Here is a 113,291-nt window from a genome sequence, read left to right as displayed (position 1 = left end):
ACAAAAAAGTTATACATTTGCCCAGTTTTTAATGATATAGACCATGAATGGCGCACTAGTTCCGTACGAACTATGTCCTTTCATAACGATAAAAATTACATACTAAATGTAATCAATCTAAACTTAATTAAAAAAACAAAGCAAAATGACAAAGAATGAATCTAAGCTATTATCTATTCAAGGGATAGCTAAAGCCTCAGCGTTCTGTTTGTTGCTTTCCGCTTTCTCTGTAAACGCCGCTATGGCCGCTCCCGCTTCCGCAGGTACGGTTGATGAAGTGATGGTAGTACAGCAGGGTAAGAAAGTGACAGGTGTGGTTGTTGATGGTGCTGGTGAGCCTGTTATTGGCGCTAACGTGGTGGTGAAAGGCACTACAAACGGTACGATCACGGACTTCGACGGTAATTACTCGTTGGAAGGCGTGTCCGCAAACGACATCTTGGTGGTATCCTATATCGGTTATTTGTCCCAAGAGGTTCAGGTAGGAAATCAGTCCTCAATAAAAGTAACTTTAAAAGAAGATACTCAAACTTTGGACGAGGTTGTAGTTGTAGGTTATGGTACAATGCGTAAATCAGATGTGACTGGTTCTATCGGTGTGGCTAAAGGTGACGACTTGACAAAGAACCAAAACTTTAGTGCGCTAGACAACTTGCGCGGTAAGGTATCTGGTGTAAATATCTTCTCAAACTCCAGCCAGCCGGGTGCTTATTCTAACCGTGTCGTTATCCGTGGTATGGCTACTATCAACGCTTCTTCAAACCCTCTATATGTGGTAGACGGTGTTGTTATGGAGAACTTCGACTTGGTGAACCCGAATGATATCGAGTCTATGGAGGTATTGAAAGATGCTTCCGCTGCCGCTATTTACGGTGCTCGTGGTGCCAATGGTGTTATCATGGTAACTACGAAGCGTGGTAAGAAAGATGGTGAAGGTGTACAGGTTAGCTATCAAGGATCTGTCAGCGCAAGCCATATCGCTCGTAAGATGGATACGATGAACGCCCAAGAGTGGTGTGACGCATTCATGATTGGTCTGGAAAACGAGAATAAGTGGCAAGGTAAAAATTGGTCTTTGAACCGTGCTGATTGGTTTAATGATTCAAATTTCTTTGATGCAAGCGGTAATCCTCTGTATGATACGAATTGGCAAGATGAGGCTACTCGTACCGCGGTTTCTCACAACCATCAGTTGAATATCCAACAAGCGGGTAAGAACTCTTCAATGGGTGCTTTCTTGAACTATACGGATCAACAGGGTATTGTAAACAATACGTATAATAAGCGTATTAATGCGAAGTTGGCATACGACGCAAATCCTACGAAGTGGTTGTCTACGGCAGTCAATGTATTGGTTAACCATACATGGGGGCGTTATACGCCTGAGGATGGTGGTGGCCAAGAGGCTCGTCGTACCATGATCGAGATGGTTCCTTGGATGCCGATTCGCGATAAGAATGGTAAATATACCACTTCTACCTCTTCTTCCATTGGTGATGTATTAGGCTTTGAGGGTATGTCTAACCCAGTCATGATCTTGGATATGCAAAAACGTATGCGCTACAACACGCAGGTGTTTGGTAACGCCGCTTTGACATTCCACTTGGCTGAAGGTTTGGATTTGAAGACTCAACTAGGTCTTGACCATCATAATAAAACGTATAGAGGTTATTCTTCTATCGATTTGAACAACATCTCCATGCCGAATGGTTGGGCTGAGTACCAAAATTGGAATACACTTTATTGGCAGGAGGAGACTTACTTGACTTACAATAAGGTATTCGGTGATCATCGTATCAACGCTATGGCTGGTTTGTCTTGGCAAGAGCGTGTGCAAAAGTGGAATAAGGCACGAACAGAAGGTTTCTCGGATGATTTCTTTGAGGACAATAATATGTCCGCAGGTACAACTCCGGCATCTCCTGCGTCTTCTTACGATCGTTGGGCGATGAACTCTTATTTCTTGCGTTTCGCTTATACATATAAAGACCGTTACTCCGCAACCGTAACAGGTCGTGTCGATGGTTCCTCTAAGTTTGGTGAAAACAACAAGTATGCGTTCTTCCCATCTGCAGGTTTGGCTTGGAATATCTCTCAAGAGGATTTCATGCAAGATCAAAACACGATCAGCAATTTGAAGTTGCACACTAGCTACGGTTTGACTGGTAACTCCGAGATTGACACTTATCGGTCATTGGCTCGTGTTTCTTCCGGTACGCTTTTGATCAACGATATTCGCGCTCCGTATTCTTACATCAGCTCTATGGCGAACCCGGATTTGAAATGGGAGAAGACTGGTCAGTTTGATGTTGGTTTCGAGATTGGATTCTGGCAGAACCGCTTGTCTTTCGATGTAGCTTACTATAACAAGAAGACAACCGACTTATTGTTGGATTGCCCGATTCCTCACACTACAGGTTTCACGACAGTGTATAAGAACATCGGTTCTGTAAGAAACCAAGGTATGGATTTAATGATCAGCGCACGCCCAGTTCAGACACAAGACTTCAATTGGAGTTCTACGATTAACTTAAACTTCAACAAGAACAAGATCCTTCAGTTGGGCGACAATAACGAGGATATCGAGATGAACAGCTGGGTAGGTGGTTCTGAAAGTATCTTGCGTGTAGGTGAGAACATGAGTTCTTTCTATGGCTACAGACGTTTGGGTGTTTATACGGAGGAAGATTTCAACAACGGATTGTGCGAAAAGAACCAGATCGGTCGTGCGAAACGTACGGATAAGAAAGAGATCATCGGTAAAGGTATGCCGGACTGGACTGGAAGCTGGATCAACAACTTCTCTTACAAAAACTTCGATTTGACGATGGACTTACAGTTCGTATGGGGTGTTGAGACCATGCAACAGTTCTACCACTCTACTTACGACCGTTTCGGTATCACGAATGGTTTGAGCAATATTTTATATGACGCATATAACGGATCGAACCCGAACACGATGCAACAGGCTATTTACTTGTGTAACTCAGGCCATGCAGGTCAGGATACGACAGTAGATTCTCAATGGATCGCCAATGGTTCTTACTTGCGTTGTAATATGTTGCAATTGGGTTATACTTTTGACTCAAACGTGATTAGCAAGATCGGTTTGTCTGCTTTGCGTTTGTACGCAAGTGCGAATAACTTATTCTTGATTACTGCTAGCGATTTCACAGGTTACGATCCTGAGGGTACATCGCAGGGTGATAGTAATAAGTTCGGTCAGAACATGGTATTCTTCTCTTATCCAAGAGCGAGAACTTTCACGTTCGGTGTTAATGTAACATTTTAATTCATTTAATCAGTAGAATTTTTAGAAATGAAAAAAATATTGACAGTAGCGATTGCATGCGCTTGTTTAACCGGGTTCAGCGCATGTAATGATTTCTTGGAAGAGAAACCGAAGTCATCGTTGACAGCCCCGGATTATTACCAGACAGAGGCTCAAGCTCAGGCTAACGTGAACTATTTGTATCGTACGGGAGCTTCAAGTAAGCTCACAGGTGCGGGTAGTGCTTACGTAGGTCCGTTTGCCTCTATCACAGGACAATTGACCGGTTACTTTACAAACAGTTATGAAGGTCAGGAGCTGACTTGTAAATATTCTCGCGAGTTGACTCGTCAGCAGAATACGATGACTGTTTCCGTAACTATTGACGGTATATGGGATGATTGCTACAAGGCTATCAACGTAGCTAATGGCGCTATCAAGTATATCCCCGAGATCTCAATGGATCAGTCTTTGGCAAATCGTTTGATCGGTGAGGCAAAGTTCTTTAGAGCTTGGAACTACTTCAACTTGGTGAAGATCTTTGGTGGTGTTCCATTGACAGTAGAGCCGTATGAATCTATGGAGAACATGTATTTGGAGCGTGCTTCTGTAGAGCAAGTATATGCTCAGGTCGAATCCGACTTGAAGGATGCCGTTAATGCTTTGCCGGCTGCTACTTTCTACAACAATAGTAACCGTATCACGAAGTATGCTGCCGCTATGGTTTTGACTTCCGTTTATATGCAACAAGGTAAGTATGCCGACGCTGCTTCTGCGGTAAAGACGGTGATCGATTCTCCGCATGCTTTGGCAACCAACGATGATTTAGCGTTAGGTTCTGCTTATAATAAGATCCGTACGACAGACGGTTTGGATGAGTCTATCTATTCTTATGAGTACAACGCAACGATCAGCAACGGTGGTTGGTGGCCTACGTATGCGTTCAACTCAGCTGCTACGGCTATCTTTGGTACGTATTCAATCTTTGAGCGTACATACGGTCCGATAAATCTATTCTTGAACGTATATCAGGACAACGACTTACGTATCCAGCCAAATCAATTCTTCCATTGGAATTATACAAATCCGGATAATGGTAAGACTTGGACGGCTCCTGAGAATGCTTGTGGTTGCTGGTTCTGGTATGATGAGGACGCTTTGTTGAACACAGGACGTTCTACGAAAGACCGCGATATCTTCCGTTACGCAGAGGCTTTGCTTGACGCTGCTGAATCTATCGCTCAGTCTCAAGGTGTAACAGCTGAGGCTGCCGGCTATTTGGCACAAGTTAAGGCTCGTGCAAACATGGAAGGTAAGACGGTAGCCGCAATTACTGCCGATCTTCAGAAATTAGGTAAGCAGGCCTTTATCGAGGAATGCTGGACAGAGCGTTTGCGTGAGTTCCCGTTGGAATTCAAGATTTGGGATGACTGTTTGCGTACAGGCAAGTTCCCTGTAATCTCTTCTACAGAGAAGGGTAAGGTTACATACGTTGACTTGGTTGGAGCAAAGAACGCTTCCGGCGCAACCTTCAAGTCTTCCGACTTGTTATGGCCGATCTCTTTGAACGAGATGCAACGTAACCCGAGTTTGACTCAAAATGAGGGTTATGCCGTTCAATAATAAATTTCAATAACTGATGGCTAGAGAGGGAGGGAATGAGCGATCATCCTTCCCTCTCTTTTTGGTAGCTTGATTAGTCAGTAAGTTGCATGAAACAATGTATAATATACAGAATTTTGGTTTGGTTGTCTTATTATTCACTTTCAACTATGAAAACAAAAGAGCAAGAAATGACATACTGGATTCCGCTAAGTTAGAAGAACAATTGGAAGGTGAAGAAAAAAGAATGATTTTCTGAGCAGTACTACTGACTTGCTCAAAGGATATATACTTATTTTGCCCACGCAGTATATATTACTTTGCCAAGTCACTAATACTTCATAAACATCCTTTACTTTGACACTGGCTAGGGGATAAGTAATTGCTTCCTCCTGTAAACAAAAGACGCCTAAAATTACTTTCTGCTATAAACAATTTGTTATATTTGCATATATATAAGTACGATTATGGAGCGATTGATAGAGATGTATCGAAAGAAGTTGCGATTTACCTCTACCGCCTTTATTAGAAGCATGGTGTACGAGATTAATCGGGATGCCCGGTTGATCGGTATAAGAGGTGCTCGGGAAGTGTACTGCAACAGCATATCAAGCGAAATTTTCCGCAAGACGAACGAACCTTATATGTCCTTAGATAGTATCTATTTCTCTGACAATATATTAATGACTTTGCGGATCGTTTCGTGAAACGAGGAGGAACACGCTTACACTTGGATGAGGTACATAAATCCCCCCAGTAAAGCCAAGAGTTGAAGAATATATACGATGATATGCCAGAACTGCAAATTCTCTTTACCGGCCCCTTTTATCCCGAATATCAGTAAGCTCTGCGAATGGATTAGTATCACGAGAAACGTTTTATTGACTTATCTAAACGTGTTGGCAGAAAGTAAGCTGACCTACAGCTGTTTCTTCTTTTGGTATCTCTCGCCTTTGAAAGCGAATATCGGCAACATGCGGGAGACGTTCTTTGCGAACCAATTGAAAAAGTCTCACCAAGTAACAACCTTAGATTTGCATCCGAGTATTACAGATAAAATAGAAAGGATAAATTTGTAAAGTATGAGCCAAGCCAACGATTTTTTTGTGGATGGAATTTATACGTTCGAGATCGGTGGCAAGCGAAAAAGGTACTCACCAATAGAAGGGATACCGGACGGTTTTATCGTTGCGGATGATATAAAAATAAGATCCAGTTGTGGATGATGGGGTTCTTGTATTAAGGAAGAAAGGGAAGAATAATCGCTCATCCTTCCCTTTCAGCCATCAGCTATTGAAATAAAAAATAATTATTTCGCAGAATAACCCTCATTCTGAGTTAAATTCGGGTTACGTTGAATCTCATTTACAGGGATCGGCCAGTATAGGTCTGTCTCCTTGAACTTAGCACCACTACCATTCGTAGCACCGATCAAATCAACGAATTGAACCTCACCCTTGTTTGTAGCGGAGATTTGAGGGAATTTACCTGTACGAACACAGTCATCCCAAATCTTCATTTCCAACGGGAACTCACGTAAACGCTCTTTCCAACACTCTTCGATAAAAGCTTGCTTGCCTAATCTTTGAAGCTCGGAAGTGATCGTGGAAGCATCCTTACCTTCCATGTTAGCACGTGCCTTAACTTGTGCCAAATAGCCGGCAGCCTCAGCGTTTACACCACTAGACTGAGCGATAGCTTCAGCGGCAGATAATAATGTCTCGGCATAACGATAGAAGTTCCAGTCTTTCGTACCCTTACCTGTCTCTAAAATAGCAGTCTCATCATACCAGTACCAGTTACAAAGCATCTTCATATCCAAAGTTGTACCATCAACCGGATGCGTATATGTACGATGGAAGAACTGATTCATCTGGGCACGCAAGTCTTTCTCACCATATACATTCAAATAACGCTCGCTAACACCATACACATTTACCCACAAAGAGTATTTGTTTCCAGTAGAAGAGTTAGCGAAGAATGTCGGAGAAATCAAATTGAATGCGTGAACAGGGATATTACCGTTAGGAGAAATAGCCGCATCATATTCACGGGCATAAATAACCTCAGGTAGATCATCTGTTGTACGTAGCTTATTGAACGCACTACCTTCCGCAAGGTTATCGTTAGTAGCCAAAGCGAATTTTCCGCTATTGATTACATCTTTCAATGGAGTAACCGCATTAGCGTACTCGCCTAGTCGCATGTAAACATCGGCCAATAACATATCAGCCGCATATTTTGTTACACGATGGCTATTACCCGCAAAAGTTGCATTTGGTAAATTCTCTACTGCAAACAGCAAATCAGGAATAATAATAGTGCTATAAACTTCTGACGCAGCGGTACGAGCCGGATAGTCAACCAAAGTAGCATCTTCTGTCGGCTCTGTAACCATTGGAACATCACCAAACATCTTTACAAGATAGAAATAGTTCAATGCACGGAAGAAACGAGCCTCTGCTTTATACTGAGCTTGATTATCCATTTCCACACCATCAACATACTTGATGACTGCGTTCGCTACATTGATTGATTTATAACAATCTTTCCAAGTATTATTGGTCAAATAGTTACAACAAGATTGCGTAAAGTCCTGACGATTCAACTGACGAGCGTAGGAACAGTCTACTTCCTGTCCTTCATATTCATTCACGAAATAGCCAGTTACCATGTTCATTACTGACAAGCTAGAACCTCTATAAGCCCCCGTCATATTACCCATCTTATCGGGAGCACCGTCACGATATAGATAGTTGACATTGCCAATAATATCAGCACTTGTCTTATAATAGGTATCCAAAGTCAAGGACGACTTCGGATCCTCATCCAAAAAACTGTCACATGCGGTAAATCCTACCAATCCCGCACATAAAATAGCTGTTGTTAATATTTTTTTCATCGCAATTTTCTGAATAATTTAATTAATTAAAATGTTACATTTACACCCAACGTAAACGTTCTAGCTCTCGGATAAGAGAAGAAGGCCATATTCTGACCAAATTGCTCTGGAGATACCGAACCGTTAGATGTAGAGATCTGAGATGTACTTTCAGGATCGTATCCGTTAAAGTCTTTCGCTGTGATCAAGAATGCGTTGTTCACGTTCAAATATAGGCGTAAGCTGCTAAACGGAGTCTTTGCCAATTGATTTGAGTCGAAAGTATAACCTAACTGGATTAAGTTCGCACGTAAATAAGAACCATTAGCCACCCATTGAGAGTCTGTCAGAGTATCCTGTCCTGCGTGACCACCGTTGAATAACCAGATAGCTTGCTGCATAGAATTTGGATTTGTCCCATTGTATGCGTCATACAAGATATTTGTCAAACCGTTAGTTTGTCCGAAACGGTCATACGTAGAGTGATAGAACTGTTGCAATGTCTGAACACCTGCGACAAATTGTAAATCCAAAGTGAAATCCCAATTCTTGTAACGTAATGTATTGATCATAGATCCAGTCCAATCGGGTACACCCTTACCTATGATCTCACGCTCAGAAGAACGTTTCGCACGACCGATCTGTTTCTTCTGGCAGTTACCAGCTTCGTAATCTTCTATTGTATAAACGCCTAAACGCTTGTAACCATAGAAACTACCTACGCTCTCACCAACACGTAAGATGGAAGCACCGCTCACCCATTCGTTCTTCAAGATATCCTCGTCATTATCACCTAATGATAAGATCTTGTTTTTATTGAAGTTAGCATTAATGGATGTTGTCCATGTGAAGTCTTTCGTATCAATATTACGAGTAGACAACATCAAATCCAGACCTTGGTTACGGATAGAACCGATATTTTTATAAACTGTCTCGAAACCTGTTGTATGAGGAACCGGGGCATCCAATAACAGATCAGAAGTCTTCTTGTTATAATAAGAAGCATCTAACGTGATTCTATTATTGAACAAACCCAAATCGAAACCTATATCGAACTGAGCAGTTTTCTCCCATTTCAAATCAGAGTTAGGTAATCTATTTAAATAAGAATAGGAATTACGTGTTCCGTTCAATAATAACGTTTCGCTCTTAACTGTTGCCAAAGATTTGTAAACACCAATCTCTGAGTTACCAGTCAAACCATAACTGGTATGTAACTTCAAGTTGCTGATCGTATTTTGATCAGACATAAAGTCTTCTTGTGTGATGTTCCAAGCTAAACCTGCGGACGGGAAGAACGCATATTTATTATTCTTACCAAATTTAGAAGAACCATCATAGCGGCCTGTTAAAGTAGCCGAGTAACGATCCTTAAATGTATAAGCGAAACGTAAGAAATATGAGTTCATAGACCAACGTTCCCAATAAGTTTTCGGAGCATCGGGCTTCGTACCAGCATCCATATTAAAGTCTTCAAAGAAATCGCTAGTGAAGTTTTCCGTATACATCCTAGAATAGTCATACTTGCGCTCTTGCCAAGATAAACCGGCCATAGCGTTGATACGGTGCTCTCCAATCGTCTTGTTATAAGTCAAGTAAGTCTCTTCCTGCCAATAAAGAGTATTTGCGTGATATCTCTCCGCACGTCCATGCTGGTCATACGCCAAATTCACCAAATCACTTGGCATATATTTGTGCAAAGTCTTAAAGTTTGCGTCAACACCAAATTGAGTCTTCAAGTCCAAACCTTCAATGATATGGAAAGTCAAGGCAGCATTACCGAATACTTTCGTATTATAGTTCATATTCTTATAGGTCTTCAAGATATGAACAGGGTTAGACATTGCCTCAAAGTCCATTGGCATCCCTTCAGGAGTATTGGTGGAGGTATATTTGCCATTATATTGAACCGGCATCCAAGGAACCATCTCAATCATAGTACGACGAGCATCCTGTCCACCACCGTCTTCTGGAGTAGAGTTACCCCAAGTATGGTTCACTGCCAAGTTGATCGCTGTAGATAACCATGTTGTAGGATTCGCATCATAAGCGATCTTTGCATTCAAACGTTTTGAATAGGTATTCAACATGATACCTTGGTTATCAGTATAGTTCAAGAATGCACCCATAGATGATTTCTCGCCACCTTGCTGAACATTCAGTTGATGGTTATGAGAGATCGCTGTACGAGTTGCCTCATCCTGCCAATCAGTATCATAAAGAGGATTACCGTTAGAATCAAAGAAACGACGATCTGCAAACCAGTCCGCACGATTAGTAGACCAGTTAAATGGATTACCATCCTTATCAGATCCCCATCTATTTTCATTCTCAACACCTTGCATAAAGGCATCACACCACTCTTGAGCGTTCATCGTATCCATTTTACGAGCACGATGAGCCAAGCTTACAGAACCAGAGTAACTAACTTTTGTTCCGCCGTCTTTATTTCCACGCTTTGTAGTAACCATGATAACACCATTGGCACCACGAGCACCATAAATAGCGGTTGCGGAAGCATCTTTCAAAACCTCCATTGACTCAATGTCATTCGGGTTCATTAAATAGAAGTTCTCCATTACTACGCCGTCCACAACATACAACGGATCTGAAGATGCATTGATTGTCGCTTGACCACGGATAACAACGCGGCTACCATAAGCACCCGGCTGGCTAGAGTTAGAGAAGATATTTACACCGGCAGCCTTACCACGCAAGTTGTCCAGTGCGCTAAAGTTTTGAGCTTTTAACATTTCCTCTCCTTTAGCTGTAGAGATAGAGCCTGTTACATCCGATTTACGCATCGTACCGTAACCTACTACCACTACTTCATCCAAAGTTTGGGTATCTTCTTTCAATGTTACATTGATCGCAGATTGATTACCTACAGGAATCTCTTGAGATAAATAACCGATATAGGAAATTACCAAAATTCCGTCTGCGGGCACACCCTCGATCGTATAATTTCCATCGAAATCAGTGATCGTACCGTTTGTAGTGCCTTTCACCACCACGTTAGCGCCAATAACAGGCTCACCTGTACCGTCAACAACCACACCTGTCACTTTCTTACCCTGCTGCACTGCCATTACTTCATCAACCGTGCCTGCGGAAGCGGGAGCGGCCATAGCGGCGTTTACAGAAAAAGCGGAAAGCAACAAACAGAACGCTGAGGCTTTAGCTATCCCCTGAATGGATAATAGCTTAGATTCATTCTTTGTCATTTTGCTCTTGTTTTAAATTAAGTTTAGATTGATTACATTTATATGTAATATTATATTCTAGAATAGACATAGTTCGTACGGAACTAGGGGCGATGAACAGGGTATGATCTGGCTCATTGGATTTCTTTTTTCTAATTCTTTTTGTTAGATTTGCACCTGTATTCGTAATAATACTAGAATTTCATAAGAAAGAAAGGGATATTTCTAAATAAATGGCACGAGGATCACTTTCTATTCATGTTAATTAAATGGATATTTATAGTCTAACTATGAATATAAAACACAAAAACGGATAAATTATATTATTAATTAATAGTTATATCATGAAGAAAAAAAGCGTTTGGGCTTTGGCTTTAGCGGCGATGCTGGTGTGGGTTGGAAAACCTGCTGCGGCGGCTGTGAATGAGGCTTTTGACCCCGTAGAGTATGTGAACCCCTTGATGGGTACACAATCTACTTTTGAGTTGTCTACAGGAAATACCTATCCGGCGATCGCTCGTCCGTGGGGTATGAATTTCTGGACTCCTCAGACTGGTAAGATGGGAGATGGATGGCAGTATGTATATACGGCTAACAAGATCCGTGGTTTTAAACAGACCCACCAGCCAAGTCCGTGGATCAATGATTACGGACAATTTGCGATCATGCCGGTGGTTGGTAAACCGGAATTCGACCAAGATAAACGTGCGAGCTGGTTCTCTCACAAAGGGGAGATCGCCGAGGCTTATTATTATAAGGTATATTTGGCGGAGCATGATGTGGTGACGGAATTAACGCCGACAGATCGTGCGGCTATGTTCCGTTTCACTTTCCCGGAAAACGAGCATTCTTATATCGTGGTGGATGCCTTGAATAAGGGCTCTTATATCAAGGTCATTCCGGAGGAGAATAAGATCATCGGTTATTCAACGAAGAATAGCGGCGGGGTTCCCGATAATTTCAAGAATTACTTTGTGATCGAGTTTGATAAACCTTTCACATACGAGGCTACATTTGCTGATGCTTCCTTGAAAGAGGGAACGAAGGAACAAACGAGTGACCATGTAGGAGCCGTTATCGGTTTCAAGACGAAGAAAGGTGAGATCGTCCACGCTAAGGTGGCTTCCTCATTTATTAGCTTCGATCAGGCCGCTATCAATATGAAGGAATTAGGTAACGATAACTTTGATACTTTGGTTCAGAAAGGTAAGGATGTTTGGAATGAGCATCTGTGCAAGATCGAGGTTGAAGGTGGAGATTTGGATCAATACCGTACTTTCTATTCTTGCTTCTATCGTTCATTGTTGTTCCCTCGTAAGTTCTATGAGATCAACGCTCAAGGCGAGGTGGTTCATTACAGCCCGTATAATGGTGAGGTATTACCCGGTTATATGTTTACCGATACCGGATTCTGGGATACGTTCCGTAGTTTGTTCCCATTCTTGAACTTGATGTTCCCGTCTGTAAACAAGGAAATGCAAGAGGGCTTGATTAATACGTATAAGGAAAGCGGCTTCTTCCCGGAATGGGCAAGTCCGGGCCATCGTGGTTGTATGATCGGTAATAACTCGGCATCTATCTTGGTAGACGCTTATATGAAAGGTGTGAAGGTTGACGATTTGGAGACTCTATATAAAGGCTTAATCCATGGTACGGAAAACGTTCATCCGAAGGTCTCTTCTACAGGACGTCTGGGGCATGAATATTATAATAAGTTAGGATATGTCCCTTACGATGTGAAGATTAACGAGAATGCCGCCCGTACGTTGGAATATGCTTACAATGACTGGTGTATCTGGCAGATCGCTAAACAGCTAGGCCGTCCGAAAAAGGAATTGGATTTATATGCCCGTCGTGCGTTGAACTATAAGAACCTGTACGACAAGGAAACCAAGTTGATGCGTGGCAAGAATGAGAATGGCGAGTTCATGGCTCCGTTCTCTCCGCTGAAATGGGGTGACGCTTTCACGGAAGGTAATAGCTGGCACTATTCATGGTCTGTATTCCACGATCCTCAGGGATTGATCGACTTGATGGGCGGTAAGGACTCATTCGTGATGATGCTTGACTCCGTGTTCGCTGTACCGCCTTTGTTCGATGATAGCTACTACGGTGGTGTGATCCACGAGATCCGTGAGATGACCGTGATGAATATGGGTAACTACGCTCACGGTAACCAGCCGATCCAGCATATGATTTATTTATACAACTATGCGGGTCAGCCTTGGAAGGCTCAATATTGGTTGCGTCAAGTAATGGATAAGATGTACACTCCGGGTCCGGACGGTTATTGCGGTGACGAGGATAATGGCCAGACTTCCGCTTGGTATGTATTCTCAGCGTTAGGATTCTATCCGGTAGCTCCGGGTACGACCCAATATGTGTTGGGCGCTCCGTTGTTCAAGAAGGCCACGATCCATTTTGAGAACGGAAACAACTTGGTGATCAATGCCCCGAACAACAGCGATAAGAATATCTATATCGAATCCATGACGTTTAACGGTAAGAACTACACCAAGAATTATCTGGATCACAACGACTTGCTTAAGGGCGGTGTGATCGATTTTAAGATGGGTGACAAGCCGAATATGAATCGGGGTATTAATCCGGAGGATATGCCTTACTCATTCTCCGTAAACGAGGAAGGGATCAATAAACTTTCCCCTATTTCTGTAAAATCTAGTAAAAAGAAAAAATAAGCAATTAAGATGAATTTCATTCATAAACCATTAATGTCAGGCATAGCGATATGCTTGACATTTTTCGCATACTCCTGTGCCGCACCGGAGAAAACGGAAAACAAGACAGACTTTACCGCATATGTAGATCCTTATATCGGATCGGGAGAGCACGGACATGTATTTGTCGGGGCAAACGTTCCGTTTGGAGCAGTCCAAGTAGGTCCTCAGAATATTTTTAAGGGATGGGACTGGTGTTCTGGTTATCATTACTCCGATAGTATCATTATCGGATTTAGTCATACGCATTTGAGCGGAACCGGATGTTCTGATCTGGGGGATATCCTTCTGATGCCTTATACGGGCGAGGTACGTACCGCCCGTGGCGAGCAAGATAATATAGAGGGAGCCGCTTCTTCCTATTATAAACATGCCAATGAAGCCGTAGCTCCGGGATATTACTCTTTGCTGATGGATAATGGCGTAAAAGCGGAGTTGACGGCGACCGAGCGTGTAGCCTTACATCGTTATACGTATCCGTCGGGAAGCGAGCATCGCCTCTTGATCAACTTAAAGGAAGGTATCGGTGATAAAGCGTATGATACTTATTTGAAGAAGATTGATGAGTACACGATCGAGGGGTACCGCTTTTCCAAAGGTTGGAGCCCACGTCACAAAGTATTCTTTACGTTGAAATGTGATCAGCCGATCGAGTCTTTGGCTGTATTCAACGATGATGAGGCCGCAGGTAATGATGAGTTGACAGGCGAGTCCGTTAAGGGAGTGATTACCTTTAAGGGAGATGCCCCGACCGCCTTGGTAAAGGTAGCTATCTCTTCCGTAAGTTGCGAGAATGCCTTGGCTAACTTACGTGCGGAGCTTTCTCATTGGGATTTCGACGAGGTTCGTAACGAGGCTATCGATAAATGGAATGACCAATTGTCTTGTATCTCCATCGATACGAAAGATGAGCATGCCAAGAAAATTTTCTATACTGCCATGTACCATGCGTTTATCGCTCCGACATTGTATTGTGATGTGAATGGCGATTTCCGTGGCCATGATGATAAGGTGTATACGAACAATACTTGGAAGAACTATTCCACTTTCTCTTTATGGGATACCTATCGTACCTTGCATCCGTTGTTCACGATTATCAAGCCTCAATATGTGTCGGATTTGGTAAACTCGATGTTGAGCATTTACGACCAGCAAGAGAAATTACCGATCTGGCCGTTGATTGGTGGCGAGACGAACCAAATGCCGGGATATAGCGCTGTGCCCGTTATTGCGGATGCTTATCTGAAAGGGTTTACCGGCTTTGACGCCGACCGTGCGTATCGTTATATGGTTGCTTCCTCTGTCTATGAGAAGCAAAATGGGGTGCCGTACGTGTTGGAAAAAGGCTATATCCCTTGTGATAAGGTACGTGAGGCTACTTCTATCGCGATGGAATACGCAGCCGATGATTGGGGTATCGCCTTGATGGCGAAAAAAATGGGCAAGACGGAGGATTACCAGAATTACTTGAAACGTGGTAAATATTATACGCAGTATTTCGATAAGGATATCAACTTTATCCGTCCGAAAATGAATGATGGCAGCTGGCGTACGCCGTACGATCCGATCCAGTCCATACATAGCGTAGGCGATTTCTGTGAGGGAAATGGCTGGCATTATACATTCTTCGTGCCCCAGCATCCGGAAGGCTTGATCGAGTTGATGGGTGGTGACGCTCCGTTTATCTCGAAACTGGATTCTTTGTTCTTGGTGGAAGGTGAGTTAGGGGAGAACGCCTCTCCGGATATCAGTGGCTTGATCGGCATGTACGCCCATGGAAATGAGCCGAGCCATCATGTTACTTACTTGTATCCTTACGCCGGCGAGCAATGGAAGACAGCCGAGAAAGTTCGTTACATTCAAGATGTGTTCTATACCGACCAGCCGGAAGGCATCATCGGAAACGAGGATTGTGGCCAGATGTCCGCTTGGCATATCATGTCTGCCTTGGGATTTTACCAAGTGAATCCTTCCAATGGCGTATTCGTGTTCGGTAGCCCGTTATTCGATAAGGCTTCCGTTCATTTGCCGGAGGGTAAGACTTTCGAGGTCGTAGCCCAGAACAACAGCAAGGAGAATGTATATATCCAATCCGTGTTGCTAAATGGTAAACCTTATAACAATTCTTATATCCTGTATGATGATATCGTGAAGGGAGGGAATCTTACCTTTGTGATGGGCAACACGCCGAATAAGGAGTTCGGAGCTGCCCCAGAAAATCGTCCGAAGACGGCTGAGTAAATAGCTCCCTTACCAGTGAGCGGTTTGCTCTGTTACCCGTGAGACAACGTCTCACGGATTGCCGGGAAAGTACCCGGCTGAGAAGCAAAGAATAATTAACGAATTAATAATCGACAAAATGAAGACAAAGCTTAAAACTTCGATGGCCCTTTTGGCTTCCGCTTTCCTATGGGTGTCATGCGCCGGTGGCGGAGGGACTTCTCCTTCGGCGATGGACCCGGTGGATTACGTGAATCCTTATATGGGAAACATCAGCCATTTATTGGTGCCTACTTTCCCGACCGTGCATTTGCCGAACAGTATGCTACGTGTATATCCGGAGCGTGCGGACTTCACGGGCGACCGTCTGGGCGGTTTGCCTATTATCGTGACAAACCATCGTGAGCGTTCCGCGTTCAATTTATGCCCTTATCAAGGTGACGAATCCGGCTTGCGACCCGTGATCGCTTATAGCTATGACCGGGAGAAGATCTTGCCGTACCGTTATCAGGTATATCTGGATGATGAGGATATCGACGTGGATTTCGCCCCATCCCATCAAAGTGCCGTATATTCGCTCACTTTCGAGAAAGAGGGACCGGCTTATCTGGTATTTAACAGCCGTAACGGACAGCTACAAGTAAATGGTAACGCCGTAAGCGGTTATCAATATATAGATAAGAAAACGAAAGTCTTTTTATATGCCGAGACGAACCAGAAGCCTGTGAAAGCGGGGGTATTGTCGAACGGCAGTGTCAACTATAACGAGAGCTCCGTGGAAGGTACCAATGCCGCTGTCGCCCTTTCCTTCGGGGAGGACGTGAAGAAACTTGGCGTTCGCTACGGTATCTCTTTTATCAGCGAGGAACAGGCGAAGAAGAACTTGGAGCGTGAGATCGCCGCTTACGACGTGGATGTGGTAGCGAAGATCGCCCGCAACGATTGGAACGACGCTTTAGGCAAGATACAAGTGCAAGGCGGTACCAAGGATGAGAAGACCGTATTCTATACCTCTTTATATCGTTGCTACGAACGCCCGATAAACTTGAGCGAGGACGGACATTATTACAGTGCTTTCGACGGAAAGATCCATGAGGATGGCGGACGGCCTTTCTATACGGATGACTGGATTTGGGATACCTACCGTGCTACACATCCCCTGCGTGTCTTGATCGATAATGAGCGTGAGAACGATATCATCAACTCTTATCTCCTGATGGCGGAGCAGATGGGTACCGACTGGATGCCTACCTTCCCGGAGGTGACGGGAGATACACGCCGTATGAACTCAAACCATGCCGTCGCTACCGTGATCGACGCTTACCGCAAGGGCTTGCGTGGGTTTGAGCTGGAAAAGGCCTATATCGCTTGTAAGAAAGGTATCGAGGAAAAGACCTTGATCCCGTGGTCTGCCGCTCCCGCCGGTTGGCTGGACGATTTCTACAAGGAACATGGCTATATCCCCGCGTTGAGACCGGGAGAGAAAGAGACGGTGCCTAACGTATCCATTTGGGAGAAACGTCAGCCGATCGCCGTGACTTTAGGTACTTCTTATGATGAATGGTGCTTGTCCCAGATCGCTCAGGAATTGGGAAAGAAAGACGAGGCGGATTATTATCTGCGTCGCTCTTACAACTATCGGAACGTATTTAATCCGGAGACAGGTTTCTTCCATCCGAAAGATAAGGACGGCAAGTTTATCTATCCGTTGGACTACCGTTATGATGGCGGTCTGGGTGCCCGTGATTATTACGATGAGAATAACGGATATGTCTATCGTTGGGATGTACAGCATAATATCGGTGACTTGATCTCCTTGATCGGAGGCAATGAGGCGTTTACCTCAGCCTTGGATTCCATGTTCAATACGCCGCTGGGTATGTCTAAATGGCAATTCTATTCCACGCTTCCGGATCATACGGGTAACGTGGGTATGTTCTCTATGGCGAATGAGCCGAGCTTGCATATCCCGTACTTGTATAATTATGCGGGTAAGCCTTGGATGACCCAGAAACGTATCCGTACCTTATTGAATCAGTGGTTCCGCAATGATTTGATGGGTGTGCCGGGTGATGAGGACGGTGGCGGTATGTCCGCTTTCGTTGTCTTCAGCCAGATGGGATTCTATCCGGTGACTCCGGGTTCTCCTACCTATAATATCGGTAGCCCGATGTTTACCGACGTGAAAGTGGATATGGGTAACGGCAATACGTTCGAGATCCGTGCGAATAACGCGTCCGATGAGAATAAATACGTACAATCCGCTAAGTTGAACGGCGTAACCTTGAACCAGCCTTGGTTCAATCATAGCGATATCGTCGCCGGTGGTTTGTTAGAGTTAGAGATGGGCCCGAAAGCGAATAAGGAATGGGGACTGGGAACGCCTCCTCCTTCTGCCGCTCCGATGCCTAAATAAATAAAAAAAGCGTGTTGCGATTGTCGCAACACGCTTTTTTTATGCCAATACCTTAGCGATTAATTTCTTTAGTTCTTTTATATCAATGGGCTTCACTACATAATCCGTGAATTCACATTGTTTGGCGATCTCCTTTTCCCTTTCGAAAGCGAATGCCGTGAGTGCTATGATCGGAATGGTCTTAGATAAGGTGCGGATTCTGCGAGTCGCTTCGAATCCGTCCATAACCGGCATTTTTATGTCCATTAGGATTAGGTCCGGATGATATGTCTCGAACATATCGATAGCCTCTTGCCCGTTTAGCGCATGATAAAGTTGGTATTGCTTGCCAAACAAGGTTTCCAAAAGGAAATAATTCTCATAAACGTCCTCGGCGATTAAGATGGAATGATGCCTATCTGAACGGGGCGTTTCTTCGGATTGGACGAGGATATCCGGTGAAAGCTCAATATCAGTCCGTTTTGTGTCCAAAGGCAGAGTGAACCAAAAAGTGGAACCCACCCCTTCTTCAGAGTCTACGCCGATTTTACCTCCTAATGCCTCGATAATGGTTCGGCTGATGGTTAATCCCAATCCCGTACCTTGCTGGAAAGTATCTACCTTGATGAATCGCTCGAATATACGTCTTTGGTTTTCCGCGGAGATACCGATACCTGTATCTTTCACGCAGACTCGGATAAAATCCCCTTCTATCTCATAATAAATCGTGATACTTCCTTTTGTGGTAAATTTGATAGCGTTATTCACGAAATTGGATATCACTTGCATAACCCTCCGCTCATCGGTTTTAACGATTACGGATGGGGAGTCTAGATCAAAGATCAGATCCACGTTTGAAGGCATCTTTATAGAGTCTGCCAATGCGATTTCGTCACATATATCCTTGATGTCCACTTCCTCGAAATGATAATCCATGGTTCCCGTCTCGATTTTAGAGAAATCAAGGATATCGTCGATCAGTTGCAGTAGCAAATCATTATTCTTATGGATGATATCTAAATAAGATTGACGCTCTACCTCATCATCAATCTCGGCGATTATATTTGAGAACCCGACGATAGCGTTCAGCGGCGTGCGTATCTCATGACTCATATTCGCCAAGAACGCAGACTTCAATTTATCAGCTTCCTTTACCTTGATTAGCTCGATCTCCTTTTCCCGTTGCTGGGTTATGTTGGAGGTGTAGCTTACGATCCTGTTAGGCGTTCCGTCATCGTTGAATTTATAGGAGCGTACATTGGAGTTGAACCAGAATGTTTTGCCATTGAGGATACGCCTGTAAGCCGCTACGAAGTTATTGATCTTCCCTTGCAGGAGAGGTTTGAACTGTTTATTATATACCCGGTCAAAATCATCCGGATGGATTGAGGATTTATAGTCTTCTTGATTCTTGAAGTTGTAATCATGAATTGCTTTTAGCCCCTCATTATTATTAATGTCTTCATTGAGGCCAAAATCTACGGTCAATTTATCATTCTCTACATCGTATTCCCAAAGAATGGAATCCCCGGTATCTACCGATACTTTTAGCCGGGCTAGGCTATTTTCGATTTGTTCCCGCTTGATGTGATTCTCGGTATCGTCGAATACAATATAAATATAGCCGAATATATTATCAAGAGAGTCTTTTAATGTGACTCCTTTTACCAACAGATGCTTTGTTTTAGAATCATGATGACTATCGTAATAGCCGTTTTGAGAAGCAACCTTGAAATCATAATTAAGTGGAAAGAATATATCTTTTCCGTTTTTGAGGCTTTGGTTTACATATTTCGGGATATTAGGATTCTCGAACATATTCAGTCCCACGGCCTGCTCACGGGTAACACCAAAAATATCGAGATCCGCTTGGTTGATATCTACCAACACTCCATTCTCATCATAAAGTTCGGCGCCCCAAGGCATCTTGTCGAAAATGATCTTAAACTTTGTCTCGCTTTTCATGACTTGCATAGCCGTATGTTCTACTAATCCTTGAACTTCCCCTCTTTCAATGGCTATGGAAAGGATATCAGCCAACATATGTAAATTCTCTATATCTAAGGCACTCCAGTTCCGTTTCTTTTTTACAGAATCAAAGCCGATAAATCCGGATGGTTTGCCTTGCTTGAAAATAGGGATGACTAATAAGGATGAAACCTCTTGCAAAATCAGAAGATGCTGCTCACTCTTCGCCTCTTCCGGCATTTTAGAGACATCATGAATAACGATATCCATGCCCTTTTTGATACTATCGTACCACCAAGGAATCTCGTCTTGCGGGAGTTGACGCAGTAAATCCTCTCGCATAGAGATAATGCCATCACAAGTAACTTCATTCGTAAAGTCAACAGTATGAGTTTGTTCGTCAAATGTTCCGATATACACCCGATCCACATCGAAAAATTGTAAGATGCGGAATAGCGCTTGGTCAATAACCGAGTTTTCTTTGGCTCCAAGAAGAAGTGACAATACATCCGACATCGTTTTTCGCAAATCAATCATATTGGCCAAAATCAAGTCGGTCTTTTCATCTTCTACATCGGTCTTCTTGTCTATAGCCTCATTAAGAAATGTTGTATTGGAATGAATGTTATTCATGATAAATTGAGTGTACTAAATTTATTCGAAAACAAATGTAAGTATAAACTTTGATTATTTTTTGTTTTAGTGTTTATTATATTATTATCGTGGCTTTAAAAATAATTTTGTACGTTTGTAAATAGTTGAATTAAACTTGAAATCTATGGATAATAAAATCATATTGACGATAGGCCGCCAGTTCGGAAGCGGTGGCCGCGAGATCGGACAACGTTTGGCGAAGGAGTTGGGTATCGGTTACTATGATAAGGAACTGATTACCGTGGCGGCCCGTGAGAGTGGATTATGCGAGGATGTTTTCGAGAAGGCGGACGAACGTGCCTCCAGTGGTTTATCGTACGCTTTTACGATGGGGTACTCTTCTTTTATGGGAGGGATGTTTACGCCTTATAATGATATTTTGTCTAATGACGGTCTTTTTAAGATACAGAGTGACGCTATCCGTAAATTGGCGGAGACTGAGTCGTGTGTTTTGGTAGGGCGTTGCGCTGATTATATCCTCCGGGATGATCCGGCTTGTTTGAGCTTCTTTATCCATAGTTCAGTGGAGAGCCGAGTCCAAAAGACCGTGGAAAGGCATGGTGTGACAGTGGAAGAGGCGAAGAACATGATGGAGAAGACTGATAAATCCCGTGCGGCTTACTATAATTATTATACGAATAAGACATGGGGAATGGCCTCTTCTTATAATTTCTCGATCGATGTATCCGTATTAGGGATCGACGAGACCGTGGAATTTATGAAAAGCTTTATCGAGCGCAGATTGAATAAGCGTCCGCCTCATTTCGGATAAATCGTATTCTTGAGAAACCATTATTGAATAGAGATTAACCTATTAAAACTAAGAAAGTATGCGAAAACCTTTTATTACTGTTCGGCTGACCCATGGTATGTTGGGCGCCTTGTTAGTTTCCACCTGTGCTTGTTCGGGCACGAAGTGGACGGAGGTAGAGAAAGATTCTATCCGTATCGTTACCCAGCAAGAAGGAGCTGTATTAGGATATTCGGCCAATTCGGGGGTGAGACTTCTTGCCGTTGACGGATATGCCTTCAAAGATCTGAATCGGAACGGGTTGCTTGATCCGTATGAGGATTGGCGTCTTACCCCCGAGGAACGTGCCGTTGATTTGGCCGGGCAGTTATCTACAGAGGAGATCGCCGGATTGATGCTTTATAGCGCCCATCAATCTATCCCCGGTGCCTCGAAAGGGTTTGGAGCTTCTACCTACAATGGCAAATCTTTTGATGAGAGTGGAGCCCAGCCATCCGATCTTTCCGATGCGCAGCGTAAATTCCTCACCGAGGATAATGTTCGTCATGTATTGGTTACGAGAGTACAAAGCCCAGAAGTGGCGGCTCGCTGGAATAATAATGTGCAAGCTTTAGTGGAGGGCATCGGTCACGGTATCCCAGCCAATAATAGTTCCGATCCTCGCCATGGTACGGCTGCGGATACAGAGTATAATTTTGGTAGTGGAGGACAGATCTCCTTATGGCCCGGTTCTTTAGGTTTGGCGGCTACTTTCCGTCCGGAAATGATGAGACGTTTTGGTGAGATCGCCTCTGCTGAATATCGGGCGTTAGGTATCGCTACCGCCTTGTCCCCGCAAGTGGATATGGCGACGGAGCCCCGCTGGAGCCGTGTGAGCGGTACGTTTGGAGAGGATCCGGACTTGGCTACGGATATGTCTCGTGCGTATGTGGACGGTTTTCAGACTTCAACCGGTGGGAAAGAGATTCGTGACGGTTGGGGCTATGAGAGCGTAAACGCCATGGTAAAACATTGGCCGGGGGGTGGACCGGGTGAGGCTGGACGTGATGCTCATTACGGTTATGGTAAATACGCCGTTTACCCCGGAAAGAATATCGAGGAACAAAAGAAGCCTTTTGTGGAAGGCGCCTTTAAATTGGATGGAGCTACCGGCAAAGCTTCTGCGGTGATGCCTTATTATACGATTTCTGTCGGACTGAATCCGGATGGTGCGGATATTGCGAATAGTTACAACCGTTATCTGATTACGGATCAATTACGTGAGAAATATGGATACGACGGTGTGGTTTGTACAGACTGGGGAATCACGGGTGATGAGACGGGCATAGAGACCTTCGCCGGAAAACCTTGGGGAGCGGAGGAGCTTTCTGTTGCCGAACGGCATTACCGTATTTTGATGGCTGGCGTAGATCAGTTTGGTGGTAATAACGATAAAGGCCCGGTATTGGAGGCTTATAAGATGGGTGTGGAAGAGATGGGAGAGCCCGCCATGCGTGAACGTTTCGAGACTTCTGCCGTACGTTTATTACTGAATATCTTTCGGACAGGATTATTTGAGAATCCCTATTTAGACCCTGCCGAATCCCAAAAGATCGTAGGGAATCCTGATTTTATGAAGGAGGCTTACGATGCCCAGCTCGCTTCTGTCGTGATGCTGAAAAATAAGGGAAACGCCTTACCTATGAGTAAGGAGATGAAGGCGTATATTCCGAAACGTTATTATCCGGCGGTAGTCGGTTTCTTCGGAACGACTAGCGAGGCTCATAGGGATGATCCGGTGAATTTGGATTTGGTTCGTAAGTATTTTACGGTCGTTGATAATCCCGATGAGGCGGATTTCGCTATCGTCTTTATGACGAGCCCGAACAGTGGTACGGGGTATGATAAATCCGATCGTGAGAAAGGAGGAAACGGTTATATGCCTATCAGTTTACAGTATAATGATTATACCGCTACCTATGCCCGTAACCCAAGTTTGGCGGGGGGAGATCCGTTTGAGAATTTCACGAACCGTTCTTATAAAGGTAAGTCCGTGAAAACAGCTAATAAGCAGGATATGCTTTCTGTTTTGGAGACAAAGGCTAAAATGAAAGGTAAGCCTGTAATCGTATCTTTGGAGATGGATAAGCCCACGATTATGTCCGAGTTCGAGGGTTCGGCGGATGCCATTTTGGTGAACTTCGGTGTACAAAACCAAGCGGTCTTGGATATCATCAGTGGAAAAGCCGAGCCTTCCGCTTTGTTGCCTTTGCAGATGCCGGCAGATATGCGTATCGTGGAGGAGCAATTCGAGGATGTTCCCCGGGATATGAAATGCTATACGGACAGCGAGGGCCATCTGTATGATTTCGCTTTTGGTATGAATTGGAAAGGCGTTATCGATGATGAGCGAGTGACTAAATATAAATAGGGTAAATTACATTTTTGTGTTTTTGTGGTTACGGTATCTATATATAATGCCTAAATTTGCATGGTAATATTATTAAGTGCAGACCATGAAAATTATGACATTGCAGGGAACGGACAAATTGTTATATGAACTTGTCGCGCCTTTGGTCATGAATCCAGCCATTTTGCGACAAAATAACAATTACCCTTTTAAAACATCTCGTAGCCACGTTTGGTATATAGCCTTTCATGAAACGGCTGTTGTTGGTTTTATGCCTGTAAAAAAAGGACATATCTATTACTCTATAGACAATTATTTCGTGAGTGGTGACGATCCTTCGGTATTGAGTGAACTTCTTGAAGAAGTCATAAAGGATTTTTCATCTCAAGCTTCACTTATGGCTGTTGTGCATAAACGTCATGTAAAAGTGTTCTCACAAAAAAAGTTCCAGACATGTGTTGAGTGGAAAAATTATGATAAAATGCATTATTTACCGGAGGTAGAGTCATGATGCGAAGAATGGATGTGTACGAGGCGACAGAGAAAAGATTGAAGATCATTTTTGATTATTTCGATTACGTATACGTCTCTTTTTCCGGCGGAAAGGATAGTGGTGTACTGTTGAATTTGTGTGTAGATTATATTCGTAGATACGCTCCGGGACGAAAACTAGGTGTATTTCATATGGATTATGAGGTTCAATACAGCCAGACGACCGAATATGTGGAAAAGGTTTATGCCGCTAATTCCGATATCCTTGATATTTATCATTGTTGTGTTCCTTTTAAAGTCCAGACATGTACATCTATGTTTCAACAATATTGGAGACCTTGGAGCGAGGAGTGCCGGGATATCTGGGTTCGAGAGATGCCCCATTCATGTCTCCGGGCGAAAGACTTTGACTTCTTCAAGGAGGACATGTGGGATTATGATTTTCAGAATATGTTCCCTTTTTGGTTGTATCAACGGAAAATGGGCCGGCGTATATGTTGCCTTGTTGGTATCCGTACCCAAGAGAGTTTTAATAGGTGGCGGGCCATACATAGTGATAAGAATTACAGAAAACTAGCTAATTATAAATGGACTCGCAGAATGAATTATTCTATATATAACGCATATCCTATTTATGATTGGAAAACTCAGGATATCTGGATAGCGAACGGAAAGTTCGGTTGGCCATATAATCATTTGTATGATTTGTATTATCAAGCAGGGGTGCCTTTGTCCCGGCAACGTGTGGCGAGCCCATTCATATCCCAAGCGATATCCACACTGTTCATTTACAAAGTTGTCGATCCCGACATGTGGGGGCGGATGGTTGGACGTGTAAACGGTGTTGGCTTTGCCGGTATATATGGGAATACCTCCGCTATGGGATGGAGGGCTATCAAGTGCCCAGCCGGGTTCTCTTGGGAGAAATATATGTATTTTCTCCTAAATACCTTACCCGAAGAAACTCGTGAGAACTATTTGAATAAGTTAAGAGTCAGCCGTAAATTCTGGAGAGAAAAAGGGGGATGCCTCAGTGAGGAGACAATCGCTAAGTTACGGGCGGCTAATATTCCTATCATTGTGGAAGAATGTACCGCTTACCATACGGATAAGAAACCAGTACGGATGGAGTATATCGATGATATCAATATACCCGAGTTTAAAGAAATCCCTACTTACAAACGTATGTGTGTTTGTATTTTGAAAAACGATCATACATGCAAGTATATGGGTTTTTCCCAGACAAAACGAGAGAGGGATATGAGAAAAGAAGTAATGGACAAATATAATTTTTATAAGCATGGGAAACTTTGTTAGTCCGGCATATGGTGTTAGGGCTGTCCCTATAGAAAAAATTGTAGCCAACAGCTATAACCCTAATATCATGGCACCACCGGAAATGCGATTATTGGAACTTTCCATTTGGGAGGATGGCTATACGATGCCTTGCGTCTGTTATTATCTTGAAGAGGATGATTTATATGAGATAGTAGATGGTTATCATCGTTATCTGGTTATGAAGCAATCTCAAAGGATTTATGATCGTGAGAAAGGAATGTTGCCTGTAACGGTGATTGAGAAAGATATTTCAAACCGAATGGCTTCAACCATTCGCCATAACAGGGCTCGAGGGATGCACAACTTGGAACTTATGACGGAGATTGTTACGGAGTTGGTCAAATCTGGGATGTCTGATAAGTGGATCATGCGTAATATTGGAATGGATAAAAATGAGTTACTTCGGTTCAAGCAGATTTCGGGATTAGCTGAATTATTCCGGGATAAAGAATTCGGTTGGTCTGATGACTGGTCGGAAGAAGATTAAGCTTTTTACATTTCTCAATATGTTGAGGAGCAATTTGTTTGTTCGCCGATATATCGAGTATATAATGTTCTTTCCCTTCCAACTCAGAGTCTGCCCAAAGCTCGATACCGAATTGCCTTTTGCCCGTAACCCTCCCATAATGGCGCTTTGCCCGAATCGTTCTCTCAATATGTCTTGCAACTCAAACAAGCAGGGAGCCTGTTTGGGCAAATTGGTTTTCACTACGGTTTGCGGAGTGATTGTAAAATTCTTCGCATCCGTTACTTGTCCCCAAGAACATACCACCACTAACAGCAGCGACAATATGATATTGATTTTTCTGACGGTAAAGCACATAACTTCTTTTATTTAAGATATTGTATCAAGGCATCGCATTGTTCCATATATCCTTGCAGCGTATCTGCCATTTGCGGCATTTCAGGAAGCAGTTCACCACATATCCGTTTGATGCCGGGTAGTTCCATCAATCCGGGAAAGCCTTTTCGCATCCATTCTTTCTTAGAGGGATAATCGTCCGGAAGATTAGTGTATAGCATTTGGTAGTAGCTGATGGATAATGCGATTTGTTGTATCTGTTTTGTCTCTCCTTCGGGGTATTGTTCCAGTTTGTCGATAGCTTCCGTAAACAGGGATCGCTGCATTTCGATGGTAGCCGGATAATCACCCAACAATACAAGTGTCTGTAACAAATAAATACGGCAAGTAGCAAGTTCCTGCTCAGTTAACGGCAGTCCGCTCAGGTACTCAAGCCCCTCTTTGACCTCAAGGAGAGAGAGCAGGCGTTCCGGTGGCAATGTGCCCGGTTCTTGTGCCTTCAGCCATTGGTGGCAAGCGAAACTGACCACGCAACGGTGGAGCAGGCGTGACGGATCATTTTCATTTCCTGTAAGGGAGGCATAACGGTCGGCTTCCGCAAAATCATGCTTTTCTATAAGCTTGTACATTATGCGTTTACAAAATTCTGGAAATAGAGATTCCTGTTTCTCTTTCCACTGGTTGTACGGGGTCTCCCAACCGGCAAGGAAAGACATTTCCTCTTCTTCAAAATCGAAATCCATCTCTTTCCCATAGGCTCCTGCCACTTCAAACGCTTCGGGAACTGCCAGCAGCCGGAGCAACGCTTGGATTCTTTCCGGTTCGGGTGCATTGTCATCGTCCAAACCTTCCACTACGCAAAGTAGCGGAAAGAATGCGTACCAATGTCCCAGCGTATCGGCTCCTCTTTTATCCCCTTCGGCAAGTGCCTTAGAAGCTAAGGGAACAATTTGTTCCGCCAATTCCAAAGGGTCTAGTAGCCGAAGTTCCGCCTTTGCCGATACAGGAAGAACACTCATCTCAAGCAGCTTTTTCCATAACGCAGTCCCTGCGGTGACACAACACTTTCCGGAACAACCGTCCACATAAGTACCATCTTTCAAGAAACCGCCCTCTACGGCAAGCCGCCTCGCCTCGCTACGCTCCGGCTCCGGCAATTGCTCAGGAGGCAAAAGAGAGAGATAACCGAGTTGTTCCAGTTCATCACGAACCCGTAATACCGTGTACCCGCAGTCCAGTTGATTCTGGATTTGGTAAAGACTATAACAAATACTTTGTGCCAAAGGTGGAACAGGAGAGGCGGTCGCTGTTGTTATCACGGAATATTCCACCAAACTTTCTATAGCATGCATTGACATAATTGCAGTGATTTATAAGGATTAATATGAGTCATATTGGTTGATAAATTGAAAACCAGAGATAGAAACTATAAGTTTGAATTACCTAATTACAAGATTTACAGATTTAATACCACTACGTTTATCGTAAGCAAAGTTACAGATATTTATTATTTGACCGATGATTTTTGCAAAGAATTTGCATTGCAACAAGGAAAAGACTAACATACCGTGATAATTATACTGATAACCTATGGTTTTATTATGAATGTTATTGGCTATTGTACCCGATGAAATTGGTGGCAAATCTTCAAGGCATCTTATACATTATCCATCCGAATGACGGAAAAATTGAGGGGAAACATAGAAGTGGAACCTGAAGGTGTACAGTTATACTAATTTTTTGTACATTTGCCCCCGACTTTTCACATAGGGGTGCCCGAGTCATACGGGCTGAGATTATACCCATCGAACCTGATCCGGGTAATGCCGGCGAAGGGAAAATAAGGTAGAACGAGGAAATAAAGGGGGCGTTACCTCTATGTGCTCCCTGATGTTTAAACTTTAATTAGTTATTAAGATGGAACAGATTGTTTCAAGTGGAATCATTGACTCTTACTTCGAGAAGTTGAAGAGCAACTTGTCTGTGGATGTAGCGATCGTGGGAGGGGGACCTTCCGGTATCGTGGCCGCTTATTTCTTGGCGAAAGCCGGTAAGAAGGTGGCGTTGTTTGATCGTAAGCTGGCTCCCGGTGGAGGTATGTGGGGCGGCGCTATGATGTTCAACGATATCGTGGTGCAGGAAGAGGCTATGCCGATTATCAAGGAATTGGGCGTAAGCTATAAGGAAGGTGCTAATGGTACGTATATCATGGATTCGGTACATACCACTTCTGCTTTGATTTATCAGGCGACGAAGGCGGGCGCTACGATCTTTAACTGCTATTCGGTAGAGGACGTGGTGTTTCATAACGATGCCGTAGCCGGTGTGGTAGTGAACTGGGCTCCGGTAATCCGTGAAGGGATGCACGTGGATCCGTTGACGATCATGGCTAAGGCTGTCTTGGAAGGTACGGGGCATGATTGCGAGATTGCCCGTGTGGTAGCCCGTAAGAATGATATCCAATTGAATACACCGACCGGAGGCGTGATCGGCGAGCGTTCCTTGAATGTGGAGCTGGGTGAGCAGACGACGGTGGAGAACACGAAGGAGATCTACCCGGGATTATTCGTTTCCGGTATGGCCGCTAACGGCGTAAGCGGTAGCTTCCGTATGGGACCGATCTTTGGCGGCATGCTGATGAGCGGCAAGAAGGCTGCTGAGTTGATCTGCGAAAAACTTGGGAATTGAAAATTGAGAATTGAGAATTGAAAATTATAGATTGTTGTATCTTTAATTTTCAATTCTCAATTCCCAACGGTTTTTCCTTGTCTCAAGAATAAGAATCCCGTTATGATCAACGCCGTGGATAATCCCGTATAGAATACGGAAATGAAAGAATTCGGCAGTAAATGGAACGTGCGGATCGTGATCCCGAAAGCGATCATGAAGATCATGATAATCCAACCTTTCACGTCGAAGAAAGAGAACGGGCAATGTTTCCCGTTTTTCCGGGAGATCCGTTCGGAATGTTTATAGAAAAGCCGTTTAAAGACCAAATTGAAGAAAAGTAAGAAAACGATGGTCGCTTCCCCGATCTTGAATAACCAATAATGGGTATCGTTTAACCATGTGATGATACCGATGCGTAAGATATTGATACCGGCGAAAATCCATACGCAACCGGCGGTATATAATAATACCTTTTTATTTACTCCAAACTTCATCTATCTTTTTATTTACCGCAAACTTACAACATTCATGTAAAAAACGGAAAAATATCCTTATCTTTGTGCCATGCGTGAGAAAATGAAACAGAGGATTGTACAATACGTGGTGCTGATGGCCGGCATCTTGGCATTGCTTTCTGTGGTTATCCCTCACCATCATCACCGGGACGGGATGCCTTGTTATCAATCCTTGACTGCGGAGCAAGCGCATGGCGATAAAAGCACTGATACGCATGATTGCGGTTGCGACGGGCATAACTTGGCCTATTTCAGTACGCATATTTCTCATTTTATGGATGGAGATGTGGATATACATCTGATGCCGTTACTCGTCTTATTTGATTACATTTATCCACCTGAACCGGCGTTTTGCGGACAGCTCCTTGATCACGAGAACGCCCCCTACATTGAGTCGCTGCACGACACTTGGATAGTGAGTGCCTCGGGACTTCGTGCCCCTCCTATGTCTTGATATCTCGTTTGTGAGAGTGGGTGAGGACAGACTTGCCCCTATCTATTTATTATTAACGATATCAAGATTTTTTACACAATGAAGAAAATATATTTGGTAGGTGCGATGTGCGCTTACCTGTTTGCCGGTTGTGCGGGAAATGCGTCGCAAGCCGGACACGATGAGCATAATCATGAATTAGAGGCTCACGACCATGAGCATGAAGGTGAGGATCACGATCACGATCATGATCATGAGGGACATGAACACGAAGGCCATGACCATGAGCATGAGGCTGGTGGTACCCATCCCGGCGAGATTGTCTTTAAGAAAGCCTTAGCCGAGGCCGTTGGTTTGCAGACCGTAACGGTTAATCCCGCTCCTTTCACGGATGTGATTAAGACGAGCGGACGAGTAATGGCGGCGCAAGGGGAGGAGTCCGTGATCGTCGCTACCGTCCCCGGCGTGATCTCGTTTGGTAGCTTGCCATTCGTAGATGGTACGGCGGTACGCAAGGGACAGGCCGTGTTGAGTATCGCTTCCAACGCCCTCTCGGATGGAGACGTGGCGGCAAGGGCTAAATTCGCTTATGAGACGGCGAAAAAGGAATACGAGCGTATGCAAGCCTTGGTAGGCGATAAGATCGTATCCGCCAAGGATTTCGAGCAGGCCCGCTTGAATTACGAGAACGCCAAGGTCGCTTATGAGGCGATAGCGGGAAAACAGACGGCGAAAGGTGTGTCTGTAGTCTCTCCCTTGAATGGTTACTTGAAGAACATCCAAGTGAAAGAGGGTGATTATGTATCCGTAGGCCAGCCTTTGGCTACGATCTCGCAAAACAATCGTTTGGTATTGCGTGCGGACGTGTCTGAGAGGTATTACAACGATCTTCCCATGATCCAAACCGCTAATTTCATGACTCCGTATGATAACGCTCTCTATAAATTGTCTGATTTGCGTGGACGGTTGTTATCGTATGGAAAGGCTTCCGATATGAACTCTTTCTATGTACCGGTGACTTTCGAGTTCGATAATAAAGGAGCGGTTATCCCCGGTTCTTTCGTGGAGATCTTTTTGTTGACAAAGCCGATGGAGAATGTCTTGAGCGTGCCTGTCTCCGCCCTTATCGAGGAGCAGGGCGTTTATTCGGTATTTATCCGTCTGGATGAGGAAGGCTATAAGAAACAATGGGTGACGCTGGGAGCGAATAACGGCTCGGAGGTACAGATCCTTTCCGGATTGAAACCGGGCGATGAGGTCGTGACCCGTGGCGCTTACCAGATCAAGTTATCTTCCGCTTCTAATGCGATACCGGCTCATAGCCATAGCCATTAATAGGAGGGACGTTGCATGTTAAATAAGATAATTTATTATTCATTGCACAACCGGTTGGTAATCTTGGTTTGTGCGCTATTGCTGATGATCTGGGGTACGTACACGGCGTTTAATACGGACGTGGATGTGTTCCCGGACTTGAACGCCCCGACGGTCGTGATCATGACCGAGGCGAACGGTATGGCTCCCGAGGAGGTGGAACGCTTGGTGACATTCCCTGTGGAGACTGCCGTGAACGGTGCGATGGACGTACGGCGTGTGCGTTCCTCGTCTACCACCGGATTCTCCGTGGTTTGGGTAGAGTTCGATTGGGGTACGGATATTTACCGGGCTCGTCAGATCGTGTCCGAAAAACTGGCAGTCTTGGGTGAGAGCCTTCCCGGGAACGTAGGTAAACCGACCTTGGGTCCGCAGTCATCCATCTTGGGTGAGATGATGATTCTCGGTTTGACCGCCGATTCCACGTCTTTGTTGGACTTACGTACGATCGCCGACTGGACGATCCGTCCCCGTTTGTTGTCTACGGGCGGTGTGGCGCAGGTTGCCGTGATCGGTGGCGATATTAAGGAGTACCAGATCTTGTTGGACCCGGCTCGTATGAAGCACTACGGTGTAGGGTTGAACGAGGTGTTGGATGTTTGTCGGAATATGAACCGGAACGCCAATGGTGGTGTATTGTATGAGTTTGATAATGAGTATATCATCCGGGGAGTCTTGTCTACGTCGAAGGCGGAAGAGATCGCTCAGGGTGTGGTGAAGACCGTGAATGAGTATCCGGTTACGCTGGGTGATATCGCTACGGTTAAGATCGGCGGTAAAAGCCCGAAGCTGGGAACCGCTTCCGAGCGGACAAAGCCAGCCGTGCTGATTACCGTGACCAAACAGCCGGATACGAGTACGGAGAAGTTGACGGAGAAGCTGGACGAGATTGTTGTCGATTTGCGGAAGAACTTGCCGGCGGATGTACATGTCTCTACGGATATATTCCGCCAGAGTCATTTTATCGATAACTCTATTAATAATGTAAAGAAGAGCTTGTTTGAGGGTAGTTTCTTCGTGGTGATCGTCTTGTTCCTGTTCTTGATGAATATACGTACGACGGTGATCTCGTTGGTAGCCTTGCCGTTATCTTTGCTGGTCTCTATCATCGTATTGCACTACATGGGATTGACGATTAACACGATGAGCTTGGGAGGTATGGCGATCGCTATCGGTTCCTTGGTGGATGACGCTATCGTGGACGTGGAGAACGTGTATAAACGAATCCGGGAAAACCGGCTCTTGCCTCCGGATCAGCAACGCTCTACCTTGGAGGTGGTTTACGACGCTTCCCGTGAGGTACGTATGCCGATCTTGAACTCTACCTTGATTATCGTGGTGAGCTTCGTGCCCTTGTTCTTCTTGAGTGGTATGGAAGGCCGTATGTTGGTTCCGCTGGGTATCGCTTTTATCGTGGCGTTGTTTGCTTCTACGGTGGTGGCGCTTACCTTGACCCCGGTGCTTTGTAGCTATTTGCTGAACCGTAAAGCGACGGGAATGAAGGAACTGCGTGAGGCTTGGATAGCCCGGAAGTTGAAGGTGGTGTATAAACGGGCTTTGGAGTTTGCGTTGGCTTACCAGAAATGGGTGCTAGGTACCACGATCGCTTTGTTTGTGGTCGCCTTGGTGATCTTCTTTCACTTGGGACGTAGTTTCTTGCCCCCGTTCAATGAGGGTTCTTTTACGATCAACGTAAGTTCGCTTCCGGGAATTTCCTTGGACGAGTCGGATCAGATCGGACGCCGTGCGGAAGCGTTGCTGTTGCAAGTGCCCGAGATAAAGACTGTAGCTCGGAAGACCGGTCGTGCGGAATTGGATGAGCATGCCTTGGGCGTGAATGTTTCCGAGATCGAGGCTCCTTTCGAATTGCAAGACCGTAGTCGGGATGAGGTGATGAATGATGTCCGCAAGAAGTTATCTACGATCAGCGGCGCTAATATAGAGATCGGGCAACCTATTTCCCATCGTATCGACGCTATGCTTTCCGGTACGGAGGCGAATATCGCTATCAAATTGTTTGGTACGGACTTGAACCTGATGTTTACGGTCGGTAACCAGATCAAGGCCGCTATCCAAACGATCCCGGGTCTGGTGGACTTGAAGGTAGAGCAGCAGATCGAGCGTCCGCAGTTGACAATCACCCCGAAACGTGAGTTGCTGGCTAAATATGGCATTCCTCTGCCGGAGTTCGAGGAATATATCAATGTGATGTTGGGAGGAGAGGCCGTCAGTCAGGTGTACGATGATGGCAAGAGTTTCGACTTGACCGTGAAGACCTCCGACGCTAGCCGTGCCACGATGGATGATATTAGCAATCTGATGATCGATGCCGCCGGACAGAAAGTGCCGCTAAGCTACGTGGCCGATATCCGTTCGGTGACCGGTCCGAATACGATCAATCGTGAGAATGTGCAACGTAAGATCGTGATTAGCGCCAATGTATCGGAACGTGACTTGCGAAGTGTGGTTAATGAGATACAGGATCGGGTAGAGGCTAATATCCGTTTGCCGGAGGGATACCATATCGAATATGGCGGCCAGTTCGAGAGCGAGGCGGCGGCCAGCCGTACCTTATTGCTGACGTCGTTGATGTCGTTATTGGTGATCTTCATGTTACTGTACAATGAGTTCAAGGACGTGAAGGAGAGTGGCGTGATCTTGTTGAACCTGCCGTTGGCGTTGATCGGTGGCGTGATTATCCTATGGCTTACTTCCGGCGAGATCAGTATCCCGGCGATTATCGGTTTCATTTCCTTGTTTGGTATCGCTACCCGAAACGGTATGCTGCTGATCAGCCACTATACGCATTTGCGTGGAGAGGGAATGGGATTGCGAGAGTCCGTGATACAAGGTTCCCTAGACCGTTTGAACCCGATCTTGATGACGGCGTTGAGTTCCGCCTTGGCGTTGATTCCATTGGCGTTGAATGGCGATCTTCCCGGAAATGAGATCCAAAGCCCGATGGCGACGGTGATCTTGGGTGGTTTATTAACCTCTACGTTCTTAAACGGATTCATCATCCCGATTGTTTATCTGATAATGAACAAGAATAAAGAATAAGTTTTATGAAATCATATATTATAGTCGCCGCCTTGTCTGTATTGACAGGCGGCCTTTCCGCCCAGACTTCTATAGAGGACGTGCTCCGGAGCGTGGAGGCGAACAATAAGGATTTACAGGCGAACAGCCAGTTGGTCCAGTCGCAGAAGCTGGAGGCGAAGTTGGATAATAATTTGCCAGACCCTTCGGTCTCTTATTCGCATTTCTGGGGGAATAAAGAAGGGATGGGATTCACGGGCGAGTTCGTGGCTTCCCAAAGCTTTGATTTCCCGTCCGTATATGTCCGGAAGCATAAGCTGACGAAGGCGAAATCCGCGGGTTTGGATCGTCAAGGGATGGCTTTTCGTCAGCAAATCTTGTTGCAGGTGAAAGAGGTTTGCCTAGATTTGGTGCTGTTGAACCAGCAGAAGAACCTATTGGATACCCGTCTTAGGAACGCCGAGCAACTTTCCGCTTTTTATGCGACTCGTTTGGAGAAAGGAGATGCGAATATCCTTGAGACAAACAAGATCGATCTGGAATTATTGAACGCCCGGACAGAGGCCCGGATGAACGAGACTTCCCGTATTGCCAAGCTGCAGGAGCTGGCTACCTTGAATGGCGGTATCGCTATCGAGTTTACGGATACGGTTTACGCCTTGCCGGATAGGGAGGTGCTTTCCTTTGATGAGCTGAGAACGGAGGCGATACAATCCGATCCGCAATTACAGACTTTGCGTAGCGACCAGACGACAGCCCTTCGGCAGGTGAGCGTGAATAAGGCGAAAGGTCTGCCCGGCTTTGAGTTAGGGTATCGTATGAATCCCGCCTCGGGTGGAGAGCGTTTCAATGGTTTCTTGGTAGGAATCACCATCCCGTTGTTCTCGAACCGTAATAACGTGAAACAGGCGAAGGCTCAGGCCCGCTATACGGAGATGCAGTTGGAGAGCGCTTCTTTCACGATAGAGAATGGGTTGAGGCAGCTATATGACCAGTCTGTCTCCTTAAAGAAATCTATCGATGAATATAAGGATGTGCTGAAAAGGCAGAATAGCTTGGTCTTGTTGAACAAGGCTATACAGGCCGGGCAAATCTCTATGATCGAGTATTTCGTGGATGTGACGACCTATTACCAAAGCGTGCAAAACTACCTGCAATTGCAAAACCAATACCAAAAGGTCATGGCGCAATTGTATAAGTATCGATTATGATAAGGAACACAACTGTGTTTTCTCTTGAACACAGTTGTGTTTATCCACAGATACAGTTGTGTTTTCTCACGAACACAACTGTGTTTTTACGTTCTCTAAGGATAGCTTAAAGTCCCGGATCAATTCTTTCATCACCTCTTCCACGGATAATTCCTCCCAGAATAAAGACGCTACCTGTCCGATCTCTAACTCGCCTTCCTTTAGGTCGCCCTCAAAGATTCCTTTCTTGGCACGTCCTTTGCCCAATAACTCACGTAATTCTTCCACGGACGCTCCCCGGGCTTCCGCTTCTTCCACTGCCGTAGCGAAATCTCCTTTTACCAGACGAGTAGGAGACAGTTTCTTTAATAATAACTTCGTATCGCCTTCCTTAAGATTCAAGCATAGTTTCTTGAAATTCTCGTGTGCCGAGCTTTCTTTGGTCAGGGCAAAACGAGTGCCTATCTGTACGCCATCGGCCCCTAGTGCGAGTGCCGCTAGCATCGCTTGACCGTTTCCGATACCTCCTGCCGCCAAAAGGGGGAGAGAGGTCGCTTTCCGGACAGCGGGGATCAGGCACATCGTAGTTGTTTCCTCCCGTCCGTTGTGCCCGCCGGCCTCGAAGCCTTCGGCAACGATGGCATCCACTCCGGCCTCCTCGCATTTCGTGGCGAATTTAGAGCTGCTTACCACGTGAACGACCGTCATGTCATGATCCTTCAAATACTTTGTCCATGTTTTCGGGTTACCGGCGGAGGTAAATACGATCTTCACTTTTTCCTCCACCAATATCCGCATCAAGGTATCGATTTCCGGGTACATCAGCGGGACATTCACGCCAAAAGGCTTGTCGGTCGCCGCCTCGCATTTACGGATATGTTCCCGGAGTACTTCCGGGTGCATGGAGCCTGCCCCGATCAATCCTAATCCACCGGCGTTACTAACCGCTGAAGCTAGCCGCCAACCACTACACCAAACCATTCCCGCCTGTATGATGGGATACTGAATACCAAAAAGACTACAAATTCGATTCATATTATTTCTTGCGTTAATCTCGCTAAAATTAGTGAACTATTTTTATTGGAACAACAATTTCTTTGTCGAGGTTGTTGAATAGGCATATAACTTTAAAATATAAGAGATATGCCAGAGAATATAATGAAAACGTTATGGGATGAGAGCGATGATCTTCACGATGAGACCATGTCTACCAATTCGGTATTGTCGGATGATTACACGTCTAATGACATTCAAGATTTACAAGAAACGATCGAAAATGAAAATATCGAGGACGGTATAGAGAGCGATTCGATTGAACATTGAATGAATGCATATTGGGTCCCCGAAGGGAAGATCTCCCTTTGGGGATCTTTTTTGTGTGAATTGTGAAAATCTTTTTCCGGATTCTAAATAATAACAATTTGAAATAGAATTGTAACGCAAAACTTCGTTATCTTTGTCCATTGTAATTCTAATATAACAATGGCATGAATAAAACGCTTATGGCCGCAGGTTTAGCGGTTATTTTGGGAGCTTGTTCCTCCTCAAAGAAAAGCGATGTAGCGGAAGGCGCTACACCCAATCCGTTTTTTGCGGAGTATACGACACCGTTCGGGGTGCCTCCGTTTGACCAAATAGAGGTGGCTCATTACAAGCCGGCTCTTTTGAAAGGCATGGAAGAGCAGTCGAAGGAGATTGAGGCGATCGTGGCAAATCCGGATGCGCCGACATTCGAGAATACGATCGTGGCCTTAGACCAAAGTGGCGAGTTGCTTACTAAAGTAATGTATGCTTTCGGTGGCCAATCCAGTGTGAATACCACGGACGAGATCCAAGAGCTCGAACGTGAGCTTTATCCCCTTTTATCCAAACATTCGGATGATATCAGCTTAAATCCCAAGCTTTTCGCCCGGGTGAAATCCGTATATGAGAATCAGGCGAGCTTCCATCTGGATAAGGAACAGAAGAAGCTGTTGGAGGAAACCTATAAAAGTTTTGTCCGGGGAGGAGCCAATCTGCCGGAGGATAAGCAGGCGAAGTTGCGTGAGCTGAACGAGAAGATATCCATGCTCCAACTTACTTTCGGACAGAATACCCTGAAAGAGACCAACGATTTCCAATTAGTGATCGATAATAAAGAGGACTTATCCGGTCTGCCGGAAGACGTGATCGTCAAGGCGGCGCAAACGGCCCAAGAGAATGGTCTGGATGGTAAGTGGGTGTTTACCCTCCATAATCCGAGCGTGATGCCTTTCCTTCAATACGCCGATAAGCGTGATTTGCGTGAGAAGATCTTCAAGGCGTATACGAATCGTGGCAACAATAATAATGAGAATGATAATAAGGAGGTCGTTAAGCAGCTGGTTGCCGCTCGTCTGGAGAAAGCCCGATTGATGGGATATGAGGATTATGCCGCTTTCGTATTGGAAGAGAATATGGCGAAGAACGAGAAGAACGTGTACGACTTGCTTGATAAAATCTGGCCATCTGCCTTGGCGAAAGCGAAAGAGGAATTGGCCGATATCAACGCCGAGATCAAGAAGGAAGGCGGTAATTACGAGGCCGAGGGCTGGGACTGGCGTTATTATTTCGAGAAAGCCAAGAAAGCGAAATATAACTTGGACGAGAACGAGATGCGTCCTTATTTTGAGTTGGGACATGTACGTGAGGGCATCTTCTATGTAGCCAATAAATTATACGGTATCACGTTTACCGAGATCAAGGACATCCCGAAACCGGACCCCGACGCTCTCGCTTTCGAGTGCAAGGATAAAGATGGTACGCATCTGGGCGTGCTGTATATGGATTTCTTTACCCGCCCGGGCAAAGGAGGTGGCGCATGGTGCGGCGGTTACCGCTCACAAACGTATAAAGATGGGAAACGGGTAGCCCCGGTGGTTACTACCGTGTTTAATTTCAGTAAACCGGCGGAGGGACAACCGGCGCTTTTGACGGCCGACGAGACCGAGACCGTATTCCATGAGTTCGGTCATGCCCTACATAGTTTATTCTGCGACGTTCATTATTATGGCGTGTCCGATGTGCCTCGTGACTTTGTGGAGCTACCTTCGCAAGTCGATGAGCATTGGGCCGTTGAGCCGGAGGTATTGAAAGTGTACGCTAAACATTACCAGACCGGCGAGGTAATACCGCAAGCCCTTGTAGACAAGATGATCAAGAGTGGCAAGTATGGACAAGGCTTCGCTACGACGGAGTATCTGGCCGCCTCTTATCTGGATATGGATTATCATGTATTGAAAGAGATCCCTGCCGATTTGGATATTGAGAAATTTGAGGCGAAGGTCTTGGGCGATCGTGGTCTGATCCGTCAGATTCCGTCTCGCTATCGCTCCACTTATTTCGGACATACGATGGAAGGTGGATATACAGCCGGTTATTATAGTTATATCTGGGCGGAAGTGTTGGATTGCGACGCTTTCCAAGCTTATAAGGAGACGGGTGATATCTTCAACCCGGAGGTTGCCTCTAAATTCCGTAAATACGTATTAACTCCGGGCGGTATCGATGATGCTATGGATATGTACGTGAATTTCCGTGGTAAACAACCAAGTATCGATCCGTTGTTGGAGAACAGAGGGCTAAAATGAGAAGAATAATTAGAATAATTCATAATTCATAACTCATAAATCAAAAATCAGTAAAGATGAAACAATTAATTATGGCAGCAGGATTAGCCGTTATGCTTACTGCCTGCGGTACTTCCGAAAAGAAGACCGTGGAGGGGGGAAACCCGTTCTTTGCGGAATATACCACCCCGTTTGGAGTTCCACCTTTTGATCAAATCAAGTTCGAGCACTACAAACCGGCCCTATTGCAAGGCATGGAAGAGGGACGCAAGGAGATCGAGGCGATCGTGAATAACCCGGAGGAGCCGACGTTCGAGAATACGATTGTCGCTTTGGATGAGCAGGGTGCGTTGCTTCGGAAGGTCCAGATTGTTTTCGGTGGACAGAATAGCGTGAATACGAATGATGAGATGCAGGCGTTAAGCCGTGAGATGTCGCCGCTATTGTCAAAATATAGTGATGATATCAACTTGAATCCGAAATTATTCGCTCGTGTGAAGGCTGTATACGATAAGAAGGATGAGTTGGGTCTCGATAAGGAGCAAATGAAGTTATTGGAGGAGACTTATAAGGACTTCGTTCGGGGTGGCGCTAATCTTTCCGCTGAGGATCAGGCTAAATTGCGTGAGTTGAATAGCAAGATCTCCATGCTACAGCTTACTTTCGGACAGAATATGCTGAAAGAGACGAACGCTTTTAAATTGGTGATCGACAAGCAGGAGGATCTTTCCGGTCTGCCCGAGACCTTGATCGCTAACGCCGCTCAAGCGGCCAAGGATGCCGGGATGGAAGGCAAATGGGTATTTACCTTGCAGAATCCGAGCGTGATGCCGTTCTTGCAATATTCCGATAAACGTGAGTTGCGTGAGAAGATGTTCAACGCTTATATCAACCGTGGTAATAATAATAATGAGAACGATAACAAGGAAGTGGTTCGTGATTTGGTTGCCGCTCGTTTGGCGAAAGCGAAGTTGATGGGCTACGATGATTACGCTTCTTTCGTGTTGGAGGATCGTATGGCGAAAAGCTCGGATAAGGTTTATCAATTGTTAGATGAGGTTTGGAAGCCTGCTTTGGCGAAAGCGAAAGATGAGTTGGCCGATATAAACGCCGAGATCAAGAAAGAAGGCGGCAATTTCGAGGCCGAGGGCTGGGATTGGCGTTATTATTTCGAGAAGGCCAAGAAGGCTAAATTCAATTTGGATGAGAATGAGGTTCGTCCTTACTTGAAGTTGGATAATGTTCGTGAGGGTGCTTTCTATGTAGCTAATAAGTTATATGGTATCACGTTTACCCCGATCCGTAATATCCCGTTGCCTTATCCGGAAGCGCAGGCTTTTGAGTGCAAAGATAAGGATGGCTCTCATTTGGGCGTTATTTATTTCGATTTCTTCCCTCGTGCCAGCAAGCGTGGTGGTGCGTGGTGCGGTTCTTATCGTCCGCAGGCTTATAAGGATGGCAAGCGTGTGGCTCCGGTCGTAACGATCGTTTGTAACTTTAGCCAGCCCGCTCCGGGACAACCTGCGTTGTTGAGCGCTGATGAGGCGAATACATTGTTCCATGAGTTCGGTCATGGTTTGCACGGCTTGTTCCGTGACGTGCATTACTCGGGTGTTTCTGGTGTTCCTCGTGATTTCGTGGAGTTGCCTTCACAGGTTATGGAGCATTGGGTATTCGAGCCGGAAGTATTGAAGGTGTACGCTAAGCATTACCAGACCGGCGAGGTGATCCCGGCCGAGTTGATCGAGAAGTTGGATAAGAGCGGTAAGTACGGACAAGGTTTCGCTACGACGGAGTATCTGGCGGCTTCTTATCTGGATATGGATTTCCATGCGGTCAGTGGTGATGCGGCGGATAAGAAAGTGATAAAGTTCGTTGACCAGACGAATAATGTTCCGGCCAACTTGAACGTGATGGATTTCGAGCAACAGACGTTAGGCCGTCGTGGTTTGCTGAAACAAATCCCTTCCCGTTACCGTACGACTTACTTCAACCATACGATGGGTGGCGGCTACACCGCCGGCTATTATAGCTACATCTGGGCTGAGGTATTGGATTGCGACGCTTTCGAGGCATTCAAGGAAACCGGCGACATCTTTAATCAAGAATGTGCCGATAAATTCCGTAAATATGTCTTGACCCCGGGCGGTATCGACGACGCTATGGATATGTACAAGAATTTCCGTGGCAAGGAACCGGGTACGGATCCGTTGCTGAAGAATAGAGGACTGAAATAATCTAGAAATGGAGATTTTATAAAGGCGGACCGGTTGGTTCGCCTTTTTTTGTATATGCTCAACCTCCCGGATCTGTATTACATTTGCTAAGTTTTATCACGAAAAAATAGCGATAGTATGGAGAAAAAGGATTTAGTAGAAGGGATGAGGTTGTATATCTATAAATTGCGTGTGGATGGGCGTTATTCCACGGCGAAGAGCTATCAGGATGCATTGAACTCATTCATGCGGTTTTGTGGGTTGGAGGTAATTCCCTATATCTATGTCAATAAGGAGAACCTTCGGCGTTATCAGGCCTTTTTGTTGAATAAAGGATGTACATGGAACACGGTGTCGACCTATATGCGTCGGATCCGTTGTGTGTACAACATGGCGGTGGAGGAAGGGTTGGCCCCCTATATCCCTTATTTATTTAAGGGAGTTTTCACGGGTATAGAGAGCAAACGCAAAAAGGCGTTACCACAGGATTTATTACGTTCTCTGATGACGGCCTCATTAGATGATCCGGAACTGAGAAAAACACGGCAGGCATTGTGCCTGATGTTCCAGTTTTGCGGTATGGCATTCGTGGATTTCGCTCATCTGAAAAAGGAGAATGTCCGGGGTGGGGTTTTGGAATATAAACGCCAGAAAACGGGTACTCCGATGCTTATAGAGGTACAATCTACCGCATGGGAGTCGCTGAGGGAACTGTCAAGTGATGTAGGTAAGGACTCACCCTATTTGTTTCCTTTCTTGAAAGGGATAAAAGTGGGAAAAGAAGCCTACAAGGAGTACACTTCCGCTTTGGCCCATTTTAACCGGAATTTGAAGAGGTTGGCGAGAGCCTGCGGTGTGTCTATCCCGATCACCTCATATTCGATCCGTCATTCTTTTGCGATGATTTTGAAGGAACAGGATGTCCCGATTGAGATGATCAGCGAACTATTGGGCCATAAATCGATCAAGACTACGCAAATCTATTTGAAAAGTTTCTCGTTGGAAAAGATGTCTGCGGTGAATAAAATTTGTTTTGAGAGTGTGTACAATCATGTACCGAAAGTAGGGTAAAGGGAGTAGGCTACTTGGGGAGTAGCGTATTCTTTCACGGCGCAAATGTAGTAAAAAATAACTAAAAACAAACAAACAAATCGGCTTGTTTAGTCATTCTAGGCGTTTGACCCTTTCTATTCTTTGATTTTCCCATTTTATCCTAGACGTATAGACATGGTGATGCGGGCAAGATGAATCCTTGTTCTAGGTATCATTCCACCATGCCTCATAATCTGTATATGTATTCCTGTAGAGACGGGGCGTGCCCCGTCTCATCCCCTCAAAATGGTATTTAAAGTTACTCCCAGACGGTGGGAGACGGAGCACGCTCCGTCTCTACAACCGGGTGATAACCGTTCTCGCACCTTTTAGGCTACTCCCCAAGTAGCCTAAGATTTCAAGAGATGGTAATTTTCAGTAATGCCATATTTAAAAATATAAAATGCTGTTTATCAAGATGATATAAATGATTCTTGGTAGGGCTCTGAATTGCCGTGGGGTCTGTTTTCGGGCCACGGGATAACCACTAGAAAAGATAATCATAGAGATGGATATATTGACAGGCAAGTGCTCGGATAGGTTCATGGCGCATGTTCTGAAGCGACGTGATCAGGAGGCTGTCCGCTGGTACGTGCTCACGCTCCCTACCGCCGGTGGCGGGCGTGACAGGATCAGCCCCTCGAAGGGGCTGGACGCTGAGCTTTCCCGCCGTGAGCGTCGTGGTGAGGCGTTGTTCGAGTATTTCTCCCCCTCGTATGTCGAGGCGAGGAAGGTGGGCGGTAAGATGGTCAACACGAAACGGCCCCTGTTGTACAACTACGTGTTCGTCCACGCCTCGGAGGACGAGATCTTCCGCCTGAAGCGTACGCTTCCCCTGTATAATTTCCTCCCCCGGGTTTCCTCCGGCGGGCGGTCTTATTTCCCGTACCTCTCGGATCGTGAGATGGATACCTTGCGTTGGGTCGCGGCTTCTTACTCCAACGAGCTTCCCGTATACGTGCCAGATAGCGGCCGCTTGTTGAAAGGCGACCGTGTGCGTATCACCTCCGGCCCTTTTTCCAATATGGAGGCGGAGGTGGTGGTGCAGCCGGGCGGTGGGCATAAGGACGTGATGGTGCGTATCCTCGACTGTCTGTGGGTCCCCTTGTTCGAGGTGAGAGCGGGGGAGTACGAGTTGATCGAGCTGAACACGGGGGGCAAGCACGTGTATACCCATTTGGACAACGACCGTCTGTCGGAGGGCTTGCACGATGCCTTGGGCCGTTACCATGCCTCTGGCGTGGTAGTGGATGAGGATGCCCGTCTGGCCCGTGAGGTCCTGCGTGGCTACGCCTCGCTCCGTGGGGAGACCGACGTGATCCGTTGCAAGCTTTACTCGTTGCTCCTTCCTGCCTATAAACTTTTGGGCGATGAGGATGAGTTCGATCGTTTGCATGCCACGGTGCGCAGTATGCTCCCGGTGATAAAAGCGGGGCAATCCCGTGCCTTGCTGCTGGTCACGCTGTACGGCTGTACGGACAGCAGCCTCTATCAGCGCATGGCGCACGAGCTGGTTGACCCTTGGATGGAGGAGCCCTCGCCCAAGAGGAGCAAGACCGTGTTGATACGTCGTTTACGTGATTACGACCGTTGGTTCGGGCACGGGAACGGCGATAAATAAAAGATATGAGAGAAGAGAGAGAGACATGCGGCGTCCCTTCGGGCATCCGGCTGATGAACCTGTTGCGTGAGCGTTTGACAGAGATCATGGATCGTGAGCGTGCGAACCGAAACTCAATACACCTGTATTGCACGGGTCCCTACTGGGTAGCGTTCGAGCGTTCGGCCTACCAGCTGCATCGTGCGTTCCCGGATAGCGAGACCACTCCGTTGCGCCTGTTCGCCTACCCGTTCCCGATCGTGATGGTGTCCGTTACGAATCGCTCGCTCCGCTCGTACGCCCGCAAACATATCTTGAGAAGAGACGAGTCGGATTACAAGCTATTGACCGTCCCCGGATTTTCCTTGGCAGACTACCGTGAATGGCACGTCGGCGAGGTGGAGGGATTGCCTTTATTAAGTGAGAGAGTATGAGTGCTGAAAAAAAGAAAACTACACCATTAGGAAAAAGTGAGGGAGAGGAACCGGAGCGATTCATCCCGGATGGGATGGGTATGTTCCAACGTAATGTAAAACGTATAGGGGATTGTGCGCTGGCGTTTTTGGCCTTGATCGTATTCTCCCCGCTGTTTTTACTTTGTTATATCGCCGTAAAACGGGAGGATGGAGGCCCGGCGATCTTTAAGCAAGAGCGTATCGGTCGTTTCGGTCGCCCGTTCAACATCTATAAGTTCCGCAGTATGCGTCTGGACGCAGAGAAGTTCGGTCCGGCCCTTTACAAGGGTGGGGCAGATCCCCGGATGACCCGTGTCGGAAAATTCCTCCGGGTACATCACTTGGACGAGCTGCCCCAGTTATGGAATGTCTTCGTGGGCGATATGTCCTTTATCGGTCCCCGTCCCGAGCGTAAGTTCTACATCGACCAGATCATGGAGCGTGATCCCCGTTATCGTTACCTCTACCAGATCCGTCCGGGCGTGACCTCTTACGCCACGCTCTACAATGGGTATACGGACACGGTCGATAAGATGCTCCGCCGCTTGCGTTACGACCTGTTCTATCTGGAGCATCGCTCTTGGCTGTTCGATTTCAAGATATTGGTGAAGACCTTCTTGAATATAGCGTTCGGTAAGAAATTTTAGCCCCATGGTCTTAGGATATGAAGAAATAAATTATCTTTGTCTTATCAAAAATGGAGGAGAATTGAATATGGAGACAGTTCAAATACAATTAGAGAAACATCTTTTGGATAAGGCGATCGCTTATGCGAAACTTCGGGGTATTGATTTGTCAACAATGTTGACGGATTATTTATCCCGCTTGGTTAAACAACAGGAGGAAAAAAGCGAAATTCCCGATGTTATTCAAAGTTTGTTAGGCGCAGGTTCTCCTGTAGACGAGACTGATTTGAATGGAAGAGAGGCGTATCATCGTTATTTGGAGGAAAAATATCGATGAGAAAGATTTTCTTGGATACCAATGTGGTGATAGATCTCTTAGATAAACGTGAGCCGTTTTATCATGCGGCTGTATCTATTTTTTCCTTGGCTTATGAAGGTAAGATCTTGTTATATGTTTCCCCTATGACTTATGCGACAGCGTCTTATCTGTTACGAAAACATGGTCGGGATGGAATGAGATTGTTGTTACGCAATTTTCGTCAATTATCTAAGGTGACTATAGCAGATGAACGGGTAGTGGATGATGCTTTGGCCTCTAAGTTCGTGGATTATGAGGATGCTTTACAATATTATTCAGCATTGCGGGAAAATGTGGAAGCGATAATCACACGAAATACGAAAGATTTTGCGAATTCATCGCTTCCTGTATTTACTCCTGATGAGTTTTTATCACAGATCTGTCTATAGCTCCCTGTATTCCTCCCTGGCATCAAGGCAGGGGCAAGCCTTTTTGATATAGGGACTTAATTGGTAATGTCCTAGGATGCGTGCCTCCGGATAGTCCCTTCGTAATTGCCGTAGCAGATCCATCAAGGTACACCGCTGAGCGTAGGTCCGAGTATCAGCTGGACGGCCTTGTTCGTCGAGTCCTCCCTCGTAACATATACCGATACTGTGGTCGTTCCATCCGGCTGCGTGCGCCCCGATCTGGTTGACCGGCCGGCAGCGGTGTAATTCCCCGTCCCGTGTGATATAGAAATGATACCCGATATCGGCGAATCCTCGTGCCTTGTGCGATGAACGGAGCGCCTCCACGGGAAAATCCCTGTCATATCGTGTGGCCGAGCAATGAATTACAAGGAGTCTGACCTCCCTGTAATTCTGGTAGAAACAATAAGCCTTACCCATGATAATTGAAGATTGATAATTGAAAATTGAAAATTAGAGAATACAGGATTGGATGCCAAATGCTCCCGCGATGGCGGTAGCTACGGCGATGATCACTTTGATAATGGTACTCCATACGGACTTTTTCATGATAATTAATAATTAATAGTGAATTGAATAATGATATCCCGGCTGATATAAGAGGAAAGCTTCGCTTTCCTTCGGACGGCCTCAGCGGACGGGCGTCAAGCGAAGAGACCGTAGCGAGCGTGAGGAGCATCCCTGTCTGAGCGAAGCGAGTTGGGATGCGACAGCGAGCGTAGGTCTCGAAGTAGCCCGTCAGCGTCAGCCTTGACCTTTTGGTTACTTTTGGGTCAAGCCAAAAGTGACACATCAGATCTCATCAGGCGACTCCGAGTCGCCGCCCCCTTCCTCCACCGGCGTCCCGAGTATCGTCACCTTGAGCAACGAAGTCTTCTCGCCCAGCAGCGAGTACCGTCGTGCCCCGTTCAGTATGGTATAGGAAGGCGAGAATCCCGGCACGATAGTCCTTATGTGCGTAGCCTTGACCTCGGGGGCGGTCGCTACCCCCTTCTCCGTGACGAAGCGGTTATAGACGGTTCCGAACCCCAGCAGCTCCACCTTGTAGCCTTTCTGGAGGTTCTTGATGACATACCGCTGGTAGCGGTCCAACACGTTCAATACGTCACCCTTCGTGAGCGAAGACTCCTCGGCGATCTGGTCGGCTGCGTCTTGCGTGGACAGGGTACCGAAATAATAGGGAACCGGCTTGTACACCTCCTGCTTGGGATCCGTCTTGGGGATAAAAAATTTTCGTGCTTGAAATGCTTGTGGCATGGTAATTGAAAATTAAAAGTTGATAATAGAAAATTAATTATTTGCTGATCAACGTTACAAAGATAGGTTCCGCCGTAAGAGGCGGTGATGCCGGTTGATGCCCGGGGCAAGGAATAACGATTAATTAACATGGGACACGGTGATAACCGCCGGTTTCTTACGCTGCCCATCGTAAGCCCCTTTGAATAGGCATTATAAGAAGCCTTGGATGGGCATTGTAAAGACCTTAGAATGCCTGTTCTAGTTGACAAGTGACAATAGGCCGTTTTAATTTACCGCTGTGCGTAACTGTCAACTAATTTACGGTTCACCAAGATAGAGTATGATCAACCCCACCTGTCGTGGCGTAAATATATGTTGCTCGGGGCGGTAGCCCGTCTCCCGCAGCTTATCGTACAACTCCGTGCATCGGATGATCCAACGGCGTAGACGGTTACAAGCTTGATGGGAGGCCAGCTCAGGGAAATAGGATGCCGCCAGTGCGGACTTTCTTAATGGTAAGGACATTTGATTTATGATTTATAGATTTGGGAGAATGAAACTTTCAAACTTTCAAACATTCGTACCCCCCTCACACACACGCCCGCTGGGTACATTATATAGGGGTGTGAGGGAGGCCGAGATTACTTATGGGTGACACGGTCGCCGAAGCTGTACTCGCCCCGGCCGTTCTTCTCCAGCGTGCCTCGTTCCTGCATTCGCTTGAGACAGGTATCTAGGGTGGCGGTGGGGATGTTGTTCCTCTCTGCTTCCTCCAAGGCCTGTTGTCGGTTGAAAGAGAGTGGAAGGGCCGCGAAGAGGGCCTCTTGGGGCGTGGGCGTGCGAGAGCGTGGCACCTCGTCAGACGGAAGCAGGGAGAGTATGCCTGCCGAATGACGATAGAGCGGCTCCACGAGCGAGAGGACGGCTTGAAAATCGTCATCGTTGATGCGTAACTCTAGGGAAGGAACGATACCGTCCCGTACGTTCTCCTCCGGGATCTCGGGGGCAGGCGAGAGACCGGGACAATTGAGAATTGAAAATTGAGAATCGAGAATGGCTTGTGGGATGAAGAGACTCTCCACCGATCGCAGGAAGGCCACCACGGAAGCGATCCGGCAGATATTGATGGCGATACGGGCCACGGAGCTTCGCATCGGATAACCGTAGGAAAGACCGGCGTGCCCGAATATGCGTGCGAAGCAGCTGTTGAATCGCTCCTTTTGCGTGTCGGAGAGATGGAATTGTATGACATTGACCCTCTCATGTAGGTAGTCCACGAGTTTCTTCCACTGTCTCCCCCAATCGGAGAAGAGGCTATCCATGTCCTCGTCGCCCTGCTCGAACTGATCCGCCCACTCGTCGATGGGTGGCATCCGGTAGAACAATTGGCGTGAGAACAGCCCGTTCTCGGCCGAGGGAATAAGTGGCCGTACCTGCGCTGGAGTGCCGCTTAACAAGACACTGAGGTAAGAGGCCGGGCACTCCCGGTATTCCCGGTTCGTGCGTCGGTTGAAGGCCAGCCGCTCGTGGTCGTGGCATTTACGCAAGGTATCGCTCCAGTGCCCGTGCTCGGTGCCGATGGCCGTGCTCACGGTATCGGCCTCGGTCTCGCAGATCAGCCCTATGCCGTCGGCCTCGATGAGGTTCTCCAGCACGCCGGTGCCGGAATTGTTACCGGCAATAAGGAACATCTTGAGAGGAGGCATCTCGGGCTCCGGCGTATCGGATTTTTTCTTGCCCAGCGAGTCCCAACGGCTCTTCTCCTCCCGGTAGGCTTTATGCCTCTGCCGGTAGTCCGCCATCATCGCCTCGTGTATCGGCTCGGCAAGCCGGCGTGTCCAAGCGAGGGCTCCCTTTCCCGAGGCGGGAGGGGCGACGATGAACGTTTGCAGGCAAGGGTAATAGAATTTTCGCCCGTACGATATCCGGATCGATTTGTTGAGTGTCGCTCCCAACACGGTGATAGCGCCCAGCAGGAGGATATCCCGTTGGGCGGGGGTATCGCCCCGGCCGATCATCCGCTTGAGGAAAGCGGGCCAAGGATACTCCGGAAAGGCGGGCGGGACATTTTTCACTGGCGGTTCCTCGTGCGTACACGTGTGCGTGTGTGAGGGAGGCGTGAATGTTTGAAAGTTTGAAAGCTTCCCGGCCTCAGCCATGGATTTGTCCAGTTTCACGCCGGCCAGATCCGCCAAGTGGAATACGGATCCCAAGCCATTCCGTCCATTGCCTCCTTTGAGGGCATGGTCGTATAGCTTATCCGCTTCGCCGGAGACATATTTCTCCGACATCCGGCAGATACGATGAAAGAATGTCCGGCCGGCTTCTCCGCAATCATTGGCGATGGCGAAGGCGATCGGCATATACTCTTGATAGGTGGGAGCGATGTTCGCCCCCTGTTTCTCGATGGCGACAACGAGCCGCTCCAGATCTGATAATGGGTTCATGATGATATATAATTTTCAATTTTCAGTTCTCAATTTTCAATTCTCCCGTAGCCTCGCTGAGGGATCGTGGCAAAGGAAGCAAGCCCGTGAGAGGTCTGCGTTCGTGGCATCAGCTTTCAGCCCGTATTTTCCCTCAAGATATTCCCAAGCGAATCGTACCGCCTCGTCGAAAGACTCCTCCACGGTTTTCTTGATCGACAGGCGATAGGGTACGAGGAGCTTGATTCCCGTGGTACTGGGACTCACGAAGGAGAGATCGGGGCGTAGCCGCTCGTCGGCGAACAGCGTGTCCCTCCAACGGATCGCCTCTTCGGATGAGGAGATATGATCGATGTCGATGACGAACTCGCCCGACGGCAATAGCAAGTGATCTTCCCTGCGGTAGGAGAAGATACCGGCGGGGGTGACATAGGGTAGCAAACTCTGTTTCAGCCGCCTGAACCGTTTCTCGTCGCCCGATGCGGCACGTACCTGATCGGTACGCTCACGCAGCCACTCGCTGGTGGTGATATAGGCGTGCAATTGACTGACACAGACAACCCCGTTCGGCACTTGATTGGTGATGGGGGCGTTGAAAAAGGAAAAGATAGACTCTTTCATGATCGGATAAAATAAATTGATTATTTGGTTACCGCCGGTAAAGGAACGCGTTCCTGTCCATTCCCGGAATAGCGATGGACGGTACGGGTACGGAAGCGGACGTACGGTGGATGAAATGAGGATAGAAATAAATATGCCCCCGTGAAAGGGGCGATTATTGTTAACACTTAAATTAAAAACGGATATGACAGAAAATCAAGAGCGGGCGGAACAGGCACGTTCTGCCTTTACGGTCAATGGAGGTAACGTGCAGATCCTGCCCAATGCCACCATCGCTATCCAGAACATCCATTGGGGTGACGGGACGGTGACACGGACGGAACGCTGGATTACGCCCGCGGAATCGGGACTTCATGAGTCTCCGTCTCCTCCGATAAACTCTCCTGCCCCTCCGGTGACGGCTGAACCCTCCTCGTTGGCCTTGTTCATCCCGGACGAGGCGACCCGTCTTGTCTACGAGGCCCGCCTATGCGCCTGCCCGGACACGGTCACCCTTTGCCAGACGGTATTGACGGACCTTTACAACGAGATCCTAGCCGACTACTCGTCTCCCCTCAAGCTGGTCAAGAGCCGTGCCTTCATCAGCGCCCTCTTGCCTCACCTCACGTTCGTGAATGGGGCGAATGTACCGAGCATTCGGTATGGGATCAGGAAGTATGTGCTGGGGGAAGGGTGAGATAAATGGGAGATCCAAGCATTATTAAGAGACTTCAAGATTCGTCAAGCCGAAAAGTATGGAATCTTGAGGATGGGATGAATTGGTTGCTTCGTAGACATATCGAGAGGGAGAGAATATGATTGTCCATCATTATTTTGATATTGACGCAAGCGTGATACTTTATAGCCTTCAAAAGGAAGTCCCGGATTTGTGCTTTACTATTTGTGTTATGCTGAGTGATTTGTCTCAGTGACCTATCTTTATAAGCATAGCTTAAACTCATTTTAAATCTAGATATTCGATGCGCTTGTCCCGCTGGTGTATCGGCGGGGTAAGCGTGTCTTATGTACTCATTTTTATGTCAGCTACGTCAGAGAACAATAAGCGGATAGCGAAAAACACGCTATTTCTCTACATGCGCATGCTCCTGATTATGGGGGTGACACTGTATACGAGTAGGATTGTGCTACAGGTATTGGGGGTAGAGGATTTCGGGATTTATAATGTGGTGGGGGGAGTTGTGGCAATGTTCGCCATGTTCTCCGGCTCATTATCATCAGCGATTAGTCGATTTATTACTTTTGAATTAGGAAAGAATGATAAGGATCAATTGCGTAAAGTTTTTTCATCGTCACTTTTTATCCAATTCTTTTTAGCTATAGTAATTTGCTTCTTGCTAGAGATTGTTGGTATATGGTTTCTTAATAATAAAATGAATATACCAGAAGAACGAATGCTGGCTGCTAATTGGGTCCTTCAATGTTCTATTATTACATTTATACTTAATGTGATAAGTATACCATATAATGCGGTTATTATATCTCATGAACATATGAAGGCGTATGCTTACATAAGTGTCATGGATGTAATTTTAAAGTTATTCGTAGTGTTATATCTACAATTATATTTGTATGACAAGTTAATAATGTACTCTGTTCTTCTTGTTGGCGTATCATTTGTAACTCGTGTGGTTTATGGGCTGTATTGTAAACGAAACTTTGAGGAATGTCAATTTAGCTTACAGTTTGATAAACAGATTCTTTCTCAAATATTACATTTTTCGGGATGGGTTTTTATTGGGGCTTCTTCTTCTTTATTACGGGATCAAGGAGTTAATGTTTTATTAAATATTTTTTGTGGACCGATAGTGAATGCCGCTAGGGGAATTACGATGCAAGTGCTATCTGCTGCTATGAGTTTTGCCAATGGGTTTACAACCGCTATTAACCCACAGATAACAAAATCGTATGCTTTAAATAAATATGAAGAGGCAATTAAATTGGTTTTTCGAGGCTCACGTTTTTCGTTTTATTTAACCTTGTTAATTACTTTTCCGATCTTAATGGAAACACAACGGGTATTAGAGTTGTGGTTAGGCCATATACCTGAATATACGGTATTGTTTGTTCGGATAGGTTTAATATGGGTATTGGTAGAATCAATTTCCTATGCGATAATGACCCTTTTGCTTGCAACAGGTAAAATTCGTAAATATCAACTGCTTGTTGGTGGACTTCAGATGCTGAATTTTCCACTTTCCTATTTAGCGTTGTGGATGGGGCTTTCTCCTGAATGTACGTTTATTATTGCTGTTATAATTGCGTTTGGTTGTTTGTTACTTCGACTTTATGTTCTTAATGCTATGATGGAATTTCCGCTTTTTATATTTTTTAAAACTGTGATTTTTAATATTCTAAAGGTGTCTGTTGTATCTGTTATGTTCCCAGTTCTATTTATATCTAATATGGATCCTAGTATTAAACGATTTTTGTCTATTTCCATTCTGAGTATAATATCTTCATTAATGAGTATATATTATGTCGGTTGTACGCAAGAGGAACGTCTGTTCTTATTAAATAAAATGAGGTTGTTTAGTTGTAAACTTCGAAGATAAATAGTTAGTTTATAATGAATAATATATCTGTGTTGAAAGATTGCTATGGTTGCGGTGTATGTGTGGTGGCATGTCCTTTAAATATCATAGAGTTGAGAGAAAATAAGGATGGTTTTTACTCTCCGGTGATAATAAATCCAGAGAAATGCGTAGAGTGCCATAGGTGTCTTGATGTGTGTGCGTTTAATCATGATAAATTGGCTCATCAGCCTTCTTCGGAGGGTACATCGTGTTATGGTTCTTGGAGTTTGAATCCGGAGGTACGGGCTACTTCTACGAGTGGAGGTTTGGGGTTTGAGATAGCTCGCCACATGATATTAAAAGGTTATCAAGCCATTGTCGTTAGATATAATACAGTGAAACATCGTGCCGAGCATTATGCGGCTTCGACTGTTTCGGAGCTCATGGCCTCAAAAGGTTCTAAGTATATCCCAAGCTATACGGCAGATGGTTTTTCTGCGATAAACAAGAGAGGTAAGTATGTGATCGTTGGTCTCCCTTGTCAAGCAGACTCAATCAGGCGCTATATGCAAAAATTAGGTATTGAACGTGACTGTTTGATCGTTGATCTTTTGTGTCATGGAACGCCATCTCGAAAATCTTGGGTCCGGTATTTATCTTCCATTGAATCAAAGACGGGCCGTGTGCTGAATGTGGATTTTCGCTATAAAGGAGATGGCTGGCATAAGTCATCGTGTTCTAGAGTCGAAGGAGAAAAAGAATTTGTAGTAGACAGGGAGAATAACCCTTTTTATCGGATATTTTTCTCGGATATGTGCTTGAATAAATGTTGCCATTATTCTTGTAAATATAAGTTGTTGAATTCTTCCGCAGATATTAGAATCGGCGACTTTTGGGGGAAAACTTATGAACGGAATGAGGAAGGGGTAAACGCTGTGGCCGCTTTTACGGAAAAGGGACATCAAGTCTTGAAAGAATTGCGAGAAAAAGGAATTTGTTATTTTGAGGCACGGAGCGTGGAAGAGTTTATTTCAGCTCAAATGCCGGACTGCGCTCCTCGTTCTCTGTGGCGTCCTATTCTTTTGTGGTGTGTCTGTACAGGAGTTGATCTAAAGAAAGTAGTAGTCTTGGCCAAAGTCTCACGCGTATTAAATAATCCAATGATAATATGGAACAAAATAAAAGGAAAATAGGTATTCTCACGTTTGCCAAAGGTGATAATTATGGAGCAGTCCTTCAAGCGTATGCTTTGGCGGAAGTGTTGCGTAGGATGGGGTATGGAGTTGAGTTCTTTTATCTGACATGGACAACATGGAGACATGACTTGGCTGCTTTTGTTACACCTCTTTCTAGGCGATTTGAGTCATTTCGTAGGGAATATATCTGTACCTTTTCGAAGGAGTGTCATACGAAAGAGGATTTGGCTCAGGCATCAAAAGGCTTAGACTGTTGTATTGTTGGCAGTGACCAAATTTGGAATCCTGCTATTACTACTCATCGAGCTTTACGTTATTTCGGGGATTTCTTGCCGGATGGTGTGAGACGTTTCTCTTATGCGGCTAGTTTCGGTTCTGATAGTTGGCGATTCCCGGAGCTTACGAATGAAGTGGGAAAATTACTCATGCGTTTTAATGCATTGAGTGTAAGAGAGAATGAAGGGGTAGGCATCTGTCATGATGTTTTTGGCTGTGATGCGGTCAAGGTGTTGGATCCCACTTTGCTGTTGGGGGATTTTTCTTCGCTACTACGTAATCCTGCTTTTAAAGATGCGGTGGTTGGATTCAAATTTGCTCCTTCGGAAGCATATTATGGAGTGATGAAGACGGTCGCTAGGGAACTAAATACTTTCCCGGTTTTGATGGAAGGCTTATCAAAAGTGGCTTTTAAGGCAGGGATGCGAATAAGGAGAAGTTGGTTTCCATCGCCTCAAACTTGGGTGACTAATATTGCGAATGCGCGTTTTGTTGTAACAGATTCGTTTCATTGTATGGTGTTTGCTATTCTTTTCAAGAAAGAATTTGCCGTGATTCCTTCCAATTCGGCTTTGCAAAGCCGAATGACTTCATTATTGAACGATTTAGGATTGGGTGATAGATTGTTCTCTTCTCATCAAGAAGCATTGGATCGTAAGATATGGAATAAGTCTATTGATTATGTAGAGGTTGATAAGCGATTAGAAAACTTACGTGAGAATTCTATGAGTTTCCTCCGGTCTGCATTGTCTTGACTTGTTGTGTATCTTAAGGGAAAAGCTTTGGTGATATTATGGATATTTACTACTTTTTATTTTTGTGGATTGCTTTTTTATCCTCTTTGGATTTCTTTCCACTTCCCCAAAAAATAAAGATGATAGGTTCATCTTTACTTCTTTTAACGGTTATTCTGTTTTGTGGCTTACGAGGGGATGTTGATAACGATTATTCAACTTATGTGGGTCATTGGGGAACGACTCCCATATGGCAAGAAGAATCAGTGAAATCCCTGTTTGAGAAAATTAATGGGCATTTACTGGAGTTTGGCTATGTTTTCATTTGTTCTTTGTTTAAGTCTATTGGGTTGGGATATCAATCTATATTTCTTTTTTGTTCTTTCTTGACATTTACTTTGTTCTATAAATCTGCTAAACAATTTACTTCTTATCCAAATTTTGCCTTGTTCATTTTCTTTTCTCAGTTTATCATGATGCCATTCATGCAGATTCGGTATGGGGTGGCGATGACCTGTACATTGTATGCGATTGTTAATTGGGCAAATGGAAATAGAAGAAAATGTGTCGTTTATATTATTCTTGGGATATTATTTCATCGTTTGGTTTGGGGGTGTCTGTTACTTATATGGCTTTTGAATGCCTCGTTTCGTTTTGTCGTATTTTTTATGCTTTGTGCGTTGTTTATTCCATTTGGAACTATTGAAGATATCATATTGGGAATTTTCTCTATCTCTTCCTTTAAACATTATATGGACTATATGGACAAAGGGGAGAGTGCGAATATGTTGAGTATCTTGTGGTATTCTATTTTGGTGTACCCTTATCTGGAAAAGATATGGAGGGAACGAAATAGAGCAAGCGTAAAAGAAATAGTGTTACTGAAGATGTATTTGATTAGTTTATTAGCATTCTATTTAGCTTCTGACTATTCGATATTAAGTCGAATATCGGGTGTGTTTAGTTTGTCGATATGTTTTATTCTTCCTGCTTATTATCAAATGTTGAAGAAGGATGGATTGCATCTGTTGGTATATTTCTTTTGCGTTTCGTTTTATTGTTTCTTGAAATATTTGCCGTGCTTGAAATACTTCAAAGATTATACTATTAATTATAATTTATTCTGATGACTATAATGTTATTTGCGGAAGCCTTAATGAATAGGGCTGGAATTGAACGGATGACAGTGGAGTTAGCAAATCTACTTATAGATGAATATGAGGTGGAGATTCTCTTGATTGATCCATTTGAGCCGGATCAGTGTCCATTTCCCGTAGATCCGAGAATTAAGATAAGATCGCTTAATTCGAGTTTTGCAAAATCCTTGTTGTCTATTAAAGGGTTGAATATCTATAATATACGGCTTTTGAGAGGTGTTTTGAAGGCTAATAAACCGGATGTACTAATTACCGTTGCTACTCCATTGGTACGAATTTCGGCTCTGGCCATAGTTGGGTTAGGTATCCGGCATATAGCGTGGGAACATTTTAACCTATATGCCGGATCTAAGATCGGATCCCTGTATAAAATGCTGGCCCCTTGGTTTGTGGATGCCACGGTGGTACTAACGAAGGCTGATGCACGGGATTATCGTACAGCTCATGCTCCTCGGATTTATGAGATACCTAATTTTACTTTTTTTTGCAAAAAGGAACCCTCCAAATGCGAAAGGAAAATCTTGCTTGCCGTTGGTCGTCATGCTCCTCAGAAGGGATTTGATTTGCTTATAAAAGCGTGGGCGAAAACGAAAGTTGACGGCTGGAAACTCCGGATTGTTGGTTCGGGAGATGATAAACCAGCGAATATGAAATTGGCAAAAGATTTAGGAGTGACAGATCGGATTGAGTTTACTGAGGCGATTCCTAATATAGCGCATGAGTTCCAGTCTGCTTCTTGTTTTGTATTGTCTTCTCGCTTTGAAGGTCTGGTGCTTGTTTTGATCGAAGCGAAAATGATGGGGCTTCCTTGTATTAGTTTTGACTGTCCGAATAGTCCCCGGGAAGTGATTCGTGATGGTGTGGATGGTTGGTTGGTATCCAATGGTGATACGGACGCTTTGGCAGAATGCTTATCTCTTCGTCTCTCTAATTTGAATGTTCTTCGTGAAGCAGGACGATCTGCCCGTTTAGATGCGATGGAACGATATAGTTCCGAGTGTGTATTGTCTAAGTGGCTTTCTCTTTTCAGCTAAAAAATAAGCTAATCAACATAATTTGTAATGAGAATCCTTCATGTAATCAACCACTTCGGAATTAATTCTGGAGCGGCTCGTTTGGTTGCCTCACTTATTCCTTGTCAAATAGAACTGGGGCATCAAGTTGATTTAATATCGCTGAGTGAGGAGAGCCCCTCCTATGTAGAGGCTATGGGAAAGATAGGATGCCATTGCCATACTTTATTAGGTAAATGCGATGATCCAAAACGTAAGCCTCAATTGATATTCAAGTTGATCCCGTTTATGAAATCGTATGATATAGTACATGTACATCTGTTCCCTTCTTTGTATTGGGTAGCAATAGCTAAGATGTTGTCTCGGGCTAAATGTATGTTGGTCGTTACGGAGCACTCGACATTGAATAATCGGCAAGGGAAGACTTGGATAAAACCTTTCGAGCGGTTTATTTATCGACAGTATGATGCGGTTATCGCTATAACTGATGCGGTAAAAGAGAATTTACATAGGTTTGTGGATGCGCATTTAGCAGTTGATGTTATTTTAAATGGTATTGATTTGGCAAGCTTCCGTGAGGCAAAAGCTGTCTCTCGTGATAGTCTTGATATACCTGAAGGTGTTATTCTTGTGACTCAAGTGGCTGGATTTCGCCCCCCCAAAGACCAACTTACCGTTTTAAGAGCCTTAAAAAGGCTTCCTTGTAATGTTCATCTGATGTTTGTGGGGACGGGTTCGACATTGGAGGATCATGTGCGAAAAACGCAAGAAATGGGTTTGTCGGGGAGTGTACATTTTGTCGGTTTGCGTCAGGATGTACCGGCTTTAGTCAAGACCTCGGATATCGTGGTGATGTCCTCTCATTTCGAGGGATTTGGGTTGGCAGCCGTGGAAGGGATGGCAGCCGGTAAACCGGTGATAGGGTCGGATGTACCGGGTCTGTTGGAGGTTATTCAGGGTGCTGGTATCGTGTTTCCTGTGCATGATGACAAAATTTTGGCAGAGGAGATCCTTCGTCTTTCAAAAGACAGGGATTATCGGGAGGATGTGACAAAAAAGTGTTCCATACGGGCCGGTGATTATGATATTTGGATTATGGCAAAGAAATATGATGAGGTTTATAGAGGACTGATGTAATAACTTCAAGGATGAATCCTTAGAATGCAAATTTTTTGTGCAGTTCCGTTTCTAACAAGTGATTTGAATACGTTCCATTTTCTACCAAAGGTGTTCGAAATGGAAGGCTGATCATAGAACTATTTCTATCTTTTATGCGATTATTTTCAGTATTGTTTTCTTTATATCATAAGGAGAGCGCATTATTCCTGCGCCAAAGTCTAGAGAGTGTCTTTGGGCAAACTCTATTGCCTTCTGATGTAATTTTGGTGGAGGATGGTCTTTTGACGGATGAATTGTATGCGGTTGTACAAATATTTGAAAATCGAGATCAGGAGGCGGATGTAGTGGGAGCTTGGATCGATGAGTTTGAGGGGGAGGTACTGAATGCATTTACTGTGTGGAAAGGAGCTATCAAGCCCTTGGGAAGGAGAGAGGTGTGAGAAGGTTGTACCCCCTTATTTCCATTATAACCCCGTGTTATAATGCTGCTCCTTTTATTGCCCAAACGATTGAATCAGTCTTAGCTCAGACCTATCCGCATTGGGAGATGCTGATCGTGGATGATTGCTCGACAGACCGGTCTGTTGAGGTTATTCAAGCGTATGTGAACCGTGATTCGAGGATCAAGTATTTTAAGACGGATCACTCATCCGGTAGTCCCTCGCTTCCTCGGAATATCGGGCTGGAACAAGCGCAAGGCGAGTATATTGCTTTCTTGGATAGTGATGATGCTTGGTTTCCTTCGAAATTAGAGGAGCAGGTGATTTTTATGGAGAGTGGACCTTATGACTTTGTCTATTCAGATTATGAGAAAATGGCGTGGAATGGGAAGCGGAATCAACGGCTAATTCAAGTCAGACGAATCTCGTCATTTTGGGATATGTTGGAGAGCAATGAGATTCCTTGTTTGACAGTATTGCTACGTAAGGATTTGATAGGAGAGGCTCGTTTTAAGTCTATTCCTAAAGAAGATTATGCTTTTTGGCTAGAAATCTTGCGGAAAGGATATAAGGCTTATAATACGGGTAAGGTGCATGCGCTCTATAGGGAGGCGAAAAATTCTCGTTCGGGGAATAAGTTCGAGATGTTTAAAAGTCAGTGGTATGTACTTCGTGAAGTGGAAGGCGTGAAACGAATACCCGCTGCTTATTTCATGTTCATATTTGCCTATAAGGGCTTTCGTAAATATATGAAGTAGGGGGATTGACTTACCTCTTTTTTGATAAACTTAAGAATAATCACCTTAAACATTCATTTCCCTTTCGAGGGGAGGATGAATGGCTGGGGTGATTATTTTTTTAGGTGATGGCTATAATATTTATATCCTTTTTAATCTTATCTGTGTATCAATAAAATACAAATTCCCATCTATACCATAAAGCACATTGTTAGGGGCTGCGTCAAACACTTCATAATCTTCATTGTGGTATTCGTCGTAATAGTCCATTTTAAAGCCAAGAGCTTGCATATAGGCGGCTATTTCATCTTCTGTAGCTTCTCGTTCCGCTAATATATAAGGTTGTATGAGGACTGCACAGAATTTTTGCTCGCTGTTATATGCGAAGCCAATCATCTGATAAGGTACATTACTGAAAAACTTGTTATGTACAGTAATGCGAATGAAAAAGTTCTCCAAGTCATCACCAGCGTACTCAAAGTTATTTAGCTTGATTACAGAGACCTTACCATCATGAAATACTTCATTCTCACCACCTTTGTCCATATAGGTGAGAGTGAGGCGGGATAAGTTAACCCATAGATTTCTATTATTAGTAAATTTTATTAGCTCATTGATTTGCCTTCTCTTATAGCCCTCTGTTGGTTCAATCTCTCCTGCTGTTTCTTTACTTCTTCTGGCGATGCAGGCTGCTTGCTCCAAGAGGTTATTGATTGGCGAGTACGCTCTATCCATTGTTTGTGAAATTCGTTAATATATTCCATAAATCATTTTACTAAGAGTTCATGGCAAAGGTAATCTTTCTATTTTAATATCGTAATGATTTGTCTGTAACTTTGTAAGGTTACATTATAAAAATGTATGGAGAGTTTACTTCATGCATATTGTAAATTTCCAGTCGGCTAAGAATGGAATGTATTGCCTGAAACATTATGCCTCCCTTCTTTGTTATATCTTATTATGGATTGAAAACAAACCCTCCCTTTTGCTTATAAAATGTAAGCTTTGTTAACCAAACGTCCGATAAAAACATTTTTTCCGTGAAAGTGTCAATTATTTTATGTTTGTTTAAACAATATGTTAGGGATTGTCTGTATCTTTGCGGCAAAATCAAAAAGTTGATTCGACAATGGAAGTATTGAAGCACGAGTGTGGTGTCGCCATGGTCCGGTTACTGAAGCCTTTGGAGTATTATCACGAGAAGTACGGTAGTTGGATGTATGGACTGAACAAGCTCTATTTGCTGATGGAAAAGCAGCATAACAGGGGGCAGGAAGGAGCGGGCTTAGCCTGCGTGAAGTTAGAGGCAAATGCCGGAGAGGAATATATGTTCCGTGAACGGGCCGTCGGGACCGGAGCTATTACCGAGATATTTGCCGCAGTTCACGAACACTACAAGGATTTAACCCCCGAACAACTCAACAATCCGTTATTCGCCAAAGCCAATCTACCTTTCGCTGGAGAGCTTTATATGGGCCACCTCCGTTACAGTACCACCGGAAAATCCGGAATCTCTTATATCCATCCTTTTTTACGACGCAATAACTGGCGTGCAAAGAACCTCGCCGTTTGCGGAAATTTCAACCTGACAAATGTTCATGAGGTATTCGAGGAGATCACGGCGATCGGCCAGCATCCCCGGAAATATTCCGATACCTATATTATGCTGGAGCAACTGGGACATCGATTAGACAGGGAAGTGGAGCGCCTGTACCAAAAGTGTGAGGCGGAAGGATTGAGAGGGATGGATATCACGCATGCCATCGAGGATCAAATCGATTTGTCGAACGTGCTGAAGCGCTGTACTCCGGGCTGGGATGGTGGTTTCGTGATTTGCGGTATCACCGGTAGTGGCGAGTCGTTTAGCGTACGGGACCCGTGGGGAATCCGTCCGGCCTTCTATTATGCGGATGATGAGATTATCGTGTTGGCTTCCGAGCGTCCGGTTATACAAACCGTGATGAACGTGCAGGTAGAGAATATCCGGGAGTTGAATCGGGGAGAGGCGATACTCGTCAACAAGAAAGGCGAGTGGCATATCTCCCAGATCGTGGAGCCGAAAGAGAATAAGGCTTGTTCCTTCGAGCGTATCTACTTCTCACGGGGTAGCGACGTGGATATTTACAGGGAAAGGAAGCGTTTGGGAGATAATCTCGTGCATCCGATCTTGAAAGCGGTGGATTACGACTTGAATCATACCGTCTTCTCTTTTATCCCGAATACGGCCGAGGTCGCTTATTTCGGGATGCAGGAGGGGTTGAACAACTATTTGAATAAGCTGAAAAAAGAATGGATCGCCGATCGTAGTCACCTGCTTAGGGAAGAGGAACTGGAGCAAATCCTTTCCATGCGAATCCGCTCGGAGAAAGTAGCTATAAAAGATATAAAATTACGTACATTTATCGCTGAGGGCAATAGCCGCAATGATCTGGCGGCGCACGTGTATGATATTACTTACGGAAGTATTGAACCTTTTATCGATAATCTGGTTGTGATAGATGATAGCATCGTGCGGGGTACTACCTTACGCCAGAGTATTATCGGTATCTTGGATCGCCTGCATCCGAAGAAAATCGTGATCGTAAGTTCTTCTCCGCAGGTACGTTACCCGGATTATTACGGTATCGATATGTCCCGGATGAACGAGTTTATCGCTTTTAAGGCTGCGGTGGCCCTGTTACGTGACCGGGGGATGGAATACGTGATCTTGGACGCTTATCAAAAGGCGAAGCGACAACAAACAGCGGCGGATGGTCCGTTGGTGAATTACGTAAAGGAGATATACGCCCCGTTTACGGACGAGGAGATATCCGTTAAGATGGTGGAGTTGCTTACACCGGCCGGGACGCAGGCGAAAGTAGAGATCGTCTACCAGACTTTGGAGGGCTTGCATGCCTCTTGTCCGGAGCATCCGGGTGACTGGTATTTCTCCGGCGATTACCCGACACCGGGCGGAACTCGGTTAGTGAACGAGGCTTTTATTCACTATATGGAAGAAGAATATTTAGTGAAATGACACAACATACAGATTCTATGCAGACAAACAGAACAGCAACTTTAATGTTAGACGACGGTACCGTCTTCCGTGGCTACTCTTTCGGCTATGAGAGACCGGTGGCTGGCGAGGTCGTGTTCAATACCGCTATGACCGGATATCCGGAGAGCTTGACGGACCCTTCGTACGCAGGCCAGTTGATGGTGTTGACTTATCCGCTCGTTGGTAACTACGGTGTCCCGCCTCGTACGTTCGGGACGAACGGGATCGCTACGTTTATGGAGAGCGAGAAGATCCACGCCGAGGCGATTATCGTTAGCGATTACAGCCATGAGTATAGCCACTGGAACGCCGAGTACAGCTTGGGCGACTGGTTGAAGGAGGAGAAGATCCCGGGCATATACGGTATCGATACGCGTGCGTTGACTAAGAAATTGCGTGAGCATGGCGTGATGATGGGACGTATCGTTATCGGCGATGCCGATAACGAAATTGGAAATGGGGAATTGAAGATCGAGGATTATGAGCATGTGAACTATGTGGATCGGGTATCGTGCAAGGAGATTATTTGTTACCTGCCCGATGGTACGAGCCAGACCTGTTCTTTATCGGAAGCCTCCGATTCCCGATTCTCGATTCTCGATTCTCAATTCCTAAAGCGCGTCGTGCTTTTGGACTGCGGCGTGAAACATAACATCATCCGTTGCCTGTTGAGGCGTAACGTGGCGGTGATCCGTGTGCCTTGGGACTACGACTTCAATCAGCTGGAATACGATGGCTTGTTTATCAGTAACGGTCCGGGCGATCCGGATACTTGCGATGCCGCCGTGCGGAATATCCGTAAGGCGCTTTCCGGGGATAAGCCGATTTGCGGTATTTGCATGGGTAACCAGTTGTTGGCGAAAGCCGGCGGTGCTTCTATCTATAAATTGAAGTACGGTCATCGTAGCCATAACCAGCCGGTACGTATGGTAGGCACGGAGAAATGCTTCATCACCTCGCAGAACCATGGTTACGCCGTGGATAACGATACGCTGGGTGAGGAGTGGGAACCGCTGTTCATCAATATGAATGACGGGACGAACGAGGGTATCAAGCATAAGACGAAGCCTTTCTTCTCCTCTCAGTTCCATCCCGAGGCTTGCAGCGGGCCGCTGGATACGGAGTTCATGTTCGACAAGTTTGCCGACCTGCTTTAGATTCATCCCGTCACGAGGCTTGACAGGAGGCTGTCAAGACATCTGACAGGGGGCTATCAAGGCATCTGACAGGAGGCTGTCAAGACATCTGACGGGAGGCTGTCAAGGCATCTGACAAGAGGCTGTCAAGATTCATAATCCAAAATAAACAAGAGAAAGCAATGAAAGAAGATATAAAGAAAGTCCTGATACTCGGTTCCGGAGCCTTGAAGATTGGTGAGGCGGGCGAGTTCGATTATTCAGGCAGCCAAGCCCTGAAGGCGATTAAGGAAGAGGGGATTCAAACGGTATTGATCAATCCGAATATCGCTACGGTACAGACATCGGAAGGAGTCGCGGACACGGTTTATTTCCTGCCCGTTACTCCTTTTTTTGTGGAAAAGGTGATCGAGAAGGAACGTCCGGAAGGTATCTTGCTCGCTTTCGGCGGGCAGACGGCGTTGAATTGTGGCGTGGCTCTTTACCAAAGCGGCGTGCTGGAGAAGTATGGCGTGAAGGTATTGGGTACCCCGGTGCAGGCTATCATGGATACCGAGGATCGGGAGTTGTTCGTACGCAAGCTGGATGAGATCGACGTGAAGACGATCAAGAGCGAGGCCGTGGAGAACGCCGCTGACGCTCGCCGTGCGGCCGCCGAGCTGGGGTATCCGGTCATCGTCCGTGCCGCTTATGCGCTGGGGGGCTTGGGTTCCGGTTTCTGCGACAATGAGGAAGAATTGGACGTGTTGGTAGAGAAGGCTTTCTCTTTCTCTCCGCAAGTATTGGTGGAGAAAAGCTTGAAGGGCTGGAAAGAGGTAGAGTACGAGGTGGTGCGCGACCGCTTCGATAACTGCATCACGGTATGTAACATGGAGAATTTCGACCCGCTGGGAATCCATACGGGAGAGTCTATCGTGATTGCCCCCTCGCAGACCTTGAGCAATACGGATTATCATAAATTACGTGAGTTGGCGATCCGTATCATTCGCCATATCGGTATCGTGGGCGAGTGTAACGTGCAATACGCTTACGATCCGGAGAGTGAGGATTACCGGGTGATCGAGGTGAACGCCCGCTTGAGCCGTTCTTCGGCCTTGGCTTCTAAGGCGACCGGTTATCCGTTGGCTTTCGTGGCCGCTAAATTAGGCTTGGGCTACGGTTTGTTCGACTTGAAAAACTCCGTGACGAAAACGACTAGCGCTTTCTTTGAGCCGGCTCTCGATTACGTGGTATGTAAGATCCCTCGCTGGGACTTGGGTAAGTTCCACGGCGTGGCTCGTGAGTTGGGTTCCAGCATGAAGTCGGTTGGCGAGGTGATGGCGATCGGACGTACTTTCGAGGAGGCTATCCAGAAGGGCTTGCGTATGATCGGGCAGGGTATGCACGGTTTCGTGGAGAATAAGGAGTTGGTGATCGAGGATATCGATAAGGCTTTGCATGAGCCTACCGACCGCCGTATCTTCGTTATCTCGAAGGCATTCCGAGCCGGTTATACGGTAGACCAGATTCATGAGCTTACCAAGATAGACCGATGGTTCCTACAGAAACTATATGGAATCATGCAGACCTCCAAGGAGCTTCACGCTTTCGATATGAAGGGGATCCAACGTTGGCGCATCAATCCGGAGTTGATCCGCCGGGCGAAGATACAAGGTTTCTCTGATTTCCAGATCGCACGGGCGATCGGTCTCGACGGGGATGTGGAGAAGGGTATGATGTTGGTTCGTCAGTTCCGTAAGGAGCATGGCATTCTTCCGGTGGTGAAACAGATCGATACCTTGGCCGCCGAGTATCCGGCGCAGACGAATTACCTGTACCTGACGTATAGCGGTACGGAAAACGACGTGACGTATTTGGGCGATCATCGCTCGATTGTCGTGCTGGGTTCCGGCGCTTACCGCATCGGTAGTTCGGTGGAGTTCGACTGGTGTGGCGTGCAGGCCTTGAATACGATCCGTAAGGAGGGCTACCGTTCCGTGATGATCAACTACAATCCCGAGACGGTATCTACCGACTATGATATGTGCGACCGCCTTTATTTCGACGAGCTTACCTTCGAGCGTGTGATGGATATCCTTGAGCTGGAGAACCCCCACGGCGTGATCGTCTCCACCGGTGGCCAGATCCCGAATAACTTGGCGATGCGTCTGGACGAGCAGCATGTGAATATCTTGGGGACATCCGCCAAGAGCATCGATAATGCCGAGGACCGTGAGAAGTTCTCCGCCATGTTGGATCGTATCGGTGTGGATCAACCCCGCTGGAAAGAACTTTCTTCCATGGAGGATATCAATGGCTTCGTGGCGGAGGTAGGCTTCCCCGTATTGGTTCGCCCGAGTTACGTACTGAGTGGCGCCGCCATGAACGTCTGCTCGAATCAAGAGGAGTTGGAGCGTTTCTTGAAATTGGCCGCCAACGTCAGCCAAAAGCATCCGGTGGTGGTAAGCCAGTTCATCGAGCATGCGAAAGAGGTGGAGATGGATGCCGTGGCCGATCATGGCGAGATCGTGATGTATGCCATCAGCGAGCATATCGAGTTTGCCGGGGTTCATTCCGGCGACGCTACGATTCAGTTCCCGGCCCAGAAATTATATGTGGAGACGGTTCGGCGTATCAAGCGTATCAGTAAGCAGATCGCTAAGGAGCTGAATATCTCCGGTCCGTTCAATATCCAATATCTGGCGAAGGGCAATGAGATCAAGGTGATCGAGTGTAACCTTCGTGCCAGCCGTTCTTTCCCGTTCGTGAGCAAGGTGCTGAAGATAAACTTCATCGAGTTGGCTACCCGTGTCATGCTGGGCTTGCCGGTAGAGAAACCGAATAAGAATGAGTTCGATTTGGATTACGTGGGTATCAAGGCCTCTCAATTCTCGTTCAATCGCTTGCAGAAAGCCGATCCGGTATTAGGGGTCGATATGGCTTCCACGGGCGAGGTGGGTTGTCTGGGCGACGATGTATCCGAGGCGGTGTTGACGAGTATGCTCGCTGTCGGGCAACGGGTTCCGGAGAAGAATATCCTCCTGTCCACCGGTACGCCGAAGCAGAAGGTAGCCATGCTGGATGCCGCTAAGATGCTGGCGGCGAAAGGCTACAATCTATTCGCTACGGGAGGTACACACCGTTTCTTGGCGGAGAATGGCATTCCGAGTACGAAGGTGTACTGGCCGAGCGAGAAGGGAGAACCGCAGGCGCTTAAGATGCTTCATGAGAAGCAGATCGATATGGTCGTGAATATCCCTCGTGACCTTTCCGCCGGCGAGCTTGACAACGGCTATAAGATCCGCCGTGCCGCCATCGACCTGAATATCCCGCTAATCACCAACGCCCGTCTGGCCAGCGCTTTTATCCAAGCCTTCTGTACCTTGAGCGTAGATGATATCTGCATCAAGAGTTGGCAAGAATATAAATAAAAGGGGACTTGACGTAAATCAAGTGGTATTTATTTCGTAAGTTTGCGGAAACAAACAAAAACAACCATGAATATGGATACAGCGATATTTATAGCTCGCAGGATCGCGGCGCAATCGATTCTACTTAGTGAGGAAGCTGTTGAGAAACTGGCCTCTATCTTAATCCGGACAGAATTGAAAAAAGGCGCCCTGTTTTTGAGCGAAGGAGAGGTTTGTACGCAACTCGGTTATGTCTATAAGGGAATGGTTCGCCAGTTTTACTTCAAGAATAAGAAAGAGCTGACCGAGCATTTCGCCAGCGAGGACAACATCTTCATTTGTATCGAGAGCTTCTTGCGCCAACGTCCCGCTAATCTGTTGGTGGAGGCCTTGGAGAATACGGTACTGTATGGCATTCCTCATGATCCTTTATTGGCATTGTGCGCCGAGGATTACGAGATCGAGGTCATGTATCGCCGCCTGTTGGAGAATTCGCTGATCCTGTCTCAACGGAAGGCGGACTTCCTTCGTTTCGAGACCGCTAATGAACGTTATGCCCGCTTATTGAAAGAACACCCTGAGATCGTGCAGCGTGCCCCTTTGTCCCATATCGCTTCTTATTTGTTGATGACTCCCGAGACGTTGAGCCGGGTTAGGGCAAATATGCAGTTGTGATGGGCCTTTAGGTGTTAATTATATACGGTGTCGTATATAAGGATATAAAGATATAATTAGTATGAAGGTAGGATTATTTATCCCATGTTACATTAACGCGGTGTATCCCGAAGTGGGTATCGCCTCGTATAAATTGTTGAAGCATGTGGGTGTGGATGTCGATTATCCGATGGACCAGACCTGCTGCGGACAACCCATGGCGAACGCCGGCTTCGAGGATGAGGCGGCTCGCTTGGCCCTCCGGATGGAGGAACAGTTTAAGAACTATGACTACGTGGTAGGCCCCTCGGCCAGTTGCGTAGCCTTCGTAAAAGAGAACCATCCCCATATCTTGGAGAAGCGGGATCACGTTTGTATGAACAGCAAGAAGATTTATGATATCTGCGAGTTCTTGCACGACGTGGTGAGACCGGAATCCCTGCCGGCCGTTTTCCCGCATAAGGTGAGTATCCATAATAGTTGCCACGGGGTGCGTGAGTTGCATCTCTCGTCACCCAGCGAGCGTAATATCCCGTACTATTCCAAGTTACGTGATCTTCTTTCCTTGGTGAAAGGTATCGAGGTGTTCGAGCCGAAGCGGGTGGACGAATGTTGCGGTTTCGGCGGTATGTTCGCCATCGAGGAGCCTGAGGTCTCTACTTGCATGGGACAAGACAAGGTAAAGGATCATATGAGTACCGGCGCCGAGTATATCACCGGGGCGGATAGCTCTTGCCTGATGCATATGGAAGGAGTTATCAAGCGGGAGAAACTTCCGATCAAGACTATTCACATCGTTCAAATATTAGCGTCCGGATTATGAGTACGAAACATGCTATAGCTGCGGCCCGTTTCCTAGAGAATAAGGAGAATGAGGCTTGGCACGACCATACGCTTTGGATGGTACGTACCAAACGGGATAAGATGAGCCATTCGCTTCCCGAGTGGGAGCGGTTGAGAGAGTTGGCCTCGGAGATCAAGCTTTACTCCAACAGCCATCTGGACACGCTTCTGGAGGAATTCGAGAAAAACGCGATCGCCAACGGGGCTATCGTGCACTGGGCGAAAGATGCCGAGGAGCATAACGAGATCGTCTTGCGGATCTTGCGGCAGCATGATGCCCGGAACCTGATCAAGAGCAAATCGATGCTGACGGAGGAATGCCATATGAATGAGTTCTTGATGTCGAAAGGAATCGATGTGGTGGAGAGCGATTTGGGTGAGCGTATCTTGCAATTGATGCATTTGGCCCCGAGCCATATCGTGATGCCGGCGATCCATATCAAACGGGAGCAGATCAGCGAGATGATGGAGCGTGAGATGGGAACGGAGAAAGGGAATATCGACCCTACCTACCTGACGCATGCCGCCCGTAAGAATCTGCGTGAGAAATTCCTGCATGCCGACGTGGCGATGACGGGCGCTAACTTCGCCGTCGCCTCTACGGGCGAGATCGTGGTTTGTACCAATGAGGGAAACGCCGATATGGGAACCTCCTTCCCGAAGGTGCATATCGCTACGATGGGGATGGAGAAGATCGTACCGAATCTGGAGGCATTGGGCGTATTCACTCGTTTGCTGGCTCGTTCGGGTACGGGGCAACCCATCACGTCTTATACTTCCCATTATCGCCGTCCGTCCGAGGGACAAGAGTTCCATATCATTATCGTGGATAACGGGCGTAGTGATATCTTGGCGAAACCGGATCATATTCGTACGTTGAATTGCATCCGTTGTGGCGAGTGCATGAATACCTGTCCGGTATATCGCAGGAGTGGTGGCTATTCGTATACGTATTTCATTCCGGGACCGATCGGGATCAACTTGGGTATGCTGAGGAATCCGGAGGAATATTCGGATAACGTATCGGCTTGCTCCTTATGTCTTTCTTGCTCGAACGTTTGTCCGGTAAAGATCGATTTGGGCGAGCAGATTTACCGTTGGCGGCAAGATTTGGATAAGATCGGTAAGGCGAGCAAGGAGAAGAAAGTGATGTCTTTCGGGATGAAGTTCCTGATGGAACGTCCGGGATTGTTCAATACGGCGTTGAAGTTTGCTCCGGTAGTGAATCATTTGCCCCGTTTCATGGTCTACAATGGCTTGAACGCTTGGGGCAAGGGACGTGAGCTTCCGACTTTCGCCAAGGAGTCGTTTAATGATATGTGGAAGAATAATAAGGTGAGATAATGAGTAGTAAAGATTCTATATTGGCGAGTATCCGTCGTCATACGGGTGCACGCCACGAGATGCCTGAGCTTACGTTGGAGGCGATTACCTATGCGGATAAGTTGGCTACGTTCTCGGAGGTGTTAGCCGGGGCGGGTGGCAAGGCCATCGAGTTAAAGCCCGGCGAGGATGTGAATGAGGTGATCCGCCGTGAGTTTCCGGAGGCGAAACGTATCGCCTCGAATTTGAAGGAGATTACTTGCGCTACCTTTAACCCGGATGAGCTGACCGATCCCCGGGAGTTGAACGGGACGGACGTATCTGTGGTGGAGGGTAGTTTCGGCGTGGCGGAGAATGCCGCTGTCTGGTTACCCCGTCAGGTACGTTATAAAGGTCTGTACTTTATCTCGAACGCTTTGGTGATCTTGTTGGACAAGACTCAATTGGTTCATACGATGAATGAGGCTTACCGCCGTACTGCCACTATGGATTATGATTACGGAGTCTTCATGTCCGGTCCCTCAAAGACTGCTGATATTGAACAAGCCTTGGTATTCGGGGCGCATGGCCCGATCCAAGTAGTAGTCCTGTTAAGATAAAATCTATACCCTTTTGAGGGGATGAGACGGGGCACGCCCCGTCTCTACAAGTTGTACGTTATTTACAGCTCTCCAATATTTCCCGTGCCACGCTACCCGTTACATTCTTCGCCTCCCCGAAGGCGGCGTTTCGTTCATTGAAGCGATTCTCGATCTCGGTGATTGTCGTATTGCCGATCTTCTCTTGGCTGAGGCGGGTAGATAAACCGAGGCTTTGGAAAAATTGCTCGGTCTTCTCGATGGCTTGGCTTACCCGTTCCTCTGTCGTTCCACTATTGATACCCCATACCCGTTCGCCGTATTGCAGGATCTTGCCCTCTTTCTGCTTGCGTAGGGTGCGTAAGGTTCCGGGGAAGACGATCGCTAAGGTCGCTCCATGCGTCAATCCGTGAAGGGCGGTTAGCTCGTGTCCGATCATATGGGTAGCCCAGTCCTGCGTTACGCCCATAGCGATAAAGCCGTTCAAGCCCATCGTGGCGGATAGCATGAAATCTGCCATCAGGTCGTAATTCCTCGGATCTTCCTTAATCTTCGGGGCGATCTCAACCAAGGTGCTTAAGATGCTTTCCGCCCAATGATCCATCAAGCGGGATTGGTCGGTCGTAGTCATATATTGCTCCATCACGTGGACGAAGGTATCGGCGATACCGCAAGCCACTTGATACGGGGGCAGACTGAAGGTCGTCTCCGGATCCAAGATCGAGAATACGGGGAAATTGCTGTAGAACGGGAATTTCTCTTGCGTCTCTTTCCGGGAGATCACGGCCCCGCTATTCATCTCGGAACCTGTGGCGGGCAGGGTCAGTACGGTACCCATAGGCACAGTATGATAGTAATACCCTTTCTGCACCAATTCCCAAGGATCGCCGTCGTACTGGATGCCGGCGGAGATTAGCTTCGTCCCGTCTATGACGGAGCCACCGCCTACCGCCAATAGGAAATCCACCTGCTTGCCTTTCGCTATCTGGATAGCTTCTCGCAAGGTCTCGATGGTGGGATTAGGCTCGATGCCCCAGAACTCGATATAGTCACGATCCTTTAGCGCCTTGATCACTTGGTCGTACACACCGTTTTGCTTTACGCTACCTCCTCCAAAAGTGATCATGATGCGATGCACCATCGGGATGGCCGTACTCAGTTTCTCAATCATGCCCTTACCGAATAATAAACGGGTTGGGTTGTGAAAAGTGAAGTTATTCATAGGACTATTTACTGTTTTTATATGTAAACATGAATAGGGTTCCTATTGTTTTAGGGCTTCCAGTAACTTATCGACCGCCTCGGCGGGAGTAGCTTCGCTCTTTAGTAACTGGACGAACTTGCTACCGATGATGGCACCGGAAGAATGGGCTGTCGCCGCCTCGAAAGTGGCTTTATTGCTGATGCCGAAACCTACCAAGCGGGGATTCTGTAGGTTCATGGCGTTGATACGACGGAAATAGGCCTGCTTCTGCTCGTTGAAGTCTTGTTGGGCTCCGGTCGTGGCAGCGCTGGATACCATATAGATAAATCCGCTGGTATGGGCATCGATCTGCCGGATTCGTTCCTCGGAGGTCTCTGGGGTGATCAGCATGATCATTTTCAGGTCATGGCGATCGGCGATTTCCTTGTAATCGGAGATATAATCGGCGTAAGGCAGGTCGGGGATGATCATTCCGTCTACGCCGGCCTCTACGCAACTGGCGCAGAATTTCTCGAAACCGTATTGCATGATGGGATTCAGGTAGCCCATTAGGATGATCGGGATCTGTACTTCGCTCCGGATCTCTTTCAATTGCTCGAATAGGAGGTGCAGTGACATCCCGTTACGCAACGCTTGCGTGGCGGCCTCTTGGATGACGGGGCCGTCTGCCATCGGGTCGGAGAAAGGGATTCCTACTTCTACCATGTGGATACCTTTAGCCTGTAAGGCTTTTAAGATGCTTGCCGTATCGTTTAAGTTCGGATAACCGGCGGTGAAATAGACGGAGAGTATTCCGTCTTTCTGGGTCTGGAATAAGTTTGTGATGCGATTCATTTTGAATTCTATTTTAAAAATACTATCAGACGGTGGGAGACGGGGCACGCCCTGTCTCTACAGCTGGATGTAAAATTTGTTGGATGAAATTCTTTAGTTTGTCGACGTCTTTCAATCCCGGCTCAATCTCGAAGCCACTGTTGAGGTCGATACCTGCGAAACGGGGATGCCGGAAGTTCCGGATCGCCTCCGCGTTTTCCGGACGGATGCCTCCGCTGAGCAAGAAGGGAGTCTCTCCTTTATACTCGGTTAGGATAGACCAATCGAAACGTTTGCCTGAGCCTCCATAGCCCTCGCATCTCGTATCGAAAAGGAAATAATCCACCCGGCCCTCATATTCCCTTGTTTTTTCGAAGTCCTCTTTCGTAGCGATGGGGAAAGCCTTGATCAAGGAATAGCCCCTTTTTTGCAAGGTGTGGCAATCTTCCGGCGATTCGTTACCGTGAAGTTGGAGATAGTCTAGCTTGTAGGCGGAGGCTTTCTCCATCATGGACTCGATGGTAGCGTTGACGAAAACGCCCACTTTCTTAGGGGACAATTGTTCACTGTCCGTTACCTGCTGCTCCGTCGGGCATCGCTCGACAAAGCGCTTGGAACGTTCGTAGAAGATAAAGCCGATCCAGTTGATGGCTAGGGCGGCTACTTCCCGGATATTCTGAGGCTCCCGCATTCCGCAAACTTTGATGATCATGCCAGTCCTCCTATAAAATCGGCTAGGGTATCGCCCGGCCTCTCGGTTTTCATGAAGGTCTCTCCGATCAGGAATCCACGGAAACCGGCCTCACGCAATTGGCGTACGGTATCGGTCTCGGAGATTCCGCTCTCGGACACTAAAAGAGGGGAGAAGCCTCGTATCTTATCGACCAACTTGAATGAGTTGTTTACGTCTGTATGGAAGGTGCCGAGATTGCGGTTGTTCACGCCGAGCATATCGATATCTGCGTTCAGGTATTTGAGCTCGTCCTCGCTATGGACTTCCAGCAAGACTTCCAATTGCAGGCTATGGGCGGTCTCGGCGAGTATCCGGCATTCTTCTTCCGTAAGGGCGGCGGCGATCAACAAGACAGCGTCGGCGCCCATCACCCGGGCTTGGAAGAGTTGGTAGGTATCGATGATGAAGTCCTTGCGAAGTAACGGGAGATCCACCAGCTTGCGGGCCTTTTGCAAGTCGCCCAAGGAACCCCCGAAGAAATCCCCGTCCGTAAGGATCGAGCAGGCGGAGGCTCCTCCGGCCTCGTAAGCGGGAACCACGTCGGCGATATTCGCTCCCGGATGCAGCCAGCCCTTGGAGGGGCTTTTACGCTTGAACTCGGCGATAATACCGGAGGGGGATGATTCCAAAGCCGCACGCATGGAACGTGTGTCACGCTCCATACGGTCGCTACCTAAAGCCAATAAGGTCTGTAAGCTTACGGCCTGTTTCTGCCGGGCTACCTCGATGCGCTTATTGGCGATAATATCTTGTAAGATGTCCTTTTTCATAGGATATATTTCTTTATCAATGGTTCAAAGATATAAATTTACGGAATGTAGCCAATGCTTTTCCGCTTTCCAATGATTCGCATGCCTCGGCGATACACGTCTCGATCTTCTTCTCGGGACAGATCACTTGGATGGCGAAGGCGGAGTTGGCCATCACGCAGCTCTTTTGGGCCTCGGTAGCCCTGTTCCCTAATACGGCGTCGAAGATACGGGCCGCTTCCTCCGGGGTCTCGCCGCCGTCGAGGGCCGCTTCCGTGCAACGTTTGAATCCGAGCATCTCCGGGGTATAAAGCTTCTCTTTCTCCGGCATGGCTACCTTGAAATCGGCCGTGAGAGAGATCTCGTCGTAACCGTCCAAGCTATGTACCACGGCGAAACGGGTGCCGCTCTCTTGATACGTATAATTATATAGGCGGAGTAGCGGGAGGTTATATACGCCTAACAATTGGTAAGTAGGCATGACCGGGTTGACTAGCGGGCCGAGCATATTGAAGAAGCTGCGCACGCCGAGGCTCTTCCGTACCGGAGCTACCGCTTTCAGCGCCGGGTTGAACAAGGGGGCGTGGAGGTAGGCGATATGGCAGGTATCCATGGAGGTACGTAGCTTATCGATATCGTTCGTGAATTTTACGCCGTGTTGCTCCATCACGTTGCTGGCACCGCTCACCGAGGTAGCCCCGTAGTTACCGTGCTTTACGACATTGTAACCGGCACCGGCCACTACGAAACAGGAACAGGTACTGATGTTGAACGTGTTTTTCCCGTCGCCTCCGGTACCTACGATATCGATCGGTTTGTATTCGCTTAAATCTACCGGTACACGCATCTCCAGCAAAGCTTCCCGGAATCCGGTCAATTCCTCTACGGAGATACTGCGCATCAGGAATACGGTGATCAGACTGGCGATCTGGGAATCGTTGTAGCGTCCCTCCGCTATATTCTGGAGGATATTCCGGGCTTCTTCCCGGCCTAGATATTGGTGCTCGAATAATCTGTATAATATTTGCTTCATGTCTGTAATGTGTTGAATGATAAAATATTGCAGTTTTGCGATATTTCTTTATCGAAAAACTTTTGTTTCTCTAGGGGAAAACTCTTGTTTCTTGCTTGAGAAACATTAGTTTCACCATAGAGAAACTGATGTTTCGTTAGGAAGAAACTATAAGTGCCTTAGGAGGTAATTAGCGTTTCAGCCAGTTCTCTATAATTGTCTTCCCTTTGGGTGTCAACACGGATTCCGGATGGAATTGGATACCTCGTACATCGTACTCACGATGGCGCAAGCCCATGATCTGTCCTTCTTCCGTATCGACCGCCGTAATTTCCAGACAATCCGGGAAGTTTTCCTTGGAGACCGCCCAAGAATGATAACGCCCAACACGTATACCCGGTTCCAGTCCCTCGAAGATAGGATCTTTAGCGACAATCCGTATATCGGAGCAAACGCCGTGATGCACGTCGGTAAGGTTTATCAATGTGGCGCCGAATGCCTCGCCGATGGCCTGCTCGCCTAGGCAGACACCTAGGATGCTCTTTGTCGGGGCGTACCGGCGGATCAAGGGGAGGAGGATGCCGGCTTCCTCGGGGATGCCCGGTCCCGGGGATAGTAAGATCTTATCGAAACGCTCTATCTCTTCCAAGGAGATCTTGTCGTTGCGGTGTACCTCTACATCCGCACCCAGTTCCTTCAATATATGTAGCAAATTGTAGGTGAAGGAATCGTAATTATCAAATAATAATATCTTCATTTTATATGTATTGTTGTTGTTGTAGAGACGGGGCGTGCCCCGTCTCATCCTTTCAAAATGGTAACTTAAAATACTATCAGACTGTGGGAGACGGGGCACGCCCCGTCTCTACAACCGGATAATCAATTGATTAATTTCTCCGCTAGATCTATCGCCTTCTTCAAGGCTCCCAGCTTATTGTTTACCTCTTGCAATTCACGCTCATCGTTGCTCTTAGCCACGATCCCGGCTCCCGCCTGATAGTAAAGTACGTTGCCACGGCTGACGAAGGTACGGATCGTGATCGCTTGGTTCAAATCACCATCCAGACCGATAAAGCCGATACAGCCGCCGTAAGCACCCCGGTTATGATGCTCGATGTCGGTGATCAGTTGCATGGCCCGTACTTTGGGGGCTCCGCTCAACGTGCCGGCGGGGAAGGTATCGACGTAGGTCTTTACCGGGTCGCTATCGGCGTTGATCTCGCCGCTCACACGGGATACGAGGTGGATGACGTGGCTGTAGTATTGTACCTCCTTATAGAAATCCACTTGCACGTCGTGGGCGTTCCGGCTTAGGTCGTTGCGGGCGAGGTCTACCAGCATCACGTGCTCGGCGTTCTCCTTGGGATCGGCAAGCAGGGCCTCGGTACGCTGCTTGTCTACCTCGATATTACCGGTACGGAAAGCGGTCCCGGCGATCGGGTCGATGCTGGCGTGTCTGCCCGTTACCTTGCAATGCGTCTCGGGGGAAGAGCCGAAGATACGGAAACCTCCGAAATCGAAATAGAACAAATAAGGAGAGGGGTTGATACTGCGAAGAGCCCGGTACACCTTGAAGTCGTCTCCCTTGAACGGTTGCTCGAAGCGACGGCTCAATACGATCTGGAAGACATCCCCCCTGAGGCAGTGCTTGATGCCTTGGCGGACCATCGCCTTGTATTCCTCGCCGGTGATCGGGGAGGTCTCGGGACCCGCTGTCTGGAAGTTGTAGGAGGCGAAGTTACGATTCTCTATCAATGTCTCGATTTCTTCCAGCCGGCTAGCCTCGTCCTCTTGGAGCATCTCCACTAGGGTCAGCTCGTTCTTGAAATGATTGAAGACAAGGATATACTTATATAATATGTATAGCATATCGGGGGCGTCGTTCTCCTCGTGATGAACTTCCATGACCGGGATGTTCTCGAAATAACGGACGGCATCGAAAGCCGTGTAACCGAATAATCCGCAGACTTTCTTGTCCGCTCCCTCCACCTTGAAGCGGCCGAGGAATGCGTTCATCGCCTCGGGTACGTTATAGTCTTCGGTGAGCGGGGTAACCTCACGGGTCTCGTCGGGGAAGGTCGCCGTGCATTCCCCGTTGTTGATACCGATGCTCGCCAAGGGGCGGAGCGCTATAAAGGAAAGGCTATTCTCGTTTCCGTGAAAGTCTGAGCTTTCCAACAGGGCCGATTCCGGGTAGATATCCCGCACCTTCAGATAGATGCTTACGGGAGTGTGAAGGTCGCCCATCACCTTCTTGCTTATCGTTTTGAAAGAATAATTCATGATAATTTATAATTAATGTAAGTGTCCATATCTTTATCGCCACGGCCCGAGACAGTCAGTACCACCACCTCTTCCGGCTTGAAGTTTACCTTGGCCAAGGCTCCCAAGGCATGGGCGCTTTCCAAGGCCGGGATGATTCCTTCCAGACGGGTCAACTCGAAAGCGGCCTCCAACGCCTCGTCATCATCAACCGCTAGGATTTGCGCACGGTGCTTTACGGAGAGGTTCGCGTGGATCGGGCCGATGCCCGGGTAATCCAAGCCGGCGGAAACAGAATAAGGTTCCTCGATCTGTCCGTCCTCGTTCTGCATGACCAAGGTACGTGCCCCGTGGATGATGCCCTCTTTACCCAATTGGATCGTGGCGGCGCTCATGCCGGAGTGGATGCCCTTGCCGCCGGCCTCGGCCAATACGATTTTCACCCGCTCGTCGTCCACGAAATGATAGATCGTACCGGCGGCGTTACTTCCCCCGCCTACGCAGGCGATCAGGTAATCCGGGTGATCCCTTCCTTCCTTCTCCAGCAGTTGCTTCTTGATCTCCTCGCTGATAACGGATTGCAGCCGGGCTACCATATCCGGATAAGGATGGGGGCCTACCGTAGAACCGATAATATAATACGTATCCGAAGGATGACAGCACCAGTCACGGATCGCCTCGTTCGTGGCGTCTTTCAAGGTCATGTTTCCCGAGGTCACGGGCACGACGGTAGCTCCCAGCATTTCCATCTTCTGTACGTTGGCATGTTGGCGTTCCACGTCTGTCTTCCCCATATAAACGATACATTCCATATTCATCAAGGCACATACCGTAGCCGTAGCCACTCCATGCTGTCCGGCACCCGTCTCGGCGATGATACGGGTCTTCCCCATGCGGCGGGCTAGGAGGATCTGGCCGATCGTATTGTTGATCTTATGTGCTCCGGTATGGTTCAAGTCTTCCCGTTTCAAATAGATCTTGCATCCGTATTTCTCACTCAACCGTTTGGCCAAGTAAAGAGGGGAGGGGCGGCCTACATAATCACGCAATAACTGATCGAACTCTTCCTTGAAGCTATCGCTCTCCAACACTTGCAGATAGGTATTCTGTAAATTTTCCACGCATTGATGAAGGATCTCGGGAACATAGGCCCCGCCGAACTCACCATAGTAACCATTCTTGTCAACTTGATACGTTTTCATCTTTTATCTATTTTAGTTATTTTCCTTTTGAATTTGCTATAAAAAGAAAAGAGGCCTGCCGCAAGTGCGACAGACCTCTTTATATCTTTATGTAGTGTTTATATATACATACGAGTCTTCGTTCCTTACGACCTTTTGAGTTGTACGGAGCGCCACCACCAATATGTATTTACTACGAATGTTCTCATGACTCTGTTTTGTTATTACGGCAGCAAATATATGGAATCTTTGACAAACAGCAAATAAAATCGTGCTTTTTTTATGAATGAGATAAAAAAGATCAGAAGGTCTATTAAAACTGCTCTATTGACAAATTGTAATTCATTGAGCCTTGTGTAGACGTGTATTGACGTTTTTGGTATTTGTTTTTATTATTTCGAAGAATAATTTGCTTTCAAAATAATAGTTTCTACCTTTGCGGAAACAATAAAAAACGATTAATATTTCTAATATGGATACTAAATTAACTGGAAAAACTCGCATAGAGAGCGATTTGATCGGCGCTCGTGAAATCCCCGCCGAAGCATTATACGGAGTTCAAACCTTGAGAGGAATCGAGAATTTCTCAATCAGTAAATTCCGTTTGAGCGAATATCCTTTATTCATTAAAGGATTAGCTATAACAAAAATGGCGGCTGCCATGGCTAACTTTGAATTAGGCTTGCTTACCGTAGAGCAAAAAGACGCTATCATCGCCGCTTGTGGGGAGATTCTCGATGGTAAACATCACGACCAGTTCCCGGTGGATATGATCCAAGGCGGAGCGGGTACCACTACGAATATGAACGCGAATGAGGTGATCGCCAACCGTGCCTTGGAGCTGATGGGGCATGAGCGGGGTGAATACCAATACTGCTCACCGAACGACCATGTGAACTGCTCACAATCCACGAACGACGCATATCCGACCGCTATCCATATCGGTATGTATTTTAAGCATCTTCAATTGCTTCCCCATTTGGAGGAATTGATCGCCTCTTTCCGTAAGAAAGGAGAGGAGTTCTCGCAAATTATCAAGATGGGACGTACGCAGTTGGAGGATGCCGTACCTATGACGTTGGGGCAGACCTTTAATGGCTTCGCCAGCATCTTGCAGGATGAGATCGCTCACTTGAATGAGGCCGCCGCCGATTTCTTGGTGGTTAATATGGGAGCTACCGCTATCGGTACGGGTATTTGTGCCGAGCCGGGATACGCGGAGAAATGTATCGCGGCTTTACGTGAGATAACCGGATGGGATATCCGTCTCTCCTCCGATTTGGTAGGAGCTACCTCGGATACTTCTTGCTTGGTAGGCTATGCTTCCGCCATGAAGCGGGTTTGCGTGAAGATGAATAAGATATGTAATGACCTTCGCTTGTTGGCAAGCGGCCCTCGTTGCGGTTTGGGTGAGTTTAACTTGCCTGCTATGCAGCCGGGTTCTTCTATCATGCCGGGTAAGGTGAATCCTGTGATCCCGGAGGTGATGAACCAGATCGCTTATAAGGTAATGGGTAATGAATTATGTGTGACCATGGCCGGGGAAGCCGCCCAGATGGAGCTGAACGCCATGGAGCCGGTGATGGCACAATGCTGCTTCGAGTCCGTGGATTTGCTGATCAATGGTTTCGATACCTTGCGTACCCGTTGCGTGGACGGTATTGTCGCTAACGAGGATCGTTGCCGTGAGGAGGTACATCATAGCATCGGCGTGGTGACGGCCTTGAATCCGGTAATCGGCTATAAGAACTCGACCAAGATAGCGAAGGAGGCGTTGGAGACCGGTGTTAGCGTTTATCAATTGGTACTGGATCATGGTATCTTGACCAAGGAGGAATTGGATACGATCTTAAGCCCGGAGAATATGATCAAGCCGGTGAAGTTGGATATCAAGCCTCGCCGTTAATCGAGTCCTATTATATAATGTATACCATTTGTGGACCGTATAGGTGGATTTTTCCATCCTATGCGGTCTTTTTTTAGATTATAATCTCTATCTTTGGACTGACTTAATTCTAATAATCATGATAAATAGACGAGATTTTTTAAAGAACGCGTCCCTTTTCACCTTGGGTGGCCTGATGGCCGGAAAGGTCGGGAGCGCAGATGCGGCTAAACCTGTCACTACTGAGACGATGGCCGCTAAGACAGTTGGTTTACAAATCTATTCTTTAGGCAAGGAACTTTATGCGGATGTACCCGGTGGATTGAAAAAGATCAAGCAAATGGGGTACACGAATCTGGAATTGGCCGGTTACAAGGAAGGCAAGATCGGCGGTGTAGACATGATGGAATTCAAGAAGATGGTGGATGATGCCGGATTGAAGATCACCAGTTCCCACGTGAATCCTCCGGTACGTGAGTACACGAAGGCCAATCGCTCCCAGATCTCCGAGTATTGGAAGAAGACGGCTGATGACCATGCCAAACTAGGCGTGAAGTACTTGATCCAGCCCGGGCAACCGAGTACCCGTAGCACCGAGGAAACCGCTTTCGTCTGCGAGATTTTTAACGAGGCGGGTAAGATCGTGAAAGCGGCCGGTATTCCTTTCGGCTATCACAACCATGAGATGGAGTTCGCCAAGGTAAATCCGGGTAGTACGGAGGCCAAGCTGGGAAGGCGTGTGAAAGGAGATTGCATCTATGAGTTGTTCTTGAAGAATACTGATCCTTCGCTTGTGTTTTTCGAGATGGATGTTTATTGGGCCGTGATGGGACAACAAGATCCGATAGAATGGTTGAAGAAATATCCGAACCGTATTAAGGTATTGCACATCAAGGACCGTGCTATTCTAGGCGAGTCCGGGATGATGAATTTCGAGAATATATTCCGGCAAGCTTACGCGAATGGAATCAAGGATTATTTCGTGGAGTTGGAGGGTATGCCTGACGGACGTTCCCAGTTTGAGGGCGTGAAAGGCTGCGTGGATTATTTATTGAAAGCACCGTTCGTGAAATAAGTCTTTTGACTCATTAAAAAAACGCTCATGGCGGTAGGATGCTTCCTCCGTTATGAGCGTGTTTGTTCGTAAAGCAGCCATACCAATAAAGGGATATAGTCCTTTAATTCCGTCCGTAATATCTTGAGCGCTTGAGAGATGCGGTATGCGATTGTTTTGGGGGATACGCCTGTCCGCTCGGCGATCTCGTTGTAGGTCATTTCCTCGAAACGGTTCATCTCGAATGCCTTACGGTATTCATCCGGGAGCTCCCGGATGGCCTTGGAGGCCAAGGCCATCAGTTCTCCTATATAAAAATCAGGATTCTCGAATTGCTCTTGGAACTTGGCGTACAATCTCTCGTGCACTTGTTGCTTAATCTGTATGTGGCTGATCGTATTGAGGCATTTATTGCGGACAATCGTGAAAAAGAGTGATTTCAGGGACATGTCCGCTACTAGGGATTTTCGGTTTTCCCACAGCCACATCATCACGTCTTGTACGATCTCCTCTGATTCTGGTACTGTTACATATTGGGAGGCGAAGGCGCACAATCCCCGGTAATATTGTTTGTACACGGTGTCGAACGCTTGTTCGTCTCCTGCGATAAGTTCTAGTGAAATTCGTTCTGCGTTCTCGTCCACAATAGTGTTTAAGTTTGTTTGGTTGCAAACTTAATGAATAATTCCGGATAAGAGGCATGAATCCCGCTACTTTTTCTTTCCTTGGTTGGCTACGGCTTCCATGAGTTTCTTGATTTCCTCCGGGTCGCCAAGGAAATAATCATTCACGAGTTTTAAGTCATCATCGAACTCGAACACGTATGGAACGGCTGTCGGGAGATTCAGATGAACGATCTCTTCATCGGAGATGTTTTTTAAATATTTGATGATTCCCCGCAAGCTGTTTCCGTGAGCGGCGACAAGGATCTGGTCGGCGGTCCGGAGCGTCGGGAAGATAACCTCTTTCCAATAAGGGAGAATCCGCTCAACCGTATCTTTCAAGGATTCCGTACGGGGCAACTCTTTATCCGGCACGTCTTTGTAGCGGATATCGAAGCGAGGGTTACGAGGGTCGCCTTCCGATAGGGGAAGCGGGGCTATATCGTAACTGCGACGCCAGATCAAGACCTGCTCGTCTCCATACTTTTGGGCGGTCTCGCTCTTGTTCAACCCTTGTAGCGATCCGTAATGTTTCTCGTTCAGCCTCCAGCTCTTCTCCACCGGGATCCAGTCTTGGTCCATGCGATCCAATACACAATTCAAGGTTTTGACGGCCCGTTTTAAATAAGAGGTATAGGCTTTATTGAACACATATCCTTTTTCTTTCAATAGGTTGCCGGCCCTATAAGCTTCGGCCACGCCTTTTTCTGTCAAATCCACATCGGTCCAACCGGTGAACCGGTTCTCTTTATTCCATACACTTTCGCCGTGGCGAAGCAATACGATACTTTTCATAGGTCTTTTTATTTTTATGATTTGTTTTTCTCGAAATCCTCGATGACTTCTTTTAATATAGGTAGATGACTATGTTGTACATCCTTCGCTGCCGTGAGGAAAGTGACAACCGGATGCTTCTCGATCTCTCGTAAGAAAGGAATGAAATCCGGGTTCTGCTTGATTTCCATCCCGTAGCGACCTTGGAATACTTCCCAATGCCTGTCTTTATCCTCGTGGAACCATTGGCGTAACTCCTTAGATGGAGTGATTTCTTTTCTCCATTCGTCAAACTTCGCATCCTCTTTCTTCAGTCCTCTGGGCCATAGCCTGTCGAGAAGAATGCGATAACCATCCGCCTCACTTGGCTCCTCATAAATCCGTTTTAAAAGAATCTTTACCATAAGAAGTCTCATTTTGTGGTAAAACAGTAGAAAGAGGGATATTGTTGAGCCTTTCTTTAGGAACGGTATTTTTGTCATTATTCAATTTTCTTGAAAAAAATCGTTTTTTTGTTTAGTACATCTTTTGTCTCAACTGTATTAATTATAGAAACAAGAAAAAATGGAAATAAACGAAGACATATTGATCCGATACATCGATGGGATGTTGACCGAGGAGGAAGCTGCGGAGGTGAAAAACTGGCGGGCCGCCTCTCTAGAAAACGAGAAACTGTTGGAGCAGGTCTATTTTACGACTCAAGTGGCAAGTCGCCTAAAAGTCATGCGGACCGTGAACCCGGACGAGGCGTTGTCTCGTTTTAAATCAAGAATCCATAAGAAAGAGAAAAGATTAGCTTTAAGACAAGTGTTAGGTGTTATTCAACGGGCTGCGGCCGTGTTATTCATTCCAGTCTTTCTTTTATCCGCTTATTTGTTCATACAGCAGGGTCAAGGGAACGTGCGTACGCTAGCCGTACGCACGAATCCTGGGGTGGTTTCGGCGTTCGATTTACCTGACGGTTCTAAGGTTTGGCTGAATGCCAATAGCGAATTGAGATATCCTTCGGACTTCAATGCGGATACCCGTACGGTGGAATTAACCGGACAAGGATATTTCGAGGTGACGAAGAATGCCCATAAGCCTTTTATTGTGAAAGCGGATAAAGATTACTCGGTAGAGGTGTTGGGAACTTCTTTCAATGTATCCGCTTACAAAGACGAGAGTATGATAGAGACCACCTTGGTAGAGGGATCGGTAAAGCTGAACGTCGTGTCCGGAGGAAAGCGAATGACACAGATGTTGAAGCCAAACGAGAAAGCCGAGTATCAAAAGGGCGCTGGCAAGATCAAGGTGTTCGGCGTGAATACCGAATATGACACGGCTTGGAAGAACGGGGAGATTATCTTCAGGAACCATCCGATGGATAAAGTATTGAAAACGCTGGAACGTCATTATCATGTAGTATTCGAGGTAAAAGATAACGAGATACTCAAGTCCATAATAACAGCCCGTTTCAAGGACGAGCAATTGCCTCAAGTATTGGAATACCTGAAATTGGCGTCGGGAATCCAGTATGCGATACATAAACCTACCGTTAAGGACAGTGGATCGGGAACCTCAGTCGTGGAAATATCAAAATGAGAAATAATGTGTAACCTTCTAAAATACGTCTGCCCATGAAGAAAGAATAAACAAGGATTAAAAACATACGGAAGAATATTGGCGTATTCTCCCGTACGAAAAGTCAAGAAGAGCTGTTGGCGCAGCTACAAATAACTTTATTATAAATAGTAACACTACAAAAATATGAATAAAATTGTAACCTTAAATGCTTTAAGGGGGAATAGTTATTCTCTTTTTCGAAAAATTCCGTTAATGATTAACATGGGGGTATGCGCATTCTGTTTGGTACCGGCCATGGTTTTCGCAGAGAACACGCATGAAGTCACAGTCTTAAACGCTCAACAACAGACACGAAAAGCAGTCGGTGTCGTTACGGACAAAACGGGCGAGGCTATTATCGGTGCTAACGTAATTGTCAAAGGAACTACCAACGGTACCATCACGGATATGGATGGCCGTTTCGAGTTGGATGTTCCTAACAATGCGACTTTACAAGTTTCCTATATCGGTTTTAATACGCAAGAGATCGTCTTTACCGGACAACCTTCTATCGAGGTTCAATTGGTCGATGATACGCAAGCCTTGGATGAAGTCGTGGTAACCGCTTTGGGTATCAAGCGTGAGAAAAAGGCTTTGGGATATTCTATGTCTGAATTGAAAGGTGAGTCCCTGACGCAAACCCGTGATGCTAACGTGGCCAACGCTTTGGCTGGTAAGGTAGCAGGTTTGCAGATCAAGCAAAATGGTACCGGTGTCGGTGGTTCCTCTCGTATCGTGATTCGTGGTAATAACTCTATTACTGGTAATAACCAGCCGTTGATCGTTGTGGACGGTGTACCTATCGATAACTTTAGCGGTGGTACGGATGACTATTGGGGTAACGGTAACGTGGATAAAGGTTCCGGTATCTCTGATATCTCCCCGGATGATATCGAGAGTATGTCCGTATTGAAAGGCCCGGCAGCTGCGGCGTTGTATGGTAGCCGTGCAGGTAACGGTGTCGTGATGATCACGACTAAGAAAGGTAGCCAGAATAAAGGTTGGGGCGTAAGTATCAACTCGAATTTCACGGCTGAGAACCCGATGCAAACCCCGAAGTTCCAAGATGTATACGGACAAGGTATCGACGGCGCTTTCGATAATAATAAAGCGACGAGCTGGGGTGCCGCTATGGACGGTTCTTCTAAGGATATGGCGATGGGTTCTTACCAGTATGCGGCGAGAGACAATGATTTATATAAGGACTTCTTGCGCACTGGTACCACTTGGACAAACAGCGTGGATTTGAGCAAGAGTTCCGAGGATATCACTTTCCGTGCCGGCGTGACACGCTTGGATAATAAGGGTGTTGTTCCGAATAGCGGAATGGATCGTACGTCTATCAACTTGCGTTCTACGGCTAAACTGTCTAAATGGTTATCGGCCGACGTGAAGGTTAATTATGTAAGCCAGCATACGAACAACCGTGTGAAATTAGCGGGCGACCCGGATAATATCTTCCTTAACTATTTAAGTATGCCCCGAAGTGTGGGCTTCTCTGACTATGACGCCTATAAAGATAATGATTGGAAACGTGCGGACGGAAAGCCCGCTGGTTATCTGATCGACACGGGAGCCAACGCCAATAACCCGTATTGGTCCGCTTACCGCAATACGAACAAGGATAAGAAAGACCGCTTTATCGGATTTGCGGCCTTGGATTTCACGTTTACGGATTGGTTGAGCTTGAAGCTTCGCTCTGGTATGGATAATTACACCATCCAGTATGAGACGATTCGTGCGACAGGTAACCCGTATTGGGAGAACAACGGTAGCATGACTGCCAATATGGAGAAATTCACCGAGATCAACTCTGATTTCTTATTGACTGCTAAAGGCAACTGGGATCGATTTGGTATCGTAGGTACGGTAGGTGGTAATATGATGTACCGTAATTCTACATGGTACAAGGAATCATCCGGTGAGTTTGTGATTCCCGATTTCCATGCGATCGCCAACGGTAAGACACATGGTGGTGAGTATACTCGCAACCGTAAACAAATCAACTCGCTATATGCTACGGCATCATTGTCTTGGGACGACTATTTGTATTTGGACTTAACCGCTCGTAACGACTGGTCTTCAACACTTCCGAAAGACAATGACTCTTATTTCTACCCGTCGGTAGGTGTTAGCTGGATTTTCACCCAAATGTTGAATAAGATGGGGCATAACACGGGTATTCTTTCTTTCGGTAAGATCCGTGCGTCTTGGGCTCAGGTAGGTAATGATACGGACGCTTATATGTTGCGTGACTATTATAATATCAGTTATGATATTAAAGGGGGTATTTTTAATGCCAGCAACGAGGATTGGATGGCAAATCCAAATTTAAAGAATGAGACGATCAACTCTTGGGAGTTAGGCCTTGAGTTGAAGGCGTTTGAGAATAGGGTTGGTGTCGACGTAGCGTATTATAAGAAGAACGCCAAAGACCAGATCTTAAAGATCGATGTTCCTTCCGCTACAGGGTTTAAGAAAAAGATGATCAACGCCGGTAATATTGAGAATAAAGGTGTAGAGGTTGCGTTTAACGCTACTCCTTATATCTCCGAGAGTGGTTTCCAATGGGATACTCAGTTGAACTGGTCAAAGAATATCAACAAGGTAATTTCATTGACAGATGATACGAAAGAGCAGATCCTTAGTGATGCATCAGTAAGTTTCTTGAAGATCGTCGCTCACGAGGGTGGAGCCTATGGAGATATTTACGGTTACGCTTATCAACGGGATGATAACGGCAACATTATTATCGGTGCCGATGGTGTTCCTTTGAGAACGGACGATATGGTATTGTTGGGTAACAACCAGCCGAAATGGATGATGGGTTGGAGCAATACCTTGTCATATAAGAATTTCGTGTTGAACTTCATGTTCGATATGCGTTATGGCGGTGATGTGTATATGGGATCTATCCGTGCGGGTGCTTCATCCGGTAATTTAGAGATGACGTTGGATGGTCGTGATGGTATGGTTGTTCCGGGGGTATTGGCCGATGGTACTCCCAATACGAAGAGTATTACGGCTCAAGCTTATTGGAATGGTCTTTCTAGCAATAATGTGACAGAGGCTTATATGTACGATGCGACAAACATCCGTTTACGTGAGTTGAGTTTGGGTTATAATTTCCCGAGAACGATGTTGGCGAAGACTCCATTTACTTCCGCTCGCTTGAGTTTCGTGGCTCGTAACTTGTTCATGATTTATAGTAAGACAAAGGGATTCGACCCGGAGGCTGCTTATACATCTGGTAACGCCCAAGGTATCGAGTACGGTTCTATGCCTACTATGAGAAGCTTAGGTTTCAATATTAATCTGGCATTTTAATGAAACATAAATCTAAAAATGGAATTATTATGAAAAGTAATATAAAGATATTAGCAGCTTGTTCGTTTATGATGGCGAGTATGGCCAGTTGCGACCTGACAGGTATAAATGATAACCCGGATAAGCCGACGGATGATGTAAATTACAATATGAGCGAACCTCGATTGGCCTCTACGCTACGTGGTGGGATGATTATCGATGGTGATGTGGAACAACGCTTGAAACCTTTGCAAATTGATTTCTACTCTCAAATGTTGGTCGATGGCGGTGGTTGGGCAACTAAGAATTATATCCAAAATGACGAGTGGAACAATTTAACATGGCAAGCGTATCTGACACAGATTTCTTCTATCAATATCGTGATCCGTAGTTTGATGGAAAAAGATAAGGACTTATACGCTAATACGATCGCTTTCGCTCGTATCTGGCGTGTGTATATCCATAGCCTGGCTGCGGATAAGTTTGGTCCGATGCCTTTCCCGGCCTATGCTACCGTAGAAGATAATCCTCCTTATAAATCGGTGAAGGATATCTATTATGAATATTTCACGGAATTGGATGAGGCGTTGAATAGCTTTAGCGATAGCGCTGAGCCTATATTCTCGGATGCAGGTATCGACTTGGTCTATAAGAATGACGTTTCTCTTTGGAAAAAATTTGGAAACTCCTTGCGTCTTCGTTTCGCTGTTCGTCTATCTGAGGTGGATCGAGAGAAATGTGTCGCTGAGGCAAATGCCGCTTTGACATCTCCTTGTGGTTTGATCTCAAGCAAGGCTGATAATGCTTATATGCCTCCAAAAGCGGATGGTTCTTGGGGACAGGACTATAACTATACGATGTTCCAGATTACTTGGAGCGGTCCGATCTGTATGTCTAAGTCATTTGAGAAATTAGTGACTAATATCGGTAATATCGATTGGCCTGCCGGCGTGGTAAACCAGACATCCGGAGTTGCCGTATCGAATGTACATCCCGCTAAGGTAGACCCTCGTGCCCCGAAGATGTTCCAGCCGGGTATTGAGAATGGTGATTGGAAAGGTTTGGTATACGGTGCGAAAGCAGAGGAGGCGAATACTGGTATTTATCAGTCTAAGCAATGTGCAGAGATGGGCTTTATTATTAAAGATGGCGCTCCGTATAAATCTCGTCCTTATGATATGTTCCTTTCTGAGGAAGTTGATTTCTTGAAAGCTGAGTTGTTCGCCCGTAATTTGGTCGCCGGTGATGCTAAAGCTGCTTATGAGGCAGGTGTACGTGCTTCCTTCGAGACTTGGGGTGTATCGGGTGATGTTGAGGAGTATTTGGCTTCCACGGAAAAGAATGAGGCTGGTACCAGCGCGAAATATGACGATCAACAAGGCGCAGGCAATACGGCTTTAGAGAAGATCATCACGCAGAAATATATCGCCGGACTTCCAGATTTGGCGCAGGAAGCTTGGAATGACAAGCGTCGTTTGAACTTGCCTCGTTTGGATGTGGCTGTTTATCGAGATCAAGCTGTATATAATAATAGTGATACAAATATCTTGAATCCTCAAAATTTTATCAAACGTATGAAATACCCGATGAAAGAGCAATTGGTAAATGCTGCTGAATATGAGAAAGGCAAATCCATGTTAGGTGGGAAAGGTGATGTGGTTTCGACCCCGATTTGGTGGGATAAGAATTCCAACTATTGCACATCTTCAAAATAAATAAACAGACAGATTGATTATATTGAGCTTTAACAGAAGCTGATGGTTATTCTCGTTTGGAGATACTTATCTGTGAAGAACAGTACTCCAAGCGAGAATTTTTTGTTATAATTGAATAGTATTAGATAATAATTCTTACATTTACCCATGATAAATTGTGCGTGTGTAAATTATGAGATTATATATTTATATCTTCATTCTACTATTATTATGTATATTCCCGCTGGGCGCCCAACAGGAACGTTCGGAATCCTATATTCGTATCTCTCCCCCGGTTAGCTTGGCTGGCGCTCTGGATGAGATTGAGAGTCAAACCAATTATTCTTTTATTTATGACGCTCAGGTGATCAATTTATCTGAGAAAGTGCGTAAATCTTTATCCGGACGTACGGTTTTCGAGATTTTAAATTTATTATTTAAGAACACGGAGATCGTCTATACGGTCATGAATGACCAGATCATCTTGAATAAGAAAGAGGCGATAATCCAAATGCAACAAAAGCTGGATGGTAAGGTAAAAGGCATTGTGACCGATCACAAAGGAGAGCCTATTGCCTGCGTGAATGTGGTGGAAAAAGGAACGAGAAACGGTACGATTACGGATATGGATGGCAGCTTTGTATTGGAGCTTCCCGAGGAGGCTACTTTGGTTTTTTCTTATATCGGTTATCGTTCACGGGAAATTGAGTATGAGGGGCAATTGTCATTGAATGTGCAGTTGGAGGATGACGCCCAGATTTTGGACGAGGTAGTTGTTACGGCTCTTGGTATCGAGAAGAAAGAATCTTCCTTGCCTTATGCCACCCAGTTAATCACAGGTGGGGAATTGGTAAGGGCCAAGGATTTTAATTTTATGAGTACGCTTTCCGGAAAGATGGCTGGACTCCAGATTAACCGGACTTCCGCCGGTCTGGGTAGCTCGTCCCGGGTGATTATTCGAGGTAGTCGTTCCGCATCCGGAAATAACCAGCCTTTGTATGTGATAGACGGTGTCCCGATCTTGAGCATTAGCAGTGAGCAAGCCTTGACAACGATCGGTGGTACGGCCGATGCCGGTAACCGGGATGCGGGCGATGGTATCTCTAATCTAAATCCTGATGATATAGAGAGTTTGAGTGTCTTGAAAGGGGCTTCGGCCTCTGCGTTGTATGGGGGACAAGCGGCGAACGGTGTGATCTTGATCAAAACGAAAAAAGGTAAGGCCGGGGTACGGAATATTCATTTCTCCTCGTCGCTGACTGTTGATCAAGCGATCAGTCTCCCCAAGTTTCAGAATGAGTTCGGACGGATGGAAGGGGCGGAAACTTGTTGGGGAGACCGGGCTTCTCTTCCGGTCTATGACCCTGTCGGCGATTTCTTCCGGACGGGTATTACCGCTATTAACTCATTGATATTTACGGCAGGGAATAGCCATGTGCAAAATTATTTTTCGTATGCCAATACGACCGCACGGGGCATCGTTCCTAAGAATAATTTAAGCAAGCATAATTTTAATCTCCGTGAAAGTTCTTCTTTCTTTGATGATCGTTTGATCTTGGAGGGGCAGGTAAACTTGATACTCCAAACAATCAAAGGAAAACCTACGGCCGGGGGATTTTATATGAACCCGTTACAAGGTTTATACACGTTTCCTAGAGGGATGGATATGGCACCTTATAAGGAGAACTTTGAGGTATATAACGAGAAACGGAATATGAACGTCCAGAACTGGTATACTACGATTACTGATTTTGAGCAAAATCCTTATTGGTTGGTCAACCGTACGGAAAACGAGGACAAACGTGCCCGTGTGTTGGCGTTGGCTTCCGCTAGTTTCAAGGTGACAGATTGGCTTACATTACAGGGCCGTGGAAATATCGATTATGTGAATGATAAGTATCAGCAGGAAATATACGCTTCTACCTCTCCGGGTATCGCCGGTGAGAACGGGCGTTACATTTATTACACCTACCAGACTACGTTGCTCTATGGGGATTTGATGGCTAAATTGAATAAGAGCTGGGATGATTTCTCCTTGAACGCCGCTATCGGTACGAGCATAACGGACACACGCACCAGTGCGTTGAGGCTGGATTCGAAAACGGCTTCCTTGTATTATCCGAATGTCTTTACGATCGCTAATATTAACATGTCGTCCAGTGCCTATATCGAGGAGTCGGATGACGCACGCCGGCAAATGCAATCCTTTTTTGCTATGGCGCAGTTGGGATATAAGGAAAGCCTTTACTTAGATGTGACCGCACGTAATGACTGGTCATCTACCCTTGCGTTTACGGAACGTAAATCAAGAGGTTTTTTCTATCCTTCAGTCGGTCTTTCTTGGATTATCCCTAAATCCTTTTCGATGCCTTCCTTGAAATCTTTTGGGAAAGTACGGGCTTCTTGGAGTAAGGTGGGTAATGATATACCCTTATTCGTTAGCAATACGGTAGGCCATATCGCTGCGGGCGGGATTCCCCAGCCGAATGATACGGCTCCGTTCGGTACCTTGAAGCCGGAGATGAGCAGTTCTTTTGAAATAGGTACCGAATGGAAATTCTTTGATTATCGTATGGACGTGGATCTTACGTTCTATAAGACCAATACGAAAAATCAACTCTTCTCTTTACCTTCTTCCGCTGGAGCCGCATACAAGTATTATTTTGTGAATGCGGGAAATATACAGAATATGGGAGTGGAATTGACGTTCGGTGCGGTTCCTATCTTAACGAATCAGTTTAAATGGAATACGACACTCAACTTTTCCCGGAATAAAAATGAAGTAAAGAAACTACATGATGATTTGGCTAGCTTTATTCAAGGAGATGAAGGATTCTCCTCTAGCTATACGATGCGTTTGGTGGAAGGTGGCTCGTTTGGTGATATCTATGGGAAAGCTTTTGAGCGGGATAAATATGGTGCGATCGTGTATGGTCGGGACGGCTTGCCCCAAGAGATCGGCAGCGGGAATACGGCTAAGGTGGGGAATTGCAATCCGGCGTTCTTATTGGGTTGGGGAAATAGTTTCACGTATAAGGATTTCTCGTTCTATTTCTTGATTGACGGGCATTTTGGGGGAGATGTGCTGGCCCAGACTCAGGCTGTGCTTGACCAAACGGGAGTGAGTAAGGTTTCCGGAGAGGCCCGTACGATGGGGTATGTGGATTTGGAAGGGCATCATATTTATAACATAAAAGGATTTTATGAGCAGGTGGGAGGACGAAACGGTGTGACTGAATATTATATGTACGATGCTACCAATATCCGTTTGCGGGAGTTATCTTTGGGATATACGCTACCGAAGAGATTGCTGGGGAGAAAACAATTTCTCAAAAAGGCGGAACTGTCTTTTGTCGCCCGGAATCTATTCTTTATTTATAAAAAGGCTCCATTTGATCCGGATGCCGTGCTTTCGGCGAGCAATAGCAATCAAGGGATTGATATATTCGGGATACCGACTACGAGAAGTGTCGGCTTTAATGTGAAACTTTCATTCTAAGCGTATGAAGACGAGATTTCTGAATAAGATGGCAGGTCTGTTGGCCGTGTTGCTCCTTTTTTCCTGTACGGGTAAATTCGAGGAGTATAATACCGATAATACGGGTTTTACCGATGAGCAGAAAACGTATGATTATAATACGTTCGGTGTCTGGCTAAAGGTAGTCCAGATGGGGATTTATTTTAATTATGATTGGGGGAGTGGTAAGAACTGGCATTTCCAGACGATGCAAAATCTGAATGCGGATATGTTTTCCGGTTATATGCATGATTTTAAACCCTTCAACGCAGGATTGGGGAATACGGTCTATAATTTGCAGGATGGCTGGAATGGTACGATGTGGGATAATACGTATGGATATATCATGACGGAGATAAAGCAGACGGAAGATCATTCCCGTGACAAATATCCGGCTTTCTATGCGATCGCTAAAATACTGAAAGTAGAGATCATGCATCGGATCTCGGATTATTATGGCCCGATCGTGTATACAAAGTTTGGGGAGTCGGATGCCGGGGTAATGCCGGATTCCCAGAAAGACGCTTATTATGCTTTTTTCCAAGATTTGGGGGAGGCTATTCACCTGCTGTCTGAATATGATGGAGAGGAAACCTTTTCTCGTTTCGATATGATTATGCCGGAGAATTACAGGACGTTTGGGGAATGGATGCGTTTCGCCAACTCATTACGTTTGCGCTTGGCGATTCGTATCGCTATGGCCGACCCTGATAAGGCAAGGGATGAGGCGCATAAGTCGCTGACACATCCAGCCGGTTTGCTGGAGGAGGCTTATGAGGTCGTTGCGGTTTCTACCGCCGGAACCGGCTATTCGAATCCGCTGGGGGAGATCAATAAGGCGTGGGGAGAGGTTTTTATGAACGCTAATATGGAATCGATCCTTAAAGGATATAAAGACCCTCGGTTATCCCGTTATTTTGAGCCTGCTACCGGACAGGGATATTCCGGGGAGTACCGTGGAATCCGGCAAGGGACAGGATTTAATCATTCCCGCTATAGTGAGCATTCGAGAAGCACGATTACCCAGAAAACGGACGCTATCTTAATGACGCCTGCGGAAGTTTGGTTCTTACGTGCGGAGGCAGCCTTGCGGGGCTGGTCCGGGGAGGACGCCGGGACTTGCTATGAGCAAGGCGTACGATCATCGTTCAATCAATGGAGGGTAGGAGAGGCGAACGCTTATTTACAAAGTGATCATGTAGCCGCCGATTTCGTGGATACGTTTACTCCCGACTATTCTGCGAAGGCGCTTTGCTTGGTGTCTCCGGCATGGGATGAAGAAGCCTCTAGGGAGACCAAGCTGGAGAAGATCATTACCCAAAAATGGATCGCTTGTTACCCCGAGGGCTGTGAGGCTTGGGCGGAGCAGAGGCGTACCGGTTATCCCCGTTTGTTCCCGGTTTTGGTGAATAAAAGCAATGGAAAGATCGATACGCGAACGATGATTCGTCGTTTGAATTTCCCGGTTAGCATTATTTCCGGTAACCCGGCTCAATATTCCGTCTTGTGTGAGTATTTGGGAGGTCCGGATACCGGAGGTACCCGCTTATGGTGGGATACCGGAGTGAATTTTCGTGATTAGCGACTGATTTTTCCTCTTCCTGCCAATATAATACCGAGATTCCCCTAAAAAATACTACCTTTGACATCGAAAATTATAAAAAAAGGGTTTATGTCTTTAAAACGTTTTGGTGTCTCTTTGGAAGACAATCTGTTGGAATCATTGGATCAATATGTGAATGAGAATGGCTTCGCCAATCGTTCACAGGCGATTCGTTTTCTGATAGAGAAGAATGTAGCCGAACGTAAATGGCAATGCAACCATATCGTAGCCGGGACGATCGTGATCATGTATGACCAAGTCAAGAAAGAGATCTCCTTGAAAATCACGGGTATCCAACAAAATTATAAGGATGTGATCTTGTCGTCTTCCCAGTATTATATCAATCAGAATTTTTGCTTGCATATAGTGACGGTGATGGGAACGGCTCACCGCTTGACAGAATTGTCGGATAAGTTGACGGCAATCAAAGGCATTAAGCATGGTAAGTTGGTGATGAGCCGGGCGGATTAATGCTTTTTTTTGCAGGCTTGGTAACACGTTTTCTGGTGAACGTGCCACTACGGGATGTTTAAAATGATAAATATTATAGATGTAAGTAGTATATGAGAAAAGAACTTTTACTAGTTTCCGGACTGTTGATAGGCTCCATGGCGTTTGCGATAGATCCGGCAGAGATTGACAGTCTGATCAATTTGAAAGGGGTGGTGGTTTCCGCCAACAAGATCCATGTGAACCGGAACAGTGTGCCGTTATCTATCTCGGTCATCGAACGGGAAGAGATTGAGGCTAGCAGTGAATCGGCGTTGCTTCCTGTATTATCGGAGTATGTGCCGGGATTATTTGTGACACAAAAAGGAATCACAGGATTTGGTGTTTCGGAAGGAGCGGCTGGAACCGTAAATATTCGTGGCGTAGGGAGTGGAAATAAGGTTTTGATGTTGTTTGATGGACAACCGCAATGGGCAGGTGTGTTCGGACATGCATTACCTGATACATATGTTGCTTCGGATGTTGAGCGGGTAGAAGTTATCCGTGGACCGGGTTCTTTATTATATGGCTCAAACGCTATGGGAGGAGTTGTTAATATTATCACTCGTCATCATAAACAAGAAGGAAGGCGTACGCAGGCCCGTGTGATGTATGGTTCCTATAACACACAAAAATATATGGTGAATAATGGTTTTAACGTTGGGAAGTTCAGTAGTTTTGTCTCAATTAACCATGATCGTACTGACGGACATCGTCCGAATTCGGATTTTAATATTACTAATGGTTTTGCTAATTTGGGATATACATTCAATGAACATTATAAGATAACAGGAGATGTTAGCTTAGCTAAATCTAAATTTCAAAATCCAGGGAAGATCTCGGCTCCTGTATTAGATAATAAGATGGATATCCTGCGTGGTACGGCATCTATGGCTTTGGTAAATAATTATGGGAAAATGAGCGGGGCTTTACGTTTGTTTTATAATTGGGGAAATCATAAGATTAATGATGGCTACGATCCGGGAGAGAAACCATTGACTTATTTATTCCGATCTGATGACCACAACGTCGGTGTCTTATTGTATGAGTCTTTTCGTTTGTTTAAAGGGAATAACTTTACCGTAGGTATTGATTATAAAAACTGGGGTGGACATGCTTGGAATGATAATAACGATGGCTCTGAAAAAGAATTGGTTGACAAAACTGTGAATGAAACGGCTGGATATGTCATTATGCAACAGGATTTGTTTGATATGTTAAGTTTGAATGCCGGCGTTCGTTATGAGCACAGCAGTACTTATGGTGGAGAATGGGTCCCTCAAGGGGGAGTGACTGTTCGTCCTTTTGAGGGAAATATGATTCGGGCTTCTGTTTCTAGAGGTTTTCGTAGCCCCAATATTCGTGAAATGTATATGTGGGGAGCTGCAAATCCAGATTTGAAACCGGAGAGTATGTTGAATTATGAGGTGGCTGTCGGACAATCTTTTTTGGGTGGTGATTTATATGCTGAGTTAACCGCATTTTTTATTGATGGGAAAGATATGATTTATTCGGTGAGCGTAAATGGGGATAATAGGCCTCCTTTCAAGAATCTAAATACGGGTACCTTTACAAATAAAGGTATTGAGTTTGAAACTCGTTATCAAATTTGTGAGAATTTAAGTATGAATTTAAATTACAGTTATCTGCATATGAGTAAGCCTATTCCGGGTGCCCCCGGTCAAAAATTTTATGTAGGGGCTGTTTATAAACCGGGACGTTTTACTTTAAATGTAAATGTACAATCTATCTTTGATCTATATACCAATGAAGGTTGTACAGAGAAGGAAGATTTTACAACCTTGAACGCGAAAGCAGCCTACCGTTTCGGTACACGTGATAAAGGCTTGAATCTATTTGTCAAAGGAGAGAATTTAACGGCTACCCGTTATTCCATCAACGAAGGATTCCCGATGCCGAAGGCGATATTTATGGGAGGTATAGACGTAACTTTCTAGCATGGGTGGAAAAAGAACTTCCCCGAATACTCATATCTCCTTGAATTTTATGTCTACTTTCTAATATTTGTTTTATCTTTGCTTCATCAGAGTTTATTTGATTTTGATTAAAAGAATAAAACGTTATATATATGGATGTGAAAAATGATTTGGGTGGAGGAAAGCCCACGTTGCTAATCGCGGAGGATGAGGAAAGTAATTATTTACTTCTGAAGACCATTTTACATAAATATTGTAATTTGATCCGTGCTAAAACTGGTTTGGAAGCTTTGGCTCTCTTTAAGGAAAACGAGGTGGACTTGATCTTGATGGATATAAAGATGCCTGAGATGACGGGTATCGAGTCCTTGAAGGAAATCCGTAAGCTATCGAAAGATATCCCCGTAATCATGCAGTCGGCTTATGTATTCGACTCTGATATGGAAGCCGCTAAAGAAGCCGGGGCTTCCGGTTTTATCACGAAGCCGATCAATCTAAAGGTATTGAAAAATACGATATCGCAGTATTGTCCGTCGATCGTATGGTAAGGATTTATTAAGATGTTTTAGATTTGTATAAACGGCATTTTGCCGTATTTTTTGTTATTTTTGTAGAAAATCGTCAAGAGGGCGCTTTACAAATGTATTCTAATCTACAAAAATGACATGCTTATGATAAAAAAAGAACATCTTGTATCCGACATTTCTAAACTGAAAAAAGTATATAATCAGAGCTTCCCTTGGTTGGTGACCTTAGCGGAAGAAAGTGAGAACGCAAAGTATTTTAAGGATGCTTTGCGTTCTCTTATTTTATCCCGGCTCACGGAAAAGGAAAGTACCCAAGAAAACGTAGGAATGGCGGTGGCGAGACGTATCCTTCTTTTGATTGAGCATGATGATACTTTCGTGGACGAGCTGTCTACGGGCGAGCGTCTTCCGGTGCGGACGGTCACTTATCTTTGGCAGTTCCTGACCGGCCATTTGGAAAATGAGGTCTCTCCTGATTTATTTATCGACCTATACCATCAGTTTGATTTATTGGAATATCCGGTTGAGATCCTACCGGACCGGGCATTGGTGAAAAGGCAGATGAGCCGCTGGCCGACCGGGCTCGACCCGGAGGTAATCGCTATCCGTGAGAGGAACAAGGAGCGTATCATCGCTTGCTTGATCAAGAAGATAGAAAGACGCCATAGCCCTTCGTCACGTTTTCAGTTCGCCGAGGGCATCTCCTATGAGGAGAAAGAGGCCCGGGTACGTGAATGGTGGAATACCGCTCGTTTCCATTTGTCGATGGCGATCAAGAGTCCTACGGAATTGAACTCCTTTTTGGGATATTCCCTGTCGGACGAGACGATGAGCTTATTGGCCCGTGCCAAAAAGAAGGGGATGCCCTTTTTTGTGACTCCTTATTATCTTTCCCTATTAAATATAGAACATGAGGGGTATGACGACGCTACGGTGCGATCGTACATCATGTACTCGAACGAGCTGGTAGATACGTATGGAAGCATTAAGGCGTGGGAAAAGGAAGACATGGTCGTTGCCGATGAGCCGAACGCGGCGGGTTGGCTATTGCCGGAGGGACATAATATACACCGGAGGTATCCGGAGGTGGCGATCTTGATCCCCGATTCAATGGGGCGTGCCTGCGGTGGATTGTGCGCTTCTTGCCAGCGCATGTATGATTTTCAGAGCGAGCGGTTGAATTTCGATTTCGAGGCTCTGAAGCCTAAGGAGAGTTGGGACCGGAAGTTACGTCGTCTGATGCGTTATTTCGAGGAAGACGCCCAGCTGAGGGATATCCTGATAACGGGCGGGGATGCCTTGATGAGCCAGAACGCTACCTTGCGTAAGATATTGGAGGCGGTATATAAGATGGCGGTGCGGAAACGGAAGGCGAACGAGAGCCGTCCGGAGGGCGAGAAGTACGCCGAGTTGCAACGGGTACGGCTAGGTTCCCGGTTGCTGGCTTATCTTCCGCTGCGTGTGACCGATGAGTTGGTCGGTATATTGAGGGAGTTCAAGGAGAAGGCTTCCGCTATCGGCGTGAGCCAGTTCTATATACAAACGCATTTCCAGTCTCCACTAGAGGTGACACCGGAGGCGAGGCACGCTATCGAGGCGATCTTGGCGGCGGGCTGGACGATCACGAATCAGTTGGTATATACGGTTTCGGCTTCCCGTAGGGGGCATACGGCGAAATTACGGCAGACCTTAAACGCCCTTGGGGTGGTTTGCTATTATACGTTCTCCGTGAAAGGATTCCGGGAGAATTATGCGGTTTACACCCCGAATAGCCGCTCGTTGCAAGAGGCTCGTGAGGAGAAGATCTTCGGGCAGGTGCCGAAGGAGAAACAGGCGGAGTTGTATGATATGATCCGTAACCAACGTCCTTTAGGCAAGCGTTTGGTTCGTTTCCTGAAGGAAAACGGGTTGTTGTTCGCAGGTACGGATCGTAATGTATTGAACTTGCCCGCTATTGGTAAGAGCATGACTTTCCATACCATAGGCCTGACTTCCGAGGGAAAGCGGATTCTTAAGTTCGATCACGACGGGAGCCGTCGGCATAGCCCGATTATCGATCAAATGGGTGAGGTTTATATCGTGGAGAATAAATCCGTGGCCGCTTACCTTAGGCAATTGAAGGAGATGGGCGAGGATGTCAATGAGTACCGTACGATCTGGAATTATTGCGAGGGAGAGACGGAGCCTCGCTTCAGTATTTATGAATACCCGGCTTATCCCTTTAAGGCCACGGACCGAATGACTAATCTTGAATTATGAATTCTATCCTCATATGTTTGCCTTGGTTTCGTATATTTTGCTTAATTTTGTTTCACTGAATTTAGAAGGATATGATACAGAACGAAAGAGAAATCAGGCATGAGCTTGTGTTACAGGCCGCACGCCGTATGATGACAGCCGCTCGCACGGCTCCTAAAGGCAAGGGTATTGATATCATAGAGATAGCGATGGTGACGGATGGGGATATCTTGCGCTTGTCCGATGAGATGATCCGGATAGCGGCCGAGACCGGATTCAAGTTCCTGCTCCGTGACGCCGAGAATATAAAGAGTGCCGACGCCGTGGTGATTATCGGTACCTCCCAGAAAGTACAAGGCTTGAACTGTGCCCATTGCGGTTTCGATACCTGCGTGGAGAAGCCGGACTTGGTTCCGTGCGCTATTAATTCCGTCGATCTGGGTATCGCTATCGGCTCGGCTTGCGCTACGGCGGCGGACCTGCGTGTGGATACTCGTGTCATGTTCAGCGCCGGCTTGGCGGCCCAGCGATTGGGGCTGTTGGGAGACTGTAAATGCGTGATGGCGATACCGGTCAGCGCCTCGTCGAAGAACCCGTTTTTTGATCGTAAACCGAAAGAAGAACCGAAAAACTAGAAACAAATGAGTGACTCTATTCTAAAATTCGCGAATAAGCTGGAGATACGTTATTCCTTTAATAATAAATCCAATTATATGGATGCCATGACCAAGCACCGGTGTGAGAAGGAGATTCTTACGCTGATACGTTCCTTGGCGGATATGCTGGACGTGAAGCTGACGGTTTACAACGAGCCTTACGATAAGGAGGGTGGTTTCCGTGAGAAGCTGGGCGTGGCTGGGGAGAGTAGCCGCTCTATCTCTATCGTGTTGAACTTGGTGATGCAGATATTGACCCGTCCTTCCTTGTCGGTAGGTGGACAACCGCTGATGGATCGTACGCCGGCGGACGAGGAGGAGATGCAGCGTGAGCTGTTCAAGTTACGCCGTGAACTACGGCTGAAGACTCCGGGGGCTACGCCTTCACACCGCTTGATCGACCTGTTGAACGCCTCGCCCCGTTTCTGTAAGTGTAAGTCTAATTTCTACGAGGCTTTGAAAGGGTATCCGAAGGTGACGAAAATCTCGGTACGTGAGTTGAACGAGAAGGATCGCAACCGTTCCGGTTCGCTGGAGGTGAAACGGGACCAGTTCGATTATTTTATCTTGCGTAGCGACGATCTGCCTACGGTCAAGGATAATAAGGCCACGATAGAGATCATCTCGCCGGTACTGAAAGATAGTAAGTATCGGTGGAAAGGTATCTACAACAAGGGAGGCGAGACGATCGATTTCTATATGCAAGATGAGGATTTCAAGAAACAGATGTTCGAGGACAAGATCTCGTTCACGAGCGGTATGTGCATCGATTGCGTCTTGGAGATCGCTCGCCGTCTGTCGGAGCTAGGAGAGGTGGTCAACGTGAGCTATACCGTGACTACGGTGATACGTACCCGTTTCGATAAGATGGAGATCGTCACCCCTCAAGGCAAGCGGCATCTTCGTAAACTGGAAGCCGCGAAGAAACAGCTTACGCTGGATTTGTTCGGCTAATCCGACAGCGGTATTCCCATCGCTCCCAAACACTACCGTGTTCCCACCTGAACACAGTAGTATTCATCAGCGAACACAATAGTATTCAATCCCGGACACAATAGTCTTTTTGCTTTGAATACTATTGTGTTTTTTCGTAAGGACGGGCAGCCTATACGTGTGTATATTTCCTCGGGTAATTGAATAAGATCGCCAATAAGGCGCCTGCTCCCAATAGATACGGGTAGTAAAGATATTGCATGATCTCGATAGGGGAGACATGCCCGAGTCCGGCGGCCATCAACATCTGGGCGCCGTAGGGGATGATTCCCTGTACGAAGCAAGAGAAGATATCCAATAGGCTGGCGCTGCGGCGGGGATCTATCTTGAACCGGTCCGCTATATCCTTGGCGATCGGGCCGGCCATGATGAGGGCGATCGTATTGTTGGCCGTGCAAAGGTTGGCGAAGCTCACCAAGGCCGCTATGCTCATCTCGGCCCCCTTGGAGGAATGGATGCGGGAGGTAAGCTTGCGGATGATCCAGTCGATACCCCCGTTATAACGGATCATCTCCAACATGCCTCCTGCCAGAAGCGTCACGATAATCAGCTCGCCCATATTCGTGATACCTAGTCCCATGGAGGCGTTCCAGCCCCAGATATCGAAGCTGCCGGTCCACAGACCTACTATACCGGACAGGACGATCCCGATGAATAGCACCAGCATGACATTGATCCCGCAAACGGCGGTTACCAATACCACCAGATAAGGGATCACCTTGACCCATTCGATCGGGGCCGGAGCGTAAGCGTTCTCCACGCCGCTTCCCACCAGCACGTATATCAATCCGGTCAGGATCGCTATCGGGAGGGCGATACGGATATTCACCTTGAACTTATCGGACATCTGGCAACCCTGCGTGCGGGTAGCTACGATGGTCGTATCGGATATGAACGACAGGTTATCGCCGAACATGGCGCCGCTTACCACGACACCCAGCATAAGGGCGTCCGGCATCCCCGTCTTGTCCGCTATACCGACGGCTACCGGGGCCAAGGCCACGATCGTGCCCACCGACGTACCTACCGAGATGGATATGAAGCAAGCGGCTAGGAAGATTCCGGCCGCCAACAGGTTACCGGGCAGGATGGACATCGCCAGATTCACTGTAGCGTCTACGGCACCCATCGCCTTGGCGGTCTGCGCGAACGCCCCGGCGAGGATGAAGATCAATACCATCAGCATGATATTGCTGTTGGCCGCCCCCCGGCAGAACTGCTCGATACGGTTGCTTAATTTGCCTCCCTTGGAGATCGCTATCGCTACGATCGAGGAGATGACGAAGGCTACCGTTATCGGCATCTTATAGAAATCTCCCGCCACGATAGATACCACCAAATAAGTCAATAAGAATACCACCAGCGGCGTCAACGCCCATGCGTTCGGTCTGCGTTCCAACTCCCCCATTTAATTTTCAATTTTCAATTCTCAATTTTCAATTCTCAAAAGGAGAACCGCAGCGCTATACGCACGCCCCCCTTCTTGATATTCGGTTGGTCCAGATACGTCAAGCGGCGGTAATAATCGATCCGTAATATCTTGAAGATGTTCTCCAGACCTACGCTGGCCTCCAGGTAAGGCGTACGGCCCATCGGCGAGGTTCCCTCGGGGAAGCGGTATAGTCCCGTCGGGTCCAAGGCCGGGTTATTCTTATCGGTCAGTCCTCCGTAGAAACCGCTGAACGATATCACCTCACGCAAACGTAGCCACTTCACGCCGGGAATACGGTTTAAGATCCATCCCTTCATATAATACGTGAAGTAGAACGAAACATACTGGTCGCTTACGAACTCCAGCGCACGCATCATGTTGAAGGCTTGCGGCTGGATCGTGATGGACTGGTTGGTATTCGGCATGATGAGCAAGGGGAAAGGGACCTTGTCCCATACCTTGCCCGCCGTCACCAAGGCGTCGATATGTCCGAAGGAAGAGAGCCAGATCCGTTTCTCGGCGCTGATCTCCGTATGGTTGTAGTTGAAGTCGCCCCCCAACACGTTCTTCAATCCCATCTGATGGGATAGCTTGAATACAGGAGCGTCTTTCGAGAGGTTGAAAAGAGAGTTCTTACCCTCTCGTCCGTTATAGGCACGCTCGCCCGGGGCGAAACGAAGCTGGGCCCCTAGCTCCGTGTTGGTGAAACTCTTTAGGTTCGTCAATGTCCCGTCGGCGTTGTAACGGTCGTAGCGGAGCGTTCCGGCCGCCTCGTTGTTCTCGTTCCGCGCCCAAGTGGTAAGGGTCAGGCCATTCAGCCATTCCTTCTGGTACTGGAGCATGGTCTTGCGGATGTATTGCATCATGGTGACGGGCTCGCCTACCTTCCATGCCACGAACATATTATCCTTGCTGGTGAAGAGGAAGTCCTGACCGGGCGTATATACGTCGTACTCTTGGATCGCGGAGATGTTGTTCACCGGGCTTTCTCCCTCGTGATATTTCTTCTTGTTCACGCTATACGTCAGCTTGGCGTTATACTTTAGCTTACGGTCGTTTACGCCATAGGCCAGATAACCGCTACCGAACCAGTGCGGGTTGAGGTTTGCCGTCGTCATACCTCCCACACGCATGCGGAAGCCCTCCAGATGGTTGGCGCTGAAAGTGGTATTCATCGGTCCGAAATCGAACTTGCTCTTATCCTTGTCCGCCGTGGTCGGGATATAACCGGTGATCAATATCTCGGCGGTCTTGATGATCACGTTGAAAGCCGGTACCTTGCGAAGTTGCGCCAGCAAGTCGTCCAAGGCGCTCTCTTTCTCTTTCAAGGGGACATGGCGGTTGTGTATCCAGAAGGTGTCGGTCTGGGCGGTGGCTTCGGGCAACTCATGGATCGGACCGAGAAGGCCGAAGATCGAGTCGGCGTTCTGCACGTCGAACTGATACTTATCGAAATTCCTTAGCTGGTGGGCATAGAGCTGTTGCGCCCCTTTTACGATATAGAAATTAACGTAGGTATTCTCGTTGGCGAGCACCCAAGTGCTATCCGGCATCCGCTTGAACTCTTGCTCGATCCGGAGCTTGTCCACCCAGTTGAGGTTGATGTTCGCCGGGGTGTTCAAGAGGAATTTCTTGACGGCGTAATTACCGTCCAGCGTGATGTACAAGCGGCCCGTGAAACCATAGCTCTGGCTGTTTACGGGCACGAAGGCGAGATCCACACATTTATCTCCGGCAACGTCCACCGTATCCATGATATAATATTTGTAATAGGTGACGGCCAGCGTGGAAGACAGCGGGCTCACGAAACGGTTCAACAAGATATTGATATTGTTGTCGAAAATATTGACGCCCTTGAATATCTCCTCAAGGTTGGCGGTGATGGCGCCTCCATCGTCCAAGGTCTTGTCGATACCCTGCTGGCGCTTGGCCTTGGTGATCGTCTTCTCCGCCTTGGGATGTTTGCGGTAGTATTGGTCGGAGATCGTCTCACGGACGGAGATCGTCAGGATCGGTTTCCCGTTGAACTCCGAGGTATCCAGATAGTTCTTGATGAACTTGAATTTCTTCAGGAACTTATTCTTCTCGAGATTGGGGTTGAAGTCGTCCAGCGACATGCTGAGCTTCTCGTACACCTCGCTTTGGTACTCGTCCTTCGCCTCGATGCGGTTGTCGTTCTTATGCTCTATGACTTTCTTGATCAGTTCCACGGCGGGGTTGTCCTTGCGGGAATATTTCTCACGTTTAGGCTTGACGACTACCTCGGCAATCTCGAACGAGGTAGGCCGGAGGAGCACGTTGAGGGCGTTGTTCTTTTGCCCCGCCTTTAGGTTTACGACCTTATTGTCATATCCAAGCGAGGATACGACCAGCCGGGTAAGCCCTTTGTCATTCTGGAGGCTGAAAGCCCCGTCATCGTCGGTCATCGCCCCGATCGTCGAGTTCTCGAACATGACGGATACGTAGGATAGGGGTTCCCCGCTTACGGAGTCTCTCACGATTCCGGACGCGGAAGTTATGCTCTGGGCGTATAGGACGGAAATGCCGGTCACGAATTGTAACAGGACTAGCAAAGTGATATAGCGAATAGATCTTATCATGTAAATGTCTCGTTATTCCTTCACGGATAATACTGTTGGCAAAGGTATGTTTTTTTCGTGGGAGGGAGGGGGGAGAGGCTATTAATAATCATTAATCACCGGGTTTCCCACCGCTCGATGGGAAACCCGGCGGTAGAAAACGCGAGCTTCATTATTTAACGAAAAAGATCTTCATTATTTTATATCTCTGATGGCGAGTCGCTGTCGGTAGCGGGCTTGTCGCCTTCTTGTTTCTTGGCGGCTGCGGCCCTCGCCTGCGCTATGCGTTGGTTGTAGAGGGCGTTCGTCTCGTCGACCAGCGCGTTGAGGCGGTTGATGAAGGCGGCGGTCTCTTGAGTGGGCTTCACCACGCTTTGCGCGAAGGCGTAGGTGGACATCTCGTCGTATTCCTCGTCCATGCGTAGGCGGATTTTCTTGGCGCTCTCTACGGGGTCGTCCGCCTTGGCGTTGGCGCGTTGCTCGGTGAGCGTGGCGTATTGCTTGTTCTTCTCTTTCAGCGCTGCTACTACTTCGGTGAGGTTGATCGCCGCCAGCGCCTCGGGCATCCCGGCCTTGTCGAGGTCTACCAGCAAGCCCTCGATGGCGGCCGTCTCCTGCAAGTTGGCGAGGCGCGCGGCTCCGATGTAGGGCTTCACGGGAAGGTATAGCTTCTCGGCCGCCGTGCGTTGCGCCGCCAGCGGGCTTTTCGTCATTTGGGTAATAGTGGAAGTAATGAAGATCAAGAGATCATCCCTCTCCTTGTCGAGGGCGGACATCTGCGCGGTCTCCTCGCTGGCCGAGGATTGGTTCACGGCGTCGGTCAGCAGGGCGAAATCGGTGGCGAAGGCCGTACGAAGTTCTTGGGGGATGCCCAGCGGGTCGTTCGGGTCGAAGCTGATCTCGTCGGGAGATTCCGAGTCGCCTCCGCCACCCGCGAGCAGGTTCCCGTAGCGGGCCATGAAGGTTCGGTACTCGGCGTTGTTCAATCTCTGTAAATAAATAATATTCACCTTGGTTATTTTTTCCATATCTGAAAATTTTAGGAGGATCGCTAGATCCGTTTTACAGTGCTAAAGGTATGATAATTTTGGGATCCAGCCACCAAAACCTATCGCATTTTTCATATATTCGGGCTTACATCGGGCATGAAATGGAATTTCAATTTTGAAATGGGGCCTACATTGGGTGCGAAACGGAATTTCAATTTTGAAACTGGGCTTGCATTGGACGCGAGGTGGAATTTCAATTTTGAAATGGGGCTTACATCGGGTGCGAGGTGGAATTTCAAATTTGAAATGGGACTTATATCGGGCGCGAGGTCAAATCTGTAAAAAATGCGAGGCCCAACCTTGGTGGCCGGGCCTCGCCGATAAATCATTTCTTCTTGATCACGATGATACGCGTGCCGCCCTCAGGCTGTACCAGATCCCCGATCTGCTTGCCATTGTCATCTAACGTAGGAACCAAGAACGGATAATATTCCGGGTTGTAATACTGCTTCGTGCTTAGGGAGCCTTCTCGGGGGTGCATGGAGTAGGCGAGCACGCCGCGTCTCTACAACGCCTCCTTGTTCCACTTGTTCTGCGGGTTCTTCCCCTCGGGGGTATAGAGCTGGGCGATACGGGCGGCGTAGGCTTTCTCTACCTTGCCCCGGACGATCTTCATGGTGCTGTTTACCATGCCGTTTTGCTCGGTGAAAGGCTCGGGGAGGATGGCGAAGGTGGTCGGCAACCAACGATCAGGGAACATACTAGACAGGTCGCCTCCCTTGCGGAAACGGTCGATCTGGCGCTGGATGATACGGATGGCCTCTTCCCGGCCTTGATCGCTCGTGAGGTCCAGATTCTGGTGGGCCAGATGCTTCCTCAACCGTTCTTTGTTAGGGACCAACAGGGCGGTCGTGTACGGACTCTGGTTATTGTACAGGATCAGCTGGTCGATGCAAGAGGAATGCTCTACCAAGGCCTCCTCTATACCCTCCGGACTGTATTTCTCCCCGTCGCTTCCGATCAGCAGGCTCTTGAAACGCCCCAACACATAAAGAAGCCCGTCACGCATATATCCCATATCCCCGGTGTACAGCCAACCCTCCTTTACGGTATCGGCCGTCGATGCCGGGTTCTTCCAGTAGCCGGCCATCACGTTCTCTCCCCGGATGACGATCTCGCCCGTCTCTCCCGGAGGAAGTACGTTGCCGTCCATGTCGCAGATCTTTAGGTCGAGAGGCCGCACCAATACGCCGCTACTGCCGAAGGTATGGCGGCGGGGGCCGTTGGTCGAGATGATCGGTGTCGCCTCGCTCAGCCCGTATCCTTGGTACATCGGGATTCCCAAGGCGTAATAGAACTTCTGCAAGTCCTTATCCAGCAAGGCGCCCCCTCCGATAAAGAACTTCAGCTCGCCCCCGAAGTTCTCACGGACTTTCGCGAACAATAGCTTGTCGAACAAACGGACCAGTGGCTTCAAGAGGACGCGGAAACCTTTTCCTTCCTCCTCGTCGCTATCCCCATTATAGATATAACCGATCCGTAAGGCTAGGTTGAAAAGGCGGACGGCGTTCTTGCCTCGCGCTCGGATACCTTGCTCGATATTCTTCTTGAAGTTCTTCGCCAAGGCGGGGACGCTCAGTATCAGGTACGGCTTGAACTCCTTTATATTGATAGGGATATTCTTCAAGGTCTCCATACCGGTACGCCCTACCTGCACGGTAGCTACCGAGGCTCCCTTCGACATGAAGATGTAGAATCCTACCACGTGGGCGAAGCAATGGTCCAGCGGGAGTATCACCAACGTACGCCACGTATCGTCTATATCCACGCAAGTGAGCGCTTGCTCCACGTTCGCCGTATAGTTACGGTGGGTGAGGATCACGCCTTTCGGATCGGCGGTCGTGCCGGAGGTATAGGTGATGGTGGCGTAATCATCGTTGCCCAGCGATTGCCCGATCGCCAAGAACTCCTCTATCGGATGAATACCCAGATAGACCTTCCCCATCCGGCGTATCTCGGACAGCGACATCTCACGGTCTTGGTATTCAGCTTGCTCATCGAGTACGATGATCTTCCGTACGGCGGGGAGCTGATCCTTGATCGCCCGGATTTTCTTGAGTTGCTGGCCCGATACCATGATATATTTCACGTCGGCGTGGACGAGACGGAACAGGAGGTCGTTCGCCTCCTCCAGCTTGATCGATAGGGGCACGTTCGTCGCCCCGGCGTAGAACATGGCCAGCTCGCCGATGATCCACGCGTTGCGCCCTTCGCTCAGTAAAGCCATATTATCCCCCTTTCGCACACCCAGCGATATGAGGCCGGCGCCTTCCTCATAGACGAGGTCGCGAACCTCGGCGTAAGTGGTTGGCTCGAATCGCTTGCCCGTCTTCTCCCATAAAAAAGGATTACTCGGGAATCGCTTGGCTGAACTCTCAAAAAGGTCTATAATCGTTTTCTTTTCCATATCTTTTCGTGTTTGTAAGAGGATGTGTCAAAAGTTGGTTGAGTTTATTTTTTCCATCTCTTGCAGGTAGCCGCATGCCGCTTCCACCGTAGGGACGTTCTTGATCACGATGCTTCGCTTGCCATTCTGCTCCCGGAGGTTGCATTCACGGGGATGCTTTTGGATGAAGCCCAGCAGCTTGCCGAACGCCTCGCTTTGGTAATACGGGCTGTCCGGGTTATTCACCAAGAAGAGGCTCATCTGCCCTTTCTTCAGGATCACCTTCTCCATACCCAGTTTCTTGGCCATACGACGGAGGCGCACGATCCGGATCAACTCCTTGCCCTCCTTCGGTATCTTGCCGAAGCGGTCTTTCAGGCGCTCCGTAAAGGCGAGGATGTCACGTTCCTCCTCCATATTATCCAACTCCCGGTATAGGGAAATACGTTCCGAGTCGTTGGGGATGTAGGTGGGAGGGAACATCAATTCCAGATCGCTCTCGATATAGGTCTCCCGGACGTACTCGCTGCCCGTATCCCGGTGCCCTTCGGCATTATCGGCGTAAAGATCGGCGAATTCCTCGCTTTTCAACTCGTCTACCGCCTCCTCCAAGATCTTCTGGTACGTCTCATAGCCTAGGTCGGCGATGAAACCGCTTTGCTCGGCGCCTAGCATGTTCCCGGCTCCCCGGATGTCGAGGTCTTGCATGGCGATATGGATACCGCTACCCAGCTCGGAGAAGTTCTCGATCGCTTGCAACCTGCGCCGTGCCTCCTGCGTCAGCGAGGTGAGGGGCGGGGAAAGGAGGTAGCAGAAGGCTTTCCGGTTGCTTCGTCCTACCCGTCCGCGTAGCTGATGGAGGTCGCTAAGCCCGAATTGCTGGGCGTTGTTGATGATGATCGTATTGGCGTTGGGCACGTCGATGCCGCTCTCCACGATACTGGTAGCGATCAATACGTCATACTCATAATTCACGAAATCGAGGATGATCTTTTCCAGCTTCTCCGGCTCCATCTGCCCGTGCCCCACGGCTACCCGTGCGTCGGGGACTTCTCGCCGTACCAAGGCTTCCATCTCGTAAATGTTCTGGATACGGTTGTTGATGAAGAATACCTGCCCGTTCCGGCTCATCTCGAAATTGATCGCTTCCCGGATGATATCGGGATTGAAACGCTCCACCTCCGTCTGCACGGGATAACGGTTGGGCGGTGGCGTGGTGATGCTGGAAAGGTCCCGGGCCCCCATCAAGGAGAACTGTAAGGTACGGGGGATCGGGGTGGCCGTCATTGTCAAGGTGTCCACGTTCACCTTCATCTGCCGAAGCTTCTCCTTGACGGATACCCCGAACTTCTGCTCCTCGTCGATGATAAGCAAGCCCAGATCCTTGAAACGTACATCCTTGCCGACGATCCGGTGGGTGCCGATCAAGATATTCACCTCGCCCTCTTTCAGCTCTTTCAAGGTAGCCTTGATTTGCGCGGCCGTACGGGCCCGGCTGATATAATCGATCTTGCAAGGGAAATCCTTCAAGCGCTCACAAAACGTCTGGTAATGCTGGAAAGCCAGTACGGTGGTGGGTACCAACACGGCCACCTGCTTATTGTCCGATACCGCCTTGAATGCCGCGCGGATAGCCACCTCGGTCTTTCCGAAACCAACGTCTCCACAAATCAACCGGTCCATCGGACGGGTACTTTCCATATCCGCCTTGACCTCGGCGGTAGCCTTCATCTGGTCCGGCGTGTCCTCATAGATGAAGCTGGCTTCCAGCTCATGCTGCATGAAGCTGTCCGGCGTGTAGGCGAAACCCGTCTCTTGCTTGCGTTTGGAATAGAGGAGGATCAAGTCCCGGGCGATATCCTTCACCTTCGCCTTGGTACGTTCCTTCATCTTTTCCCAAGCGCCTGTGCCGAGCTTGCTCAACTTAGGCGGCTCGCCGCTCTCTTTCCCCTTGTATTTCGATAATTTATGCAGGGAATGGATGCTGACGAAGATGATATCGTTATTCTGATAGATCAATTTGATGGCCTCTTGCATCTTACCGTTCACCTCGGTGCGTACCAATCCTCCGAACTGTCCTACGCCATGATCGATATGTACGATATAATCCCCCTGCGAGAACTGGTTCAGCTCCTTGAGTGAAAGGGTGATCTTTCCGCTTCGTGCCTTATCGCTCTTCAAGTTGAACTTGTGGAAGCGGTCGAACAATTGATGGTCGGTGAAAAAGCAGATGCGTAGCGTATCGTCGGCGAATCCCTCGTGTATCGTGCGGTTTACGGCGGTGAAAGGGATATTGTCGCCCCTATCCTCGAAAATCATCCGGATACGGTTGGCTTGTTTCTCTTGATCGCTCAATATATATAACGTATAACCCTCGTCGAGGTATTTATGGAACGACTCGCTCACCCGGTCGAAATTCTTATGATAGATCGGCTGCGTTTGCGTAGAGAAGTGGATGGTAGCGTCCGCCGTTCCCATCGGCCGTGCCCCGAAATGGATGCGACGGAAATCCAAGACCTCCCGTAGGAAGTCCTCGCCCCGGACTAATTTCTTCCGCATCTGGTCGATATCGGCGAAGGATTCCTCGTCGGCTACCACCGGATCGTCGTTCCATACGCTTCCGATGCGCTCCTTGCACCATGCGAGATCTCTCGCCGCTATGCAGGTGTTCCGGGGAAGGGAGCCTAGCAAGGAAGTACTATCCTTGGCGTTCTTGCTCATCTCCGGTACGATATAGATGCTGTCCAGCTTCTCCTTGCTGAGTTGCGTCTCCACGTCGAACGTACGGATGGTCTCCACCTCGTCGCCGAAAAAGTCGATACGGTAGGGAAACTCGTTGGAGAAAGAGAAAACGTCGAGGATACTGCCACGGAGGGCGTACTGCCCCGGCTCATATACATAGTCGACCTGCTCGAAGCCATACTCGTCCAGCACGTCGGAGACAAACATATTATCCAGCTTCTCGCCCACGCTGATCTTTAAGGTATTCTCCTTCAATACCTCCCGGGCCACGACTCGTTCCGCCAAGGCGTCCGGATACGTGACGATCACGAAAGAGGCGTCCGGGTCTTGCAACCGGCTGAGTACCTCGGTGCGCAGGATCTCGTTCGCCGGATCGACATGCCCGTACTTGATGGCCCTCCGGTAAGCGGATGGGAAGAAGTATACCTCATCGCTGGCGGTAAGCTGCATCAAGTCGTGATAGAAATAGCCGGCTTCCTCTTGGTCGTTCAACACGCACACATAACTTCCCCTTCCTTTCGTAAAAAGAGAGGCGATCGTCATTGCCGGACCCGAGCCATTCAGTCCCTTTAGGAATATATTGCGGGACGTATCGTTTTTCAGTAAGGTGTCCAGCGCCGTCACTTGCGGGTGAGCGGCATATAGTTTCAATAATTCTTGTACTTCCAAAGCGAAATCTTGTTTCCGCAAAGGTAACCTTTTTGCTTAAGTTTTTATAGGTGTTCGTCCGGTTTCTTTCTTTATCAAGTAACTAATCCTTGATAAAGACGACTATTGATATTGGTAAATCCGTAAATGTGGTAAGAGAATCTGTAAATTTGCTAAGTGGCTATAGAACGGACTCATCTATCTTTGCCATCCTCTGCGCAAGAAATTTTCTGATAGACGGAGGCGCAACGGCTTCATTCTTTTACGGCTCTCTAAAACCACAGCGATAATTCGAGTAGGGGATTTTGGGGGAAATGCTTTTGGGCCCCCTGAAAAAGGGAGACTTATCGTATATTTTTATGTATGTTCTAGTTCCTTGCCGTATGATTCTGTAAAAAGTCGTACGTGTTTCCCGAAAAACATGTACGACTTTTCAAAAAAACACGTACGTGTTTTTCGAAAATGATAATCGTCTTTTTAAAATGTTAGTATCCAATTATTTATGTATTCATGTCATTTGCATACTTATTGTATGGAATAGTTTAATAAATTTCCTCTATCTTGATATAAAAATTATCTGTTTGACAGCTACTTATACTTGCCGTATCTTTGTGGTACAAGAAAAGCAAAAAGTATAACAAATTAAAAAGTAGCAATTATGAGAACATTAGATTATATCCACTTAGACGCATCAGCGGTAAGTAACGTAGTAGCAAGCTTGAAACAATTATTGGCGGACTACCAAGTATTCTATACGAACCTTCGTGGTTTCCACTGGAATATCAAGGGACACGGTTTCTTCGTTCTTCATGGTAAATTCGAGGATATGTACAACAACGCTGCCGAGAAGGTTGACGAGTT

86 protein-coding genes and 1 riboswitch are annotated in these 113,291 nt (G+C 46.9%); of the genes, 56 read left to right on the top strand and 30 right to left on the bottom strand.

Annotated features, from left to right (window positions below; translation table 11 throughout):
* Window positions 1-145: 145 nt before the first annotated feature.
* The 4 genes from D7V92_RS05755 to D7V92_RS05735 all read left to right on the top strand — a co-directional run bounded on the left by D7V92_RS05755 (window position 146) and on the right by D7V92_RS05735 (window position 5,952).
* Window positions 146-3,292: a TonB-dependent receptor gene (locus tag D7V92_RS05755; protein WP_121772482.1), complete on the top strand. Its 3,147-nt coding sequence runs from the start codon at window positions 146-148 to the stop codon at window positions 3,290-3,292.
* 27 nt (window positions 3,293-3,319) lie between these two features.
* Window positions 3,320-4,894, top strand: coding sequence for a RagB/SusD family nutrient uptake outer membrane protein (locus D7V92_RS05750; protein WP_008774501.1), 1,575 nt, complete (start codon window positions 3,320-3,322; stop codon window positions 4,892-4,894).
* A 446-nt stretch (window positions 4,895-5,340) separates the two neighbouring features.
* The gene (locus tag D7V92_RS05740) at window positions 5,341-5,580 is read left to right on the top strand and encodes a hypothetical protein (protein WP_121772481.1); all 240 of its coding nucleotides are present in this window, start codon (window positions 5,341-5,343) and stop codon (window positions 5,578-5,580) included.
* A 78-nt stretch (window positions 5,581-5,658) separates the two neighbouring features.
* Window positions 5,659-5,952 carry a hypothetical protein gene (locus D7V92_RS05735; protein ID WP_008774502.1) on the top strand — a complete coding sequence of 98 codons (294 nt, stop codon included), beginning with the start codon at window positions 5,659-5,661 and terminating at the stop codon, window positions 5,950-5,952.
* A gap of 230 nt (window positions 5,953-6,182) precedes the next feature.
* On the opposite strand, the gene D7V92_RS05730 is transcribed toward D7V92_RS05735, so the two are convergent.
* Together D7V92_RS05730 and D7V92_RS05725 are read right to left on the bottom strand one after the other, a co-directional pair.
* Window positions 6,183-7,775, bottom strand: a complete 1,593-nt coding sequence (locus D7V92_RS05730) for a RagB/SusD family nutrient uptake outer membrane protein (protein ID WP_008774503.1) — start codon at window positions 7,773-7,775, stop codon at window positions 6,183-6,185.
* A gap of 26 nt (window positions 7,776-7,801) precedes the next feature.
* A complete protein-coding gene (locus tag D7V92_RS05725; protein ID WP_008774504.1) occupies window positions 7,802-10,978 on the bottom strand; it encodes a TonB-dependent receptor in 3,177 nt (1,058 codons plus the stop codon).
* Window positions 10,979-11,301: 323 nt separating this feature from the next.
* On the opposite strand from D7V92_RS05725, the gene D7V92_RS05720 reads away from it, so the two are divergent.
* The 3 genes from D7V92_RS05720 (at window position 11,302) to D7V92_RS05710 (ending at window position 18,331) form a co-directional block, all read left to right on the top strand.
* Window positions 11,302-13,656 carry a GH92 family glycosyl hydrolase gene (locus tag D7V92_RS05720; RefSeq protein ID WP_121772480.1) on the top strand — a complete coding sequence of 785 codons (2,355 nt, stop codon included), beginning with the start codon at window positions 11,302-11,304 and terminating at the stop codon, window positions 13,654-13,656.
* Between the two features lie 9 nt (window positions 13,657-13,665).
* Window positions 13,666-15,936: a GH92 family glycosyl hydrolase gene (locus D7V92_RS05715; RefSeq protein ID WP_121772479.1), complete on the top strand. Its 2,271-nt coding sequence runs from the start codon at window positions 13,666-13,668 to the stop codon at window positions 15,934-15,936.
* Between the two features lie 118 nt (window positions 15,937-16,054).
* On the top strand, window positions 16,055-18,331 hold the full coding sequence (locus D7V92_RS05710) for a GH92 family glycosyl hydrolase (protein WP_121772478.1): 2,277 nt from the start codon (window positions 16,055-16,057) through the stop codon (window positions 18,329-18,331).
* Between the two features lie 39 nt (window positions 18,332-18,370).
* Here the strand turns inward: D7V92_RS05710 and D7V92_RS05705 are convergent, their stop codons facing one another.
* Window positions 18,371-20,911: an ATP-binding protein gene (locus D7V92_RS05705; protein ID WP_121772477.1), complete on the bottom strand. Its 2,541-nt coding sequence runs from the start codon at window positions 20,909-20,911 to the stop codon at window positions 18,371-18,373.
* Window positions 20,912-21,056: 145 nt separating this feature from the next.
* On the opposite strand from D7V92_RS05705, the gene D7V92_RS05700 reads away from it, so the two are divergent.
* From D7V92_RS05700 to D7V92_RS05680, 5 genes are all read left to right on the top strand, one after another.
* The gene (locus tag D7V92_RS05700) at window positions 21,057-21,704 is read left to right on the top strand and encodes an AAA family ATPase (protein ID WP_005866440.1); all 648 of its coding nucleotides are present in this window, start codon (window positions 21,057-21,059) and stop codon (window positions 21,702-21,704) included.
* Window positions 21,705-21,762: 58 nt separating this feature from the next.
* A complete protein-coding gene (locus D7V92_RS05695) occupies window positions 21,763-24,093 on the top strand; it encodes a glycoside hydrolase family 3 N-terminal domain-containing protein (RefSeq protein ID WP_121772476.1) in 2,331 nt (776 codons plus the stop codon).
* Between the two features lie 85 nt (window positions 24,094-24,178).
* The gene (locus tag D7V92_RS05690; RefSeq protein WP_005866444.1) at window positions 24,179-24,583 is read left to right on the top strand and encodes a hypothetical protein; all 405 of its coding nucleotides are present in this window, start codon (window positions 24,179-24,181) and stop codon (window positions 24,581-24,583) included.
* Window positions 24,580-25,881 carry a DUF3440 domain-containing protein gene (locus D7V92_RS05685; RefSeq protein ID WP_005866446.1) on the top strand — a complete coding sequence of 434 codons (1,302 nt, stop codon included), beginning with the start codon at window positions 24,580-24,582 and terminating at the stop codon, window positions 25,879-25,881. Before D7V92_RS05690 ends, D7V92_RS05685 begins: the two co-directional genes overlap by 4 nt.
* Window positions 25,865-26,389 (top strand): ParB/RepB/Spo0J family partition protein, encoded by a 525-nt coding sequence (locus tag D7V92_RS05680; RefSeq protein ID WP_005857955.1) that lies wholly within the window; start codon window positions 25,865-25,867, stop codon window positions 26,387-26,389. The genes D7V92_RS05685 and D7V92_RS05680 overlap by 17 nt, the downstream gene beginning before the upstream one ends.
* Window positions 26,390-26,733: 344 nt before the next feature.
* Here D7V92_RS05680 and D7V92_RS05670 read toward each other — a convergent pair whose 3' ends face one another.
* Window positions 26,734-28,062, bottom strand: coding sequence for a hypothetical protein (locus D7V92_RS05670; protein ID WP_121772475.1), 1,329 nt, complete (start codon window positions 28,060-28,062; stop codon window positions 26,734-26,736).
* Between the two features lie 400 nt (window positions 28,063-28,462).
* Window positions 28,463-28,559, top strand: a riboswitch (TPP riboswitch).
* A 62-nt stretch (window positions 28,560-28,621) separates the two neighbouring features.
* On the opposite strand from D7V92_RS05670, the gene D7V92_RS05665 reads away from it, so the two are divergent.
* On the top strand, window positions 28,622-29,392 hold the full coding sequence (locus tag D7V92_RS05665; RefSeq protein ID WP_005857953.1) for a sulfide-dependent adenosine diphosphate thiazole synthase: 771 nt from the start codon (window positions 28,622-28,624) through the stop codon (window positions 29,390-29,392).
* A gap of 56 nt (window positions 29,393-29,448) precedes the next feature.
* On the opposite strand, the gene D7V92_RS05660 is transcribed toward D7V92_RS05665, so the two are convergent.
* On the bottom strand, window positions 29,449-29,868 hold the full coding sequence (locus tag D7V92_RS05660; RefSeq protein WP_005866452.1) for a hypothetical protein: 420 nt from the start codon (window positions 29,866-29,868) through the stop codon (window positions 29,449-29,451).
* 70 nt (window positions 29,869-29,938) lie between these two features.
* On the opposite strand from D7V92_RS05660, the gene D7V92_RS05655 reads away from it, so the two are divergent.
* The 4 genes from D7V92_RS05655 (at window position 29,939) to D7V92_RS05640 (ending at window position 35,946) form a co-directional block, all read left to right on the top strand.
* On the top strand, window positions 29,939-30,343 hold the full coding sequence (locus D7V92_RS05655) for a DUF6769 family protein (RefSeq protein WP_005866454.1): 405 nt from the start codon (window positions 29,939-29,941) through the stop codon (window positions 30,341-30,343).
* 78 nt (window positions 30,344-30,421) lie between these two features.
* Window positions 30,422-31,657, top strand: a complete 1,236-nt coding sequence (locus D7V92_RS05650; RefSeq protein ID WP_008772502.1) for an efflux RND transporter periplasmic adaptor subunit — start codon at window positions 30,422-30,424, stop codon at window positions 31,655-31,657.
* Between the two features lie 15 nt (window positions 31,658-31,672).
* Window positions 31,673-34,756 (top strand): efflux RND transporter permease subunit, encoded by a 3,084-nt coding sequence (locus tag D7V92_RS05645; protein WP_121772474.1) that lies wholly within the window; start codon window positions 31,673-31,675, stop codon window positions 34,754-34,756.
* A gap of 5 nt (window positions 34,757-34,761) precedes the next feature.
* Window positions 34,762-35,946, top strand: coding sequence for a TolC family protein (locus D7V92_RS05640; RefSeq protein ID WP_121772473.1), 1,185 nt, complete (start codon window positions 34,762-34,764; stop codon window positions 35,944-35,946).
* Between the two features lie 66 nt (window positions 35,947-36,012).
* On the opposite strand, the gene D7V92_RS05635 is transcribed toward D7V92_RS05640, so the two are convergent.
* On the bottom strand, window positions 36,013-36,960 hold the full coding sequence (locus tag D7V92_RS05635; RefSeq protein WP_005857940.1) for a nitronate monooxygenase family protein: 948 nt from the start codon (window positions 36,958-36,960) through the stop codon (window positions 36,013-36,015).
* Between the two features lie 108 nt (window positions 36,961-37,068).
* Between D7V92_RS05635 and D7V92_RS05630 the strand changes: the two genes are divergently transcribed.
* The 9 genes from D7V92_RS05630 to D7V92_RS05590 all read left to right on the top strand — a co-directional run bounded on the left by D7V92_RS05630 (window position 37,069) and on the right by D7V92_RS05590 (window position 46,248).
* Window positions 37,069-37,248, top strand: a complete 180-nt coding sequence (locus D7V92_RS05630) for a hypothetical protein (protein ID WP_005857938.1) — start codon at window positions 37,069-37,071, stop codon at window positions 37,246-37,248.
* A gap of 164 nt (window positions 37,249-37,412) precedes the next feature.
* The gene (locus D7V92_RS05625) at window positions 37,413-39,533 is read left to right on the top strand and encodes a M3 family metallopeptidase (RefSeq protein ID WP_057318720.1); all 2,121 of its coding nucleotides are present in this window, start codon (window positions 37,413-37,415) and stop codon (window positions 39,531-39,533) included.
* A 56-nt stretch (window positions 39,534-39,589) separates the two neighbouring features.
* Complete coding sequence (locus D7V92_RS05620) at window positions 39,590-41,749, top strand: M3 family metallopeptidase (RefSeq protein ID WP_121772472.1); 2,160 nt, start codon at window positions 39,590-39,592, stop codon at window positions 41,747-41,749.
* A gap of 117 nt (window positions 41,750-41,866) precedes the next feature.
* On the top strand, window positions 41,867-42,799 hold the full coding sequence (locus tag D7V92_RS05615) for a site-specific integrase (RefSeq protein ID WP_005857932.1): 933 nt from the start codon (window positions 41,867-41,869) through the stop codon (window positions 42,797-42,799).
* Between the two features lie 529 nt (window positions 42,800-43,328).
* Window positions 43,329-44,441, top strand: coding sequence for a transcription termination/antitermination protein NusG (locus D7V92_RS05610; RefSeq protein WP_121772471.1), 1,113 nt, complete (start codon window positions 43,329-43,331; stop codon window positions 44,439-44,441).
* A 5-nt stretch (window positions 44,442-44,446) separates the two neighbouring features.
* Window positions 44,447-44,854 carry a hypothetical protein gene (locus D7V92_RS05605; RefSeq protein ID WP_121772470.1) on the top strand — a complete coding sequence of 136 codons (408 nt, stop codon included), beginning with the start codon at window positions 44,447-44,449 and terminating at the stop codon, window positions 44,852-44,854.
* Complete coding sequence (locus tag D7V92_RS05600; RefSeq protein ID WP_008771733.1) at window positions 44,851-45,522, top strand: sugar transferase; 672 nt, start codon at window positions 44,851-44,853, stop codon at window positions 45,520-45,522. The genes D7V92_RS05605 and D7V92_RS05600 overlap by 4 nt, the downstream gene beginning before the upstream one ends.
* Before the next feature lie 67 nt (window positions 45,523-45,589).
* Window positions 45,590-45,838 (top strand): DUF6364 family protein, encoded by a 249-nt coding sequence (locus tag D7V92_RS05595; RefSeq protein ID WP_121772486.1) that lies wholly within the window; start codon window positions 45,590-45,592, stop codon window positions 45,836-45,838.
* Window positions 45,835-46,248 (top strand): PIN domain-containing protein, encoded by a 414-nt coding sequence (locus D7V92_RS05590; protein ID WP_008771735.1) that lies wholly within the window; start codon window positions 45,835-45,837, stop codon window positions 46,246-46,248. Before D7V92_RS05595 ends, D7V92_RS05590 begins: the two co-directional genes overlap by 4 nt.
* Here the strand turns inward: D7V92_RS05590 and D7V92_RS05585 are convergent.
* The 6 genes from D7V92_RS05585 to D7V92_RS05560 all read right to left on the bottom strand — a co-directional run bounded on the left by D7V92_RS05585 (window position 46,243) and on the right by D7V92_RS05560 (window position 50,555).
* Window positions 46,243-46,689 (bottom strand): N-acetylmuramoyl-L-alanine amidase, encoded by a 447-nt coding sequence (locus tag D7V92_RS05585; protein ID WP_121772469.1) that lies wholly within the window; start codon window positions 46,687-46,689, stop codon window positions 46,243-46,245. The genes D7V92_RS05590 and D7V92_RS05585 overlap by 6 nt on opposite strands.
* A gap of 33 nt (window positions 46,690-46,722) precedes the next feature.
* A complete protein-coding gene (locus D7V92_RS22045; protein ID WP_158598880.1) occupies window positions 46,723-46,818 on the bottom strand; it encodes a smalltalk protein in 96 nt (31 codons plus the stop codon).
* 243 nt (window positions 46,819-47,061) lie between these two features.
* The gene (locus D7V92_RS05575) at window positions 47,062-47,526 is read right to left on the bottom strand and encodes an HU family DNA-binding protein (RefSeq protein WP_036614927.1); all 465 of its coding nucleotides are present in this window, start codon (window positions 47,524-47,526) and stop codon (window positions 47,062-47,064) included.
* Window positions 47,527-47,826: 300 nt separating this feature from the next.
* Window positions 47,827-48,033, bottom strand: coding sequence for a DUF4248 domain-containing protein (locus tag D7V92_RS05570; protein WP_121772468.1), 207 nt, complete (start codon window positions 48,031-48,033; stop codon window positions 47,827-47,829).
* Window positions 48,034-48,149: 116 nt separating this feature from the next.
* Window positions 48,150-49,955, bottom strand: coding sequence for a DUF3987 domain-containing protein (locus D7V92_RS05565; RefSeq protein WP_121772467.1), 1,806 nt, complete (start codon window positions 49,953-49,955; stop codon window positions 48,150-48,152).
* A 36-nt stretch (window positions 49,956-49,991) separates the two neighbouring features.
* Window positions 49,992-50,555 (bottom strand): BT4734/BF3469 family protein, encoded by a 564-nt coding sequence (locus tag D7V92_RS05560; RefSeq protein WP_121772466.1) that lies wholly within the window; start codon window positions 50,553-50,555, stop codon window positions 49,992-49,994.
* A 184-nt stretch (window positions 50,556-50,739) separates the two neighbouring features.
* On the opposite strand from D7V92_RS05560, the gene D7V92_RS05555 reads away from it, so the two are divergent.
* From D7V92_RS05555 to D7V92_RS05510, 9 genes are all read left to right on the top strand, one after another.
* On the top strand, window positions 50,740-51,231 hold the full coding sequence (locus D7V92_RS05555; protein ID WP_005857907.1) for a hypothetical protein: 492 nt from the start codon (window positions 50,740-50,742) through the stop codon (window positions 51,229-51,231).
* A 283-nt stretch (window positions 51,232-51,514) separates the two neighbouring features.
* Entirely contained in the window at window positions 51,515-53,107 is a 1,593-nt protein-coding gene (locus D7V92_RS05545) for a lipopolysaccharide biosynthesis protein (RefSeq protein ID WP_370035986.1), read from the top strand.
* A 14-nt stretch (window positions 53,108-53,121) separates the two neighbouring features.
* Window positions 53,122-54,261 (top strand): Coenzyme F420 hydrogenase/dehydrogenase, beta subunit C-terminal domain, encoded by a 1,140-nt coding sequence (locus tag D7V92_RS05540; RefSeq protein WP_121772465.1) that lies wholly within the window; start codon window positions 53,122-53,124, stop codon window positions 54,259-54,261.
* Window positions 54,237-55,295 carry a polysaccharide pyruvyl transferase family protein gene (locus D7V92_RS05535; protein WP_121772464.1) on the top strand — a complete coding sequence of 353 codons (1,059 nt, stop codon included), beginning with the start codon at window positions 54,237-54,239 and terminating at the stop codon, window positions 55,293-55,295. The genes D7V92_RS05540 and D7V92_RS05535 overlap by 25 nt, the downstream gene beginning before the upstream one ends.
* Window positions 55,296-55,333: 38 nt before the next feature.
* On the top strand, window positions 55,334-56,401 hold the full coding sequence (locus tag D7V92_RS05530; protein ID WP_121772463.1) for an EpsG family protein: 1,068 nt from the start codon (window positions 55,334-55,336) through the stop codon (window positions 56,399-56,401).
* Window positions 56,401-57,465, top strand: coding sequence for a glycosyltransferase family 4 protein (locus D7V92_RS05525; RefSeq protein WP_121772462.1), 1,065 nt, complete (start codon window positions 56,401-56,403; stop codon window positions 57,463-57,465). The genes D7V92_RS05530 and D7V92_RS05525 overlap by 1 nt, the downstream gene beginning before the upstream one ends.
* Before the next feature lie 27 nt (window positions 57,466-57,492).
* Complete coding sequence (locus tag D7V92_RS05520; RefSeq protein ID WP_121772461.1) at window positions 57,493-58,581, top strand: glycosyltransferase; 1,089 nt, start codon at window positions 57,493-57,495, stop codon at window positions 58,579-58,581.
* Between the two features lie 134 nt (window positions 58,582-58,715).
* Window positions 58,716-59,003 carry a hypothetical protein gene (locus D7V92_RS05515; RefSeq protein ID WP_227805897.1) on the top strand — a complete coding sequence of 96 codons (288 nt, stop codon included), beginning with the start codon at window positions 58,716-58,718 and terminating at the stop codon, window positions 59,001-59,003.
* Window positions 59,000-59,761: a glycosyltransferase family 2 protein gene (locus D7V92_RS05510; protein WP_227805895.1), complete on the top strand. Its 762-nt coding sequence runs from the start codon at window positions 59,000-59,002 to the stop codon at window positions 59,759-59,761. Before D7V92_RS05515 ends, D7V92_RS05510 begins: the two co-directional genes overlap by 4 nt.
* A gap of 120 nt (window positions 59,762-59,881) precedes the next feature.
* Here D7V92_RS05510 and D7V92_RS05505 read toward each other — a convergent pair whose 3' ends face one another.
* Window positions 59,882-60,475 carry a hypothetical protein gene (locus D7V92_RS05505; RefSeq protein ID WP_121772459.1) on the bottom strand — a complete coding sequence of 198 codons (594 nt, stop codon included), beginning with the start codon at window positions 60,473-60,475 and terminating at the stop codon, window positions 59,882-59,884.
* 394 nt (window positions 60,476-60,869) lie between these two features.
* On the opposite strand from D7V92_RS05505, the gene D7V92_RS05500 reads away from it, so the two are divergent.
* The 7 genes from D7V92_RS05500 (at window position 60,870) to D7V92_RS05470 (ending at window position 70,721) form a co-directional block, all read left to right on the top strand.
* Window positions 60,870-62,756, top strand: coding sequence for an amidophosphoribosyltransferase (locus D7V92_RS05500; protein ID WP_121772458.1), 1,887 nt, complete (start codon window positions 60,870-60,872; stop codon window positions 62,754-62,756).
* Window positions 62,753-63,934 (top strand): glutamine-hydrolyzing carbamoyl-phosphate synthase small subunit, encoded by a 1,182-nt coding sequence (gene carA, locus D7V92_RS05495; RefSeq protein ID WP_121772457.1) that lies wholly within the window; start codon window positions 62,753-62,755, stop codon window positions 63,932-63,934. Before D7V92_RS05500 ends, carA begins: the two co-directional genes overlap by 4 nt.
* Before the next feature lie 161 nt (window positions 63,935-64,095).
* A complete protein-coding gene (carB, locus tag D7V92_RS05490) occupies window positions 64,096-67,323 on the top strand; it encodes a carbamoyl-phosphate synthase (glutamine-hydrolyzing) large subunit (RefSeq protein WP_008772472.1) in 3,228 nt (1,075 codons plus the stop codon).
* A gap of 72 nt (window positions 67,324-67,395) precedes the next feature.
* A complete protein-coding gene (locus D7V92_RS05485; protein ID WP_008772471.1) occupies window positions 67,396-67,977 on the top strand; it encodes a Crp/Fnr family transcriptional regulator in 582 nt (193 codons plus the stop codon).
* A 61-nt stretch (window positions 67,978-68,038) separates the two neighbouring features.
* A complete protein-coding gene (locus tag D7V92_RS05480) occupies window positions 68,039-68,779 on the top strand; it encodes a (Fe-S)-binding protein (protein ID WP_121772456.1) in 741 nt (246 codons plus the stop codon).
* Window positions 68,776-70,143 carry a lactate utilization protein B gene (locus D7V92_RS05475; protein WP_008779667.1) on the top strand — a complete coding sequence of 456 codons (1,368 nt, stop codon included), beginning with the start codon at window positions 68,776-68,778 and terminating at the stop codon, window positions 70,141-70,143. Before D7V92_RS05480 ends, D7V92_RS05475 begins: the two co-directional genes overlap by 4 nt.
* The gene (locus D7V92_RS05470) at window positions 70,143-70,721 is read left to right on the top strand and encodes an LUD domain-containing protein (protein WP_022192174.1); all 579 of its coding nucleotides are present in this window, start codon (window positions 70,143-70,145) and stop codon (window positions 70,719-70,721) included. The genes D7V92_RS05475 and D7V92_RS05470 overlap by 1 nt, the downstream gene beginning before the upstream one ends.
* A gap of 58 nt (window positions 70,722-70,779) precedes the next feature.
* Here the strand turns inward: D7V92_RS05470 and D7V92_RS05465 are convergent, their stop codons facing one another.
* The 8 genes from D7V92_RS05465 to trpB all read right to left on the bottom strand — a co-directional run bounded on the left by D7V92_RS05465 (window position 70,780) and on the right by trpB (window position 78,675).
* Window positions 70,780-71,922: an iron-containing alcohol dehydrogenase gene (locus D7V92_RS05465; RefSeq protein WP_121772455.1), complete on the bottom strand. Its 1,143-nt coding sequence runs from the start codon at window positions 71,920-71,922 to the stop codon at window positions 70,780-70,782.
* A gap of 42 nt (window positions 71,923-71,964) precedes the next feature.
* Window positions 71,965-72,738: a tryptophan synthase subunit alpha gene (gene trpA / locus D7V92_RS05460; RefSeq protein WP_008779670.1), complete on the bottom strand. Its 774-nt coding sequence runs from the start codon at window positions 72,736-72,738 to the stop codon at window positions 71,965-71,967.
* 25 nt (window positions 72,739-72,763) lie between these two features.
* Window positions 72,764-73,429 carry a phosphoribosylanthranilate isomerase gene (locus D7V92_RS05455; protein WP_022192171.1) on the bottom strand — a complete coding sequence of 222 codons (666 nt, stop codon included), beginning with the start codon at window positions 73,427-73,429 and terminating at the stop codon, window positions 72,764-72,766.
* Window positions 73,426-74,220, bottom strand: a complete 795-nt coding sequence (trpC, locus tag D7V92_RS05450; protein WP_121772454.1) for an indole-3-glycerol phosphate synthase TrpC — start codon at window positions 74,218-74,220, stop codon at window positions 73,426-73,428. The genes D7V92_RS05455 and trpC overlap by 4 nt, the downstream gene beginning before the upstream one ends.
* 16 nt (window positions 74,221-74,236) lie before the next feature.
* Window positions 74,237-75,232: an anthranilate phosphoribosyltransferase gene (gene trpD, locus D7V92_RS05445; protein WP_121772453.1), complete on the bottom strand. Its 996-nt coding sequence runs from the start codon at window positions 75,230-75,232 to the stop codon at window positions 74,237-74,239.
* Window positions 75,233-75,401: 169 nt separating this feature from the next.
* Entirely contained in the window at window positions 75,402-75,968 is a 567-nt protein-coding gene (locus tag D7V92_RS05440) for an aminodeoxychorismate/anthranilate synthase component II (RefSeq protein ID WP_008772464.1), read from the bottom strand.
* A gap of 122 nt (window positions 75,969-76,090) precedes the next feature.
* Window positions 76,091-77,494, bottom strand: coding sequence for an anthranilate synthase component I family protein (locus D7V92_RS05435; protein ID WP_005857838.1), 1,404 nt, complete (start codon window positions 77,492-77,494; stop codon window positions 76,091-76,093).
* Window positions 77,491-78,675: a tryptophan synthase subunit beta gene (gene trpB / locus D7V92_RS05430; protein ID WP_008772462.1), complete on the bottom strand. Its 1,185-nt coding sequence runs from the start codon at window positions 78,673-78,675 to the stop codon at window positions 77,491-77,493. Before trpB ends, D7V92_RS05435 begins: the two co-directional genes overlap by 4 nt.
* A 451-nt stretch (window positions 78,676-79,126) precedes the next feature.
* On the opposite strand from trpB, the gene D7V92_RS05420 reads away from it, so the two are divergent.
* Window positions 79,127-80,560 carry an aspartate ammonia-lyase gene (locus tag D7V92_RS05420; protein ID WP_057318876.1) on the top strand — a complete coding sequence of 478 codons (1,434 nt, stop codon included), beginning with the start codon at window positions 79,127-79,129 and terminating at the stop codon, window positions 80,558-80,560.
* A gap of 118 nt (window positions 80,561-80,678) precedes the next feature.
* Entirely contained in the window at window positions 80,679-81,614 is a 936-nt protein-coding gene (locus tag D7V92_RS05415) for a sugar phosphate isomerase/epimerase (RefSeq protein ID WP_121772452.1), read from the top strand.
* 50 nt (window positions 81,615-81,664) lie between these two features.
* Here the strand turns inward: D7V92_RS05415 and D7V92_RS05410 are convergent, their stop codons facing one another.
* The 3 genes from D7V92_RS05410 to D7V92_RS05400 form a co-directional block, all read right to left on the bottom strand.
* Complete coding sequence (locus tag D7V92_RS05410) at window positions 81,665-82,237, bottom strand: RNA polymerase sigma-70 factor (RefSeq protein ID WP_121772451.1); 573 nt, start codon at window positions 82,235-82,237, stop codon at window positions 81,665-81,667.
* 66 nt (window positions 82,238-82,303) lie between these two features.
* The gene (gpmA, locus tag D7V92_RS05405; protein ID WP_048928687.1) at window positions 82,304-83,050 is read right to left on the bottom strand and encodes a 2,3-diphosphoglycerate-dependent phosphoglycerate mutase; all 747 of its coding nucleotides are present in this window, start codon (window positions 83,048-83,050) and stop codon (window positions 82,304-82,306) included.
* Between the two features lie 14 nt (window positions 83,051-83,064).
* Window positions 83,065-83,433 (bottom strand): DUF488 domain-containing protein, encoded by a 369-nt coding sequence (locus D7V92_RS05400; protein WP_121772484.1) that lies wholly within the window; start codon window positions 83,431-83,433, stop codon window positions 83,065-83,067.
* A gap of 160 nt (window positions 83,434-83,593) precedes the next feature.
* Here D7V92_RS05400 and D7V92_RS05395 point away from each other — a divergent pair, with 160 nt between their 5' ends.
* The 11 genes from D7V92_RS05395 to D7V92_RS05345 all read left to right on the top strand — a co-directional run bounded on the left by D7V92_RS05395 (window position 83,594) and on the right by D7V92_RS05345 (window position 101,555).
* Complete coding sequence (locus D7V92_RS05395) at window positions 83,594-84,613, top strand: FecR family protein (RefSeq protein WP_005863089.1); 1,020 nt, start codon at window positions 83,594-83,596, stop codon at window positions 84,611-84,613.
* A 165-nt stretch (window positions 84,614-84,778) separates the two neighbouring features.
* Window positions 84,779-87,961, top strand: a complete 3,183-nt coding sequence (locus tag D7V92_RS05390) for a TonB-dependent receptor (RefSeq protein WP_005863087.1) — start codon at window positions 84,779-84,781, stop codon at window positions 87,959-87,961.
* 29 nt (window positions 87,962-87,990) lie between these two features.
* On the top strand, window positions 87,991-89,655 hold the full coding sequence (locus D7V92_RS05385; protein ID WP_005863085.1) for a SusD/RagB family nutrient-binding outer membrane lipoprotein: 1,665 nt from the start codon (window positions 87,991-87,993) through the stop codon (window positions 89,653-89,655).
* A gap of 172 nt (window positions 89,656-89,827) precedes the next feature.
* Entirely contained in the window at window positions 89,828-93,133 is a 3,306-nt protein-coding gene (locus D7V92_RS05380; protein ID WP_121772450.1) for a SusC/RagA family TonB-linked outer membrane protein, read from the top strand.
* Window positions 93,134-93,137: 4 nt separating this feature from the next.
* Window positions 93,138-94,733 carry a SusD/RagB family nutrient-binding outer membrane lipoprotein gene (locus tag D7V92_RS05375; RefSeq protein WP_121772449.1) on the top strand — a complete coding sequence of 532 codons (1,596 nt, stop codon included), beginning with the start codon at window positions 93,138-93,140 and terminating at the stop codon, window positions 94,731-94,733.
* Between the two features lie 90 nt (window positions 94,734-94,823).
* On the top strand, window positions 94,824-95,225 hold the full coding sequence (gene nikR, locus D7V92_RS05370; RefSeq protein WP_036615597.1) for a nickel-responsive transcriptional regulator NikR: 402 nt from the start codon (window positions 94,824-94,826) through the stop codon (window positions 95,223-95,225).
* Window positions 95,226-95,317: 92 nt separating this feature from the next.
* Window positions 95,318-97,201, top strand: coding sequence for a TonB-dependent siderophore receptor (locus D7V92_RS05365; RefSeq protein ID WP_121772448.1), 1,884 nt, complete (start codon window positions 95,318-95,320; stop codon window positions 97,199-97,201).
* A 131-nt stretch (window positions 97,202-97,332) separates the two neighbouring features.
* A complete protein-coding gene (locus D7V92_RS05360) occupies window positions 97,333-97,728 on the top strand; it encodes a response regulator (RefSeq protein ID WP_009275015.1) in 396 nt (131 codons plus the stop codon).
* A 123-nt stretch (window positions 97,729-97,851) separates the two neighbouring features.
* Window positions 97,852-99,966 (top strand): KamA family radical SAM protein, encoded by a 2,115-nt coding sequence (locus D7V92_RS05355; protein WP_121772447.1) that lies wholly within the window; start codon window positions 97,852-97,854, stop codon window positions 99,964-99,966.
* Between the two features lie 71 nt (window positions 99,967-100,037).
* The gene (locus D7V92_RS05350; RefSeq protein WP_005863072.1) at window positions 100,038-100,580 is read left to right on the top strand and encodes a ferredoxin domain-containing protein; all 543 of its coding nucleotides are present in this window, start codon (window positions 100,038-100,040) and stop codon (window positions 100,578-100,580) included.
* A gap of 6 nt (window positions 100,581-100,586) precedes the next feature.
* Entirely contained in the window at window positions 100,587-101,555 is a 969-nt protein-coding gene (locus tag D7V92_RS05345; protein ID WP_005857787.1) for a hypothetical protein, read from the top strand.
* 151 nt (window positions 101,556-101,706) lie between these two features.
* Here D7V92_RS05345 and D7V92_RS05340 read toward each other — a convergent pair whose 3' ends face one another.
* The 6 genes from D7V92_RS05340 to mfd form a co-directional block, all read right to left on the bottom strand.
* Window positions 101,707-103,002 (bottom strand): Na+/H+ antiporter NhaC family protein, encoded by a 1,296-nt coding sequence (locus D7V92_RS05340; protein ID WP_121772446.1) that lies wholly within the window; start codon window positions 103,000-103,002, stop codon window positions 101,707-101,709.
* Window positions 103,003-103,037: 35 nt separating this feature from the next.
* On the bottom strand, window positions 103,038-105,626 hold the full coding sequence (locus tag D7V92_RS05335; RefSeq protein WP_009017228.1) for a DUF5686 and carboxypeptidase-like regulatory domain-containing protein: 2,589 nt from the start codon (window positions 105,624-105,626) through the stop codon (window positions 103,038-103,040).
* Window positions 105,627-105,805: 179 nt separating this feature from the next.
* On the bottom strand, window positions 105,806-106,633 hold the full coding sequence (locus D7V92_RS05330; protein ID WP_121772445.1) for a DUF6261 family protein: 828 nt from the start codon (window positions 106,631-106,633) through the stop codon (window positions 105,806-105,808).
* A 346-nt stretch (window positions 106,634-106,979) separates the two neighbouring features.
* Window positions 106,980-107,135: a hypothetical protein gene (locus tag D7V92_RS22040; protein WP_162613644.1), complete on the bottom strand. Its 156-nt coding sequence runs from the start codon at window positions 107,133-107,135 to the stop codon at window positions 106,980-106,982.
* 24 nt (window positions 107,136-107,159) lie between these two features.
* Entirely contained in the window at window positions 107,160-109,061 is a 1,902-nt protein-coding gene (locus tag D7V92_RS05320) for a long-chain fatty acid--CoA ligase (RefSeq protein WP_121772443.1), read from the bottom strand.
* Between the two features lie 27 nt (window positions 109,062-109,088).
* Window positions 109,089-112,451 (bottom strand): transcription-repair coupling factor, encoded by a 3,363-nt coding sequence (gene mfd, locus D7V92_RS05315; protein ID WP_121772483.1) that lies wholly within the window; start codon window positions 112,449-112,451, stop codon window positions 109,089-109,091.
* Window positions 112,452-113,088: 637 nt separating this feature from the next.
* Between mfd and D7V92_RS05300 the strand changes: the two genes are divergently transcribed.
* On the top strand, window positions 113,089-113,291 hold a 203-nt coding region (locus tag D7V92_RS05300; protein WP_147441516.1), incomplete at its 3' end, for a Dps family protein.

Source organism: Parabacteroides sp. CH2-D42-20, from assembly GCF_003670185.1.
GTDB lineage: Bacteria > Bacteroidota > Bacteroidia > Bacteroidales > Tannerellaceae > Parabacteroides > Parabacteroides distasonis.
The sequence above is the reverse complement of the archived record's forward strand: the minus strand, read 5'-3'. Positions and strand labels throughout refer to the sequence as shown.

Coding starts and splice junctions, on each gene's coding strand:
- D7V92_RS05755 (WP_121772482.1), top strand. CDS start 146: ATGACAAAGAATGAATCTAAGCTATTATCTATTCAAGGGATAGCTAAA.
- D7V92_RS05750 (WP_008774501.1), top strand. CDS start 3,320: ATGAAAAAAATATTGACAGTAGCGATTGCATGCGCTTGTTTAACCGGG.
- D7V92_RS05740 (WP_121772481.1), top strand. CDS start 5,341: ATGGAGCGATTGATAGAGATGTATCGAAAGAAGTTGCGATTTACCTCT.
- D7V92_RS05735 (WP_008774502.1), top strand. CDS start 5,659: ATGATATGCCAGAACTGCAAATTCTCTTTACCGGCCCCTTTTATCCCG.
- D7V92_RS05730 (WP_008774503.1), bottom strand. CDS start 7,775: ATGAAAAAAATATTAACAACAGCTATTTTATGTGCGGGATTGGTAGGA.
- D7V92_RS05725 (WP_008774504.1), bottom strand. CDS start 10,978: ATGACAAAGAATGAATCTAAGCTATTATCCATTCAGGGGATAGCTAAA.
- D7V92_RS05720 (WP_121772480.1), top strand. CDS start 11,302: ATGAAGAAAAAAAGCGTTTGGGCTTTGGCTTTAGCGGCGATGCTGGTG.
- D7V92_RS05715 (WP_121772479.1), top strand. CDS start 13,666: ATGAATTTCATTCATAAACCATTAATGTCAGGCATAGCGATATGCTTG.
- D7V92_RS05710 (WP_121772478.1), top strand. CDS start 16,055: ATGAAGACAAAGCTTAAAACTTCGATGGCCCTTTTGGCTTCCGCTTTC.
- D7V92_RS05705 (WP_121772477.1), bottom strand. CDS start 20,911: ATGAATAACATTCATTCCAATACAACATTTCTTAATGAGGCTATAGAC.
- D7V92_RS05700 (WP_005866440.1), top strand. CDS start 21,057: ATGGATAATAAAATCATATTGACGATAGGCCGCCAGTTCGGAAGCGGT.
- D7V92_RS05695 (WP_121772476.1), top strand. CDS start 21,763: ATGCGAAAACCTTTTATTACTGTTCGGCTGACCCATGGTATGTTGGGC.
- D7V92_RS05690 (WP_005866444.1), top strand. CDS start 24,179: ATGAAAATTATGACATTGCAGGGAACGGACAAATTGTTATATGAACTT.
- D7V92_RS05685 (WP_005866446.1), top strand. CDS start 24,580: ATGATGCGAAGAATGGATGTGTACGAGGCGACAGAGAAAAGATTGAAG.
- D7V92_RS05680 (WP_005857955.1), top strand. CDS start 25,865: ATGGGAAACTTTGTTAGTCCGGCATATGGTGTTAGGGCTGTCCCTATA.
- D7V92_RS05670 (WP_121772475.1), bottom strand. CDS start 28,062: ATGTCAATGCATGCTATAGAAAGTTTGGTGGAATATTCCGTGATAACA.
- D7V92_RS05665 (WP_005857953.1), top strand. CDS start 28,622: ATGGAACAGATTGTTTCAAGTGGAATCATTGACTCTTACTTCGAGAAG.
- D7V92_RS05660 (WP_005866452.1), bottom strand. CDS start 29,868: ATGAAGTTTGGAGTAAATAAAAAGGTATTATTATATACCGCCGGTTGC.
- D7V92_RS05655 (WP_005866454.1), top strand. CDS start 29,939: ATGCGTGAGAAAATGAAACAGAGGATTGTACAATACGTGGTGCTGATG.
- D7V92_RS05650 (WP_008772502.1), top strand. CDS start 30,422: ATGAAGAAAATATATTTGGTAGGTGCGATGTGCGCTTACCTGTTTGCC.
- D7V92_RS05645 (WP_121772474.1), top strand. CDS start 31,673: ATGTTAAATAAGATAATTTATTATTCATTGCACAACCGGTTGGTAATC.
- D7V92_RS05640 (WP_121772473.1), top strand. CDS start 34,762: ATGAAATCATATATTATAGTCGCCGCCTTGTCTGTATTGACAGGCGGC.
- D7V92_RS05635 (WP_005857940.1), bottom strand. CDS start 36,960: ATGAATCGAATTTGTAGTCTTTTTGGTATTCAGTATCCCATCATACAG.
- D7V92_RS05630 (WP_005857938.1), top strand. CDS start 37,069: ATGCCAGAGAATATAATGAAAACGTTATGGGATGAGAGCGATGATCTT.
- D7V92_RS05625 (WP_057318720.1), top strand. CDS start 37,413: ATGAATAAAACGCTTATGGCCGCAGGTTTAGCGGTTATTTTGGGAGCT.
- D7V92_RS05620 (WP_121772472.1), top strand. CDS start 39,590: ATGAAACAATTAATTATGGCAGCAGGATTAGCCGTTATGCTTACTGCC.
- D7V92_RS05615 (WP_005857932.1), top strand. CDS start 41,867: ATGGAGAAAAAGGATTTAGTAGAAGGGATGAGGTTGTATATCTATAAA.
- D7V92_RS05610 (WP_121772471.1), top strand. CDS start 43,329: ATGGATATATTGACAGGCAAGTGCTCGGATAGGTTCATGGCGCATGTT.
- D7V92_RS05605 (WP_121772470.1), top strand. CDS start 44,447: ATGAGAGAAGAGAGAGAGACATGCGGCGTCCCTTCGGGCATCCGGCTG.
- D7V92_RS05600 (WP_008771733.1), top strand. CDS start 44,851: ATGAGTGCTGAAAAAAAGAAAACTACACCATTAGGAAAAAGTGAGGGA.
- D7V92_RS05595 (WP_121772486.1), top strand. CDS start 45,590: ATGGAGACAGTTCAAATACAATTAGAGAAACATCTTTTGGATAAGGCG.
- D7V92_RS05590 (WP_008771735.1), top strand. CDS start 45,835: ATGAGAAAGATTTTCTTGGATACCAATGTGGTGATAGATCTCTTAGAT.
- D7V92_RS05585 (WP_121772469.1), bottom strand. CDS start 46,689: ATGGGTAAGGCTTATTGTTTCTACCAGAATTACAGGGAGGTCAGACTC.
- D7V92_RS22045 (WP_158598880.1), bottom strand. CDS start 46,818: ATGAAAAAGTCCGTATGGAGTACCATTATCAAAGTGATCATCGCCGTA.
- D7V92_RS05575 (WP_036614927.1), bottom strand. CDS start 47,526: ATGCCACAAGCATTTCAAGCACGAAAATTTTTTATCCCCAAGACGGAT.
- D7V92_RS05570 (WP_121772468.1), bottom strand. CDS start 48,033: ATGTCCTTACCATTAAGAAAGTCCGCACTGGCGGCATCCTATTTCCCT.
- D7V92_RS05565 (WP_121772467.1), bottom strand. CDS start 49,955: ATGAACCCATTATCAGATCTGGAGCGGCTCGTTGTCGCCATCGAGAAA.
- D7V92_RS05560 (WP_121772466.1), bottom strand. CDS start 50,555: ATGAAAGAGTCTATCTTTTCCTTTTTCAACGCCCCCATCACCAATCAA.
- D7V92_RS05555 (WP_005857907.1), top strand. CDS start 50,740: ATGACAGAAAATCAAGAGCGGGCGGAACAGGCACGTTCTGCCTTTACG.
- D7V92_RS05545 (WP_370035986.1), top strand. CDS start 51,515: ATGCGCTTGTCCCGCTGGTGTATCGGCGGGGTAAGCGTGTCTTATGTA.
- D7V92_RS05540 (WP_121772465.1), top strand. CDS start 53,122: ATGAATAATATATCTGTGTTGAAAGATTGCTATGGTTGCGGTGTATGT.
- D7V92_RS05535 (WP_121772464.1), top strand. CDS start 54,237: ATGGAACAAAATAAAAGGAAAATAGGTATTCTCACGTTTGCCAAAGGT.
- D7V92_RS05530 (WP_121772463.1), top strand. CDS start 55,334: ATGGATATTTACTACTTTTTATTTTTGTGGATTGCTTTTTTATCCTCT.
- D7V92_RS05525 (WP_121772462.1), top strand. CDS start 56,401: ATGACTATAATGTTATTTGCGGAAGCCTTAATGAATAGGGCTGGAATT.
- D7V92_RS05520 (WP_121772461.1), top strand. CDS start 57,493: ATGAGAATCCTTCATGTAATCAACCACTTCGGAATTAATTCTGGAGCG.
- D7V92_RS05515 (WP_227805897.1), top strand. CDS start 58,716: ATGCGATTATTTTCAGTATTGTTTTCTTTATATCATAAGGAGAGCGCA.
- D7V92_RS05505 (WP_121772459.1), bottom strand. CDS start 60,475: ATGGATAGAGCGTACTCGCCAATCAATAACCTCTTGGAGCAAGCAGCC.
- D7V92_RS05500 (WP_121772458.1), top strand. CDS start 60,870: ATGGAAGTATTGAAGCACGAGTGTGGTGTCGCCATGGTCCGGTTACTG.
- carA (WP_121772457.1), top strand. CDS start 62,753: ATGACACAACATACAGATTCTATGCAGACAAACAGAACAGCAACTTTA.
- carB (WP_008772472.1), top strand. CDS start 64,096: ATGAAAGAAGATATAAAGAAAGTCCTGATACTCGGTTCCGGAGCCTTG.
- D7V92_RS05485 (WP_008772471.1), top strand. CDS start 67,396: ATGGATACAGCGATATTTATAGCTCGCAGGATCGCGGCGCAATCGATT.
- D7V92_RS05480 (WP_121772456.1), top strand. CDS start 68,039: ATGAAGGTAGGATTATTTATCCCATGTTACATTAACGCGGTGTATCCC.
- D7V92_RS05475 (WP_008779667.1), top strand. CDS start 68,776: ATGAGTACGAAACATGCTATAGCTGCGGCCCGTTTCCTAGAGAATAAG.
- D7V92_RS05470 (WP_022192174.1), top strand. CDS start 70,143: ATGAGTAGTAAAGATTCTATATTGGCGAGTATCCGTCGTCATACGGGT.
- D7V92_RS05465 (WP_121772455.1), bottom strand. CDS start 71,922: ATGAATAACTTCACTTTTCACAACCCAACCCGTTTATTATTCGGTAAG.
- trpA (WP_008779670.1), bottom strand. CDS start 72,738: ATGAATCGCATCACAAACTTATTCCAGACCCAGAAAGACGGAATACTC.
- D7V92_RS05455 (WP_022192171.1), bottom strand. CDS start 73,429: ATGATCATCAAAGTTTGCGGAATGCGGGAGCCTCAGAATATCCGGGAA.
- trpC (WP_121772454.1), bottom strand. CDS start 74,220: ATGAAAAAGGACATCTTACAAGATATTATCGCCAATAAGCGCATCGAG.
- trpD (WP_121772453.1), bottom strand. CDS start 75,232: ATGAAGCAAATATTATACAGATTATTCGAGCACCAATATCTAGGCCGG.
- D7V92_RS05440 (WP_008772464.1), bottom strand. CDS start 75,968: ATGAAGATATTATTATTTGATAATTACGATTCCTTCACCTACAATTTG.
- D7V92_RS05435 (WP_005857838.1), bottom strand. CDS start 77,494: ATGAATTATTCTTTCAAAACGATAAGCAAGAAGGTGATGGGCGACCTT.
- trpB (WP_008772462.1), bottom strand. CDS start 78,675: ATGAAAACGTATCAAGTTGACAAGAATGGTTACTATGGTGAGTTCGGC.
- D7V92_RS05420 (WP_057318876.1), top strand. CDS start 79,127: ATGGATACTAAATTAACTGGAAAAACTCGCATAGAGAGCGATTTGATC.
- D7V92_RS05415 (WP_121772452.1), top strand. CDS start 80,679: ATGATAAATAGACGAGATTTTTTAAAGAACGCGTCCCTTTTCACCTTG.
- gpmA (WP_048928687.1), bottom strand. CDS start 83,050: ATGAAAAGTATCGTATTGCTTCGCCACGGCGAAAGTGTATGGAATAAA.
- D7V92_RS05400 (WP_121772484.1), bottom strand. CDS start 83,433: ATGGTAAAGATTCTTTTAAAACGGATTTATGAGGAGCCAAGTGAGGCG.
- D7V92_RS05395 (WP_005863089.1), top strand. CDS start 83,594: ATGGAAATAAACGAAGACATATTGATCCGATACATCGATGGGATGTTG.
- D7V92_RS05390 (WP_005863087.1), top strand. CDS start 84,779: ATGAATAAAATTGTAACCTTAAATGCTTTAAGGGGGAATAGTTATTCT.
- D7V92_RS05385 (WP_005863085.1), top strand. CDS start 87,991: ATGAAAAGTAATATAAAGATATTAGCAGCTTGTTCGTTTATGATGGCG.
- D7V92_RS05380 (WP_121772450.1), top strand. CDS start 89,828: ATGAGATTATATATTTATATCTTCATTCTACTATTATTATGTATATTC.
- D7V92_RS05375 (WP_121772449.1), top strand. CDS start 93,138: ATGAAGACGAGATTTCTGAATAAGATGGCAGGTCTGTTGGCCGTGTTG.
- nikR (WP_036615597.1), top strand. CDS start 94,824: ATGTCTTTAAAACGTTTTGGTGTCTCTTTGGAAGACAATCTGTTGGAA.
- D7V92_RS05365 (WP_121772448.1), top strand. CDS start 95,318: ATGAGAAAAGAACTTTTACTAGTTTCCGGACTGTTGATAGGCTCCATG.
- D7V92_RS05360 (WP_009275015.1), top strand. CDS start 97,333: ATGGATGTGAAAAATGATTTGGGTGGAGGAAAGCCCACGTTGCTAATC.
- D7V92_RS05355 (WP_121772447.1), top strand. CDS start 97,852: ATGATAAAAAAAGAACATCTTGTATCCGACATTTCTAAACTGAAAAAA.
- D7V92_RS05350 (WP_005863072.1), top strand. CDS start 100,038: ATGATACAGAACGAAAGAGAAATCAGGCATGAGCTTGTGTTACAGGCC.
- D7V92_RS05345 (WP_005857787.1), top strand. CDS start 100,587: ATGAGTGACTCTATTCTAAAATTCGCGAATAAGCTGGAGATACGTTAT.
- D7V92_RS05340 (WP_121772446.1), bottom strand. CDS start 103,002: ATGGGGGAGTTGGAACGCAGACCGAACGCATGGGCGTTGACGCCGCTG.
- D7V92_RS05335 (WP_009017228.1), bottom strand. CDS start 105,626: ATGATAAGATCTATTCGCTATATCACTTTGCTAGTCCTGTTACAATTC.
- D7V92_RS05330 (WP_121772445.1), bottom strand. CDS start 106,633: ATGGAAAAAATAACCAAGGTGAATATTATTTATTTACAGAGATTGAAC.
- D7V92_RS22040 (WP_162613644.1), bottom strand. CDS start 107,135: ATGCACCCCCGAGAAGGCTCCCTAAGCACGAAGCAGTATTACAACCCG.
- D7V92_RS05320 (WP_121772443.1), bottom strand. CDS start 109,061: ATGGAAAAGAAAACGATTATAGACCTTTTTGAGAGTTCAGCCAAGCGA.